Genomic DNA, 114,321 nt, shown 5'->3' with positions numbered 1-114,321 from the left:
GCCGTTGCAACCGGTGCCGGTGCCAACAGCCGCGTGGCAATTGGTACCGGCATTATCGGCGGAACGCTGGCCGCGACGCTGCTGGCGATCTTCTTCGTCCCTTTATTCTTTGTACTGGTGAAACGTCTGTTCTCCGGTAAACACGCGAACCGGAGGTCATAATGTTTCGTGTCACTGTTTTAGCGTTAGCCCTGCTGAGCGCAGGGTGTGTGTCGTTAGACCCTACCTATCAACGCCCGGACGCTCCCGTCCCAGTGACCTTGCCCGGCGCGCACGGCGAAGCCACCGCCGTGGTGAGCCAGTGGCAGCAGGTGATGAACGACGCGAGGCTGAAAAGCGTGGTGACGATGGCGCTGAACAGCAACCGCGACGTGCAAAAAGCGATCGCGGATATCGACGCCGCCCGCGCACAGTACGGTGAAACGCGCTCGTCCCTGTTTCCGACGGTAGACGCCGAGCTGAGCCACACCCGCAGCCGCACGCTGGCAAGCGGTGTTGCGACAAGCGACGAAGCCAACGGCGCGGTCTCCAGCTTCGAGCTGGATCTGTTTGGCCGCAACCAGAGCCTCTCCCGCGCCGCGCGTGAAACCTGGCTTGCCAGCGAGTTCACCGCGCAGAACACGCGCCTGACGATGGTTAGCGAGCTGACCACGGCCTGGGTGACGCTGGCGGCGGATAACAGCAACCTGGCGCTGGCGAAATCCACAATGGAGAGCGCGGCAAACTCGCTGAAGATTGTGAAGCGCCAGCAGGAAGTGGGCGTCGCGGCGGCTACGGACGTTAGTGAAGCGATGGCGGTTTACCAGCAGGCGCGCGCCAGCGTAGCAAGCTACCGGACGCTGGTGATGCAGGATAAAAATGCCCTCAATCTGCTGGCGGGCGATACGGTGCCGGAGAACCTGCTGCCCGGTACGCTGGAGAGCCTGAGCAACAACGCCATCACGCTGATCCCGGCGGGCGTCAGCTCCAGCGCGCTGCTGCGCCGCCCGGACATTCAGGAAGCGGAACATAACCTGCTGAGCGCCAACGCCAATATCGGCGCGGCGCGCGCCAACTTCTTCCCGACCATTTCACTGACCGCCAGCGCGGGCGTCGGCAGCGACTCGCTCTCCTCCCTGTTCAGCCACGGGATGAAGGTCTGGTCATTCGCGCCGTCCATCACCCTGCCGCTGTTCAGCGGCGGCAACAATCTGGCGCAGCTGCGTTATGCAGAAGCCGAGAAAAAAGGGTTAATTGCGACCTACGAAAAAGCCATCCAGAGCGCGTTTAAAGACGTGGCCGACGCGCTGGCGCGCCGTGAAACGCTCAGCGAGCAGCTTGATGCCCAGCGAGAATACGTGGCGGCCGAGCAAAAAACGCTGGATGTGGCAACGCGCAGCTATAAGGCGGGCGCGGGGGATTATCTGACGGTACTGACCGCGCAGCGGTCGCTGTGGTCGGCGCAGGAATCGCTGATTGCGCTGCAGCAAACCGACCTGGAGAACCGCATCACGCTGTGGCAGTCGCTGGGCGGGGGGATCCAGTAACCTTATCGGTGGGCGATTCTCATGCGCAGAAAAGAGAAAATCATACTTTCGACTGGAATCGCTACACTGAATGTAACGATATATTTCATGGGAAGCCTGTGACGTCTAAAGGGGGTTGTTGATGAAAGCTGCGCACCTGGTCTGCCTGCTGGTTTGTCTGCTCTTCGCCGCGTTTGTCCATGCTCAGGAAAAGGACGATCCGGCGAAAGAGGCGCAAATAAAGCAGCAGGTCCTGAAAGATATTAAGAAAACCTGTACGCCACAGAAAAAGCAAAGCGATAAGGCCTGGCAGGAGATGATTTTGTCGTCCGAGGCCAATCAGCTGCTGATCAAAAACGCCATCACCGCCGTGAAGCGCGACAACCTGGACGCCTACTGGGCTGCGGTTGGTCAGGTGGATTGTCTGGAAGATTATTGAGTTCTCGCCGGGTGGCGCTGCGCTTACCCGGCCTGGAAAACGTTTTTAACGCTTCCGCACGTCCGGAATGATGAGATCCCCGCGCAGAACATAGGACCCGAGCATCTGCGTTTTCTCCGTCAGCCAGCTTACGATACGCGCCGCCATGGCATCCATGGAATATTCAATCGCCGGGATCACCGGAATACCCGGCAGGTGCAGCGATCCGGCAAGGCTAAAGACCATAATGTCGTCCGGTACGGATTTATTAAACGCCTGCAGCTGCGGGATCACCCGCTGGGCTTCCTGCTCGTCCGCCACCAGTAACGCGTTGAAGTTCAACGTGGACGCGTTGTTGAGTAATTCCTGAAGCGCAACGGACGAGGAGGTCGCGTCCATAAAGACGAGGTTGCGATTAAAGGGCAGGAAATTTTTCTCCAGCGCGTGCTTATAGCCAAGCAGCACCTGGTCGGCAAACCCGCTGCCGTGCGGGTGGATCAGCGCAATCTGGCGACGCCCCTGGCTGGTCAGATAGTTACAGGCGGTTTCGGCGGCAAAGGCGTGATCGAACTTAATGCTGTTGGCGTTATCGGCCTCCATGCAGTCCACAAGGATGACGTTTTCCATATCCACGTCCAGCGGGAAACGGGCGCCAATCACCAGAATGTCGTCACACAGGCCGCAGGAAAGTTCTTCGAGAGCATTCATCACTTCCGCTTTGCTATGGGCGAAGCGCAGCAGCAGGTGTTTTTGATGCTGGCTGAGCTGTTTTTCCAGCGCGTAAAGATACCCGGTGGTCTGGTTAATGTTTTCCTGCGCGCAAATCACCCCAATGCAGCCCGTCGACTGGCTCAGCAGCGACTGGGCAATCACGTTGGGACGGTAGTTCAGCTCATCCACCGCCTTTAGCACGGCCTGACGGCTGGCTTCCTTAACGCCACGTGACCCACTCAACACTCGCGATACCGTGGCTTTAGACACCCCGGCCAGACGTGATACATCATTGATTGTCGACATCTCTTTCCCCTGGCAGGCTAACCTCGCGCCTGCAAATTCCATAACCGCTACGGCTCACATTATAGCCAGAACGGAGTATATCCGTTTCCGTTTTTCATGGAAACCGATTTTCCGTTTCCACTCAAAATGATGTCAAAACAGCCAAATTATGTGACCCACATCCGGTTAATTAGCCTCATAAGCATTGGATCTTGATGGTTATCACAGTTCTGCTTTTTATAAATGGAAACCGGTTTCCGTATCATGTCCAATCATCCTCGCAATAACTATTTACATTTTGAGGATGGTTGTCGATGTTCAAGATTATGCTGTGTTGCTCTGCCGGGATGTCCACCAGCCTGCTGGTCAGCAAAATGGTCGATGTCGCGAAAGAACGTGGTTTGCCGGTGAAGATTGATGCGTACGGTGTTTCCGAATTTGATACGCAGTTTCCGCAATACCAGGTGGTACTTCTCGGACCGCAAGTGAAATACATGTTACAGACACTCTCAGACAAGGCGGCTACGAAAGGCATTCCGGTGCAGCCCATCGACATGATGGACTACGGCATGCAACGTGGCGATAAAGTACTGGACTATGCTCTGTCGCTCATCGAAGCGGCACACTAAAAGGTGTTCACATGAGTTCGTTATATCAATCCATGGTCGCGGTGATTGAGCAGTCAATTACCCCGCTGGCCGCAAAGCTGGGTCAGCAAAAGTATGTGATTGCCATCCGCGACGGCTTTACCGCCGCGCTACCGTTTATGATCATCGGCTCGTTTATGCTGGTGTTCATTTTCCCGCCGTTCTCGGCGGATACCACCAACAGCTTCGCCCGCGGCTGGCTGGATTTCTCCCAGACCTACCGCGAACAGCTGATGCTGCCGTTTAACCTCAGCATGGGCGTGATGACCTTCTTCATTTCGGTGGGGATTGGGGCGAGCCTGGGGCGTCAGTTTAACCTCGACCCGGTGATGTCCGGCCTGCTGGCCTTTATGGCCTTCCTGCTGGTCGCCGCGCCGTATGCCGACGGTAAGATCTCGACCCAGTATCTCTCCGGTCAGGGCATCTTTACCGCGCTTATCACCGCGATTTACGCCACCCGCGTCTATGCGTGGCTGAAGCAGAACAACGTGACCATCCGCCTGCCGAAGGAAGTGCCCACCGGCGTGGCGCGTTCGTTTGAGATCCTGATCCCGGTGATGGTGGTGATCGGTACGCTGCACCCGCTGAACCTGTTCATTGAAGCGCAGACCGGAATGATCATCCCGCAGGCGATCATGCACCTGCTGGAGCCGCTAGTATCCGCATCCGACTCCCTGCCCGCGATACTGCTCTCCGTGCTGCTGTGCCAGATCTTCTGGTTTGCCGGTATTCACGGCTCTCTGATTGTCACCGGCATCATGAACCCATTCTGGATGGCGAACCTCTCCGCAAACCAGGCGGCGCTCGCCGCAGGCGCGGCACTGCCGCACGTTTACCTGCAGGGCTTCTGGGATCACTACCTGCTGATTGGCGGCGTAGGCTCCACGCTGCCGCTGGCGTTCCTGCTGCTGCGCAGCCGCGCCACGCACCTGCGCACCATCGGCAAAATGGGCATTGTGCCGAGCTTCTTTAACATCAATGAGCCGATTCTGTTCGGCGCGCCGATCATCATGAACCCGATGCTGTTTATCCCGTTCGTGTTTGTTCCGCTGGTCAATGCCTGCCTGGCGTACGGCGCAACGAAGCTCGGCTGGCTGGCTCAGGTGGTGTCATTAACCCCGTGGACCACCCCCCCCCCGATTGGTGCCTCATGGGCGGCAAACTGGGCGCTAAGTCCGGTGATAATGTGCCTGGTCTGTATGGTGATGTCCGCGCTGATGTACCTGCCGTTCCTGCGCGCCTATGAGCGTACGCTGATGAAAAACGAAGAGCAGAAAGCCCAGGCAACCGTCGGTACCGCTGAAGCCGCAAGCAATTAAGTCAAAGAGGAAAGGACATGAAATACGCATTTCCCGATAACTTCTGGTGGGGCAGCGCAAGCTCCGCTCTCCAGACCGAAGGGGCAAGAGAGGGGGAAACCACATGGGATTACTGGTTTGCCCGCGAGCCGAACCGTTTTCACAACGGCGTGGGGCCGCAGCACACCTCCACGTTTTATCAAAACTGGAAAACGGACATTCAGCTGTTAAAGCAGCTGAACCACAACAGCTTTCGTACCTCGATTAGCTGGGCACGCCTGATCCCCGACGGTATCGGTGAAGTGAACCCGGAAGCGGTCGATTTTTACAATCAGGTCATTGATGAGCTGAATGAACAGGGCATCACGCCGTTTATCACCCTGTTCCACTTCGACATGCCGATGGCGATGCAGGAGATCGGCGGCTGGGAAAACCGTGACGTGGTGGACGCTTACGCCCGCTATGCGCAGATCTGCTTCGAGCTGTTTGGCGACCGCGTGCTGCACTGGTTTACCTTCAACGAGCCCATCGTCCCGGTGGAGGGCGGTTATCTGTACGACTTCCACTATCCCAACATAGTGGATTTCCGCCGGGCCGCCACCGTGGCGTATCACACCGTGCTGGCCCACGCGAAGGCCGTTCAGGCTTACCGCGCCGGACATTACGCGGGTGAGATCGGCATCGTGCTGAACCTGACGCCGTCCTACCCGCGCTCGCAGAACCCGGCGGACGTGAAGGCGGCGCACATCGCGGACCTGATGTTTAACCGCAGCTTCCTTGACCCGGTACTGCGCGGGGAGTATCCGGCCGACCTGGTGGCGTTGCTGAAATCCTACGATCAGTTGCCCGCCTGCAAGCCGGAAGACAGCGCGTTGATTGCGGAAGGAAAAATCGACCTGCTCGGCGTGAACTACTATCAGCCGCGTCGCGTGAAGTGTCGCGACAGCGCGGTGAACCCGCAGGCGCCGTTTATGCCGGAGTGGTTCTTTGATAACTACGAAATGCCGGGCCGCAAGATGAATCCCTACCGCGGCTGGGAAATCTACGAGCCGGGTATTTACGATATTCTGGTTAACCTGCGCGACAATTACGGCAACCCTCGCTGCTTTATTTCTGAAAACGGCATGGGCGTCGAAAATGAACAGCGCTTTATTGAAAATGGCCAGATTAACGATCAATACCGCATCGAGTTTATTTCTGAGCATTTAACGTGGCTGCACAAAGGTATTAGCGAAGGGTGCAATTGTCTTGGCTACCATATGTGGACGTTTATTGATAACTGGTCGTGGTGTAATGCCTATAAAAACCGCTACGGATTTATCCAGCTCGATTTAAAAACGCAGCAGCGCACCATTAAGAAAAGCGGAGAGTGGTTTGCCGCCACCGCCTTAAATAATAGTTTTGAAAAAGAGTAATAATGATGATCGCACTAGAAGAAGCCGTAATGGAAATTATCGTCAACGCCGGACAGTCCCGCAGTCTGTGCTTTGAAGCGCTGCACGCGGCGCGTCAGGGCAACTTTGACGAGGCCAAAAGCCTGCTGCACGAAGCCGACGGCTACGCGCGCCAGGCGCACAAGATGCAGACCAAACTGATCGAGCAGGATGCGGGCGAAGGCCGCCAGCCGATGACGTTAATCATGGTGCACGCGCAGGATCATTTAATGAATTCCTTATTAGCGCGTGAACTGTCTGAAGAAATAATTCATTTATATCAGAGATAGTCTATGGCGAAATAAAGTTAATGTAATACCTCTGTACCCTAAATAGAGATCCACTTGTTCTGATGATAGCGACATACTCTGTCAGATCGGAGCGGGATGGTTATTGTCTGAATAAAATTAAACTATATTGAGATAACCATGAATACGATTAAAAAACTTCCATTAACCATGGCGGTTATCGCCGCGCTTTGCCCAATTTCCGTACTCGCACAAGAATTTACCCAGGAGCAAATCGACGCCATTGTGGCGAAAGCGGTAGATAAAGCTCTGGCCGAGCGTCAGGCCAAAATGGATGCGGCGGTTGCGAAAAAAGCGGACGTGGTAACCGAGCCGCAAAGCGCGGCGCAATCCCCGGATATGGCGATCCCGTTCGGCATTAAATTCACCGGCTACGCCCGCTACGGCGCGCACTTCCAGGCCGCCGATCAGAAATACGTGGCGGTGGACGGCTCCTACAACGGCGCGTCCGCGATTGGTCGTCTGGGTAACGAAGGTAACGGCGGGGAATTCCAGCTCTCCAAGGCCTTCAAAGGGGACAACGGCGCCATCTGGGACATCAACGTGATGATCGACCACTGGGGCGACGAGGTTAACCTGAAAAAAGCCTACGCGGGGGTGACCAACATTATGGCCTCCAACCCAAATGCCTACTTCTGGGCTGGTCGTGACTTCCACCAGCGTCCGCAGCAGGGCATCAACGATTACTTCTGGATGAACCACGACGGCCAGGGCGCCGGGGTGAAGAACTTTGACATCGGCGGCGTGCAGTTTGACGTGGCTGCCGTGGCGGCAGTCGAATCCTGTAGTCCGGAAGTGATGGAAGATGAAGCGAACCCGTCGCGCATCACCTGTACCGGCGGTTCCGGCACGGGCGACAAGGGCAACTACGCCGCGACCTCCAAAATCCACGGCATGAAGCTCGGCCCGATCGACATGGAGCTGTACGCCAACTACGGCTTTGATTCGAAAGCGGTTGAAAGCGACGAACGCCTGAACGCCTGGCAGGGCGGCGTGGTGCTGAGCCACACCAACGACAGCGGCGTGAACAAGGTGATCGCCCGCTACTCCGATAACGCGGACAACAGCGTGTTCAACAAAACCGAAGATCTGACCACGGTCTACGCCAGCTTCGAAGGGCTGTATAAATTCACCCAGGCCACGCAGGTGGAGTACATCCTCGCCTTCCACGACTACGACAACAGCCGCGATAAGACCGACAACCGCAAGAACTACAACGCCATCGTGCGCCCGATGCACTGGTGGAACGACGTTCACTCTACCTGGCTGGAAGCAGGCTGGCAGCACGTTGACTACGACAACGGCGGCGACAACAAGGGCTGGAAGCTGACCCTGTCGCAGAACATGTCTATCGCCATGGGGCCTGAGTTCCGTCCGATGCTGCGCTTCTACGTCACCGGCGGCAAAGTGGATAATGAACGCACCGCGCGCGTGAACAATACCAAAGACGAGACGCTCGACGACTTCAACGTCGGCGCGATGTGGGAGGCGTGGTTCTAAGGTCAACAACATGCCGGGTGGCGCTACGCTTACCCGGCCTACGGTTTTCCCCCTCTCCCCGTGGGAGAGGGCCAGGGTGAGGGCATCAGGCCGCACACAACCATGCTATGCTGTTGGCCAATTAACGACAACATAGCAGGGGAGAAAATGGGTTCCACACGTAAAGGGATGCTGAACGTCCTGATCGCCGCCGTTTTATGGGGCAGTTCCGGAGTTTGCGCGCAGTACATCATGGAGAAAAGCCACATTTCTTCGCCTTACCTGACCATGGTTCGCCTGCTGTTTACCGGCGTGATCCTGCTGACGCTCTCCTTCGTTCACGGCGACAAGATTTTCTCGATCATCAAGCATCGTAAAGACGCCCTCAGTCTGCTGTTTTTCTCGCTGGTCGGCGCGCTCACCGTGCAGCTCACCTTCCTGCTGACGATTGAAAAATCCAACGCCGCTACGGCGACCGTGCTCCAGTTCCTGTCGCCGACCATCATTGTGGCGTGGTTCGCCCTGGCGCGGAAAACGCGTCCCGGCGTGTTTGTCCTGTCAGCGATTTTTACGTCGTTGATCGGCACCTTCCTGCTGGTGACCCACGGCGACCCAACCTCCCTCTCCATCTCCCCTGCCGCGCTGTTCTTCGGCATCGCCTCGGCGTTTGCCGCCGCGTTTTACACCACCTATCCGTCAGCGCTGATTGCCCGCTACGGCACGCTGCCGATTGTCGGCTGGAGCATGTTGATTGCCGGGTTAATGCTGACGCCGTTCTACGCCGGGCGCGGCACCACTTTCGTGATTGACGGCGGCCTGCTGCTGGCGTTTTTCTACCTGGTGGTGATCGGCACGGCGCTGACGTTCAGCCTGTACCTGAAGGGCGCGCAGATGATCGGCGGGCCGAAGGCGAGCATTCTGAGCTGCGCCGAGCCGCTGAGCAGCGCGTTGCTGTCGGTGATATTGCTGGGCGTGGCGTTCACCCTGCCGGACTGGCTGGGGACGCTGCTGATCGTGTCGTCGGTGGTGCTGATTTCGATGGATTCGCGTAGAAGGGTTAAGGCATCGGCGTAGCCTGATGCCCTCACCCCAACCCTCTCCCACGGGAGAGGGAGAAAAACACTACTTCGCCTTAACCTTCCCCGCCACCAGCAGCGCGGTCAGCAGCATCAGCGTGCCGGAGATCACCAGCGGTGACGTCAGCCCCAGATGGTCGAGCGCCACGCCGCCAATGGCCGCACCGCAGGTGTTCGCCAGCTGGATCACCGCCACCTGAATCGACCCGGCTTTTTCCGCCTGATCGGCAAGCGTTCGGGTGATCCACGTCGACCAGCCCACCGGTACCAGCGCAAAGGCAAAGCCCCAGATAATCGCAATCGCCGAGGCAACCCATTTGTCGCTACCCCACAAAATCAGCACCGTGGCACTCACCGCCAGCAGCAACGGCGCACCCGCCAGCGCCACCTTCAGGGAGCGCTTCAGGAACTGGGACGACAGCGACGTGCCGATAAAGCTGGCGATACCGAAGCTCAGCAGCACCAGCGTCAGGCCGTCCACGTCAAAGCCCGCCATGGTCATAAACACCGGACGGATGTAGGTGAAAAAGGCAAACTGCCCGGCAAAGGCCATAAAGATGGCGGTCATCCCCGCCAGCACGCCCGGACGCTTGAGCAGCGCGAACATGTTCTGTTTGTGGTGCGCCGCTTCGCCCGGCAGGGACGGCAGCGCCTTCCACACCCAGATAATGCAGAGCACACCCATCACTGCCGCCGCGTTAAAGACGTTACGCCAGCCGATAATCCCACCAAGGAAGCTGCCCAGCGGCGCGGCAATCACCAGCGCAATAGAGACCGCGCCGAAGATAACGGACAGCGCTTTTGGCACGGTGCGCGCGGGCACAAGGCGCATGGTCAGCGAGGCCGACATCGCCCAGAAGCCGCCTAATCCCAGCCCCAAACAGGCGCGACCGAGCAGCAGCAGGGTGAAGCTTTCCGCGAAAGAGACCAGCAGGCAGGAGAGCGTCAGCAGCACGCTGAACAGAATGACCACTTTGCGGCGATCAATCGCGCCAATCACCTGAGTGATAAACAGGCTGGCGAACATCGCCACAAAGGCGGTGACGGTAACGGACTGCCCCGCCACGCCTTCGGAAATGCCCAGATCCTGCGCCATCGGCGTCAGCAGGCTCACCGGTAGAAACTCAACGGTAATCAGGCAGGCGACGCAGAACGCCACGGAGAAAACCGCCGACCAGTTGGGGCGCGACACCTCTTTGGTCTGCGGTCTGGTTGTGGGCTGGATATGTTCTGTCATGGCGTCACCTGAAGATAAAAACGTGCGGAAAAGTCGCGCAGTTTATCATCAAAAGTGTGACGAATTTAACGTTTAGACAACTTTTGTCGTTTTTAATGATTCGGAAGGCAGATCGGCGGCGACTGATACCTTTTCAGCATAACGAAAATGAAAATTCAGTAACCACAATTGAGGTGAAACAATCATAGCGTCTGAAAAGGAGAAACTATGAAAACACGTACTTTATCTCAAAATCTTACCGTCAGTGCCGTCGGCTACGGTGCCATGGGTCTGAGTGAATTTTATGGCCAGACTGATGACCAAGGCTCACTGCAGGTATTGCATAACCTCATCGATCTGAACGTGACGTTTATTGATACCGCAAATTTATATGGCCGTGGCCATAATGAAAGGCTAATCGGTCACTTTCTTGCCGGGCTGGATAAAAACACTCGCGACCAGTTCAAAATCGCCACGAAGTGCGGCATCGATCGCTCTCCTGACGACTCCTACGCCCGCACCATCAACAATACGCCGGACTATATCATCCGCTGCTGTAACGAATCCCTTAAGCGGCTTGGCGTGGAGCGCATCGACCTCTTTTATCTTCACAGAGTGAGCAACGCAACCCCGATCGAAGAGAGTATGGATTGTCTGCGCACCCTTGTTAAAGAGGGCAAGATCAACCACATCGGCCTTTGCGAAGTGTCGGCTTCAACGCTGCAACGGGCGCATGCGGTGCATCCGGTCACCGCATTGCAAACAGAATATTCTCTGTGGACACGAGACATCGAGGAAAACATTTTGCCGGTCGTGAAAGCGCTAGGTATCGGCCTGGTGCCCTACTCACCTCTTGGCAGAGGCTTCCTGACGGGAAAATACCTGAACAACAACGATTTTGCAGAAGGTGATTTCCGCAAGAATAACGAACGATTTGTTCAGTCCAGCCTCGATCATAATCGCCAGTTGCTCGATATCATTACCCCGCTGGCGACAAAATACGGCTGTACCGCAGGTCAGATTGCGCTTGCCTGGCTGTTAGCACAATACGATCGGCTGGTTCCCATTCCGGGTACTAAGCACGTCAGCTATCTGGCCGAGAACGCGCGCGCTGCCGATATTGTGCTTGAGAAGAGCGATATCGAATCGTTGAACAACCTTCATCGCCGGGTAGCGATTAAAGGCGATCGTTATTCTGCCGAGGGTATGAAGGGCGTGAATGCCTGATACAGCATCTTGAAAATAAAAAACCGGGTTTCCCCGGTTTTTTTATATCCATAGATACGCCGTTAGCGATAAACGCTCAACGCGACGCCTTCCCCGCCGCCAACGCACAGTGCGGCAACGCCACGCCTGGCATCATTACGGATCAGGGAATGAACCAGCGTCACCAAAATTCGGCAGCCGGATGCACCTATCGCATGCCCAAGCGCGATTGCCCCGCCGTATGGATTGATACGATCCGGGGAAATTCCGGCCCGCTGAATCACGGCCAGCGCCTGGGCGGCAAACGCTTCGTTGGATTCGAGATGATCGACATCCTCAGGCTTCCATCCCGAGCGGGAAAGACAGTCGGCAATGGCCTGAATCGGGGCTGCACCCATTAATGCCGGCTGGATACCGGAATTGGAAAATACGCCCAGCGATGCCAGAACCGGCAAGCCACGTGCTTCGGCAGTCTCACGCGTACAAAGCAGGACCGCCGCGGCACCGTCATTCAACGATGAAGCATTTCCCGCCGTCACCGTACCCTCTTTTCGGAAAACAGGCTTCAGTTTCGTCAATTTTTCGATACTGGTTGCGCGGGGTCCTTCATCCCTCTCCACGCTGATCGTTTCACCTTTTCGCGTCTGCCACTCAACCGGGACAATTTCACGCTCAAAAATGCCACGCGCCTGCGCTTCAAGCGCATTGTGGTGAGAGACAAGGGCATATTCATCCTGCATTTTGCGGCTGATACCAAACTCCGTCGCAACATTCTCTGCAGTGATCCCCATGTGATAATCGTTGAAGGCATCCCAGAGCCCGTCAGATACCAGGCTATCTTTGAGAGTAATATCACCCAGCCGCGTTCCGCTACGCGACGTCGTGGCGATATGCGGCGCGTTGGACATACTCTCCTGACCACCTGCGATAACAAACTCAGCCTCACCCGTCTGCAGCGCCTGCATGCCAAGATGGACCGCCTTAAGCCCGGACCCGCACACTTTGTTTACCGTCAGACATTGCGTATCTACGGGCAATCCAGCATTCAGTGCCGACTGTCGGGCCGGGTTCTGGCCGCACCCCGCAGTAAGAACCTGTCCCATAATGACCTGAGAGATATCACTGGCTTCTACGCCAGATTCTTTCAGGAGCGCCTGAATGACGCGGCTTCCCAGATCAGAGGCTGAATGCTCCGCAAGCGCGCCCTGAAATGCACCCGTCGCCGTGCGGCGGGCTGCAATAATAACAATCTCGCTCATGCGTCACTTCCCTTCAGTCCTGGCAAAGTATGGCCCGTCGCGGCCATTGCCGCGCGGTATGCAGTAAGACCATTCATGCAGGCGGGAACGCCAGCATATACCGCCATCTGTATCACAATTTCAAGCAGCTCTTCCGGCGTCACGCCGGTATTGAGCGCGCCTCGCATATGCAGTTCTAGCTGCGGCATGGCATTACCAAGCGTCACAAGCGAGGCGACGGTCAACATTTCGCGCGTTTTGAGATCCAGTCCCGGACGACCCACCACATCCCCAAACGCATAGTCGGTAATCAGGGCGGGCAGCCCCGGGTCCAGCTCGCTCAGGCGGCGGGTGACTTTATCCGCGAGCCCCGCTTCAAGACGGTCCATAATCTCTCTGCCATAGCGCGTGCGGTCATTAATTTGACTCATAAGATTTCTCCATACGGGATTGTTTTGCGGTCAACGTTGCCGGAATAACCGCGACAAGCAGAACGGACAGACCGATGGCCGTACCGGCGACGATATACAGGAGCGGCATTGAAAATGATGAAACCATCCAGGCACCGACTGACGCACCGATACCAATGGCGGTATTGAAAAATGAAACGTAGATTGCGGAGGCCGGGAAGGCTTTATCCTCTGCCATACGTAAAACCCACGTCTGGAAACCGACAAATATTCCTGATACGGCGACACCCCAGACAACCATACTGGTAAATATCAACGCAGCAGAGAGCGAGGAACCAGACAGGCCCAGGAACAGCAGAACTGCACAGATCAGCAGTACAGACAAAGAGACCGTCAGCTTGAGATACTTATCAATCAACACGCCGGTCAGGAAATTACCTGCCAGACCCGCGATGCCGTAAACAAAAAGCACAGCAGGAATAATGGTGGTGGACAGTAAACTCTGCGTGTGTAGCCAGGGTTCAATGTACGTAAAGGCAGCAAAGTGAGCCGTCACAGCCAGCAAGGTTGCTGAGTAAATTTTCCATAATGTTGACGATTTCAGCACGCCTTTAAGCGCATCCAGCCCGAGTGCGCTTTTGCTGGTAATCCTGGGAACAAGAACGCTAATACCCACAAAGGCAATTACGCTCAGCGCGGCCATCAGCCAAAATGCCTGCCGCCAGCCGAAGTGAATACCAATATAGTTGGATACCGGTACGCCAAAAACGCTTGCTGCGGAAACACCACCAAATACGATTGACGTCGCCGCCCCTATATATCTGGCAGGGACCATAGCCACCGCCGTTGCGCCGATCATCGCCCAGAATGCGCCGTGAGCGAGCGCTCCCAGTACGCGGGCGCTAAGCAGCATGCTATAGACGTTTACCGTCGCAGCCATAACGTTAGAGACCAGAAGTACCACGGTAAGCACAAGTAAAAGCCGCTTCTTGGCCACATTCCCTAAAAAGACGGAGGCAAACAGCGCACTCAACGCCCCCACCCAGGCATAAAGCGACACGGTCATGCCCACCGCAGATTCCGAAGACTGTAGCCCCTCTGCGATTGGCGTTAATAATCCGACTGGCGCCAGTTCGGTGGTGACAATAGTAAAGGTTGAAATTGCCAGAATGAATAAAGCAAGCCATGACCTTAACGTCATATTCTGCGGAGTGAGTTCTGAAGTCATACTACTTACCTCAATAAGGATTTAAATAATGTGCCAATTTTTTTCAGTTGCATATCTGGTAAGCGCGGAATGCTCTCCCACACAGACGGGATGGCCAGTGGCTTCCAGCATTGGAATATCCGAAAGATCGTCGCCGTAGGCATAACAATCCACGGGGTTAATCTCTTTATCATCGCAAAAGGCGATAAGCGCGTCTTTTTTACCTGTTCCAATTGTTTGAGGCAGGCCGATTTCACCCGTCAACTCACCTGCGTCATTTATTATCACCGGCGCACAGAGTACTTCCGTTACTCCAAGATATTTTGCAATGGGTGAAAGAATCGGAAGCATAGAGCCCGATATAAATACGGTATACATGTTCTGGTTCTGATGTTTTTTAAGGGCTGAAACAGCACTCTCAATAAAAAACTCGCTTTCCAGCTTACGCCTGAACCACTTCTCACCCATTTCTTCCAGATAACGACAAGACACACCTTTAAACTGACGATAATAATCTCTGTTCAGGGCTTCCCTTGGCACGCCGTTTTTCACGTCGGTGCGAAAACGAGACATATAGCGTTGAAGACGATCGTTTTGATTATTTTCCCTGCACCAGAAATCATAGAAATCAAACATGCTTTTAATATTTATAAGCGTTTCATCAACATCAAAAAAAGCGGCATGTTTACGCAAACTTTATTCCTCGTAGTTTTTTCTTCGACTCTTAACCGGAAAATCTCTATCCGTACCAGACACGCCTGCATCCGCCCAGCGGGAAGGCGCAATTTCAGAAACCACCACGGAAATTTTATCCAGCGGCGCACCCGTGTTTTTGTGAACGGCAAATGTAATATCTTCCTGGAGTCTGATGATTTGATTTTCATCTTTCGCAGGCCAGGTCATAACATGAACAAATGGCATATTTTTCTCACTCTATAGTTGTAAATTCATCGAAGGAACGGCCTTTGAGTTTTAAATGGGCATGGATATCGCCTCCAAGACCATAAAAGCCAATTGCCCCGCCGTAGCTCTGACGCGAGCTCATATAAAGTACGACTACGTTAATAATTCTGTTTCCTTTCCTCGCCGGAGCCGGGAAAGGATCGGTTAACTCTGCCCAATATTCGGCATTACCTTCGCTATCGGTTATAAATACGTTGGGTATTCCCAGCGGACCTGGCCTGCTCGGATCCTCCGAGGCTAGATCGTTTTCCCTGAGACTCATCACGGTGTAAACGCTATCCGGAACAAGGCTCCGGAACGAAAACGTGAACCGGGCTCGTTTCTTATCTTCGGACAATGTGACCTCAAAGGAGCCCTCTGCCTCGAGCCAGGCAGCGAGGGTCACTGGCTCGATCTCTCGCTTTCCATCGCTGCTGCGATAATCCGCGATATAGCCTTCATGAAGTGGCAGGCCAGGCCTTATTTCATTATTGGCCTGTGGCCGCTGTTCTGGTGCGAAAATCATCCGATAGTTGTTCATCGGAATGGGTAAAGGAAGAGTATGAAGAATGATGTCCTTCAACGCGTCCTGAGGCATCTTTTCCAGATCGCACAGAATGTTATAGGGTGCGACTTCCCCAAATGCCGGAAGCGGGCTGTCCGGAGAGACAATGACGCTTCGCCACTGCAGTCCGTTATCCCCTGGCACCATGCCAACCACGACAAAATTACCCTTCCCGTCCATGACCTCCGCAGGGGGGTAAAGCGGCCCCTGCGTGGTCGCAGCCAGACGGTATTTCTGGCTACGTAATTCAGGCATGCGTTACCCCCTGAGTCACCCCTTGCTGCTCAACAATGGTCGCCTGCATGGCAACCTCAGCCAGAGATTTCTCTTTCTCTGTAATCAGGGCGGAAGGATAGACGGTGAACGAGACATCCATTGTCGCGCAAAGCGTTTGGTGCTGAGTGACGCGAACCTGAGCCTTGAAACGCCCCCGGCGGTCGTTAATATCTTTTTCAAGAAATTCAAAGTGGACCAGCGCCGGTAAAGGGAACAGGAAACTGGCGAAATTGATTGCCATGCTATTAATGACGTAATAGCGTCCACTTTCCTGCTGGTAAATAAATTCTTCGGTGACGCCGATAAAGGCCTGTCGGCTGGCTTCAACCAGGAGCATTCCCTGAATATGCTGCCCCGTCTGATGATCCGCCATCAATTCGCAACGCTCATCGATTAACAGCGGCATCGCATAAAGATCGTGGTTATGCTCAGCTTGTTCCGCAGGTCCTATAAGTACATTCTGTTCCAGTCTTTTATGGCAATAAGCATTTTTTTTGTCGCTAACCAGTTTTTCCAGAGAGCACATTTTTAACTTATTACCATGAATCGCATTTCTTGCCTGGTTTGAAATTACCTTTCCGGCAAAATCCTTGCGCACGCCCTGCCCAACAATAATTTCATGTTCTTTATCAATGATATTCGCAGGGATTTGAGTCAATAATTCTAGCTGAGATATAGTCAGTACATCTTTACCATTGGCAAATTCATTAAATTTATCGCCAACAACTACCAACTTTTTACAGTTCATTCATTGTCCCTCAACAACAGCAAGCACGATAGATACGTGTATAAAGGCCGTCATTACCGCCAGTAATAAAGTTATCGCCGGCCTGTTGAATGATTTCCTGATAACGCGCATTGGTAAATGCTTCTTTATATGCTGCTTTATCGCCGTTGAATGAGGAGATAAACATTACACCCGGAATGCCACTGATCAGTGAATGAAATGCTTCGAAACTTTCAATCTTATCTTTGTTATCTCTTACAACATTAAAAATGGTTTCATCGCGCCACTGACGGTACTGCTGATAGTTATGCGCAGGCACTTCGACGTGTCGGAGTTGAATATAATTTGATTGTGGCAAGCTATTTTTATTATCAATTGGGGATTCAACAAACTTAAGCAGTTCGCGACGGATATCGGCAGAAAGAATTTCAGAGAAACGATGGAACATGGATTCCATTTCACTTTCAACCCATGCAATTTCTTTAATATCGTTGAATGCGCGTAATTCCAGCAATTCATTAACGCCGTTTTCTTCACAGGTATAGTAGCGAACGTTTTCATTGCTTTTTAAGGAAGTAAATTCTTTTTCAGAAAAAGTGTTTTTTAATGGGAAACGTGATACCAGTACATATTTAGACGACATAATTACTCCGAGTATTGATTAAGTGAGGATTCGGATAGAAATTTATCAATACAGGAAACTATTGGAATTGTTAAATTTGTAATATATTTTTTGTATTACTGTTAAAACGGGTTTTGCTGCCAGCATTTAGCGTGTAATATCGAAATGGAAAAAAGACGAAATACCTTTTCGCATTTAGGACCCACGTATGGCTACAGCAGAACATTTAATCAGCAATAACCTGCCCAGTATCAAACAATTACAATGCTTTCTCGCTGTTGCACATGAACTGAACTTTCGTAAGGCTGCCGAACGTCTGCGCATGACTCAACCGCCTCTGACGCGTCAGATAAAATGCCTTGAAGCGGTGTTGAAACGTCAGTTGTTCTGTCGCAGCACGCATGACGTTAGCCTCACTGAAGCAGGCCGAGCGCTGGTCGTTCAGGCAGAAAAAATACTCAAAGACATCAGCAGCTTAAAAGAAGATCCTCACTCTTCAGAAACGAGTCTGCGCATCGGTCTCACGCGCACGCTTAATTTTGAATATATTGAACCTGTAAATACCCAGCTTCAAAAAATGAACGCCGGAGATGACGTTGAAACGCCCGACCTGACGTCAGCACAGCTGCTGCAAAGCTTGTCTAAAAATATGCTGGATCTGGTGCTGACCGGGGAAAAAGGAACGGGTCATGAAGACATTGTTCAATACCGCTGGGTCTGCCAGGAACCCTTGCTCATCGCAATGCCTTCTTTACATCCTGCCAGTCTGAAAGAGAAAGTCTCGCTGGAAGACATTAGCGATCTTCCACTTTTTTGGTTTTCGAGAAGCGCTAATCCGTCATTCTATGATAAATGCGAAAGCTACTTTGACACGCTGAAAACGCCGCTGAAGCGTATTAAAGAGCCGGATGATTCCCTCGTGATGCTAAGCCGTATCGCAAGAGGGAAAGGGTTTGCGCTGCTGCCTCAGTCAAAATGCACCTTCAATCAGGAGGGGCTATGCTATCGCGAACTAACGGACGATGAGGCAAAGAGATTAAATATTGATATCTATGCCGCAACTCGCCTCAATGAAAACAGAGAGGAGATCCTGAACGCTCAGAATATCTTGTGCGGCAAAAAGGCTTAATGCAGATAAAACACACCTTCTTCCGGCAGAAATAGCTGGTTATAGCGCAGCTGGAAGACGTTCAGCTCCTGCGGATCGGGCTCCATTTCGCGCATAAAGCCAAGTGCCAGACGAATTTGCGCATCGGTAATGGGTGCGGCAAGGCGGGCTTTACGCAGCATACGGTGCCAGGTATGCAGATTCTCTTCGCTACCGTCGACAATACAGACCTGCCAGATGAGCAGCACCTGCGCGGCGTTTTGCAGATGCGCCTCGTCAGGCCGCTCAAGGTAGCGGATAAATTCATTGCCCGGTGTTTTACCGAACTGGTCAATCATCGACTCGATCGGCATCGGGGTAATCCCCAGCCGTTCGCTTAAACGTTTGATGGCGCGGCGGGAATCTGAGGTCAGGACACGAAATCCCACCACAAACACCACGGCAAGCGTTGCCAGCATTATCCAGACCATGCGTTCTCCTTAGACTAGCCGCTCATCATAGCGGGAAACGCAGCGTGTCGACAGCGGGCATAAACATAATAGTGAATGGAAAACAGGTGGAAAATCGGCATGAAAGCAGATCTGCGCGCGCCTGATCTTAACCTTTTGAAAATGCTTGATGAGCGCAGCGCCGTAGACGCAATCCTCAAAACCTGTAATACGTATTAAATAGGTTAATTTCCTAAAATATCGTGCTGCCGTAATTTAGACCCTGACATATCTTAACCTTTTTTTTTGTATGGTTATAATCATCCCCATACAATACTTTTTAGATATCAATAAGACAGGGATAGAATGAATACGACGCATGGATGCAATTTTTGTCGACGTATGGGTATGCCATTACTACCGATACGCCCAGCAGTCATGGCAAAGGGAGATGACTTACCTTCTCTCCCCAGTGATTTTTCACCTTCCATACAACCAGAAGGCGAAACAGACTATACCGCGCGACTATTACGAAAGGGATTTTTGTATATTTGGTCCGAGCAATGCCGTTACTGGTTAAACTACTTTGTGACTGATGATGGCTATTTTTATCCCCTTCCGCAAAACGGTAATGTTCCGCCTCGATTGATTGAGGGGGAGTTGAAGCCATGTATCGCTCAACCACAAGAATTAGCGGCGGCTTCACTTATCACACTCCCCATGAAGCCGCCGGGTATACAAAATGGTAGTTACTGGTTCATTTGGTCTGAAGAGCAATGGACTGATAAAACCCGCCAGTTACATGAAAAGCCAGAATGGCAACAAATGTATATGCAAAAATTTGATATGGATGCATGGTTGATGACACATCAAGGTCAACAGGCCAGGTCTATCAATCTCCTCACAGAGACCGTAGCGGAATACAGCCCTTCGGTCCGTATTTGTCAAATGAAAGACTGGACACCTACGCCATTTAAACCAGTAACGGCGAATTCAGCCAGTGAATTAATTAAAGCTGCAACTAGCCTGGATGCTCAGCATGGTGCACTTCTTTTACTTTCTGACCCAGTAGCTGCTGCCATGGAAATCTCATCACTGTCGCGATATCGTTTTGACCAGGCGATAACCGACAACCCTGAATTTAAACGTGGTATTGCATTAAGTGCGATGTTGAACGGACTGGAACTCTCAGTTCGGGAATGCCTGTTCCAGACGGTGAAGGACAGTGATATCAGGAATGAACAAAAAACCCGTTTCGGTTGGGATAGCCCTGCCGGGCCACATTTTCCCGATCCTGAATCAGCAGAAAAACTTCACAGGCTGGATGAAGAAACACGCAATGAGCGAGTTAACGAGGTCTGGCAGCACTACGAAAAGTATATCGACAGAAATCAGCAAAACGAATTTACCAGCAAGTTAATTAAGCACATTACAAGCTATAACGAACGCATCATCGTTCCGATGACCAGAATGTTTCTTAATTGGTTACAAAGTACGGCAATGAAGTCCTACTTCATTCAACATTTTGATACAACTTCGCCTCACAGTGGTGCTCGTTACATTCAAACCGTATTTAATTGCCTGGCAGGTATGGAGGATAAGGCCGGGGTTATAAAGTTTATTGAGCAACAGTTGTATATGTCTGAAAAGGAAGAGCAAAACTATCTTTTAAGGGCGGTCTTTTTTAACAATAATGCATGGATCTCGCAGTTCGAAGCCGAAATGAGTATGCATGGCGGTCGGGACTGGGATAAAGGTATCAGCTGGGACAGGTTGGCTGATGGTGTAAAGGAAATCAGTCAACAATATTCATCAGCAATAAACCTCGCGCTTGAAAGGCTGCATTACCTGTACCTGCCTACAATCATGAAAGCGACAGGCGAAATGGCCAAAGGCGTACAGGTCAATTTTGCGATTTCTATTCTTGCTATACAGGGAAAAGCGTTTTTGCGAATACCCGTTGATACAGGAACAAAACAATACCTTAACGCCCTCACGCGGGGTATGGCTGGTCTTCTTGAAATGAGTGGTAAGACAGGCGGGCGGCTTTACCAGGCACTGCAGAAAGAAGCTGAATACATGTCCCGCGGCATATCTGAAACAGCAAGGATAAAAACCTATTTACCCACACTGATAGATATTGATGAGGTGAATAAACTACGGGCCCTTTCTGAACATGAACGTCTGGCGAAACTTGGATCCGTACTGAAAACTGAGGATGAGATCGTCAACGCCGTGTTTCCGTCCTCCACTCACCTTCAGCTTGCAAAAGCACAGGGGATGCCAGGCAATACCATACTCTCAGAACTCGGCCATAATGCCTTCCCCTTTGCTGGAAGCACCTTTTCAGCTCTGTTTCAGGGATGGGTCGTGCTAAATGGTTTTCAAAAAGAGGGATGGCCCGGAACACCCGACGGATGGGCGCGCTTCTCGTCAAATGGCGCTATGGCATGGGCAGCCGCAATGGATACCCTGAAGCGCGCTTCCGCTGGAATTATCCGATTAGAGCTTTCTCCGACGGTGACGTTTGGTGCTCGATTTGTATTTAAGTTTACAGGTCGTATATGGTGGGAACGGCTTGGATTTCTGGGGGGGGCCGTATTTACATTTGTAGAGGCTTATGAGGGTGTTACAGATATTATAGCCGACAAAAAGGATGTAGGTTTAGCCCATCTGGCTAATGGACTGGGTGTTGGCCTAATGACCCTGGCGACCGGCAAATCTATCATCGTGCCTCTCCTAATCTCGATGGGCCTTTCAAGTGCCAGCGTGGCGGAAGGTAGCCTTTTTGCCCTGATCTTCGGCCCTTGGGGGATCCTTGTCGGCGTGTTATTGATTTTGGCGGCAAACGCCTGGTTAGTCAGCCAGGCGCGTAATGAGATCCAGGAATGGCTGGCAAGCACCTTATGGCGACGCATTCCTGATGGCGAATCAGCGATTCCAGTACAGTTCAGAAACAGTCTGATGGAAAAAGAGGCGTTCAACGCGCTGAGCAAAGGAAATGCATAATATGTTTAAACGACTCCCCCTCGACCCGTCCCGGATGTACATGGGCACGTTCACCCGCATCACGGACAAGACCGTGTTACAGCGCTATTTCCGTGGAAAAGGCAACCCCGGCGTCACTGCCGTATCCGCCATGGACAGCGTTATTCGTATCAACTCCACCTGCCTGGAACTGGTTGACCGGCTCTATTTTTCTCGTGGTTCCGGGACGCTGCTTGCCGCCTTTGGGTTTTGCATGATGTTTATCGCTTCTTTTCTCTGGCCAATATTTCAGTTTCTGTTTCTTGGTCATCACATTAAAGCGTCATCCTGGTTGGCTCTGATTTTTGCCTGGGCTATTTTTATCCTCCCTCTTTCCTGGGTGACCTATAAATTCCTGGTTCTGGAGGTCTTTAACTACACCCACTACCCCATCCGCTTTAACCGCAAAAATAAAACCGTCTATCTCTTTCGCAACGGTAAACCCGTACTCGCCGTACCGTGGCACGACCTGGAGTTTGTCCGCATATCCAACGGCGGCAAACCCGAGTCATGGTCCATTGTCGGCTGCACGCTCGCGGATGACGGCGAAACCGTCACACACTACATTCCCCTCCCCGTCAGCAACAACTGGGGGCCGGAATATCTTGAGGTTTACTGGGAATACATCCGCTGCTACATGGAAGAGGACGACTGCGTGGCAGACCTCGCTGATATCGTCACTTACTGTCTCCCCGTCGAAAAACAGAAAGAAAGCTGGTTTTTTGGGCTGACTTATATCTGCAAAGAGCCTTCCAGGTTTGGGCTGCTGGTGAATCTGCCGTTATATCCCTTTCTGCTTCTTGTCAGCATCATGCGCTGGCTGGTGATGCTCACCTGCCGCATTCCCGTCTGGCCGCCTGAAGTGGAGGAGGCCTGCCGCCCGGATGAAAACGACCCGGTCAACAAAGGCGCAGAGCACAACCCGCCGCAGGTTTGGCGTCCGATGCTGGCGGTGCAGGGGAAAAAGCGTTATGAGGAAAACTACGCCCGCGAGCGGGGCGCGATGGACAGGATCATTGCCCGCCTGAAAGCAAAATATCCACCGTCTGTTCAGACGGAAAAGCGCCGGGAGAAGAGAAAGCATGTTTAAACGACTCCCCCTCGACCCGTCCCGGATGTACATGGGCACGTTCACCCGCATCACGGATAAAGCCGTGTTACAGCGCTATTCCCGTGAAAAAGGCAACCCCGGCGTCACCGCGGTGTCCGCCATGGACAGCGTGATCCGTATCAACTCCACCTGCCTGGAACTGGTGGACCGGCTCTATTTTTCCCGTGGTTCCGGTACATTAATTGCCAGTTTTTTCTTTAGCTTATTTTTTTTGAACTGCTTTATCTGGCCATTGATACAGTTTTTATTACTCGATACAGGTAAAGACCGGAACTGGGCAGGGATGATTATTGTCTGGCTTTTAGTCATTCTCCCCCTTTCATGGCTGTCATATAAATTCCTGGTTCTGGAGGTCTTTAACTATACCCACTACCCCATCCGCTTTAACCGCAAAAATAAAACCGTCTACCTCTTTCGCAACGGCAAACCCGTACTCGTCGTCCCGTGGCACGACCTGGAGTTTGTCCGTATCTCCAACGGCGGCAAACCCGAGTCGTGGTCCATTGTCGGCTGCACGCTCGCGGATGACGGTGAAACCGTCACACACTACATTCCCCTCCCCGTCAGCAACAACTGGGGCCCGGAATACCTTGAGTTTTACTGGGAATACATCCGCTGCTACATGGAAGAGGACGACTGCGTGGCAGACCTCGCTGATATCGTCACTTACTGTCTCCCCGTCGAAAAACAGAAGGAAGGCTGGTTTTTTGGGCTGCTCTATATCAGCAAAATGACCAGCAGGCTGGGGTGGCTGGTTAACCTCCCGCTCTTCCCTTTTGTGTTTTTTGTCAGCATCACGCGCTGGCTGGTGATGCTCACCTGCCGCATTCCCGTCTGGCCGCCTGAAGTGGAGGAGGCCAGCCGCCCGGATGAAAACGACCCGGTCAACAAAGGGGCAGAACACAACCCGCCGCAGGTTTGGCGCCCGATGCTGGCGGTACAGGGGAAAAAACGCTATGAGGAAAATTACGCCCGCGAGCGGGGCGCGATGGACAGGATCATTGCCCGCCTGAAAGCGAAATATTCTTCATTTGTATGATAGAACCGCTTAAATAAAAAAGCCCGGCGGTCAGCCGGGCAAAGAAGTTACCTGCACACTCAGGCCGCTTTTAATTTCTGCGCGCGGTTCTCGCGGCGAATTTTACGTTCTTCCAGCACCGCGACCATCGCCATCAGGACGATACAGCCGATCGCTGCCGCATCCAGCGCCGCGAAGGTGCCCGCCCAACCGGTGAGGCCGAAAATCGGCGTACCGTCGGCGATCATCCCCAGGCCAAGTTTGGCGAAGCTGTCGCCGATCAGGTAGGCGAAGGTGCCTTTAATCCCATCGGCGGCGCCGATCGCTTTTTTCGGCACGAACCCTACGGCCGCCACGCCAATCAGCAGCTGCGGGCCAAACACCAGGAAGCCGAGCGCGAACAGGGACGCCAGGTAAACGTACTGGTTGCTGGCGTGCTGATACACGCCCAGCGTGGCGATAATCAGCGCCAGCGCGACGCAGGCCACCAGCGCGCGGCGGCCATTGGCGAGATCCGAGAGCCAGCCCCACAGCAGCGTGCCGACCAGCGCGCCCACTTCGAACAGGGTGAAGCCCTGAATCGCCACCTCTTTCGAGAGCTTCAACTCCTGGAAGGCGTACACCGTTGACCACTGGTCGATGCCGATGCGCACCACGTACAGGAAAATGTTTGAGAAGCACAGCAGCCAGATCACTTTGTTTTTCAGCACGTACTCAACAAAGATCTGCCATTTGGACATCTCGTTCTCTTCGGTCTCTTTGTCCTCTTCGCTGATCTCCTCCCCGAACAGCTCTTCCGCTTTGCCGAGGCCGTAGGATTCCGGGGAGTCGCTGCCGAAGCGCAGGCCGATAAAGCCGACGATCAGGGCGATAATCGACGGGAAGATAAACATGCCGATCACGTGGCCGTCGAACAGATAGTTCGCGCCAAACAGCGCCACGCCTGCCGCACCCGCCCCGCCGAGGTTGTGGGAGATGTTCCACATGCCGAGGTACGAACCCCGCTTGCGGCGCGGCGTCCATTTGGTGATGGTGGAGTAGCTGCACGACCCGCCGGTGCTCTGGAAGAAACCGCTCAGGGCGTAGAAGGCAATCATCAGGAACAGGCTGACGGAGCCCGCGCCCATGCTGGCGCTGAAGCCGAGCATACAGATGGCGGAGAGGATCAGCATAAACGGCAGGAACTGCTTGGTGTTTTTGCCGTCCGCGTAGTAGGACACAACCGTTTTCCCCACCCCGTAGGTAATGGAGAAGCCCAGGCCAATCATCCCCAGCTGCGTCATGCTCAGCCCGTAGGTGGAGATCATGTCGTTCTGCGCGATGTTAAAGTTTTTGCGGATCAGGTACATGGTCAGGTAGCCAATGAATACCACCAGATAAGACTGCATGAACGGTTTGAACCACATCTTGCGCCGCACGTCGAGCGGCAGATCCAGGGTCGGCTTGCGCACCTGGTTTAAGAAGGCCAGCATGGTTGGTTTACTCCTGAGCTGATTTTTGCAGCATTGTAAAAATCAGCCGGGAGAGATGCCTGAGACAGCGTCCAGGTGAAACCGGGAAAATTTCTTAGTTTTGCGCCATTCGGCAACAAAAGGTGAGGCACGTCACGCTTCGCGCGGCGCCTGGGCGTGCAAAAACGGCAGCAGCAGCAGGGCGGAAATACCCGCCGCGATGGCGATCGCCGCGAAGAACCCGCTCCAGTGCCAGACGTCGATGACCCGTGCCAGCGGCCAGCCGGAGAGCGACGCGCCGAGGTAGGCAAACAGCCCGACAAAGCCCGTCGCCGCACCGGCCGCCTCCTTGTGCGAGCACTCCGCCGCCGCCATGCCGATCAGCATCTGCGGACCAAAGACAAAAAAGCCGATGGTGAAGAAGCACGCCGCATGCATCACGTAGCTGGCGAACGGCATCAGCCACAGCGAGCCCACGGAGAGCAAAATCCCGGCGGCAAAAATCAGATTCATCGGGCCGCGGTTGCCGTTGAACAGCTTGTCCGAGCCCCAGCCCGCCACCAGCGCGCCGATAAACCCGCCCAGCTCAAACATCGTCACCGCAGAGTTGGCGGTCACCAGGTCCACGCCGAGCGTCTCGGACATATACAGGTTGCCCCAGTCGTTGATCGCCGCGCGCACCACGTAGACCAGCACGTAGCAGAGGGACAGCAGCCAGATGTACGGATTTTTCAGCACGTATTTGGTGAGGATTTCCTGGCGGGACAGCCCGGCGCCCTCCTGCTGCTGGGCAATCTCCATCTCGTCGTGCCGCCAGTCGCCCACCGCCGGCAGGCCGACGGTCTGCGGCCTGTCGCGCAGGCGCCAGCAGAGGAACAGCCCGGCGACAATCGCGAGGGCACCGGCAATCATCATTCCCGTGCGCCAGCCGTAGTGCAGCGCTGCGGCTCCCACCACCATCGGGATCAGCGCCCCGCCGACGTTATGCGCGGTATTCCAGATCGCCCACCATCCGCCGCGCTCGTTGCGCGAGTACCAGGCGGTGAGCAGGCGGGCGCAGACCGGCGCGCCCCAGCCCTGGAAAAAGGCGTTCAGCGCCCACAGCAGGGCAAAGGCCCACAGCGAAGTGGAAAAGCCAAACAGGATGTTCACCACGCCGGTGGCGATCAGCCCAACGCCCATGAAATAGCGCGCGTTCGAGCGGTCGCTGACGATGCCGGAGAAGAACTTCGACAGCCCGTAGCTGATGTAAAACAGCGTCGCCAGCAGGCCGATATCGGTGCGCGTCATCACGCCGCTGGCGAGGATTTCCGGCGCGGCGGCGTTGAAGCTTTTGCGGGTGAAGTAGAACAACGCGTAGCCGAGCCAGATGGTAATCAGGATATGGCGACGCCAGTAGCGGTAGCGGGCGTCGATTTCCGCCTTGTCGCGCAACGGAGCCGCGCTGGTTGGGGTTTTAAACATGGTACGTCCTTAACGGCAAACTGACGCTGACGCGCGTCCCGTGGGTGCAGGAGAGGGTCAGCGTGCCGCCCAGCGCCTTGACGCGCTCGCGCATGCCCGCCAGGCCAAAGCCCTGCTGGCCGGAGCCCGGCGGCAGGCCGCAGCCGTCGTCTTCAATCACCAGCATCAGGCGCTCGTCCTGCTGCCAGCCCTGGATCGTGACCGCGCTGGCATTGGCATGTTTAACGATATTGTTCAGCCCTTCCTGGCAGACGCGGAACAGCGTCACGCGCTGGCCTTCGCTGAGCAATGATTCATCAATGCGCCAGTCGAGATGGCTGACAATGCCGCGGCTTTCCAGCTCCATCTCGCGCATCAGGGAGCGTATCGCCTGCTCCAGCGACAGGTCATCAAGCTGGCGCGGACGCAGCCGTCCCAGCAAGCGGCGAACGGCGTCATAGACACCCAGCGAAAGCTGTTCGATATGCGCCCCGCCCTGCTTCACGCCCGCGTTATCCGCCGCCAGGCGCTGGACGATGCCCGCCTGCGTGCGGATGGCGGTAATGGTCTGGCCAATATCATCGTGCAGCTCGCGGGCCACCTCCTGCCGCACGCTCTCCTCGGTCTCCAGCAGACGCTCCGCCAGACGACGGTTGCGCGCCAGCTCGGCTTGCAGGGACTGGTTCAGCTCGCGCAAACGCTGAATGCCCGCGCCGAGCAGCAGTCCGGTCAGGCTCTGAGCCAGCAGCGAGAGCAACAGATCCACCGGATGATCGTGCCAGGTCTGGCTGGCGATCAGCGCGATGGCGTTCATCAGCGTGGCGATCAGCGCCCCCTGCCAGCCGTAGTGCCAGGCCAGAGCGATGATCGGCAGCGCCAGGCAAAACGGCGTGAAGCGCGAAAGCTCGGCGGGCAGACCAAGCTGCAGCCACAGGCTCACCATAAACAGCAGCAAATACCAGATGAGGTGCCGGGCGCGCCAGTTCACCGGTTGGGAGACCAGCGCGGGGCCGAGCGGCTGCCAGACGGTGCTGGTGAGGTAGTGCCAGAAAACCAGACAGGTCGGCGCGAGGGTCAGACCGCCGGTCAGGGTCAGAAGCAGGGCGTTAAGCATCTCCTTCTCGCCGATCCACGGCAGTGACTGCAACAGCGCGGCGGCAATCAGCGCCGCCCCCTGACGCAGCAGCGTGCGCCAGTCGCGCTGGTGGCGGTAGCGGGAAATCAGGGCAACGGGGAGAAGCGTGAGCAGGCTTCCGGTCATCAATAAGGGAAGATGCGCGAGGGCCACTTCCTGCGCCAACCAGACCAGCATCAGCCACTCCGCGCCGAGCAAAACGGGCCAGTAGCTGCGCGGGCACTGGAGCATTAGCCCCAGACGCAGGCCGAAGGGAAACAGCAGCACCGCCAGCTCCGGGCGCTCCACCAGGTGCAGGCTGATGCTCCACAGGCAAAACCACGCGGCGGAGAAGATAAAAAAGCTGGCGACGACGGCGATCAGCCGCGAAAACACGGGACTCATTGCCAGCTGTCGAACATGCGGCGCGCCAGCTCGACGTCGTTGCTGACGTTGAGTTTTTCCATCAGGTTGGCGCGGTGGACGTGCACGGTTTTCGGCGACAGATCCAGCTCGGCGGCAATCTCTTTCACCGACATGCCCTGGGCAAGCTTCTCCGCCACCTGGCGCTCGCGTCTGGTGAGCGGATCCTGACGTCCGGCCGCCAGCTTGATGGCGATATCCGGCGTCAGGTAGCAGCCGCCGGTGGAGACGGTGCGCACGGCGGCGATCAGCTCGTCCGGGCTACAGCGTTTGGAGAGGAAGCCGCGTGCGCCCGCGTTGAGCGCCTGCTCGACCAGCGCCGGGCTGTCGTGGACCGAGAGCATGATCGTCACCATCCCTTTCGGCAGCTGGCTCAACAGCTCCAGCCCGGAGAGATCCGGCATCGAGATGTCACAGATACAGACCTGCACCCCGCGCCCCGGCAGGCCCGCCAGCGCCTCGTGACCGGAGCCAAACTCGGCCACGACCTGGAAATCCGGTTCGAGGTTAAGAAGCTGGGCAAAGCCGGAGCGGACGATAAGGTGGTCGTCGATGAGAGCGATGGTGGTCATGTGTGTTCCTGCGATCTGAAAAAGCCGGATGACGCTGCGCTTATCCGGCCTACAAGAGCGAAAGACGCTTACCTTAAGCGATTTACTCGAAAAACACCGCAATTTTGTTAAACATGGTGGGATCGGACTGGTTGCGCGCCACTTTGGTGACGTCTTCCAGCTTATCGATCTGCGCCATCATCTGCTCCAGACGCTGATCGTCGTTGACCAGTAGCCAGATGCGGCTGTGCTCGCTGCCCTGAATCGGCAGGCAGAGAATACCTTCCACGTTAAACGCGCGGCGGGCAAACAGCCCACAGACGTGGGTCATAACGCCAGGGTGGTTGCGGACGGTGAGTTCCAGAATGACGTTATCATGTTGTTTCTGCATGGTTTATTCCCCCACCATCTCAGTATTGGCCGCACCCGGCGGCACCATCGGATACACTTTTTGTTCAGGGTCGATACGCACGTGGATCAGCGCCGGGCCGGGACGAGAAATCGCCGCCTGCAGCGCCGCGTGGGCGTCTTCTTCCGCGTTCAGATCGCAGGTGTGCAGGCCAAAGCCGGCGGCAATCTGCATAAAGTTAATCATCCCCGGATAGGTCGCCGCAAACACGCCCTGCTTGTAGAACAGGCTCTGCTGCTGGTGCACCAGACCCAGCGCCTCGTTGTTCATCAGGATGATTTTCACGTCTAACTGGTTTTCGGCTGCGGTCGCCATCTCCTGAATGTTCATCATCAGGCTACCGTCGCCGGAGAAGCAGATAACCTTGCGGTCCGGGTTGGCGAGCGCCGCGCCTACTGCCGCCGGCAGGCCGAAGCCCATGGTGCCGAGGCCGCCGGAGGTCAGCCACTGGCGCGGACGGTTCAGCGGATACGCCTGCGCGGTCCACATCTGGTGCTGGCCCACGTCGGTGGTGATAATCGCGCTGTCGTCCACGCAGGCGGCCACGGCGTTGATCAGCCCGTAGTGGCTCAGCGGGTCGCCCTCAGCTGGGATAGCGCCCGGGAACTCGCGTTGCAGATCCGCCACCAGCTGACGCCAGTCGGCCCGGTCAGTTGCGTCCGTCTGCGGGATCAGCTGCGCCAGCACTTCGGCCACGTCGCCCTGAATCGCCACGTGCGGCTGTTTGATTTTACCCAGCTCGGCGCGGTCGATATCCACGTGAATGATTTTGGCGTTCGGGCAGAACTCCTCGGTTTTGCCAATCGCCCGGTCATCAAAACGTGCGCCCATAACAATCAGCAAATCCGCCTCTTGCAGGATGTAGTTGGTGCTGCGCGCACCGTGCATGCCCAACATGCCTAATGACAACGGATGCGCTTTAGGCAGCATACCCAGCGCCATCAGGGTCATGGTGGTCGGCAGGTTGGCCTTTTCCGCAAACTGGCGGATTTCATCCGCAGCGTTAATCGCCCCGCCGCCCAGATAGAGCACCGGGCGTTTGGCGGCGTTAATCATGGCGGCGGCGTCGCGCACGCTTTCAGCGCTGAATTCCGGCGCGGGGGCGCGCTCGCCCGGCTCCGGCAACACGTCGATCTCGATCTCTGCGGTCTGGACATCCTTAGGAATGTCTATCCACACCGGGCCCGGGCGGCCGGACTGCGCAATGCGGAACGCATCGCTGATAACCTGAGGCAGCTCGCTGATATCGCGAACTAAATAGTTATGTTTAGTGATGGGGATAGAGATGCCGTAGGTGTCCACTTCCTGGAACGCGTCGGTGCCGATCATCGAGGACGGCACCTGGCCGGTAATGCAGATCAGCGGAATGGAGTCGAGGCGCGCGTCGGCGATGGCGGTCACCAGGTTGGTTGCGCCGGGGCCGCTGCAGGCCATACAGACCGCCGGTTTGCCCTGCGTACGCGCCATGCCCTGAGCGATAAAGCCTGCCCCCTGCTCGTGACGCGCCAGCACGTGGCGGATCTGCGTGCTTTGGCTCAACGCATCGTACAGCGGCAGCACGGTTCCACCCGGGATACCCGCAACCGTGGTGATGCCCTGTCGTTCCAGTAAATGAACAATCAGCTGCGCGCCTGTAAAACGCGTCTTTGTGGATGTTGTGCCCGAACTTGCCATGCTCCAGTCCTTTTCTTCTGGGCCGACTTTCCGGGGAGGGTCCTAAACGAAAAACCCCGCCCGGTTTGCGCCGGCGGGGTTTTGGATTCGTGTGTTGATCCAGTCCCTACGGCGCATTGCCGACGACCACCACCACACGCACGACGACCACTGCGGCAGGTTGCGCAGTTTTTAGTAGGGTCGAAGTGAAGATGGATGAAGTCATTGGGGACCTGTGTTTGGAATCATTGATTGAATTTATACAAACACAGGTTTCCGGGCGTGACAATGGAAATATTTTCATCTGCGCAAAAATGCGTCAGGGATCACGTTTCGTTTGTTGAGTGATAAAGGGCTGTCGACCGTTTTATTTCATTCAATAAACAGTGCAGGCGATACCCCAAAGCGCACCGCCAGTTTTTTTATATGGTTTAACGTCAGCTGACGCTGTCCATTCAATACCCTTGAAACCATTGATTTACTGCCAATTTCATCCTGAAAATCTGAAATGGTCAGTTTGTACTGATCCATAAGGGTTCTTAAAACCGCAATTCCCACTGGAACAGATTCCATCTCCTGACGCAAGGCGACAATCTCGGGTCGATTCGCTTCATAACGACTTATCCTTGCACATACGATATCCAGCAAAGGACTACAAGGTTCATTCATGAGCAGATACTCAACCAGCTCAAGTGCATCCTGGTAATCTTTCTCATTCGGATTTTCACCCAGTAAAGGGACAGCCTCGACAAGGGCATGCGTTGCTTTCATTGCATCAGCGACGATCATCATTTCTTCCCCTTAGTGCGATGTTTCTCCGTAAAACGGTCATATTCCTTATGAGTAAAAACATGGCGCACATAGAACTTTTGGCTTTCAAAGAATATGAGAGCCACTACTCTGAGATTGTTAATTGCAATATCAATCACATAATGCTTATCCAGATATTTAAAGTTATCCAGCGTCGGAAAAATTTGTTTCAGCGCAGCAGGTGTCGGGCAATGGCTCTTTTCGATAGTGCGACCTAAAAAAAGGAGCTCTTCCTTATGCTGCGGGAACTGTTTTACCGCATCAATAATTGCCTTCATAGAAATTAAATGCATACTGCATGCCTGCTGCGTCCGTTGCCATTATGGCAACAATATCATGCATTGCCAATGTGTCAACACGTATCGTTTTTCTGACTAACATCTGAAAACAAAAAACCCCGCCGGAGCGAGGTTTTTATCAGGGTTTTGCGGTTGGTCGCCGCAGAACACACTGTGTTACGTCAACGCGAAAAGTATACGCGATAGAACTCGAACGCGCAATTCCGGCACGGATTTTGACGTTTTTGAGTATGGATCACCTTCCAAATTTTGTCCAAAAAATACTGTTCATGCATACAGTATTTATCTATACTGAGGGTGTTCGCAGTGAGCGAGGGGGCCGCAGTTTACCGGCGCAACGAAGTCCTGGCTGAAACGGGTGGTGCCGTCAGTGCCTTAACCCCTGAAGTGAGCACACTGTGTTACGTCAATCCAGGTGCTGGCAACAGGCGGCGGAAAGGTACGCCAGCATCGTGCTCCTTTTAACCAAAAGGAGACGCGTATGAGCGTAGTGGATATGGTGATACTTATCCTCAAACTCATTGTTGCAGTACTGCAACTGCTTGATGCTGTCCTGAAATACGTTCGGTAATTCAGGTTCAAGTCGCACCTGAGAGGGGCGGGCAACCGCCCCTCTTTAATAACGAGGGAATGCTATGTCGCGTCTGTTAATTGAGCCTGTCACACCGGATGAGCCGGGGTATATCGCCCTGAAGGCGGAAAGTATCGCGCTGAATTTCAACATGCTGCGCAGGCTGGAAGAGAACTGGCTGCGGGGTGAGAACCGCTTTAACGCGCCGGGTGAAAAGCTGCTGGGTGCGTTTCTTAACGGCAAGCTGGTGGGCGTGTGTGGCCTCAAACGCGATCCGTTCAGCCAGCAGCCGCGTGCCGGACGCATTCGCCATCTCTACGTCAGCGAGAAGTGCCGCGGGCTGGGCATTGGAAAACAGCTTTTAACCGTAGTGATGGCGGATGCCAGCATCTGGTTTGATTTTCTGAATACTCACGCGCCGGACAGCGCGTACGGATTTTACAATCGAGCCGGTTTTACGCTGGTCTCAGACGAACCACGGGTGACGCACCGCCTTTTTTGTGCGGTGTAACCGGCTGGCGGCATCAGGATGTGAATGTTACAGTTGAGTGACAATTCATCACCCAATACGCCATGACCATCACCGTTTTCTGCATTTTGCTTTTCGCCGCACTGCTGCATGCCAGCTGGAACGCTATCGTTAAAGCCGGAACGGATAAACTCTACTCTGCGATCGGCGTTAGCGGCTCAGCCGCGATTATTGCCCTGATTTTACTGCCCTTCTCACCACAGCCTTCTGCGGCAAGCTGGCCGTTTTTGATCGTCTCCTGCGCCTTACAGGTGGTCTACACCGTGCTGGTGGCGAAGACCTATCAGGTCTCGGACATGAGCCAGACCTATCCGCTGATGCGCGGCACCGCCCCGCTGCTGGTGGCGCTGATCAGCGTGCTGGCGCTCGGCGACCATCTCTCCTGGCTCGCCTGGTCCGGTATCGGAGTCATTTGCCTGTCGATTCTGGCGATGGCGATGAATGGCCGCATGCAGTCACGCAGGGGGATCTGGCTGGCGCTGCTGAATGCCTGTTTTATCGCCGGGTATACGCTGGTGGACGGCACCGGCGTGCGGCTGTCGGACACCGCGCTGGGCTACACGCTCTGGACCTTCTTTATGAACGGCTTCTGCCTGCTGGGCTGGGCGATGGTGGCGCGTCGGCGCGAGGCGTCCGGCTACCTGCGTCTGCACTGGAAAAAAGGGCTGCTCGGCGGCGTGGGGACCATGGGTTCTTACGGTCTGGCCCTCTGGGCGATGACGCAGGCGCCGCTGGCGGTGGTCGCCGCGCTGCGTGAAACCTCGATTCTTTTCGGGGCGCTGATCGCCTTTGTCCTTTTAAAAGAGAAGGTTGCGGGCCTGCGCATCGCGGCAGCGCTGGGTATTGCTGTCGGCGCAATTCTGCTGCGTCTGGCGTAAATCGCTGGCAACATTAGTTGCCGTTCTTGTTTACAAATCCTGCCTTTCCCGGTTTTTTCATTCACCGCAACAATGCTTAAATTGTCATCTGTCTGTGGTAGATTCCTCGCGCATTTATGGTAATGCGTAGTCACTTATTCTTCATTTCTCTCTTTTGGCAAAAGTATTCAGCGACATGAAAAAGCAAAGGAACGTTAACTTATTGTTGATGCTGGTGTTACTGGTGGCCGTCGGTCAGATGGCGCAAACCATCTACATTCCGGCGATTGCCGACATGGCAAAGGAACTGAACGTCCGCGAAGGCGCGGTGCAGAGCGTGATGGCAGCCTACCTGCTGACCTATGGCGTTTCACAGCTCTTCTACGGCCCGCTCTCCGACCGCGTCGGGCGTCGCCCGGTGATCCTGGTGGGCATGAGCATTTTCATGGTAGCGACGGTGATTGCCATTACCACCCACAGCCTGACCGTACTGATTGCCGCCAGCGCCCTGCAGGGCGTTGGGACGGGTGTCGGCGGGGTGATGGCGCGAACTTTACCGCGCGATATGTATCAGGGCACCCAGCTCCGCCACGCCAACAGCCTGTTAAATATGGGCATTCTGGTCAGCCCGCTTCTCGCTCCGCTGATTGGCGGCCTGCTGGACACAATGTGGTCCTGGCGCGCCTGTTACGCCTTTCTGCTGGTGCTCTGCGTAATTGTCACCTTCAGCATGGCGCGCTGGATGCCGGAAACCCGTCCAAAAGACGCGCCGCGCACGAAGCTTCTCACAAGCTATAAGACGCTTTTCGGCAACGGCGCGTTTACCTGCTACCTGCTGATGCTGATTGGCGGCCTGGCGGGTATTGCTGTGTTCGAAGCCTGCTCCGGCGTGCTGCTAGGCGCGGGTCTTGGCCTGAGCAGCATGGTGGTGAGCATTCTGTTTATTCTGCCAATCCCGGCGGCGTTCTTTGGCGCGTGGTTTGCCGGACGTCAGAACAAGCGCTTTTCAACCCTGATGTGGCAGGCCGTGATCAGCTGCCTGCTGGCGGGTCTGATGATGTGGATCCCGGGGCTGTTTGGCGTGATGACCGTCTGGACGCTGCTCATCCCGGCAGCGCTGTTCTTCTTCGGCGCGGGGATGCTGTTCCCGCTCGCCACCAGCGGCGCGATGGAGCCGTTCCCGTTCCTCGCCGGCACGGCGGGCGCGCTGGTGGGCGGTTTGCAGAACATCGGTTCCGGCGCGCTGGCCTGGCTCTCGGCCATGATGCCGCAGACCGGGCAGGCTAGTTTGGGCCTGCTGATGACGCTAATGGGGCTGTTGATTTTACTGTGCTGGCTGCCGCTGTCGTCGCGCGTTCCGCATCACGAGCAGCCGGTTTAACCGCATGATGGCCCGGCTTCTCGCCGGGCTTTTCACAGACGGGCGCAATCATCGCCTGCAATAACGGCTCCGGCGCAGGCCGCCAGGCCCCCTCTTCCCCGTCGTAAAACTGGAAATCCGCGTTAAGCGCATACGGGATTTTCGCCTTTTGCAGCTCGCAGGCCATAAAGGTGGCGAAGGCCATTTGCGAAGCGGTTGGCGTGAGGTGGTTTGACTCCCCCACGCCCCAGCCCCCGACCCAACTGACGTGCCCGGTTTTTTGCTGCCAGTGCAGCGCGGCATTGATGCGGTTACGGATAGCCGCTTTCTCTGCCGCCGTGCCGGACGTCCACGGGTATTTACCGTTACTTTTCAGCGGCCCCCACGGGAAAATATGCCACTCCGCCAGCAGGTAGTTTTGACTGTGCGCAGGCAGCTTCAGGCCGGATAAATCCTCCGGCGCGGCACGCAGGCGCGGCGCAATGAAAATCATGCGCTGCGGGTCGATGTCGTGGATCGCTTTAATGGTTTTTTCATACACGCGGTTTAACGACGCGAGGTTGTGGTTAAGCTTGTCGGCTGGCTCATAAATGAGGTCAAAACCCAGCTGCGGATAGCTCTGGCCGAAATAGTGCGCCACGGCAATCCACCAGTTGATCGTCTCTTTCTCGTTATCGGCTTTGGGGTCGTTTTTATATTCATCGGCCTGATAAGCGATAATCGGGATCACGCCATATTGCTCGCAGGCTTCCACCAGCTTGCGCAGGTGGATCAGTCGCGCTTCCGTCGGCTCATCGGCGACGCGAATGCGCACGTGTGTAATGCCTTTTGCGCGAAAATCGCGAACCACCAGCGGGTCGAATTCGCGTATGCCGCGCTCGGTGCGCGCCCAGTCCACATCCATCCCGACGCCAAGCTGCTGCGCATAACGGGCAGCCGTCAGCGGCGGCTCAGCGGCAATGGCCCAGCCGGAAGAGATCAGTAACGCGGTCGCTATAAGAGGCTTTAACACGGTTTACCCTGGATAAATCGAAAGCATTACCTGTATTTAGCATGCTTTTTCACATTTGGTGTAGCGCGAAAGCGTAATAATTCTTCAACCTGCCAGTTCTCTCAGCCAGCCGATAAAGGCGTCTATTTTCGGCCACTGTCGGCCCGAAAGCGTCGAAACATAGTAGTGCTGATGGCATTTCAGGGTCTTGTCACCAAACGGGGCGATCAGTTCGCCCCGTTCAAGCCGTTTTTGCACCAGCCGCTTTCTCCCCATCGCGACGCCGACGTGGTTGATGGCCGCAATAATCGCTAAGTCGGAACGATCGAAACCAATACCCGACGATGGCGGCATATTCACCGCAAAGTGCTGCGCCCAGCTCAGCCACTCATCCGTACCGGAATCATTGCTCCAGGCCTGACGGTCGTGCAGCAGCGTGCAGTGGCTAAGGTTATCGGGGTTTTTCAACAGCTCATGCTCGCGGGCATACTGCGGCGAGCAGACGGGCAAAATCTCTTCGTCCATCAGGAAGTGATGAGACAGATGGTTTGGCGGCGTATCGTCGAAATAGAGCGCCAGATCGACCCCCGTTCGCTGCATATTGATGTAATCATTGCCGGTCAGGACGGTGAGCGAAATCGACGGATAGCGGCGGGTAAAGTCGCCCAGCATGGGTACCAGCCAGCACTGAGCGATCGACGGCCGGGAGTAGACCGTCAGCGTGCCGGACAGCGCCTGGTTTTTGATGTCCAGAATCTCCTGATTCAGGGTGTCGAGGGACGATTTTAGCGTCCAGTATACGCGCTTTCCCTCCTGCGTCAGCTCGACTTTACGGTGCGAACGGACAAACAGCTGAATACCGAGCTCTTCTTCGAGCAGGTTGATGCGGTGGCTCACCGCGCTGGGGCTGAGCGACAGCTCCTCCGCCGCCAGCGCGAAGGATTCATGTCGAGCCGCCACTTCAAAGGTGTACATTTTCGACAGCTGCCAGCCGTTGAGCAGCCGGTTTCTGGCTTCATTTGCATCGGTCATCACAATTCTCACGCGTGGTTTCTGCGCTCAGCATACTGTTTAAGGGTGAATATATGTGAACCTAATGCGGTTTAAGTGCGTTTTTTAGAGCGCAGTCACTCAGTTGATTCAATCTGGCTCACCTGAACGCTAATTTATATCGTTTGTCAGCCCACGCCGCTTTTTCGTCCAATACCCCCAGATGACATAAGGGTGAGGTGAGATATGGGATCTCAGGTCTGGGTTGTGGCAACGCTGCTGGTCAGCATTGTGTTGATTGTTTTAACCATCGTTAAGCTAAAGTTTCACCCGTTCCTCGCGCTGCTGCTGGCGAGCTTTTTCGTCGGCGCAATGATGGGAATGAGCCCGCTGGATATGGTAAACGCCATTGAGAGTGGGATTGGCGGCACGCTGGGCTTCCTGGCGGCCGTGATTGGTCTTGGGACCATTCTCGGCAAGATGATGGAGGTTTCCGGCGCGGCAGAGCGCATCGGGATTACGTTGCAGCGCTGCCGCTGGCTGTCAGCAGACGTGATTATGGTGCTGGTGGGCCTGATCTGCGGCATTACGCTGTTCGTGGAAGTGGGCGTGGTCCTGCTGATACCGCTGGCGTTTTCCATCGCCAAAAAGACCCACACGTCGCTGCTCAAGCTGGCCATTCCGCTCTGTACCGCGCTGATGGCGGTGCACTGCGTGGTGCCGCCGCATCCGGCCGCGCTGTTTGTGACCAATAAATTAGGGGCGGACGTTGGAACGGTCATTGTCTACGGTTTGATGGTCGGCCTGATGGCCTCTCTGGTCGGCGGCCCGCTGTTCCTGAAGCTGCTCGGCAATCGTCTGCCGTTTAAACCGGTTCCGGCGGAATTTTCAGACCTGAAGGTGCGGGAGGAGCATACCCTGCCGTCGCTGGGCGCCACGCTGTTTACGGTGCTGCTGCCGATTGCCCTGATGCTGGTGAAGACCATCGCTGAACTGAATATGGCAAAAGACGGCACGCTGTATACGCTGCTGGAGTTTATCGGCAACCCGATCACCGCCATGTTTATCGCCGTGTTTGTCGCCTACTACCTGCTGGGCATCCGCCAGCACATGGGCATGGGCGCGATGCTGACGCACACCGAGCACGGCTTTGGCTCTATCGCCAACATTTTGCTGATTATCGGCGCGGGCGGCGCGTTCAACGCCATCCTGAAAACCAGCGGACTGGCGGACTCGCTGGCGCAAATTCTCTCGAACCTGCACATGCACCCTATCCTGCTCGCCTGGCTGGTGGCGCTGGTGCTGCATGCCGCCGTAGGCTCCGCCACGGTCGCGATGATGGGCGCCACGGCCATCGTCGCGCCGATGCTGCCGCTCTACCCGAACGTCAGCCCGGAGATCATCACCATTGCCATCGGTTCCGGCGCCATTGGCTGCACGATCGTGACCGATTCTCTCTTCTGGCTGGTGAAGCAATACTGCGGCGCGACCCTGAATGAGACCTTCAAATACTATACGACGGCGACGTTTATCGCCTCGGTGCTTGCACTTGGCGGCACATTCCTGCTTTCTTTCATTATCTGAGCGCGAAGAGACGTATTATGGAAAACGCAACTATCACCACTTTAACCGCACAGTTTCCTCTGGTTGAGGATCTGATTGCCCTGAAAGAAACCACCTGGCTTAACCCGCGCACCACCACGCTGGCGGAAGGGTTACCCTATGTCGGGCTGACCAAAGCCGACGTGGACGACGCCCACGCGCGCCTCAACCGCTTCGCGCCGTATCTGGCGAAAGCCTTCCCGGAGACGGCGGCAACGGGTGGGATTATTGAATCTGAACTGGTCGCCATTCCGGCAATGCAGGCGCGGCTGGAGAGAGAATCTGGCAAATCCCTTCCCGGCACGCTGCTGCTGAAAAAGGACAGCCACCTGCCCATCTCCGGCTCGATTAAAGCGCGCGGCGGCATCTATGAGGTGCTGACCCACGCGGAGAAGCTGGCGCTGGAAGCCGGGTTGCTGAGCGTTGAAGACGACTACAGCATTCTGCTGGAGCCACGCTTTAAGGCCTTCTTCAGCCAGTACAGCATTGCCGTGGGCTCTACCGGCAACCTGGGGTTATCCATTGGCATAATGAGCGCACGCATCGGCTTTAAGGTGACGGTCCATATGTCCGCCGACGCCCGCGAGTGGAAGAAAGCCAGGCTGCGCAGCCACGGCGTCATCGTCGTGGAATATGAGCAGGATTACGGCGTGGCGGTGGAGCAAGGGCGCAAAGCGGCGGAAAGCGATCCGAACTGCTTCTTCATTGACGATGAGAATTCCCGCACCCTGTTCCTGGGCTATGCGGTGGCGGGCGAGCGCCTGAAAGCGCAGTTCACCGAACAGGGCCGCGTGGTGGATGCGGATCATCCCCTGTACGTCTATCTGCCGTGCGGCGTAGGCGGCGGGCCTGGCGGCGTGGCGTTTGGCCTGAAGCTGGCCTTTGGTGATAACGTGCACTGCTTCTTCGCGGAGCCAACGCACTCGCCGTGCATGCTGCTGGGCGTTTACACCGGCCTGCATGATGCGATTGCAGTGCAGGATCTGGGCATTGATAACGTGACGGCGGCGGACGGTCTGGCGGTTGGGCGCGCGTCCGGCTTCGTGGGCCGCGCGATGGAGCGCCTTCTCGACGGGTTCTATACGCTTTCCGATCGGAGTATGTACGATATGCTCGGCTGGCTGGCGCAGGAGGAAGGGATCCGCCTTGAGCCTTCAGCGCTGGCGGGGATGGCCGGGCCGGTGCGCGTTCATTCTCATACCAATGTTACCCACCTGGTGTGGGCAACCGGCGGTGGCATGGTGCCGGAAGACGAGATGGCGAAGTATCTGGCTAAAGGGAAGTAATTAAGCCGCCACTCGGTTTACAGGCTCAAAATTTGCTGAATATGGGTCACCGCAAACAGCAGCGATAGCGAGAGAACAGCCAGCGCAATCAGGAATTTATCCCGCACCGCTTTCGGCTGTACAAAATCGTTCTGCGCCACGTCCATCAGGTTACGGCTGCGGGTATAGCGCCATAAAATGATGGCCACCAGCGCCAGCACAATAATAGAGATCCAGAATGGCACCCCGGTTCGGTGCCAGTTGTGCTTAATCGCCAGGGCAATCAGCGCGCCATACCCCAGCAGCGTGCGCAGCCAGGCCAACGACGTCCGCTCCGGCTGCAGGCCGGGGTCCGCTTCGCGCCGCGCTTTGCGGCTATCCGCCATAGAACACCAGCCCCATCACCACGCCCGCCACCGCCAGCAGAATCACGCTGATGATGAGTAACCCGCGCGTATAGGGCAGATCCTGCTTCAGGCGCATCGCCTTCTCATTGCGCAGCCATCGCAGGTAGCCGTAAATCGCCAGCACGCCCGCGAACAGGCACAGCAGCAGCGCCAGCACTTCACGAATCAGCGGCGTGGCAAAATCGGGGGCGAGCTGGTCAAGGCCGACACCTGCGGCCAGAAAGCCCAGTGCGGTGCGGATCCACGCTAAAAACGTGCGCTCATTAGCCAGAGAGAAGCGGTAGTCCGGCGCTTCGCCGAGGCGGGAAATTTTCATGGAGATTCCTTGTCGTGCTACGGGCAGGCTTCAGCATAGCGTAAATCGACAAGGACAAGGAGACCGGCATCGGGCGATGCCGGTCAGGACGATTAATGCAGCTCTGGCCAGTACTCTTTGTTGGCCTCGATCAGGTCATCCAGAATCGCTTTCGCGACGGAGGCGCTCGGCACGGTTTTCGACAGGGTAATGGCCTGCCAGAGCTTCTGGTACGAGCGCTGCTCCCAGGCATCCACCACCAGTTTTTCCACCGCCACCTGCTGGCTCATCAGCCCTTTCTGGAAGTGCGGAATATCGCCCACCGTAAGCGGCTCCGGTCCGTTATGGCCCACCAGGCACGGGATCTCCACCATCGCGTCGGCGTCAAAGTTATGGATGGCACCGTTGTTTGGCACTATCAGCAGCATCCGCTCCTGGGTGTTAAAGGCAATCGCAGTCGCCAGATCGACGATGTACGACGCATGTTCGTCGATTTCCAGCTCACCGGCGGCGGAGTTGCCGGCTTCGATAATCGCCCGACAGGAACTGAACACATGCTTCTCACGGTGATCCATAACTTCATTGGCGCGGGTCCGTTCCGGGTTGGAATGCGCGACCACGTAGTCCGGGAACAGGTAATACTTCAGGTAGGTGTTCGGCATGGTGTCCGGATCCAGCGCCTGCACGTCTTTAGCTTTGGCAAAGGTATCGTTCCAGCTCGCTTCGGTATGCGCATCTTCCGAAGGCGGAACATAGCCGTTTTTCGCCACGTATTCGCGCAGCTTCGGCATCAGATCGTTGCCGTTCAGGTCTTCAATCGACGTCCACCAGCCGAAGTGGTTCAGGCCGTAGTAGCGCACGCGCATCTCTTTGCGGTCTTTCAGGCCGACAATCTGCGCCATGCGCCCTTCAATGCCAATCGGCATATCGCAGATGTTGAGGATTTTAGCGTTCGGACGCAGGCGGCGCGTGGCTTCTGCGACAATCGCCGCCGGGTTGGAGTAGTTCAGCATCCACGCGTTCGGGGAGTACTGTTCCATATAATCCACCAGCTCCAGCACGCCGCCGATAGATCGCATGCCGTAAGAAATACCGCCCGGTCCGCAGGTTTCCTGGCCCAGCACGCCGTGGCGCAGCGGGATTTTTTCATCTTTTTCGCGCATCGGGTATTTGCCCACGCGGATGTGCGCCATCACGAAATCGACATCGGTAAACGCCGCTTTTGGATCGGTGGTGTAGCTGAATTCAATCTCCGGGGCCTGCTCCTTAAGGATGATTCTGCACGCTTCGGCGATGGTCTCCTGACGCGCGCCATCGTTGTCATAGAACTTCAGGGCGCGCAGCGGGAAGCGGTCACGGTTGGCTAACAGCATCAGGACGATACCAGGCGTAAAGGTGCTGCCGCCGCCTGCAATGACAACTGAGAATTTTTTCATGATATAGCCTCTGTCAGGGTGGTTTGTTCATTTGTTAAAGGGGTTTTCATCAGCGATTCCAGCTGGTCACGCACCTGAGGAACGTGCAGGCCGACAATCACCTGAATGCCGTTGCCGCGTCGCACTACGCCGTGTGCGCCCAGGGCTTTGAAGACGTCGTCGCTTTGGGTTTTCGCCATATCCACCAGCGCGATACGCAGGCGGGTGGCGCAGTTATTGATGCTTTCGATGTTGGCCGCACCGCCGAGCGCCTGCAGGAATCCGGCGGCTTGCCCAACCTGCTGGCTGGCCGCCGCCGGGGCGGTGGTTTGCCCGCGCGCCGCCTTATAGTCGGCCTTGCTGTAGAGTTTGATTTCGCTCTCTTCCCGGCCCGGCGTTTTCAGGTTCAGACGCTCAATCAGCGTTTTGAAGATCACGAAGTAGATGCCGGTGAAGCAGACACCAATGCCGATCTGGGTGAACACCGTCGAGGCGTGGTTATGGAACATCGGGATCCAGTTTTGCGGCAGGAACTGGTCCAGCAGGCCGCCGCCCATATTCCCCACGACGCCGAAGGCGTACATCACCGTCGCCATGGTGGCCGCCAGCACGGCGTGCACGGCGAACAGCAGCGGCGAGATAAACAGGAAGGTGAACTCAAGCGGTTCGGTAATGCCTACCAGCACGGCGGTGAGCGTGGCCGGAACCAGCAGGCCCGCCACCTTGACGCGATTTTCTGGCGACGCGGTGTACCAGATAGCGAAGGCAATCCCGACCGAGCCAAACACTTTTGAGTTGCCGTGCAGTGCGAAGCCACCTTCCGGGAAGAGGGTCTTCAGCGGCAGGGTGCTCTGGCTGAATTCCTGCAGATGCTGCGCCCAGTAGACCTGAATACCGCCCTCCACCGCCGCCGGGCCGAAGATGAACGGACCGTAGACGAAGTGGTGCAGCCCCGTTGGGATCAGAATGCGTTCCAGGAAGGTATACACCCACACGCCCAGCGCACCGGCAGAACGCAGGAAAGCCTGAAGGGATTCGATGCCCATCTGCACTTTCGGCCAGCCCAGCAGCGTCAGCCAGGCACAGGGAATCATCACGAAGAACGCGAGGATAACGACAAACGAGCTGCCCTGGAAAATCCCCAGAAAGACCGGCAGCGGCTTGTCGAAATAGCGGTTGTGGATGGCGGTGACGATGCCTGAGATCACGATGGCACCGATGATGCTGGTATCGAGCGTTTTGATCCCGGCAATCATCGCCAGCCCGCTTCCCGCCGTCGGTTCGGCGGAGAAGTCGACGCCAAAGAAGTGGCCCCAGGTCATCCCCATCGCGTTAATGAAGTAGTTCCAGGTCAGGAAGCTAATCAGCACGGCCAGACAGGCGCGGCCCTGCGCCTGCTTCGCCAGCCCAATCGGCAGGCCGACGGCAAAAATCAGCGGCATATTGCGAAACACCGCCCAGCCGCCCTCTTCAATGATGTGAACGATCTGCGCGAAAAGATGATCGGGGGCGGTTAAGGCTTCGCCGACAAACAGCGGGTTGCGAAGCATGATGGCGATTCCCACCACGATCCCGGCAAACGGAAACAGCAACACCGGGGTAAACATGGCACCGCCAAAACGTTGTATTTGACTGAGCATTTTTAAATCCTCACGTAACAACCTGTAGGGGTAGAGGCCTTTATGGTTTTGTGCTGGCCTGAGGTGAGCATAAGAACTTACTGATGCGCGAACATGGCGTGCCGCTGCGATTCGTGATCGCATTCATGGTTTTATTTTGACCATTCAGGTCTACTTTTTGAGTTAAATATGGACATGTCAGGACGCATTCCACGCCCTGATAAGGGCAGAGAGGTCTACTGGTGATCTACAAATCAATTGCTGACAGGTTGCGGCTGCGGCTGAATTCATCGGACTACAACATCGGCAGCCCGCTGCCTGGTGAAAAAGCGCTGGCGCAGGAGTTTGGCGTGGCGCGCATGACCATCCGCAAGGCGCTGGATCTGCTGGTGAGCTGGGGGCTGGTTGAGCGCCGACACGGCAGCGGAACGTTTGTCTCGCGCAAAGACGTTCACCACGAAACCACTAACCTGACCGGGCTGGTGGAGGTGCTGCGTCAGCAGGGAAAAGAGGTGCAGAGCAAGGTGCTGCAGTTCGAAGTGATGCCCGCCCCGCCCGCCATCGCCAGCCAGCTGCGGATCCAGGTGGATGAGCGGATCTACTTTTCACGGCGGGTGCGCTACGTGGACGGAAAGCCGCTGATGCTGGAGGACAGCTTTATGCCGGTGAAGCTGTTCCGCAACCTGTCGCTGGCGCATCTTGAGGGGTCTAAGTTTGATTACATCGAGAAGGAGTGCGGGATCACCATCAGCGGCAACTACGAGAGCCTGACGCCGGTATTGGCAGATAAACAGCTGGCCGGTTATATGAATCTGCCGGAACAGACGCCACTGCTGCGAATTACCTCTCTCTCCTACAGCGACAGCGGCGAGTTCCTCAATTATTCCGTGATGTTCCGAAATACCAGCGATTACCAGGTGGACTACCATCTGCGGCGCATCCACCCGGAAGAGCTGTTAACCCATCCCCCAGAACAGCACCGCCAGTAGCTGCGGGGTGATGATGCGCAGGAACATCACCAGCGGGTAGACGGTGGCATAGGAGAGCGCGGCCGCGCCGCTGGTGGCGTGCAGGTTGTTGGCAAAAGCGAGCGCTGGCGGGTCGGTCATGGAGCCCGCCAGCATGCCGCACAGCGTCAGGTAGTTCATTTTGGCGAACATCCGCGCCAGGATTGCCACCGTCAGCAGCGGGATCGCCGTGATAAAGATGCCGTAGCCGACCCAGCTCATCCCTTCGCCCTTGACCAGGGTATCGACAAAATCCCCGCCGGACTTCAGCCCGACAACCGCCAGGAACAGCACGATGCCCAGCTCGCGCAGCGCCAGGTTAGCGCTCGGCGGCATAAACCAGTAGAGCTTCCCGATACAGCCGATACGCCCGAGGATCAGCGCCATAATCAGCGGCCCGCCCGCCAGGCCGAGCTTGAGCGCCACCGGGAAGCCCGGCACGTACAGCGGAATAGAGCCGAGCAGCACGCCAAGCCCGATGCCGATAAACACCGGCAGCATCTGCACCTGCTGCAGTTTTTGCTGGGCGTTGCCCACCATATCCGCCACGGCATCGATGGACGACGGGCGTCCGACCAGGTTGAGGATATCCCCGAACTGCAGGCTGGCCTCCGGGATGGCAACCAGTTCGACGCCCGCACGGTTGAGGCGGGAGATGACCACGTCGTAGCGCTCTTTTACCTGCAGATCGCGTATTTTCTTGCCCAGAACGTGCTCGTTGGTCACCACAACACGCTCCACGCGCATATCGGTGCCGCGGGTTGAAAGCGAGGTATCCACTTCCTGACCAATCACCAGCCGCGCGTTGTTCAAATCCCCCGGCTGGCCGACCAGGTGCAGCAGGTCACCCTGCTGGATCATCGTGCCGGGCGCAGGCACCATCAGCACGTCGTCGCGCTTAAGGCGGGAGCAGATAATATTGGCGCTGTTCAGGATCGGCACGTCCTGAATCGCCATATTGTTCAGGTTGGGGTTATCGACGCGAATGTTGATGGTTTTGATCGGCATGTGGCCATTGGTGAGCGTGGTTTCGTGATCCTTCGCCTCTTTGTCGACGTTAACGCGAAACAGGACGCGGACCAGCCACATGGAGAGCAGAATGCCGCAAATCCCAAACGGATAGGCCATGGCGTAGCTCATCCCCATCTGGTCAACAATGCCGGGTTCAATGCCCAAATCGCGCAGGATTTGCTGCCCGGCGCCGAGCGCCGGCGTGTTGGTGACCGCCCCGGAGAAAATGCCCAGCACCACGGGCAGCGGGATAGCAAAGATTTTGTGCAGGATTGCGGTGACCAACCCGCCCATCACCACAATGCCGAGGGCAAACAGATTGAGCCGTAGCCCGGAGACGCGCAGGGAAGCGAAAAAGCCCGGCCCTACCTGAATCCCGATGGTGTAGACGAAGAGGATCAGGCCGAACTCCTGAATAAAGTGGAGCATATCGGCGCTGAGAACCAGCCCGAGCTTGTCAGCAAAATGCCCGACAAAAATGCCGCCAAACAGCACCCCGCCAATCCCAAACCCGACGCCACGGATTTTGATATTGCCAATCCATAGCCCTACAACCGCGGCCAGGGCCAACACGCTTACGGTTAACGCGATATCACTCATGATCCACATCCTTGGCATAACCTTAGTTATAACAAGGATTTTCTCAGAGCCGGATGCGGTTGTATGGGCGATGGCGCACAAAAAAGCCCTGCCGGAGCAGGGCTTTGTGCAGTCTGTGAGTAAAGCGGATTAGCTGTTCAACGCCGGCCGCTCGCTAATGGCGATACGCTGCGGTGCGATGGCTTCCGGCACGTTACGGATAAGATCGATATGCAGCAGCCCGTTGGTAAACGTCGCACCGGACACTTCCATATGGTCTGCCAAGGTAAAGCTCAGGCTAAACGGCTGATTAACCAGACCCTGATGCAGCCACCGGGTTTCGGTCTCTTGTTTTTCCGGCGTACCCTTCACGGTCAGGCGCGCGCCTTCGAGCTGGATATCCAGATCTTCCTGGCGGAACCCGGCCAGCGCAAGGGTGATGCGATAGTGGTTATCGTCGCTTTTTTCGATGTTGTACGGCGGAAATGTCTGTTGCTCGGTGGTGCTTTGCAGGGCATTAGCCAGTTTGTCAAAACCAATCCACTGACGCAGCAGGGGGGATAAATCGTAGTTACGCATACTAAATCTCCTTCTGAGAAGCGAGTTCGGCACAGTTTAATTTTGTGCACAGTTGTTCCTGCAAATCCTGATGGATTCGCATATGCTCCCGTTACGGCAAGCAAGTCTGGGTGGGCCGCCCGCGCGACCCGCGTAATTAGTTAATTTCGATACGGCGCGGTTTTTTCTCTTCCGGAATCACGCGTTCCAGTTCGATAAACAGCAGGCCGTTAACCAGGTTCGCGCCTTTAACGTGAATGTTCTCGGCTAACTGGAACTTGCGTTCAAAGTTGCGCTCGGCGATGCCCTGGTAAAGGTAGGTACGTTCTTTCTGCTCGGCCGTATGGGAACCTTTCACCACCAGCAGGTTGTCCTGCGCGGTGATTTCCAGCTCGTTTTCTGCAAAACCGGCGACGGCAATGGCGATGCGGTAGTGGTTTTCGTCAACCAGCTCAACATTGTATGGAGGGTAGCCGTTGCTCTGGCTTTGGTTATTTTCTAAATGGTTAAACAGGCGGTCAAAACCAATTGCAGAACGGTATAGCGGAGAAAGATCGAAGTTACGCATAGATAATACTCCTGAAATCAGCGAGAAATTGTAGCCTTCCACCATGGACAGGCCTTTGCGCCCCCGAGCACCCATCAGGCGTGTTCGTTATCGGGTCACATTCTTAAAATGGGTCTGGAACCGAGCTTTTCAAGACTATTTAGGCGAGATTTTTTTGCACTTTGCTGGTTGTCGCATAGACTCTGGGACAACAGCACAAAGGGTTAAATTGCGATGGCTGCCACAGTGCGGGGTTATCGGGCTATTCATTTCGGATAAGGCTCGCTATAACCCTGAGTTGCAGGTCTATGCAGTGCCATTAACGATGACTGAGTGATGATGAAAAATGTTCTGATAAAGCTGACGACGTTCAGCGGGGTGGTTTTACTTTGCGGGTGTTCGAGCGTGATGTCTCACACCGGCGGTAAAGAAGGAACATATCCGGGGACGCGCGCCAGCGCGGCGATGATCTCCGATGACGATACGAACTGGGGCACCAAATCCCTGGTTATCCTGGATATGCCCTTTACAGCAGTGGCGGATACGCTTCTGCTGCCGTGGGATGTATTCCGTAAAGACGATTCCGTGCGCTCACGGGTAGAGAAAAGCGAGCAGGAAAATCTGGCGACAAACGCCGTTATCCCGCCCGCCGAGATGCCGCCGCGCTAGTCCTTCGCGGTTTCCGTTACCCAAAGCTGACGGAAACCGCCCGTCTCTTGCATCCACGCAATAAAGCGCCCGTCCGGGGAAAACACGACCGCATCAGCAGACGGCGGATTGCCGTGATCGGACGTCAAAAACGTCACTTCTCCAGTCTTCGCGTCACAGCAGGCGATTCGGTTTTCAAGCACAAATCCCAGCATGTTCCCGGAAGGGTGCCAGTTAAACGCAGACTGAATACCGCTCCCGGTGCGCGTCAACTGGCGCGGCTCGCCGCCCTCAGGAGAGATCAGCCACAGCTGCACAATGCCGTTATCATCACGCATCAGAAACGCGATTTGCGTCCCCTGGGGGTTACTGCGCACCCAGTGACGCGGCACGTTCACCAGACCCGGGTAAGCCCTCTGGTGGGTAAAGGTCAGACGACGCTGCTTCACCCCGGCAGGCGGCGCTGGCAGGGTGTCTGGGGTGCCCTGCAGCGGCGCATCGCCCGCTCGTTTCCAGCCCTGCTCGTCTTCTGGCAGGTTAACAATAAACAGTTCAGGCACTTTTTCGCCCTGCGCGGAGAGGGTGTCGCCGATAAACGCCAGCCTGTTGTTGCCCACCCAGCCCTCTTCGTAGGCGCGGTTAATTTCATCGCTGCCCGGCTGCGGGTTGGGCGTTGTGCGGCTGACCAGCACGCTCCAGAAATTGCCTGAATATTCACGTGGATGATTCCCCTGCGGGTTCACCGGGCCAAACGGTGTCGCCACGCCGACGTTGCGTAAATCGAGCTTCGGATCGCGCTCATGTAAAACATGGTCGTTATAGGTAAAGCTGACGAGCAGCCCGTTCGGGCTAAAGACGTGCACGTGGCTGCCGCCGCGCAGCGCGCCTGCGGTATAAGGCGCGGTGATATCCATCGCGTCCAGGTTGCTCACCTGACCGTGATGCACAATCACACCCTGACGATGATGAAAATCGTAGTGCCAGTCAGCATCCGGGTTTTTCGGACCGTGGATAAAGACGTATTTGTCCTGTGCCGGATGAACGGTCACCACGCCGACATGCGCGCCGTCAGTAGCGCGATAAACCACCTCCACCTCGCCCGTAACGACGTTGACCTGCTCAATGGTTTCGCCGGTAAATGACGCGCCTGACGGACGTACGTCGTAGACCAGCCACCGGCTGTCCGGCGTCCAGGTATTGATGTTGGTCAGCTGGTGGTTGCGGGAAGCGAAGGTGATTTGTTTCATGAGGATACCCTGATGCACGGTGAGTGCATCAGGGTAAAACATCCGCAGGGATTAGCCTACTCGTTTCACATCGCCCACCAGCAGGATGTAGGAGAGTGCCCCGATCAGCGCCACGGCAGAGATGTAGACCAGCGCCGGGCCGAAGCCGTAGTCCTGCGCCAGGTAGCCGATGACCAGCGGTACGGTGATCCCGCCCAGTCCGCCGACAAAGTTGAACACACCGCCTGTCAGGCCAATCAGCCGCATCGGCGCGAGGGACGACACCAGCGACCAGGTGATAGAGGCGAAACCGTTACCAAAGAACGCCACCGCCATCAGGGCCATAATCCACACCGGATCGTTGGTGTAGTTGGCACCCATGATGCAGGTTGAGATCAGCAAGCCGCAGATAATCGGCGTTTTACGCGCCACGCCCAGCGAGTACCCTTTTTTCACCAGCTTATCGGCCAGCCAGCCGGAGAGCAGCACGCCGAAAAATGCGGCGAGGAACGGCACGGTGGTCATAAAGCCCGCCTTTAGCGCCGCGATCCCCTTTTCCTGGGTCAGGTAGTTCGGGAACCAGGTGAGGAAGAACCACAGCGTAGAAGTAACCGCGAACTGACCCAGATACACGCCCACCAGCTTACGGTGGAAGACCAGCTTCCAGTCCGCTTTGGTCAGCGGCTGGCGCGCCTCTTTTTTCACCGGCGCATCACCATCCACCAGACCGCCACCGTCGCGGATGTAGTCCAGCTCGGCCCTGGTGATACTTTTGGTCAGACGCGGCGGCTGGTAGACCTTGAACCAGATTAACGACCAGATAATGCCAATCCCGCCGGTGACGATGAACACCCAGTGCCAGCTCAGCAGCTCCTGGATCCAGATCAGCAACGGCGTCAGGAACGCCAGGCCGACAAACTGGCCAGAGGTGTAAAAACCAACGGCGGACGCGCGCTCGTGTTCCGGGAACCAGCTGGTCACCATACGGTTGTTGGTCGGAAACGCGGGCGCTTCGAAAACCCCGGTGATGGCACGCAGGCCAATCAGCGATATCAGCCCGGTGGCGAAGCCCTGGAATAGGGTCGCCACGGACCAGCCTAATATGGCGATAAAGTAGGTCAGACGTGAACCCACGCGGTCAAGAAACCAGCCGCCGGGGATCTGGCATAAGGTATACAACCAGGCAAACGCCGAGAAGACGTAGCCCATTTCCGCTTTGGTGATGCCAAACTCTTCCTGAATATGGGCCGATGCCACGGCAAGGTTGGCGCGGTCGACATAGCAAATGACCACGGTAATAAAGATCATCATCAGCGTCAGGTAGCGGCGACGCCCGATTTTTGTAGCGGTAACTGGAATATCCATCGCAATCTGTCTCCAGATTTTGGGCATAGCGAAGCCGCTCACCATGCCCTGTAATTTACAGAGGGTTATATTTTTGTATGTATGATTTTTGCCCGAAGGCTTACCGGGTCTACGGGATGGCGATTACCATTCCGCTACGCTGCCGTCCTCATGACGCCACAGCGGGTTTCGCCAGTCCGGCGCATTTTTACTCAGCTCAATGACTTTAGCTTCGTCGATGTCCACGCCAAGGCCCGGCTTCGTAAGCGGTTTAAAGAAACCACCTTCCATGCAGAAGTCTTCTTTATTTTTCACAAAATCGAGCAGTTCCGCGCCCTTGTTATAGTGAATCCCCATGCTCTGTTCCTGGAACACCGCATTGCGGGAGACGAAGTCGACGTGCAGGCAGGCCGCCAGCGCGATTGGGCCGAGCGGGCAGTGCGGTGCCAGCGCCACATCGTAAGCTTCTGCCATCCCGGCAATTTTGTAGCATTCGGTGATGCCGCCCGCATGAGAAAGGTCCGGCTGTAGGATCGCTATGCCGCCCGCTTCAAGTACGCGTTTAAACTCGAAGCGCGAGAACATACGTTCACCCGCCGCGATAGGAATGTGGGTCTGTTCAGCCAGCTTCGGATAGTACTCCGCCTGCTCGGCCAGCACCGGCTCTTCGATAAATAGCGGGCGATACGGCTCCAGCTCTTTAATCAGCACTTTGGCCATCGGCGCGCTGACGCGGCCGTGGAAATCCAGGCCAAACTCAATCTCGTTGCCGAAGGCTTCACGAATTTGCGCCACGGTATTGACCGCCCGGTCTACCGCACGCGAATTGTCGATAACGCCCATCTCTTCGCAGCCGTTGAGCTTGAAGGTGTCAAAGCCGATATTGCGCAACTGCGTGATGCCGTCGATCACTTCCGCAGGACGGTCGCCGCCTACCCAGCTGTAGGCTTTAATTTTGTCGCGCACCAGGCCACCCATAAGCTGCCAGACCGGTGCGTTAAGCACTTTACCTTTGATATCCCACAGCGCCTGGTCGATACCGGCGATGGCGCTCATCAGGATCGGACCACCGCGGTAGAAGCCCGCGCGGTACATCACCTGCCACAGGTCGTTAATGCGCGCCGGATCCTGACCAATAAGGTATTCGCCCAGCTCGTGTACTGCCGCTTCAACGGTGCGCGCACGCCCTTCAATCACCGGTTCGCCCCAGCCTACAATCCCTTCATCGGTTTCGATTTTCAGGAACATCCAGCGCGGGGGTAAACGGTACGTGGTGAGTTTGGTTATTTTCATTTCACTGCCTCTCGATACGCTTTCACAAATGCTGCCGCCTGCTGTGCGGTACGTTCCACGGACTGTCCGGCACGATAAAGATCGCTACCCAACCCTGCGCCCACACAGCCAGCGCTCATCCACTGGCCCAGGTTTTCTGGCGTTACGCCGCCCACGGCAAAGACAGGCACGCTGGCGGGCAATACCGCTTTCAACGCCTTGATGTAGTCCGGTCCAAAAGCCGATGACGGGAAAATTTTGAGCGACTGCGCGCCCGCATCAAGGGCAGTAAAGGCTTCCGTGGCGGTGGCGCAGCCCGGGCAGACTGTCATGCCGTAACCCACCGCGCGGCGGATCACCTCAGGCTGAATATTGGGCGTGACGATAAGCCTGCAGCCCATCTTTGCCAGCCGATCGACCTGCTCAGGCTGTAACACGGTGCCTGCGCCAATCAGCGCCTTATCGCCGAAAACCTCCACCACGGTCGGAATGCTTTTTTCCCAGTCGGGCGAGTTGAGCGGGATTTCTACCGCGTCGAATCCGGCGTCGATAACCGCGCCGACGTGGTCTAACGCCTCATTGGGCGTGATGCCGCGCAAAATCGCGATAAGGGGAAGATCAGTTTGCCACTGCATGAGCGATGCTCCTTATTCCTGCCTGAAATGCCGTGTCGCCGGATACCGTCGAAACATCACGCCCAACGGCGCGAAATGCCTGTTCGTAGCGCGACGTTAGCGATGCGCCTGCGACAATCGTAATGGCCTGTTCGTGCGCGATGAACTCACGCATGCTGGCGACCTCTGCGCCAATCAGCAGGCCGGAGAGAAACTCGCTGACCTGCTCGCGCGGGAGAAGTCCCAGCACGTGCGAGGCGCGAACCTCAAAAAGCTGCGGCAACACATCAGGGGAGGCGATCCCACGTTCAAGCCCGGCGGCAAACGCCTCTGACGAGGATTCCTGCTCAGGTAAACCGGCCCCGACCAGCGAATGGTTGAGCAGCAAATGGTGCAGCTCGCCGGTCATTACGGTGCGAAAATCGTGGATTTGCTCAGCGTCAGCCTGGACCCACTTACAGTGCGTGCCGGGCATGACGTAGACAGAAGAAGGAGAGAGAGCGCGCGCGCCAAGCAGCTGTGTCTCTTCGCCGCGCATCACGTTGTGGTTATCGTCGCGAGAGACGCTCAAACCGGGAATAATCCAGATATTGTCGCCAACAGACGTTAACTGCTCGCCAATAGCGGAGAAATGGACGGGAACCGGCAGATAAGGTGCAATTTTCCAGCCTACGTTACTGCCCACCATTCCCGCCATTACCACCGGCGTGGCGCTGTCGCGCCAGTTTTGTGTGACCTCTGCTAACACCGCCTCGGGGGATTTACCGTTCAGGCGCGTCACGCCTGCTTCTGATTGCCTGCTCTCCAGGCACTGCTCGCCCTGATAGAGCCAGGCGCGCAGATTGGTCGATCCCCAGTCAATTGCGATGTAGCGAGATGTCATGTGATTTCCTTCAGCCTTCGTGTCGAGCTAGCAATCATGGTAAGCGCCGCCTGCTCTGCCGCATCGCCGTCCTGATGCCGTATCGCATCGAACAGCGCTTTATGTTCCTGGAGCGTTTTTGGCATATTGGCCTCATCACCCATCCAGGTACGTTCAAATACCGCTCGCTGTAGCGAGCTGATCGCCACGCTAAGCTGCTGTAATACCGGGTTATGCACCGACTGCAGCACCGCTTCGTGGTAGCGAATGTCCGCCTCGTTGAACGCCTCCCGGTTCTGGTTATTGGCGATCATGTCGTTTAAAGCCGATTCAATCTGGGCCAAATCACCGGAGGTCGCGCGTTCCGCCGCCCAGCGCGCAATTGCTGGCTCCACCAGGTTTCGAACTTCACTCATCGCGCCGATAAGCCGCGGGTCGTAGTCGTTTTCCAGCACCCACTGCAGCACGTCGGTATCGAGGTAGTTCCACTGGTTGCGCGGAGCAACAAACGCGCCGCGATAGCGCTTCATTTCAATCAGCCGCTTCGCCATCAGCGAGCGGAACACTTCCCGGATGATGTTGCGCGAGGTTTCAAACTCCTCGCACAGTTCAGCCTCTGCGGGGAGCGGCGAACCGGGAACGTATTTACCGCCCACAATCTGGGTGCCCAGCGTAATAACGATGCGATCGGTTTTATTGAGAGTCATGGAGAGTCCTTGTGCTCTGTATGTCCATCACTACTTTACCGCGACCGCTGAATTTCGCCTCACTTTTGCAGTACAAACGTGAGGCCATTCGTCTTTTCCGTGGTGACAATGTAGTACAATCAGTTAATGTTGTACTACAATCAAGATCACAAAAAGAACAATTCGATAAATACAGGGCAAAAAAAAGCCCCGGTTGATAACCGGGGCTGATGATTAAAAATAAGCGTTACTGCAGCACAAACTTCTCGATCGCGTAGGCAACGCCGTCTTCGAGGTTGGATTTGGTGACGAAATTAGCCACCTCTTTCACCGACGGAATGGCGTTATCCATTGCCACGCCAACGCCCGCGAATTCAATCATCGCGATGTCGTTTTCCTGGTCGCCGAGCGCCATGATTTCTTCCTGCTTAATCCCTAACGCATCAGCAAGCGATTTCACGCCGGTGCCCTTATTGACGCGTTTATCGAGGATTTCGAGGAAGTACGGCGCACTTTTCAGCACGGTGTACTTCTCTTTTACCTCCGCCGGAATGCGCGCGATGGCTTTATCCAGGATCTCCGGCTCGTCGATCATCATCACCTTCAGGAACTGCGTCGCCGGATCCATTTTCTCGGCTTCACAGAACACCAGCGGAATGGTCGCAACGTAGGATTCATGCACCGTGTAGTAGCTGATATCGCGGTTGGCGGTGTAGAGCGTATTGCGATCGAGCGCGTGGAAGTGGGAGCCCACTTCACGGGACAGTTTTTCGAGGAACAGGTAGTCATCATAGCTCAGCGCAGTTTGCGCAACCGTGCTGCCGTCTGCGGCTTTCTGCACCAGCGCGCCGTTATAGGTGATGCAGTAATCGCCCGGCTGATTCATGTGCAGCTCTTTCAGGTAGCTGTGTACGCCCGCATACGGACGCCCCGTGGTCAGAACCACATTCACGCCCTTCGCTCGTGCGGCGGCGATCGCGTTTTTAACGGCAGGAGAGATAGTGTGGTCTGGCAGCAGCAGCGTGCCGTCCATATCGATTGCAATGAGTTTGATAGCCATGAGTTCCCCGGGATAAATGAGTGCTGCCTCATGCTAACGCGATTAAGCACACAAAAATAGAGCTACATTGCGCAACAGAAACACCCCTTTTACGCTTAACCCGGGGAACGACGACTTACTCGCGGGTGAGAACAATTTTACCGAATGCGCCGCGATCCAGATGTTCAAGGGCCTGTTCAAGCTCGTTAAAACGGTAGCGATGCTCAATCACCGGCTTCAGTCCCGTGACGTCAACAGCGCGGACGAAATCCTCCAGCGCCCGGCGGTGTCCCACGCCAATCCCCTGAATGACGGGGGATTTCAGCAGCAGCTCACCAGCAGGCAGCGAAATGTCAGTCCCGGCCAGCACGCCAATGACGGAGATACGCCCGTGAACGGCAACGGCACGCAGGGAGTGCTTCAGGTTTTCCCCTCCTACGGTTTCGATAATATGGTCGATGCCGCGATCCTGAGTCAGCGCCAATGCCTCTTCAGCCCAGCCGCCCTTCAGGCGGTTGATGCCCTGGCTGGCGCCCAGCGTTTTGGCGAGCGCCAGTTTTTCATCGCTCCCCGAGGTGACAAACACCTCCGCTCCGTGCGCTTTTGCAATTTGCAGGGCGAAAATCGCCACGCCGCCCGTCCCCTGTACCAGCACCGATTGCCCGGCGCGGAGCTGACCCCGCTCCACCAGCGCGAACCAGGCGGTAAGCCCTGCGCAGGGTAACGTGCTGGCCTCTGCGTCATCCAGGCTTTCCGGGGAGGCTACCAGCGCGTTTTCTTTTACAACCACATATTCGGCCAGCATGCCCTGGAAATAGCCGCCGGACGTTTTGTAGGGCAAATCACGCGCGTCTGCCTGCGGCTTGCCGTCGATCCACTCCGGGAAGAAGGTTGAGATGACGCGGGCACCGGGCTGGAAACGCGTGACGCCTTCACCAACGCTGTCTACGACGCCCGCCATGTCAGACGCCGGGGTGAACGGGAAGGAAAGCGGAATCGGCATCGTGCCTTCGATGACCATTTTATCGCGATAGTTGAGCGCAACGGCATTTACCCGTACGCGAACCTCACCCGGGCCTGGCTGTGGAACCGATTCACGAATGAGTTTGAGATTCTCGCGCCCGAGGGCGTTCATTGACCAGCGCTGCATTGTCTCTGTCATTTTTTCCTCCTGCCATCAGATAAGCTTCAGTAATGACAGTCTACCGTTGACTCCTCGTCACCAGTGGCGATAAGTTTTCTCTTCATTGACGCCTGAATGGATACAAACCGTGACCGATACGCTGAAAGATATTCCTGTTTTTGTCGCTGCCGTGGAGGCAGGAAGCTTTGCGCAGGCCGCAGTTCGCCTGCACCTGTCGCGCTCTGCGGTGGGTAAAAGCATTGCTCGACTTGAGGAACGTCTGGGAGTGCGGCTGTTTCAGCGCACCACCCGCAGCCAGCGGCTCACTGATAACGGCGCCCTGTTCTACGAGCGCTGCCTGCGCGCGCTGGAGGAGATCAGGAGCGCGGAATCCCTGCTGGAAACGGGGAAACATCAGATCAACGGTCGGCTTCGTGTTGCCATGCCGGTGCTGTTTGGACGGCAGTGCGTCGCGCCGCTGCTGATTGAACTGGCGCAGGAACAGCCTGGGCTTGAGCTTGAAATGTCGTTCAGCGACCGCGTGGTGGATCTGGTCGAGGAAGGCTTCGATATGGCGGTACGTAACGGCACGCTGCAGGACAGCAGCGTGCTGGTGGCCAGAAAGCTGGGAGAACACCGCATGGTCCTGTGCGCCTCGCCCGACTATCTGCAAAAAAGAGGTCATCCAGGCGCTGTGGATGATTTATCCCGGCACGCGGCCATTAACTATCTGCGCGCAGGCCGCGTGCTATCCTGGCAGCTTATGGACAGCGACGGAACGCCGCGCACGTTTACGCCGCGGTCATCACTCAATATGGATGATTTGCAGGCCATCTGCGACGCGGCGGTGACCGGGCACGGCATTGCCTGGCTCCCCTGCTGGATGGCCATCAAAGAAATTCATCAGGGAAAGCTTGTCCCGCTCTTTAAGCAGGCGCCGGATGTCCATTTTGACGTCCATGCCGTCTGGCAACAGACGCCGTACCTGCCCCTGAGGGTAAGAATGGCCATAGATGCGCTGGCGAGCCGTTTACCGGCGGCGATGTCGCTGGACATTCCTGCGCCCATAAAAAAGCCGCGCTAAAAGCGCGGCCAGTTTTCATGCGGGATAGCGACTGTTAAATATCGATATTCGCCGCTTTCAGTGCGTTCTCTTCAATGAACGCACGACGTGGTTCTACCGCATCGCCCATTAGGGTCGTGAACAGCTGATCCGCAGCAATCGCGTCTTTAACGGTGACGCGCAGCATGCGACGGCTTTCCGGATCCATGGTGGTTTCCCACAGCTGATCCGGGTTCATTTCGCCCAGACCTTTATAACGCTGGATAGACAGACCGCGACGGGATTCTTTCACCAGCCAGTCCAGCGCCTGCTCGAAGCTTGCTACCGGCTGACGACGCTCGCCACGTTCGATAAACGCATCTTCTTCGATCAGGCCGCGCAGCTTCTCGCCGAGGGTGCAGATACGGCGGTATTCCGGGCCGGTCACGAATTCGTGCTCCAGCGGGTAGTCGGTGTCGACGCCGTGAGTACGCACGCGAACAATCGGCTCAAACTGCTGTGCCGCATTCTGCTGAACGTCGAACTTCCACTGGCTGCCGTGCTGCTCTTTCTCGTTCAGCTCGCTCACCAGGGTATTCACCCAGCGGGTCACGGCCTGCTCGTTGCTCAGATCGGCTTCGGTCAGGGTTGGCTGATAGACCAGCTCCTTCAGCAGCGCTTTTGGATAGCGGCGTTCCATACGGCCAATCATTTTCTGCGTGGCGTTGAACTCGGAGACCAGACGCTCCAGCGGCTCGCCTGCCAGTGCCGGCGCGCTGGAGTTCGCGTGCAGGGTCGCGCCATCAAGGGCGATCGCGATTTGGTATTGATCCATCGCGTCGTCATCTTTGATGTACTGTTCCTGCTTGCCTTTCTTCACCTTGTACAGCGGCGGCTGGGCAATGTAGACGTGGCCGCGCTCAACGATTTCAGGCATCTGACGATAGAAGAAGGTCAACAGCAGCGTACGGATGTGCGAGCCGTCGACGTCCGCATCGGTCATGATGATGATGCTGTGATAGCGCAGCTTGTCCGGGTTGTACTCGTCGCGGCCAATGCCGCAGCCGAGCGCGGTGATGAGCGTCGCCACTTCCTGAGAAGAGAGCATCTTGTCGAAGCGCGCTTTCTCAACGTTGAGGATTTTACCCTTCAGCGGCAGGATCGCCTGGTTCTTACGGTTACGGCCCTGCTTCGCAGAACCGCCCGCGGAGTCCCCTTCCACAAGGTACAGTTCAGACAGCGCCGGGTCACGTTCCTGACAGTCAGCCAGCTTGCCCGGCAGGCCTGCCAGGTCCAGTGCGCCTTTACGACGGGTCATTTCACGGGCTTTACGCGCCGCTTCACGGGCACGTGCCGCATCGATAATTTTGCCCACCACGATTTTCGCATCGTTCGGGTTTTCCAGCAGGTATTCGCTCAGCAGTTCGTTCATCTGCTGCTCAACCGCAGATTTCACCTCAGAAGAAACCAGCTTGTCTTTGGTCTGTGAGGAGAACTTCGGATCCGGCACCTTCACGGAAACCACGGCAATCAGGCCTTCACGGGCATCGTCACCGGTGGCGCTGACTTTCGCTTTTTTGCTGTAGCCTTCTTTGTCCATGTAGGCGTTCAGGGTACGGGTCATCGCCGCGCGGAAGCCCGCAAGGTGAGTACCGCCGTCGCGCTGTGGAATGTTGTTGGTGAAGCAGTAGATGTTTTCCTGGAAACCGTCGTTCCACTGCAGCGCCACTTCCACGCCAATACCGTCTTTTTCGGTGGAGAAATAGAAGATATTCGGGTGAATTGGCGTTTTGTTCTTGTTCAGATACTCAACAAACGCCTTGATACCGCCTTCGTAGTGGAAGTGGTCTTCTTTGTTGTCGCGTTTGTCGCGCAGGCGAATAGAGACGCCGGAGTTCAGGAACGACAGTTCACGCAGGCGCTTCGCCAGGATGTCGTACTCGAATTCAGTGACGTTGGTGAAGGTTTCAAGGCTCGGCCAGAAACGCACCATGGTACCGGTTTTATCGGTATCACCGGTAACGGCCAGCGGGGCTTCAGGCACGCCGTGCTGATAGATCTGACGGTGAATTTTGCCTTCGCGCTGAATAACCAGCTCCAGCTTTTGCGACAGGGCGTTTACTACGGAAACGCCTACGCCGTGCAGGCCGCCGGAAACCTTATAGGAGTTATCGTCGAACTTACCGCCTGCGTGCAGTACGGTCATGATCACTTCCGCAGCAGAGACGCCCTCTTCCGGGTGAATACCGGTTGGGATGCCACGGCCGTCATCGGTAACGGACACAGAGTTATCCGCATGGATGGTGACCACGATGTCTTTACAGTGACCCGCGAGCGCTTCGTCGATAGCGTTATCTACCACCTCGAATACCATGTGGTGCAGACCGGTGCCGTCATCCGTGTCGCCGATATACATACCCGGGCGCTTACGCACCGCATCCAGCCCTTTCAGGACTTTGATACTGGAGGAGTCATAAGAATTCGACATCAACGTTTCTCGCTCATTTCAACTTGGGTTAATCCGTTATTTTACCCTTTTCCACGGTAAACATCTTCGAATTTTCGTCCGACATGTCCATAACGTGTTCAGCGCTAATGGCGCTGACGAAAACCTGCGACTGCGTGGCTTTTAAGCGGCTGGCAAGCAGCCCGCGCCGCGCGTCGTCAAGTTCCGAGGCAAAATCATCTATCAGGTACAGGCAGCGTCGTCCGCTCTCGCGGGTGAGGAACTCCCCCTGCGCCAGGCGTAGCGCGCACATCAGGAGCTTGAGCTGCCCGCGCGACAGCGTGTCTTCCACTGGCGCACCGTCGGCACGAATGCGGAAATCCGCCTTGTGCGGGCCGTGCGCGGTGTAGGTCAACATCCGGTCGCGCTCGAAGCTTCTCTCTAACACCTCGGCATAATCCGTCTCTTTCTCCCAGCCACGCTGGAAGGAGAAGGTGAGAGAGAACTCGGGTAAAAACTGTTTGCAGGTGTCGGCCATATCTTCGGCGATACCCGCGCTGTATTCGGCACGCCAGCGGCTTATCTGTTCCGCAAGAGGGATGAGTTCCATGTCCCACGGACGCAGCTGGGCGTAGCGCGTGACCTGGCGCAACGCGGCGTTACGCTGTTTAAGCAAACGCTTCAGGTTGCTCCAGGCGTTAAAGAAACCGGCTTCATTGTGAAAGCATCCCCAGTCGAGGAACGCTCTTCTGTATTTGGGGCCGCCGTTGAGTAAAGTAAACCCCTCGGGCGTAATCAGCTGCATTGGCATCAGCAGCGCCAGCTCCGCCACCTTATGGCCGTCGGTGCCGTCGATGCGCACCTTGCTATCGCCCTGCTTGTCTTTGGTCAGGCCGATGGCGGTTTCCCGCTCTGCGCCCTGCAAACGCCCGTGCAGAACAAAGGATTCCTGCTCGTGGCGAATGACGCGACCAATCTGCAAACTGCGAAACGCCCGGCCGTGGCCGAGCGTATAGATGGCTTCCAGCACGCTGGTTTTGCCGCTGCCGTTCGCGCCAACCAGAAAGTTAAAGCCGGGGGATAATGCGAGATCCGCGCTTTCGATATTGCGAAAGTCGCGGATCAACAGACGGGTGAGCGACATTACAGTCTCATTGGCATGACAACATAAGCCGCGCTTTGGCTGGCCGCATCTTCAATCTGTACGCTCGAAACGGAGTCGGTCAGCAGAATGCGCACATTCTCGCATTTCAGTGCATTGAGCACATCCAGCACGTAGCTGACGTTGAAGCCGATTTCCATCTCAGCCCCGGCGTAGGTGACGTCCAGAATCTCTTCTGCCTCTTCCTGCTCCGGGTTGTTGGCGGTGATTTTGATCTGGTTTTCACTCACGTACAGGCGTACGCCGCGGAATTTCTCGTTCGAGAGAATGGCCGCGCGGGCAAACGCCTGCTTGAGGCTATCGCAGCCCGCTTCCAGCGTTTTGTCCGGGTTCTTCGGCAATACGCGGCGATAATCCGGGAAACGGCCATCAACCAGCTTCGAAGTGAAGACAAAATCGCCCACGTGGGCACGGATGTTATTGCTGCCAATCTGCACCCGCAGCGGCGTGTCACCGCCGTCGAGCATACGCATCAGTTCAATCACGCCTTTACGCGGCACGATCACCGAATGGTTCGGCAGTGAGTCGCCAATCGGCATGGAACAGACCGCCAGACGGTGGCCGTCTGTGGCCACGGTACGCAGCTCTTCACCTTCGGTTTCGAACAGCATGCCGTTTAAGTAGTAACGAACGTCCTGATGCGCCATGGAGAACTGCGTGGCTTCAATCAGACGCTTCATCGTCGCCTGCGGAAGAGTGAATTCTACTTCACTCTGCCAGTCGTCCAGGTTCGGGAAGTCCGCAGCGGGCAGCGTGGAGAGCGAGAAACGGCTGCGGCCAGAGCGCACCAGCATGCGGTCGCCTTCCAGCTGCACGGCGATTTCAGCGCCTTCCGGCAACCCGCGGCAAATATCAAAGAATTTACGTGCCGGAACCGTGGTCGCGCCCGCGTCGTGCGGCTGCGTCAACGTAACGCGCGCGATCATTTCCATTTCCAGATCTGTACCGGTCAGCGACAGCGTACCGTCCGCGACCTGAAGCAGCAGGTTTCCGAGAATAGGCAGCGTTGGGCGGCCGCCTAATGGGCCACTCACCTGTTGCAGCGGTTTTAATAAATGTTCACGTTCAACGGTAAATTTCATAGCGTCACGATGATAATGTTCTGATTAGATTGGAAAAATCTTCTTTTATGTCGTGGCTTTCTTCGCGTAACTGCTCAATCTTGCGACACGCGTGCAGCACGGTCGTATGGTCACGGCCACCAAACGCATCCCCGATTTCCGGCAGACTGTGGTTGGTTAACTCCTTTGCCAGCGCCATCGCCATCTGACGCGGACGCGCCACCGAGCGGGAACGACGTTTAGACAGTAAATCTGCCACTTTGATCTTGTAGTACTCAGCCACCGTCTTTTGAATATTGTCGATGGTGACCAGTTTTTCCTGCAATGCCAACAAATCGCGCAGCGCTTCACGCACAAAATCGATGGTGATCGCACGACCGGTGAAGTTGGCATTGGCGATAACGCGGTTCAGCGCCCCTTCCAGCTCACGCACGTTGGAGCGCAGGCGCTTGGCGATGAAGAACGCCACTTCACCCGGCAGGCGTATGTCGTTCTCATCGGCTTTCTTCATCAGGATCGCGACGCGGGTTTCCAGCTCCGGTGGCTCGATCGCCACGGTGAGGCCCCAGCCGAAGCGGGATTTGAGACGATCTTCAACACCGTTGATCTCTTTAGGATAACGATCCGAGGTCAAAATGATCTGCTGATTGCCTTCCAGCAGGGCGTTGAAGGTGTGGAAAAATTCTTCCTGCGATCGTTCTTTATTGGCAAAGAACTGGATGTCATCGATCAGCAGCGCGTCAACGGAACGGTAGTAGCGTTTAAACTCTTCGATCGCATTGTTTTGCAGGGCTTTTACCATGTCCTGAACGAAGCGCTCGGAGTGCATATACACCACTTTCGCGTTGGGCTTGCGCGCCATAATGCCGTTACCCACCGCATGCAGCAGGTGGGTTTTACCGAGACCCGTGCCGCCATACAGGAACAGCGGGTTGTAAGCACCGCCGGGGTTATCGGCAACCTGACGGGCTGCCGCGCGCGCCAGCTGGTTCGACTTACCTTCAACGAAGTTATCGAACGTGTGTTTCACGTTAACGTTAGAGCGGTAGGTTGGCTCTGCGGGGGCAGGGACGTTATCCCAGCCCTGACGAGCGGGTGCAACGCGAGGCGCCGGAGCCGGAACAGCCTGAGCGGGCGCGGCTACATTTACGGTTTCACGAACGGTTTGGGTGACCGGCTTTGTGCCCACTTCAAAACGCAGCTGTGGGACATCTGACCCGCAAAAATCGTTCAGCAGGCCATTGATGTTATTAAGGTACTTGTCTCTTACCCAATCGAGCACAAAACGGTTTGGCGCATACAAAGCCAGCGTGTTATCGCTCAGCTCCGCCTGCAACGGGCGGATCCACATACTGAATTCTGTGGCTGGTAACTCATCCTGCAATCGGGCAAGACACTGCTGCCAAAGCGAAAGTGACACGGCGGACTCCACTCGAACAATAAAAGAAAACTATTGAATATTCATGATTGTTGGCGCACATCGACATGACCCTGTGTAAAGGGGGACGTGCGAATTGCTATCTGCAATTTATCCTGACCAGGATCCTGGGATCCCGATCGGGACCGCGGATCATAGCGTAAACTGAGCCAGAGATCTTCTGTTTCTCACAGATTCTTCCCGATTTATCCACAGGAAGATCCGAAACCGGGTAAGTGTAAACGATCCTGGCGCGAGTGCCCCGCGATTTAGCCCGCATATTGGAAAATTTAATGAGCAGCGACAATTTATTGCTTAAATGATCTAACGAAGATCCGGGACGATCCTTGCGCTTTGTTGGCGAGGCCGTATAATCCTCGACCCGGCGCGTGATGCTCATCTTCCTGCGTCGTCCGTTGCTCATTTTCCACGCGAAATCGTGCGGAAATACGCGGGAAATAAGGAAAGAGAATTGACTCCGGAGTGTACAATTATTACAATCCGGCCTCTTTAATCACCCACGGCTTCGGCGTCCGTCATTCGAAACTCGGTCGGGCATCCGCAAAAGTCATGAATTTTTTCAAGTTTAGGTAGAAATCGCCATGAAACGCACTTTTCAACCGTCTGTACTGAAGCGCAACCGTTCTCACGGCTTCCGTGCTCGTATGGCTACTAAAAATGGTCGTCAGGTTCTGGCACGTCGTCGTGCTAAAGGCCGCGCTCGTCTGACCGTTTCCAAGTAATAAAGCTAACCCCTGAGTGGTTAAGCTAGCATTTCCCAGGGAGTTACGTTTGTTAACTCCCACTCATTTCACTTTCGTCTTCCAGCAGCCACAACGGGCTGGCACGCCGCAAATCACCATCCTCGGCCGCCAAAATTCGCTGGGGCATCCCCGCATCGGTCTCACAGTCGCTAAGAAAAACGTTAAGCGTGCGCATGAACGCAACCGGATTAAACGTCTGACGCGTGAAAGCTTCCGTTTACGTCAGCACGAACTGCCTTCTATGGATTTCGTGGTGGTGGCTAAAAAGGGGGTTGCCGACCTCGATAACCGTGCTCTCTCGGAAGCGTTGGAAAAATTATGGCGCCGCCACTGTCGCCTGGCTCACGGGTCCTGATAGCCCTCATTCGGGTCTATCAACGCCTGATTAGTCCGCTACTCGGGCCGCACTGCCGTTTCACACCAACATGCTCAAGCTACGGAATTGAGGCATTGCGCAGGTTTGGAGTGATAAAAGGCAGTTGGTTGACGGTGAAACGCGTATTAAAATGCCACCCTTTACACCCCGGTGGAGACGACCCCGTCCCCCCAGGACCTTTTGATACCAGAGAACACTAACGATGGATTCGCAACGCAATCTTCTTATCATCGCTTTGTTGTTCGTGTCTTTCATGATCTGGCAGGCATGGGAGCAGGATAAAAATCCTCAACCCCAGCAACAGACCACGCAGACCACGACCACCGCAGCGGGTAGCGCCGCCGACCAGGGCGTACCGGCCAGTGGCCAGGGGAAACAGATTACGGTTAAGACCGATGTGCTTGAGCTGACTATCAACACCCGTGGTGGTGATGTTGAGCAGGCGCTGCTGTTGACCTACCCGAAAGAGCTGAAGTCTAACGAACCGTTCCAGTTACTGGAAACCACACCGGAGTTCCTGTATCAGGCGCAGAGCGGCCTGACCGGTCGTGATGGCCCGGACAACCCGGCTAACGGTGCGCGTCCACTGTATAACGTCGAGAACGACACCTTTGTACTGGCTGATGGCCAGAACGAACTCGTTATCCCGATGACCTACACCGACGCGGCAGGCAACACCTTCACCAAAACCTTCACCCTGAAACGCGGTGAGTATGCGGTGAACGTGGGCTACAGCGTACAGAACGCCGGTGCGAAACCGCTGGAACTGTCTACCTTCGGTCAGCTGAAGCAGTCCATCAATCTGCCGTCACACCGTGACACCGGAAGCAGCAACTTTGCGCTGCATACCTTCCGTGGCGCGGCGTACTCCACGCCTGACGCGAAGTACGAGAAATACAAATTCGACACCATTGCCGATAACGAAAACCTGAACGTCAGCTCCAAAGGCGGTTGGGTGGCCATGCTGCAGCAGTATTTCGCGACCGCGTGGATCCCGAATAACGACGGTACGAATAACTTCTACACCGCGAACCTGGGCAACGGTATTGCAGCCATCGGCTACAAATCACAGCCTGTTCTGGTTCAGCCGGGTCAAACCGGTAAGCTGGCAAGCACCCTGTGGGTCGGCCCGGAAATTCAGGACAAAATGGCTGCCGTCGCGCCTCACCTGGATCTGACCGTTGATTACGGCTGGTTGTGGTTCATCTCTCAGCCGCTGTTTAAGCTGCTGAAGTTCATCCACAGCTTCCTGGGTAACTGGGGCTTCTCCATCATCGTTATCACCTTCATCGTTCGTGGCATCATGTACCCGCTGACCAAAGCGCAGTACACCTCCATGGCGAAGATGCGCATGCTGCAGCCGAAGATTCAGGCGATGCGTGAGCGTCTGGGCGATGATAAACAGCGTCAGAGCCAGGAAATGATGGCCCTGTATAAGGCAGAGAAAGTGAACCCACTGGGTGGTTGCTTCCCGCTGCTGATTCAGATGCCAATCTTCCTTGCGTTGTACTACATGCTGATGGGTTCCGTTGAGCTGCGCCACGCGCCGTTCGCCCTGTGGATCCATGACCTGTCCGCACAGGACCCGTACTACATCCTGCCGATCCTGATGGGCGTGACGATGTTCTTCATCCAGAAGATGTCGCCAACCACCGTGACCGACCCGATGCAGCAGAAGATCATGACCTTTATGCCGGTCATCTTCACCGTGTTCTTCCTGTGGTTCCCGTCAGGTCTGGTGCTGTACTATATCGTCAGCAACCTGGTGACCATCATCCAGCAGCAGCTGATTTACCGTGGTCTGGAAAAACGTGGCCTGCATAGCCGCGAAAAGAAAAAGTCCTGATTCGGTAAGATAACGCTAAAATAAGGGCGGTCGATTGACCGCCTTTTTTATTTGTATTGAACGAGACCAACCATGAGCCATAACGACACTATCGTCGCCCAGGCAACCCCACCGGGACGCGGTGGTGTAGGCATTCTGCGTATCTCCGGCCTGAAGGCGCGCGAGGTGGCCGAAGCGGTGCTGGGTAAACTGCCAAAGCCGCGCTACGCTGATTACCTGCCGTTTAAAGATGCCGACGGCACGCCGCTGGACCAGGGCATTGCGCTGTGGTTCCCCGGCCCGAACTCCTTTACCGGAGAAGACGTGCTGGAACTTCAGGGCCACGGCGGCCCGGTTATCCTCGACCTGCTGTTAAAACGTATCCTGACCCTGCCGGGCCTGCGCATTGCGAAGCCGGGCGAGTTCTCCGAACGTGCCTTCCTCAACGACAAGCTCGACCTGGCGCAGGCGGAGGCTATTGCTGACCTGATCGATGCCAGTTCTGAACAGGCGGCCCGCTCCGCCCTTAACTCGCTGCAGGGGGCATTCTCCGCGCGTGTGAATCACCTTGTGGAAGCACTTACTCACCTGCGAATCTATGTCGAAGCGGCTATCGACTTCCCGGACGAGGAAATCGACTTCCTCTCTGACGGTAAAATCGAAGCACAGCTGAACCAGGTGATGAGCGATCTGGATGCCGTCCGCGCCGAAGCGCGTCAGGGCAGCCTGCTGCGTGAAGGGATGAAGGTCGTCATTGCTGGTCGCCCTAACGCCGGGAAATCGAGCCTGCTGAACGCCCTGGCGGGCCGTGAAGCGGCGATCGTCACCGACATAGCCGGGACCACCCGCGACGTGCTGCGCGAGCATATCCACATCGACGGGATGCCGCTGCACATTATCGATACCGCGGGTCTGCGCGATGCCAGCGACGAGGTTGAGCGCATCGGTATCGAGCGCGCCTGGCAGGAGATTGAGCAGGCCGACCGCGTGCTGTTTATGGTGGACGGCACCACGACCGACGCCGTTGACCCAGCGGAGATCTGGCCGGACTTTATCGCCCGTCTGCCGGCCAAACTGCCAATCACCGTAGTGCGCAACAAGGCAGACGTGACCGGCGAAACGCTGGGCATCACCGATGTGAATGGTCACTCACTTATTCGCCTGTCGGCGCGGACGGGTGAAGGCGTGGACGACCTGCGTAATCATCTCAAGCAGAGCATGGGCTTTGACACCAGCATGGAAGGTGGCTTCCTGGCGCGTCGCCGTCACCTGCAGGCGCTGGAAGAGGCGGCACGCCATCTTGACCAGGGCAAAGCGCAGCTGATTGGTGCGTGGGCGGGTGAACTGCTGGCGGAAGAGCTGCGTCTGGCGCAGCAGAATCTAAGCGAGATCACCGGGGAGTTTACGTCGGACGATCTGCTGGGACGGATCTTTTCGAGCTTCTGTATCGGTAAATAGTTTCCGCTAATTGATGGTGATTTCCTCTCAGGAAATCACCATTGTCCAAATGGCAACTCGCCTAAACCCTTTTCACCCCCTATTCTGCATGCCTGCATTTATGGGGGGTTTATGGCGCGTTTTCTGTTTTGTAGTTTCGCATTAGTTCTGCTTTATCCGTCGGGTATTGATATGTATCTGGTGGGATTACCGCACATCGCCCGCGATCTGGGTGCCAGCGAAGCGCAGCTGCATATCGCGTTTTCGGCCTACCTCGCAGGAATGGCGTCGTCGATGGTCTTTGCCGGGAAGATCGCGGATAAGGCTGGCCGTCAGCCCGTCGCAATTACCGGAGCCATCATCTTTGTCCTGGCCTCTCTTCTCTGCTCACAGGCACAGAACAGCTCCTTGTTCCTGGCAGGAAGGTTCATCCAGGGCATTGGTGCCGGCGGCTGTTACGTGGTGGCGTTTGCTATTTTGCGCGACACCTTAAGCGCCCAGCGCCGTGCTAAAGTGCTCTCCATGCTGAACGGGATAACCTGCATCATTCCGGTCCTGGCACCGGTTGTAGGCTATCTGATCATGCTGAAATTCCCGTGGCAGAGCCTGTTCTGGACCATGGCTGCAATGGGCGCCCTGGTCTTTATGCTGTCGATCGCCGTACTGAAAGAGACCCACCCGGGCTCGCAGAACACCGGCCATACCGCGACCATTCATCCGGCAGAGAAACTTCTCAATCGCTTTTTCCTCAGCCGTCTGGCCGTAACCACGTTAAGCGTGGCGGTGATCCTGACGTATGTAAACGTTTCCCCGGTGTTGCTGATGGAGACCATGGGTTTCGATCGCGGTGAGTATTCAACGGTGATGGCATTAACCGCTATGGTCAGTATGGCAGTATCTTTCTCCACCCCGTTTGCGCTGAATATCTTCCGCCAGCGCACGCTGATGCTGACCTCGCAGGTACTGTTTCTCGCCGCAGGTGTGGTTCTGGCAACCACCAGTTCGCATGCGCTGATGCTGGCGGGCATTACCCTCATCTGTGCCGGGTTCTCGGTTGGCTTTGGCGTGGCGATGAGTCAGGCGCTCGGCCCGTTCTCGCTGCGGGCAGGCGTGGCAAGCTCGGTCCTGGGGATCGCGCAGGTCTGCGGTTCGTCTCTGTGGATATGGCTGGCGGCGGTCATCGGACTTAACGCGCTCAATATGCTGATCGGGATTCTGATTGGCTGTAGCATAGTCTGCATCACCTTACTTATGGTCATCCAGCCCGCGGCACAGTATGAAGAAGCCCATCAGCAGTCTCGATCTTAACCTGTTGCTTTGCCTGCAGCTTTTGCTGCAGGAGCGCAGCGTCACCAAAGCCGCAAAGCGGATGAACGTGACGCCGTCGGCGGTGAGTAAATCGCTGGCCAGGCTGCGCGACTGGTTTGACGACCCGCTGTTTGTCAAAACGCCGTTAGGGCTGCTGCCTACGCCGCTGACGGTCAGCCTGGAGCAGGATTTGGCCGACTGGATGCAGATCGGCAACCAGATCCTCGATAAATCTCACCATGATTCGCCAGGCGGGCTGACGTTTGTGCTGGCCGCCGAAACGCCGCTGATGCTCATCCGCTTTAACGCCCTGCTTGAGCAGGTGAACCAGCGTTATCCGCAGGCGACGGTGAAGATGCGTCACTGGGATTACGACTCGCTGGACGCCATTACGCGCGGGGAAGTGGACGTTGGCTTCACCGGTCGCGAAACCCACCCGCGCTCGCGTGAACTGCTGAAGCTGATGCCGTGGTTTATCGACTACGAAATCCTGTTTAGCGACCGTCCATACGTCTATTTGCGTGAGGACCACCCCGCTCTGCAGGAGGAGTGGAATCTGGAGACCTTCCTGCGCTATCCCCATATCAGTATCTTCTGGGAACGGAGCGACACCTGGGCGCTGGATGAGGTGCTAAAAGAGATGGGGCGGGAGAGAAACATTGCCATGTGTTTGCCGGGCTTTGAGCAGTCGATGTTTATGGCGGCGCAGCCCGGCCATAACTATATCGCCACGGCTCCCCACTACTGTCGCCACTACAATGAACTCCACCAGCGGAAGCTGATCGCGCTTCCTATTCCCATTGACGAAGCGCAGGCTGAAAAGCTGACCGTTCCCTTCACGCTGATCTGGCATAAACGGAACAGCCATAATCCGAAAATCCTCTGGCTGCGGGAGACCATCAAGGCATTGTACGGTGGCAGCGATCCAATTTTTGCCTAAGAAAATGTAAAGTTCGGCCTTCAGGCTTCTCTTACTCCGATTTACTGATTAAAACAGGAGTCAAGTTAAGCGATAATCATGTAACCGTTTAACCGATTACGACCATTATCAAGGAGCGAAAAATGGCAACGCACTTTGCAAGAGGGATACTTACAGAAGGACGTCTCGTATCGGCCAGACTCTCTTCAGCCTGTCACAGTGAGGCGCTCAAACTCCCCGAACACCGCAGGACGCGGTTTTTAGCCTCGAGAGCACTTCTCGCAGAACTGCTGTTTATGCTGTACGGCACCAGCGAACTCCCGGAGATCGTCACGCAACCAGAAGGCCGCCCGGTCTTTGCTGACCCGGAACTCCCCCGTTTTTCCATTGCCTATACGGGCAATATCATTGGCGTGGCGCTGACCACCGAAGGGGATTGCGGGCTGGATATGGAGCTTCAGCGTGCGACGCGGAGCTTCCACGGCGCAAGCCCGCACGACGACTACCCGCTCTCCAGTAATGAGAAGCTGTGGGTACGCAACCAGAACGACTCCGTCGAGGCCAGAGCCCAGCTCATCACCCTGCGCCAGAGTATTCGCAAACTCTGCGGATGCGCTTCAGACGACGCCAGCCTGTTGCAATTGTTGCCCGGCTCCGGACGCCTGCGTGCCGCTAAAGCTACGCTTGTAGAGGCGCTCAGCGATGCAGAAGATGTGTTGATATGGTCTGTTGCAGTTAGCCCAGCCATCGAACGGCTAAAGATTTGGGAATTTGACAGTAAAGAGGGATGGAGTAGCCTTCCGGATGTGCCCGAGCGCGCCAACGAGCCCGCCGCACGCCTGATGCGTTTAACCAGTTTACCGGCAGAAAAAGCATTTACCCATAGCTGATCCAATCAGGGTCATCATGATGAAACAGGAGTAATCATGTCTGATACGTTGAAAGTAGTTACGTTACTGGGAAGCCTGCGCAAAGATTCATTTAACGGAATGGTTGCCCGCACGCTGCCGCAGCTGGCCCCGGCAGGTATGGAAATTAGCGCCCTGCCATCTATTGGCGATATCCCGCTGTATGATGCAGATGTCCAGCAGGAAGAGGGGTTCCCGCAGAGCGTGGAGGCGATAGCCGAGCAGATCCGCCAGGCCGACGGTGTGGTCATTGTCACGCCGGAGTATAACTACTCGGTTCCGGGTGGCCTGAAGAACGCCATTGACTGGTTATCCCGTTTACCGGAGCAGCCGCTGTCTGGCAAACCGGTGCTGATCCAGACCAGCTCAATGGGCGCGATTGGTGGCGCACGCTGCCAGTATCACCTGCGTCAGATCCTGGTGTTCCTGGATGCGATGGTGATGAACAAGCCGGAATTTATGGGCGGTGTGATTCAAAACAAGGTCGACCCGCAGACGGGTGAAGTGGTGGATCAGAGCACGCGTGACCATCTCTCTGGCCAGCTGACCGCGTTTGGGGATTATATTAAGCGGGTTAAAGCCTGATAAAAAAGCCCGGTGGCGCTAGCGCTTACCGGGCCTACACTCGTCTGTAGGTCAGGTAAGCGAAGCGCCACCTGACACCACAAACCGCACCTTAGTGCGCGTCAATAAACACAATCTTCAACACAAACAGCAGCGCAACGATAATCACGCACGGGCTGAGTTCGCGGAAGCGGCCGGTACCGATCTTCATTACGCAGTAAGAGATAAAGCCCAGCGCGATACCTTCGGTGATCGAGAAGCTGAACGGCATCATCACGGCGGTAATAAAGGCCGGCACCGCTTCGGTTAAATCTTCCCACTTCACGCGCGCCAGGCTCGAGGTCATCAGCACGCCCACGTAAATCAGCGCGCCGGCAGCCGCATACGGTGGAACCATACCCGCCAGCGGAGAGAGGAAGATCACCAGCAGGAACAGGATACCCACCACCACCGCCGTCAGGCCGGTGCGGCCCCCCACGGAGACGCCGGAAGAGGATTCAATGTAAGCGGTAACAGACGAGGTGCCGATGAAAGAACCCGCCACGGACGAGATGCTGTCCACATACAGCGCCTGCTTCATGCGCGGGAATTTGCCTTTCTCGTCAGCCAGACCCGCTTTGTCCGTCACGCCAATCAGCGTACCGGAGGAGTCAAACAGGTTGACCAGCATGAAGGAGAAGATCACGCCCGCCAGGCCCAGATTCAGGGAACCCGCCAGGTCAACGTGACCAATCACGGTAGAGACGCTCGGCGGCGCAGAGACAATACCGCTGTAATGCACGTCACCCAGCATCCAGCCCAGCAGCGTGGTCACGATGATAGAGACCAGCACCGCAGCGTGGATGTTGCGCGACGCCAGGATCGCGATGATGAAGAAGCCCAGCACGCCCAGCAGCACGCTGTGCGAGGTCAGGTTACCGATGCTCACCAGCGTTTCCGGGTTCGCCACGATCACACCGGCGTTTTTCAGCCCCATCATACCGATGAACAGACCGATACCGCTGGTGATACCCACGCGCAGGCTCACCGGGATATTGGCAATCATCCAGTAGCGGACGCGGAAGATGGTCAGCAGCAGCAGGCCGACCGCACCCCAGAAGATAGCGCCCATACCAACCTGCCACGGCAGGCCCATCGCCTGAACCACCACGAACGCGAAGAACGCATTCAGGCCCATCGCCGGGGCCAGCGCCACGGGCAGGTTAGCGAAAACGCCCATCAGGATGCTGCCAAGAGCCGCGATCAGACAGGTGGTAACAAAGACGGCGCTGGTGTCCATGCCAGCGACGCCCAGAATTTGCGGGTTTACAAAAACGATATAGACCATCGTCAGGAAGGTGGTGAAACCGGCGATCACTTCGGTGCGTGCCGTTGTGCCGTGCTCGCGCAGTTTGAATACGCGCTCAAGCAGACCCTGACCAGATGTCTGGGTTGTGTGTTGTTGACTCATCATCAATTTCCGAACAAGGAGGGAAAATTCGTCGCTATCCTATACCAAAATGCGACAATAGTGGCGGTTACGGGATACTTTTTTCATTGATTATGCTTATACGGCAACGATTGCGTCTCGTAAATCTGTCGTACGTAAACGTTAAACTTGTTAAAAGGGAAGGGCATGTCCGGAATTGAAGCGGTATTTTTCGACTGTGACGGTACGCTGGTCGACAGTGAGGTCATTTGTTCCCGCGCGTATGTCGCCATGTTCCAGGAATTTGGCATTACGCTCGATCTCGAAGAGGTGTTCAAACGCTTTAAGGGCGTGAAGCTGTACGAGATCATCGACATCATTAACGAAGAGCACGGTGTCAATCTGGCGAAAGCGGATCTGGAACCGGTGTACCGCGCCGAGGTCGCACGCCTCTTCGACTCAGAACTGGAAGTTATTGCCGGGGCTAACGCGCTGCTGGATGCGATGACGGTGCCAATCTGCGTAGTTTCCAACGGTCCGGTCAGCAAAATGCAGCATTCACTGGGCAAGCTTGAAATGCTGCACCACTTTCCGGAAAAACTGTTCAGCGGCTACGATATCCAGCGCTGGAAGCCCGATCCGGCCCTGATGTTCCACGCGGCGAAAGCGATGAACGTCAACGTGGAGAACTGCATTCTGGTGGATGACTCGCCTGCGGGCGCCCAGTCGGGGATTGATGCGGGGATGGAGGTGTTTTACTTCTGTGCCGATCCGCACAACAAGCCGATCGATCATCCAAAAGTGACGACCTTTACCGATCTGGCGCAATTGCCAGAGTTGTGGAAGGCACGCGGGTGGGATATTACGCGTTAAGCTAACGTAGGGCGGGTAAGCGCCAGCGCCACCCGCCACAAACATCACTCTTTCGGATCTTTACCCGCCAGCAGCTTGTCCAGCTCGTCGCCGCCCACGTGACGGAAGTCCTGACCCTTCACGAAGTAGAAAATATATTCGCAAATGTTCTGGCAGCGGTCGCCGATACGCTCGATAGAGCGCGCGCAGAACAGGGCCGTCAGCACGCTAGGGATGGTACGGGAATCTTCCATCATGTAGGTCATCAGCTGACGCACAATGCCTTCATACTCCTGGTCGACTTTCTTGTCTTCACGGTAGATACGCACCGCTTCATCCAGATCCATACGCGCAAAGGCATCCAGCACGTCGTGCAGCATCTGCACAGTGTGGCGGCCCAGCGACTCCAGGCTCACCAGCAGCGGCTGATGCTGCTGGGAAAACTTCTCCAGCGCGGTGCGGCAGATTTTATCCGCCACGTCACCAATACGTTCCAGCTCGGCGATGGTTTTAATGATCGCCATTACCAGACGCAGGTCGCTCGCGGTCGGCTGACGCTTGGCGATAATACGCACGCAGGCTTCATCGATCGCCACTTCCATCATGTTGACGTTATGGTCGCCTTCGATGACGCGCTTCGCCAGCTCGCTGTCCTGGTTATGCATTGCCGTAATCGCATCAGAAAGCTGCTGCTCAACCATGCCACCCATGGTCATCACCTGCGTGCGAATACTTTCCAGCTCTGCGTTGAACTGGCCTGAAATGTGTTTATTAAGATTGAGGTTGTCCATGGTTTCTCCACATGCACTAAGGCAAATCAACCGTAGCGGCCAGTAATATAATCTTCGGTTTGTTTCTTCGCGGGCCGGGTGAACAGCGCGTCCGTATCGCTGAACTCAATCAACTCGCCCAGGTACATAAACGCCGTGTGATCTGAGCAACGCGCAGCCTGCTGCATGTTGTGGGTCACGATAACCACGGTGTAATCCTGCTTCAGCTCGGTGATCAGCTCTTCAATACGACCGGTTGAAATCGGGTCCAGCGCTGAGCACGGCTCATCCAGCAGCAAGACTTCCGGGCGAATGGCGATACCGCGCGCAATGCACAGACGCTGCTGTTGACCACCGGAGAGAGAGTACCCGCTCTGATGAAGTTTATCTTTGGTTTCGTTCCATAATGCGGCCTTGGTCAATGCCCACTGCACGCGCTCGTCCATGTCCGCACGGGAGAGCTTCTCAAACAGGCGAACGCCAAACGCGATGTTGTCATAGATGGACATCGGGAACGGCGTCGGTTTCTGGAAGACCATCCCCACTTTAGCGCGCAGCAGGGCGATATCCTGGGCCTGGGTCAGAATATTTTCGCCATCCAGGATAATTTCACCTTCAGCGCGCTGCTCCGGATAGAGCGAATACATTTTGTTAAAGGTACGCAGCAGCGTGGACTTGCCACAGCCAGACGGACCGATGAATGCCGTGACCTGGTTCTTCGCGATATCCAGGTTGATGTTCTTCAGGGCATGGAATTTGCCGTAGTAGAAGTTCAAATCACGAACCTGAATCTTACCCGGGGCAGTATCAACCATACTCATTGACTCATTTCCTCATTCGACGCCGCGAGCTGCCGCGCCGTAAAAAATTAACCGTGTTTCTTCTTCGCGAAAATGACGCGCGCCAGAATGTTCAGCAACAGTACGCAAAGGGTGATGATCAGCACCCCGGCCCAGGCCAGCTGCTGCCATTCCGCGAATGGGCTCATCGCAAATTTAAAGATCGTCACCGGCAGGTTGGCGATCGGCTGCATCATGTCCGTGCTCCAGAACTGGTTGGAGAGGGCAGTAAACAGCAGCGGTGCCGTTTCACCGGCAATACGGGCGATAGCCAGCAGGATACCGGTCATGATCCCGGAGACCGACGCTTTGAGGGTGATCGCAGAAATCATTTTCCATTTCGGCGTACCCAGCGCGTAAGCGGCTTCACGCAGGCTATCCGGCACCAGTTTCAGCATGTTTTCGGTGGTACGAATGACGATAGGCACCTGCAGCAGCGCCAGCGCAATGACACCCGCCCAGCCGGAGAAGTGTTCCATTTGCGCGACTACGATGGTGTAAACAAACAGGCCCACGACAATCGACGGAGCGGAAAGCAGGATGTCGTTAATGAAGCGAATCACCTCTGCCAGCCAGGATTTACGCCCGTACTCGGCCAGGTAGATGCCGGCCATGATGCCCAGCGGCGTACCGAAAACGGTCGCCCACAGGATCAGCAGGCCGCTGCCCGCCAGGGCGTTCGCCAGACCACCACCCGCCGTATTTGGCGGCGGCGTCATCTCGGTGAACAGCGCCAGAGACATTCCATCAATACCACGGGTGATGGTGGACATCAGGATCCAGATCAGCCAGAACAGGCCGAATGCCATCGTTGCCATGGAAAGCGTCAGCGCAATGCGGTTTTTAAAACGACGCTTCGCCTGCATTTTGCGGCGGGATTCGGCAAGCTGAGCGGTGCTTTGCATTTCGAGAGTTGCCATCAGCGTGCCCCCTCATTTTTCGCGAGACGCAGGATCATCAGCTTGGAAATCGCCAAAACAATGAAGGTGATAACGAACAGAATCAGACCCAGTTCCATCAGCGCTGCGACGTGAAGCCCGGATTCCGCTTCGGCAAATTCGTTTGCCAGCGCGGAGGTAATACTGTTACCCGGCATATAGAGTGAAGCGCTGTCGAGCTGGTAGGTGTTACCGATGATAAAGGTGACCGCCATAGTTTCACCCAGCGCGCGACCTAAGCCCAGCATTACGCCGCCGATCACCCCATTTTTGGTGAACGGAAGGACAATGCGCCAGATAACTTCCCAGGTGGTACAGCCGATGCCGTAGGCCGACTCTTTCATCATCACCGGGGTTTGTTCGAAGACATCGCGCATTACCGCCGCAATGTACGGAATAATCATGATGGCGAGGATCACACCTGCCGCCAGAATACCGATACCGAATGCCGGGCCAGAGAACAGGGCTCCCACAAACGGAACGGCGGAGAGAACATTACCTACCGGCTCCTGGAAATACGTGGCAAACAGCGGCGCAAAGATAAACAGGCCCCACATGCCGTATACGATACTTGGGATGGCCGCCAGCAGTTCGATGGCAATACCCAGCGGGCGACGCAGCCAGCCCGGCGCCAGTTCCGTCAGGAACAGCGCAATACCGAAGCTTACCGGAACAGCAATCAGCAGGGCGATGAACGAGGTCACCAGCGTACCGTAAATCGGCACCAGCGCACCGTAGATATCGTTCGGCGCGTCCCACTCTTTGGTCCACAGGAAGGAGAAACCGAATTTCTGAATGCTCGGCCAGGAGGAGAAAATCAGAGACACGATAATGCCGCCCAGCAGCAATAGCACAATCAGCGCAGCCAGTTTGACCAGCGCGCCGAAAATCATGTCACCTTTTTTACCCGGAGGGTTAAATGCAGGCTTGGTTGCAGCCATAAATCACTCTTCTGTTAAACGCGTTTACGAAATCGGCGGGTAAGCGCAAGCGCCACCCGCCATTTTCGTCAGAATGCTAAATTAATACAATGCTTTACCGCTGCTGTCTTTCACGTTGGTTTTCCATGCAGCACGAATCTGCTCAACCACGCTGTCTGGCAGGCTGGCGTAATCCAGGTCGTTAGCCTGTTTGCCGCCGTTTTTGTATGCCCAATCAAAGAACTTCAGCACTTCAGTACCTTGCTCTGGTTTCTTCTGATCTTTGTGAATCAGAATGAACGTTGTAGAAGTGATTGGCCACGCGTTGTCACCTTTCTGGTTAGTCAGATCCTGTGCGAAGGATTTGCTCCAGTCAGCGCCTTTCGCTGCGTTAGCGAAGTTCTCTTCAGTTGGGCTAACCGGTTTGCCGTCAGCAGAAACCAGTTTGGTGTAAGCCAGGTTGTTCTGCTTAGCGTAAGCGTATTCTACGTAACCGATAGAGCCCGGCAGACGCTGTACGAAGGCAGCGATGCCGTCGTTACCTTTACCGCCCAGACCGGTTGGCCAGTTAACGGTAGAGCCGGAGCCGACTTTCGATTTCCACTCTTCGTTCACTTTTGCCAGGTAGCTGGTGAACACGAAGGAGGTACCAGAGCCGTCAGCGCGGCGAACCACAGCGATGTTCTGCGAAGGCAGCTTAACGCCCGGGTTCAGCTTAGTGATGGCTTCGTCATCCCATTTTTTGATTTTGCCCAGGTAGATGTCGCCCAGGGTTTTGCCGTCCAGCACCAGCTCGCCTGATTTCAGGCCAGGGATGTTAACGGCCAGCACAACGCCGCCGATCACGGTCGGGAACTGGAACAGGCCTTCCTGATTCAGTTTTTCATCAGACAGCGGTGCGTCGGATGCGCCGAAATCAACGGTATTCGCGGTAATTTGTTTTACGCCACCGGAGGAGCCGATACCCTGATAGTTAACCTTGTTACCGGTTTCTTTCTGGTAGGTATCCGCCCATTTGGCATACACCGGCGCAGGGAAGGTTGCACCAGCGCCAGTCAGGCTTGCTGCTGCAAAAGCAGAGAAAGCGCTCAGAGATAAGGTCGCGGCGACAACAGTTGCGACAGTGGTACGCATAACTTTCATAATGTCTCCTGCAAGGATTTCGTAAATCATTGTTTAAGTGGCTACGATGAGCAAAATAGGACAAACAGGTGACAGATAAATGTACGAAATATGACAGTTTTATGACAATCAACGTGTTTGAGTTAAGGTAATGATTTTAATACAAATAAAATCATATCCCTGTCATGATAATGTCACACTGAGATGCGTTAAGCCTGGTTCAAAGATGTGAATATGACAACGGCTGTCATAAACAGCCGTTGTCATTAATTTTGAATTTCGAGGGTCAGGGTTGCCCAGGCTTCAAAGGCGCCGGGCTTCGGAATACTCCCCGTCGCGCTGGCCGGAGCGGCAGAGAAGGTGAGCGAGTTAACTTCGGCGCCCCCCTGGTTGGCTCCCATATCCATCTCCATGCTCCCCCCATTGACGTTGACGACGCGGTCCCATTTATCATAAATAACGATCCCTACATCATCATTGCCGTTCACTTTCATCATCGTGCCGTCAGCGTCAACGGGATCGGCATGGAAAGCGGATCGGACGATGTTCTCATCCAGCATGCCGGTACATTTCACCTGAATCATCTTGCGGATTTTGCGGCTACCGACCGCCTCGCCTTTGGTGGCGGAAAACGCGCTGGCGGGAATTTTTCCAAAATCAATTTCCAGCGACTGACCCGGCGCAATCTCGCAGTTTTGCGGTACCACGATGTCTCCGGCAATTTTTATTTCGGCGAGCTTCTCGGTGCTTGCCACAGAGGACGCTTCATCAATACCGCCGTAGAGCGTGGCAATCGTCGTACCCGGAACGGTAACTTTTCCAATAAAGGGCTTGTCGATTAAAAACGATAATTTTACCTGAGAGCCGGTATCAAGCGTTGCCTCTGAGCCTTCTTCACCGGAGGCATAGCAGTAAATACCAGATGTCACCCGGTTGGGCTCGGCTTCAAAGGGAACGGGGAGATAGTCACGTCCCAGCACGTGAATGGAGGACGCAATACTGAGGTGATCGTTCAACCTGTAGTAGGTATATCCGTTTTTAACGGTATTAACGCTTAAGGGCGAACGTGCGGTGAAGTAGACGCTACGATACGTTGTGGTGAAATGGCTCAGGCAGTTACATCCCAGTTTATACTGGGAAGGCGATTGCAGGGTCGTTAGATCGCGCACCTCGGTTCCCGCCTGGTTTTTATCTGCCGGTATTTCTGCCCCGTTAAGATTCAGATTGAAAATATAGGTGCCGCCGATGGCGAAACACACCCCGCCTTCTGTCGTCGCGGCGTGGGAAAAAGGGGTAAAAAGCAGCATGGCAACTGCTATAAAAGTGATACGTCGTTTCATCTCATTTCCCTATTGGCACACGACCGCTGTTTGAACCAGTTCAACACCCGTTGGTTTGGGGAACTGATAATGGACCTTGCAAGGTTTTGTCTTTTCACTCCCCCACTTCAGCGTGAACGTTCCCTCTTCCGGCATGCCCGAAAGATACAGTTCGCCATTCTCGCCGGTAATGCCCGACACGCTGCCCGTCGCCAGTTCGGCAGACGCCACTGCGCCAAAGGGAACCGGTTTGCCGTTGGCCTGTGTGACCTCAAAGAGCACGCGATAGCCAACGTGGGTGATAAATTCCGCCCGCACTACCGCACCTCGCGTGGGGATGACGTTAAGCACGCTGTTCTCCAGCTCGACGTTCGCTTTTTCAAAATAGCCGCTCTCAATTTCCACACGGTTTTCATCGTAAGCGTTAAGCTGCGTTTGAACGGTGTAGCCTCGCCAGTCGGTTGCCGTACCGGTGCCGTTTTCCATTGCCAGACCGGCTGCACCGGGTGCTTTAATCAGCGCCACGGTTTCGCCCATCTCCTGCGAGAACGTCACTCCATCGCCATGCAGCAGGATCCCGCCGCGCGCGCCGTAGTTGAGCCGCTGGCTGTCCTGGTTGTAGTCATAGCTGCCGTTAACCGAACCATAGGTTCCGTCATATCCCACCCCCGCGCTGCTGCTGTACACACTGTCATCCGCATCCCAGGACTGCTGGAGGTTCCAGGAGAGATTACGGTTATCAAGCGCCGTACCGTTCAGGCCAAGCTGGTGCATTCCTTTTCCGCTGTTGTTCTGCGTGAGGCCGTAGCTCACATAGCTGTCCGGCAGCAATGCTGACAGCGGCACGGAGAACGACAGCATAAAAACCTGTTCGCTTTCTCGATCGTCGCTATCTGAATACTCCGCGCTCTGCGCCGTGGTGATGGAATCGCTGTAGTTCCAGGAGAGGTTCCAGGAAAGCGACCGCCAGACATTGCTGTAGCCAAGCTGAACCAGGCGTTCAACTTCGTCGGTTTTCCAGTACTGCTGGCGGCTCAGCGTGAGATAAATGTTCCCCATGCCATCGCCGAAATTCTGCGTCCAGGTCCCTTCAAGCCGGCTGCGTCGGTTGCCCGTTACCCAGAAATCGCGCTGACTGTTCTGGCGTGACGCCCATTCATTGAGGGTGTAGTAGCCCTGTGTTGAGTAGCGATACCCCACCAGCCTCAGCGTGGTATCCGTCTCATCAAACCGTTTCGAATAGAGAAAACGCCAGGACTGGCCGGACTCCTCTGAGTTCTCGTCCGTAAACTGCGCGCGTGCCTGGGTGATATCGACGGAAAACGCGCCAACTGTGCCCAAATCTTTGCCGACCCCCACCGCTGCCGAGCGATACGCTTCCGCGGCCTGCACGCCACCGTATACCGTTATCCCGGCAGGAAAGCCGTGCAGAACCTGCGCCTGAAAAACGTTGGGCTGGAATTCGCTTTGATCGCGCAGTTCACCCGCGCTGATATCAACGTCGGTCTGATCTTCACGCTTGAGGATGGCCAGCGAGGCGTAGGGCTGCGTGAAGTGTTGCTCACTGCCGTCTTCTTCTTTGATGGTCACGTCCAGGTCGCCGCCGGAGCTGGTGGTGTTTAAATCTTTAAGCGCAAACGGTCCCTGCGGCACGGCAGATTGATAAATGACGTAGCCATTCTGCCGAATAATCACCGTCGCATTGCTTTTCGCTACGCCCCGGACGACCGGCGCAAAGCCCGTCAGGCTGGAAGGAAGCATTTCATCATCGGTATACAGGCGCACGCCGCGCACCTGGGTACTGTCGAAGACATCGCTCGCGGTCCAGGTATCACCCAGCATGATCTGGCTGCGTAACGTCGCGAGGTTTCGCTGCACATAGGTGCTGATGGAATGGTAATCCGAATGACCGTCAATGATGTTTAGCGTGCTGTAATTGCGTAAACGCCACGCGCCAATGTTCGCCCCGTTTCGCAGGTTCAGATAGTAGAAATCGCTATTGTCGTCATCATCAGACTGCAACGTGCTGGAGCCAGAAAAGTCATAGTTCATCATCAACGCATTAATACCTTCATCCCAGCGGGCAGGATTGATGGTGCCGCGGGCGGTGGTATCAATGTAAATCTGCGGCAGCGTGACGTTGAGCAGCAGCTTATCGGTATCGAACGTCCATGTGGCGCCAGGGATCAGCGGGGTAGGGTCCACACAGGCGTTTTCGTCCAGGCGATCCAGCGAACCGATCGCCGCTACCTTAGCCCCGAGCTCCGCAAGCACCGTCCTGACGTGCTTAAAACAGGGATGCAGCCTATCGCCAGCCTTATCTTCAATAAAGGTGACCTCCCGGCTATCGATAAACTCATCGTTAACATGAATATCAACCTTATAAGAGCCCGCAGGTAACGTATTGGCGCGGTTAAACTGGTGGATATCAACATCCACCGGATGGTCAATTTCAAGAAGCGCAGGGTTAAAGATATCTTTTGCCAGCGTCACGCCTGAAAAGCCGAGAGATACCCCCGAGGCCAGCGCAATGAAAAAACGGAAACACCCCATATCAAACATCCCTATGTTTACAGCGTGACGTGAATTTCCTGACTGATTGCCCCAAAATCGTTAACGAAACGCCAGACCAGCGCGTGGCCGTTAATCCCTTCCGGAAGCGGCAAACGCACGGTGTCAAAAGGGGGAATGATGTTTAAGGGAACGTCTTTTTTATCGACGGTGACATTCATAACGTTAATATGTAGCGGGCTCGGATTTTCAATCACGAGCTGCCGGTTTTGAACACGCCATTTAACCTTCGCCGCAGCCCGTTCAGGCGTGATATTCAGGGTCGCCGGACGCCAAAAAAGTTTTATCCGCGTCTTAATCGCAATTTCGAGCGAATTGGGGTTTGAACTGGACGGTGGAATATTTTTGATGTTGAGCCAGAACAGCGATTCCCGATCGTGAGGCAGTTCGCCCTTCACTTTCATGATGCGCAATACTTTCTCCTGCCCGGCCTCCAGCCTTGAAACCGGCGGAATAACGGTAAAAGGAGGTTTATTCGACGCTGTATCGCCTTTAAAAGGATCGACCCACGTCTGTATGAGATAAGGCGTGGTCGCTTCGTTATTTTTTATGCTAATTGTCGCATCGGATTTATCGCTACTATAAACAACGCGGGTTCCGCCAATAATGACGCCAGCCGTCGACAAGGGTGTTAAAAATGAAAAAGAGAGCATGATGAACAGAGTCAACAAACGCCGTAAATACATCAGTTATCCTCACATCCTGTGGAGGAGCCTGCAAAAAGGATAAAACAGGCTCCTGGCGAACAGCTGAAGATTATTTCAGGTATTCAATGGTGAACTGGGAATCCGCGTTCGCTGTACCCGGCGTAACCGTAGCCAGCGTCTGCACAAACTTCGCTTTAAAGCCCATGTCCGCTTTGCCGTCGGTGATAGCAACATAATTTGAATTGTTATACAGCGGGATCGCCGTATCATCGTTCAGGTTGAAGAGCTTGATTGCAACGCCGGTAGCCGTAACGGCTTCACCTTCGCCGGTGTAAATACCGTCAGTATCCGCTTCACCGTTAACAGGCGTGCCAATAGACAAATATCCTTTGCCGATGGTGTCTTTATCTTCTGTTCCGTCAAAACGAACTGCTGCCTGAGTATAGGTTGCAGGGCATTTCTCCAGTTTAATATGGAAATCTTTTACTGACGCCGTTGAGTCAATGCCGGAGAACGTCGTTTTGGCAACGCGGCCGATATTCACCGTCTGATCGGCGGTATCAGGCGTCACTTCACACGTTGAATCAATAACCTCTCCGCGGAAATGAACCGTACCATCCGCAGCAAATGATTGTCCTGCCATTAACGCCGATGCGAGTGCAATCGCCACCGTAATTCCATTATTTTTCATGATAACTCCATTAATTAAATCAATATTGCGTTTATCATAAAGACAACGCCATCCCAAATGCGATGAAATAATATTCTTCGGGAAGAATGATCTTCAAGGGGGGGGGTTAAATTAATGGAATAATGACGAGCCATAGCTGGAATAATAATAGAGAAAAACAAATATAATATTATTTTTGCTTTATCATTAATATTCCTTTTCAGTATACACATAAAAAGGACACATCTTTTATAAACAAACCATTTTTAGGATTCCGTTAATAAAAACTGATCGTTTAGTGATCAAAATAGAGAATACTAATGCTTAGACGTAATTTCGGTCATTATTCACACAATAAAGTAACGAAATACGTCAGAATAAGAGAATTAATAGCAACGCGAAAGCTGATGAGAAAAAAGTAAGGAAAAAATGGCTACACGTCGTGTAGCCATTAACAGAAGGGATTATTCTACGGTGACTGATTTCGCCAGGTTACGCGGCTGGTCAACGTCGGTGCCTTTGATCAGCGCCACGTGGTAAGCCAGCAGCTGCAGCGGAACGGTGTAGAAGATCGGTGCAATCACCTCTTCCACATGCGGCATCTCGATGATGTGCATGTTGTCGCTGCTGACGAAACCGGCATCTTTATCAGCGAAGACGTACAGCACGCCGCCGCGGGCGCGCACCTCTTCGATGTTGGATTTCAGTTTTTCCAGCAGTTCGTTGTTCGGTGCGACAACAATGACCGGCATATCCGCGTCAATCAGCGCCAGCGGGCCATGCTTCAGCTCGCCTGCCGCATAGGCTTCCGCGTGGATGTAGGAGATCTCTTTCAGCTTCAGTGCGCCTTCCAGCGCAATAGGGTACTGATCGCCACGACCCAGGAACAGGGCGTGATGTTTGTCAGAGAAATCTTCCGCCAGCGCTTCAATGCGTTTGTCCTGAGACAGCATCTGCTCAATACGGCTCGGCAGCGCCTGGAGACCGTGAACGATGTCGTGCTCAACGGAAGCATCTTCGCCTTTCAGACGCGCCAGCTTCGCCACCAGCATCAGCAGAACGGTCAGCTGAGTGGTAAACGCTTTGGTGGAGGCCACGCCGATTTCGGTGCCCGCTTTGGTCATCAGCGCCAGATCGGATTCACGCACCAGGGAAGAGCCCGGAACGTTACAGATGGCAAGAGAGCCCAGGTAACCCAGCTCTTTAGACAGACGCAGCGCTGCCAGCGTATCCGCCGTTTCGCCGGACTGGGAAAGGGTGATCATCAGGCTATTACGACGCACCGCAGATTTGCGATAGCGGAACTCAGACGCGATTTCCACGTCGCACGGCACGCCCGCCAGGGATTCAAACCAGTAGCGAGAGACCATACCGGAGTTATATGAGGTACCGCAGGCTACGATCTGAATATGTTCAACCTTGCCGAGCAGTTCGTTGGCGTTTGCCCCCAGCTCGCTCAGATCCACCTCGCCGTGGCTAATGCGCCCGGTCAGGGTATTTTTGATGGCGTTTGGCTGCTCGTAGATCTCTTTCTGCATGTAGTGACGGTAAGCGCCTTTGTCGCCCGCGTCGTACTGCAGGTTAGATTCGATCTCCTGACGCTTCACCTGCTCGCCTTTGGTATCGAAGACGGTCACGCTGCGGCGAGTCACTTCGGCGATATCGCCCTCTTCCAGGAAGATAAAGCGACGGGTGACCGGCAAGAGCGCCAGCTGATCGGAGGCGATAAAGTTTTCACCCATGCCCAGACCGATAACCATCGGGCTACCGGAACGCGCGGCCAGCAGGGTAGATGGATCGCGGGAGTCCATGATCACCGTACCATACGCACCGCGCAGCTGAGGGATAGCGCGCAGCACCGCATCACGCAGCGTACCGCCCTGTGCCAGCTCCCAGTGAACCAGGTGAGCAATCACTTCGGTGTCGGTTTCAGAGACGAAGGTATAGCCGCGCGCTTTCAGTTCTTCGCGCAGCGGTTCGTGGTTTTCGATAATGCCGTTATGCACCACCACGATGTGTTCAGACACATGCGGGTGCGCGTTACCTTCAGACGGTTCGCCGTGCGTCGCCCAGCGGGTGTGCGCGATACCAGTACCACCGTGCAGCGGATGTTCTTCCGCGGCCTGAGCCAGCATCTGCACTTTACCGAGGCGACGCAGGCGGGTCATATGCCCTTCTGCATCCACGACAGCCAGACCGGCAGAGTCGTAACCACGGTATTCCAGACGACGTAAACCTTCGAGAAGGATTTCAGCAATATCACGCTGCGCAACTGCGCCAACAATTCCACACATATTTTAGATTCCGAATTTAGGCATTATGCCTGCGTTGTCGCTGACCTGTATTTACCCTTTCCGGGCGCCCCGAGCCTTGTAGAGAGTGGGGTTATTTTTATGGGTACTGCTTGTGGGGGGAGATATATATTTATCTCCTCTCCCGGGTTTGCCTGATGACGGCTACGCCTTATCAGGCCTACTCAATCGTAGGCGGGTAAGCGTAGCGCCACCCGCCTTGTTGTTACTTTTTCTTCACCGGGCGTTTCCAGCCCTGCTTGTGTACCTGCGGCACGCGGCTTAACACCAGCTCGTTATCCGCTACGTCGCGCGTGACGGTCGTGCCGGCGGCAATGGTCACGCCGTTACCCACGGTAACCGGTGCCACCAGCTGCGTGTCCGAGCCCACGAACACGTCATCGCCGATGATGGTTTTAAACTTATTGGCGCCGTCATAGTTACAGGTAATGGTTCCTGCACCAATATTCACGTTATCGCCAATCTCCGCGTCGCCCAGATAGGTCAAATGACCGGCTTTCGAGCCTTTACCCAGACGCGCTTTTTTCATTTCCACGAAGTTGCCCACGTGCGCGCCTTCCAGCAGCTCAGCGCCCGGGCGCAGACGCGCAAACGGGCCGATGGTACACGCTGCTTCAAGGTGAGCATCTTCCACCACGCTGTACGGGCTGATTTCGCAGTCGTCGCCGATAACGCTGTTTTTAATCACGCAGCCGGCGCCAATTTTGACACGGTTGCCCAGCGTGACGTTGCCTTCAAGAATAACGTTAGTATCGATCTCAACGTCGCGCCCGTGAGACACGGTGCCGCGCAAATCGAAACGCGCCGGATCGCGCAGCATGACGCCAGCAAGCAGCAGCTTCTCTGCCTGCTCGGACTGATAAATACGCTCAAGACGGGAAAGCTGCAGGCGGTTATTCACGCCGTCCGTTTCGCTGATGCGCGCCGGATGAACGGCGGCGATCTCACGCCCTTCGTGATACGCCATCGCAATGATGTCGGTGATGTAGTACTCACCTTGCGCGTTATTGTTGTCGAGCTGAGAGAGCCAGCGCTTCATGTCAGCGCCATTGGCAATCAGGATGCCGGTGTTGATCTCCTGAATCTTGCGCTGTTCATCACTGGCATCTTTATGTTCAACGATACCCGTTACGTTGCCGTTTTCACGCGTGATACGGCCATAGCCCGTTGGATCGTCCAGCACAACGGTCAATAAACCGATGCCGCCCTGCGGCTTGGCTGCACGAAGGCGAGTCAGCGTTTCAACGGAAATCAGCGGAACATCACCGTAGAGCATCAGAATATCTTCGTCATCGGCAAAGAATGGCGCAGCCTGCTGCATCGCATGACCGGTACCCAGCTGTTCAGCCTGAAGCACCCAGTTGAGCGCATCATCGCTCAGCGTCTTTTTAAGCAGATCGCCGCCGTGGCCGTAGACCAGGTGAACCTGACGGGCACCTAGTTCATTCGCTGCATCAATGACATGCTGCACCATTGGCTTTCCTGCCAGCGTGTGGAGCACTTTAGGCAGATCGGAATACATGCGGGTACCTTTGCCAGCGGCAAGGATCACCACGCTCATCGCACTGTTTGACATACGCATCCTGACGGTAGTTTGAGTGAGAAGTAAAAACGTTTGATGCCTAAAATTCTACATCTTTTTCATCATGAATTAAGGATGAAAAAAAAAGCCAGTCTGGTATCCAGACTGGCTTTTGTGCTTTTCAAGCCGGTGTTACATCGCTTTTTTGGTCAACTCGATAACGCGCAGTTTCGCGATCGCTTTGGCCAGCTCCGCAGACGCCTGAGCGTAATCCACGTCGCCATGAGAGCTGTTAATGTGCTCTTCAGCCTTACGCTTCGACTCCAGGGCTCGCGCTTCGTCGAGATCCTGGCCACGAATAGCGGTATCGGCCAGAACGGTCACACTGCCAGGCTGCACTTCAAGAATGCCGCCGGACAGATAGATAAACTCTTCGTGACCGAACTGTTTAACGATGCGGATCATACCAGGCTTAATGGCGGTGAGCAGCGGTGCGTGACCCGGGAAAATACCCAGTTCACCTTCACTGCCCGTTACCTGGATTTTCTCGACCAGACCAGAGAACATTTGTTGCTCTGCGCTGACGACGTCCAGGTGGTAAGTCATTGCCATATCACCCTCCGATTAAGGCGTTAAAGTTTTTTGGCTTTTTCCACGGCTTCTTCGATGGAACCAACCATGTAGAACGCCTGCTCTGGCAGGTGATCGTATTCGCCTTCCATGATGCCTTTAAAGCCACGGATGGTGTCTTTCAGGGAAACGTATTTACCCGGAGAACCGGTGAATACTTCCGCAACGAAGAACGGCTGGGACAGGAAGCGCTGGATCTTACGCGCACGTGCTACCACCAGTTTGTCTTCTTCAGACAGCTCATCCATACCGAGGATGGCGATGATGTCTTTCAGTTCCTGGTAACGCTGCAGCAGGGACTGTACGCCACGCGCGGTGTCGTAGTGTTCCTGGCCAACAACCAGTGGATCCAGCTGACGGCTGGTGGAGTCCAGCGGGTCAACGGCCGGGTAGATACCCAGAGACGCGATCTGACGGCTCAGTACCACGGTTGCGTCTAAGTGCGCAAAGGTGGTTGCTGGAGATGGGTCAGTCAAGTCATCCGCAGGTACGTATACCGCCTGAACGGAGGTGATAGAACCGGTTTTGGTAGAGGTGATACGTTCCTGAAGAACACCCATCTCTTCCGCAAGCGTAGGCTGATAACCTACCGCTGAAGGCATACGACCCAGCAGTGCAGATACTTCGGTACCGGCCAGGGTGTAACGATAGATGTTATCAACGAACAGCAGAACGTCACGGCCTTCGTCACGGAATTTCTCAGCCATCGTCAGACCAGTCAGCGCAACGCGCAGACGGTTTCCTGGTGGCTCGTTCATTTGGCCGTAAACCAGGGATACTTTGTCCAGAACGTTGGAGTCGGTCATTTCGTGGTAGAAGTCGTTACCCTCACGAGTACGTTCACCTACGCCCGCAAACACGGAGTAACCGGAGTGCTCGATCGCGATGTTACGGATCAGCTCCATCATGTTTACGGTTTTACCTACACCCGCACCACCGAACAGACCAACTTTACCGCCCTTCGCAAACGGACACATCAGGTCGATAACTTTGATGCCGGTTTCCAGCAGTTCCTGAGAGCTGGACAGCTCTTCGTAGGAAGGTGCCGCGCGGTGGATAGCCCAACGCTCTTCTTCACCGATGTCGCCTTTCATGTCGATTGGCTGACCCAATACGTTCATGATACGACCCAGCGTTGCTTTACCTACAGGCACTTCGATCGGGTGCTCAAGGTCTTTAACTTCCAGACCACGACGCAGACCGTCGGAAGAACCCATGGCGATGGTACGCACGATACCGCCGCCGAGCTGCTGCTGAACTTCCAGCACCAGGCTCTCGTTACCATTCTGTACCTCAAGCGCGTCGTACACGCGTGGTACGGCGTCCTGAGGGAACTCGACGTCCACCACGGCGCCGATTACCTGGACAATCTTTCCAGTAGCCATCTTGAATCCTCTACGTAATTCGTAAACCTGGTTAAACCGCGGCGGCCCCCGAGACGATCTCGGTGAGTTCCTGAGTAATGCTGGCCTGACGAGCTTTGTTGTAAACCAACTGCAGCTCTTTAATCAGGCTGCCGCCATTATCGGTCGCGGCTTTCATCGCCACCATTCGTGCGGCCTGCTCGCTGGCCAGGTTTTCTACAACGCCCTGATAAACCTGAGATTCAACGTAACGACGCAGCAGGGTATCCAGCAGCGGTTTCGGATCGGGTTCATACAGGTAATCCCAGGCTTTCTGCTTCAGCTCGTCATCTTCTGATGCCGGTAACGGCAGCATCTGAGTGAGCGTTGGAACCTGAGACATGGTGTTAATGAATTTGTTGCTGACAACGTACAGTCTGTCCAGACGGCCTTCATCGTAGGCCTGCAACATCACTTTAACCGGGCCGATCAGTTCGGACAGGGACGGGTTATCACCCATACCGGTCACCTGAGCGACAATGTTGCCACCAACGGAGTTAAAGAAAGAGACGCCTTTAGAGCCAATCAGTGCCAGATCGCACTGAACGCCTTTATCAGACCAGCCTTTCATATCCGCCAGCAGTTTTTTGAACAGGTTAATGTTCAAGCCGCCACACAGACCACGGTCAGTCGACACCACCAGGTAGCCCACGCGCTTAACGTCGCGTTCTTCCAGGTAAGGGTGCTTATATTCCAGATTACCGTTTGCAAGGTGACCAATCACTTTGCGCATGGTCTCTGCATAAGGACGGCTGGCCGCCATGCGATCCTGCGATTTACGCATTTTGGAAGCGGCGACCATCTCCATCGCTTTAGTGATCTTTTGCGTGTTCTGGACGCTTGCGATCTTACTACGTATCTCTTTTGCGCCGGCCATGAGCTTCTCCTCAATGCCAGGCGGCTTGCCCTGAGACAAGCCGCCGGACGATTACCAGGATTGGGTTGCTTTGAAGGAATCGAGGATAGCTTTCAGCTTGCCTTCGATTTCGTCGTTATAGCCACCGGTCTGGTTGATCTCTTGCATCAGCGGAGCGTGATCACGGTCGACGTAAGCCAGCAGAGCGGCTTCAAAGCTACCGATTTTCGCCAGTTCCACATCTTCGAGGTAACCGCGTTCAGCCGCGAACAGTACCAGGCCCTGCTGAGCAACAGACATTGGAGCGTACTGTTTCTGCTTCAGCAGCTCGGTCACTTTCTGACCGTGGCTCAGCTGTTTACGGGTTGCTTCGTCCAGATCGGATGCGAACTGAGAGAACGCAGCCAGTTCACGATACTGTGCCAGCGCGGTACGGATACCACCGGACAGTTTCTTGATGATCTTGGTCTGAGCAGCACCACCCACACGGGATACGGAGATACCCGGGTTAACCGCCGGACGAATACCGGAGTTAAACAGGTTGGTTTCCAGGAAGATCTGACCATCGGTAATGGAGATTACGTTGGTCGGAACGAACGCAGAAACGTCACCCGCCTGGGTTTCAATGATCGGCAGCGCGGTCAGAGAACCTGTTTTACCCTTCACTTCACCTTTGGTGAAGTTCTCGACGTATTCCGCGTTAACGCGGGAAGCACGCTCCAGCAGACGAGAGTGGAGGTAGAATACGTCGCCCGGGAATGCTTCACGTCCTGGTGGACGACGGAGCAGCAGGGAAACCTGACGATAAGCAACAGCCTGTTTAGACAGGTCATCGTATACGATCAGCGCATCTTCACCGCGGTCACGGAAGTATTCGCCCATTGCGCAACCGGCGTATGGCGCCAGGTATTGCAGTGCAGCAGATTCAGACGCGGTTGCTACCACAACGATGGTGTTAGACAGTGCGCCGTGCTCTTCCAGTTTACGAACCACGTTAGAAATGGTGGACGCTTTCTGGCCGATAGCCACGTACACACATTTGATGCCGGAGTCACGCTGGTTGATGATGGCGTCGATTGCCATCGCGGTTTTACCGGTCTGACGGTCACCGATGATCAGTTCACGCTGACCACGACCGATTGGGATCATGGCGTCAACGGACTTATAACCAGTCTGCACTGGCTGATCAACGGACTGACGGTCGATAACGCCTGGTGCGATAACTTCGATTGGGGAGAAGCCATCGTGCTCAACCGGACCTTTACCGTCGATTGGCGCACCCAGGGTGTTAACAACGCGACCCAGCAGGCCACGGCCAACCGGCACTTCCAGAATACGGCCAGTACACTTAACCTTCATGCCTTCGGCGAGGTCAGCGTATGGACCCATCACAACTGCACCTACGGAGTCGCGCTCCAGGTTCAGTGCGATAGCGTAACGGTTACCCGGCAGGGAAATCATCTCACCCTGCATACAATCGGCCAGGCCGTGGATGCGGATAACACCGTCACTTACAGAAACAATAGTACCTTCGTTGTGAGCTTCACTCACAACATTGAACTGAGCAATGCGCTGCTTGATCAGTTCGCTGATTTCGGTGGAATTCAGTTGCATGCTCCAGTCCCCTTAAGACTGCAAGACGTCTGCAAGGCGCTCAAGACGGCCGCGTACGCTGCCATCAATGACCATATCACCCGAGCGGATGATTACGCCTGCCATTACAGACTTATCGATTTTGCAATTCAGCTTAACTTTGCGTGACAGACGTTTTTCCATCGCGGCGGTGATTTTCGCAAGCTGTTCGTCACTCAGTTCAGTCGCGGAAGTCACTTCGACTTCTGCAGTTGCTTCACTAAGGGCACGTAAGTGCTCAAACTGCTCGAGAACATCCGGGAGCACACGGAGACGACCATTTTCTGCCATGACCTTAATCAGGTTCTGGCCGTTGGCATCCAGTTGCTCTCCGCACACGGCGATAAACGACGCGGCGAGGGTTTCAGGCGCTAACGCACCGGAAAGCAACTCGGCCATTTGTTCGTTTTTCGTCACCTCAGCGGCAAACGCCAGCATATTCTGCCAGCGATCGACATTTTGGTGTTCGACAGCAAAGTCAAAAGCTGCTTTGGCGTAGGGGCGAGCTACCGTAACAAATTCAGACATCAGCCCCTCCCTCCTTACAGTTCAGCGACAAGTTTGTCCACGATGTCGCTGTTAGCAGCTTCATCCACGGAACGTTCGATGATCTTCTCGGCGCCAGCAACAGCCAGAATCGCAACCTGCTTACGCAGTTCTTCACGAGCACGTTTACGCTCAGCTTCAATTTCAGCCTGAGCCTGTGTCACGATCTTAGTACGTTCCTGTTCTGCTTCAGCTTTGGCTTCGTCCAGGATCTGAGAACGGCGCTTGTTAGCCTGTTCAATGATTACCTGAGCTTCAGCTTTCGCTTTTTTCAGCTGGTCTGTCGCGTTGGCCTGTGCAAGGTCCAAATCTTTCTTAGCGCGTTCTGCGGAAGCCAGACCGTCAGCAATTTCTTTCTGACGTTTTTCGATGGCAGCCATTAAAGGCGGCCATACATACTTCATGCAGAACCAGACAAAGAGAATAAACGCGATGGCCTGGCCGAGGATTGTTGCGTTCATGTTCACAGCACAATACCTCTTAAATTTCTGTGGCTTGGGGTTTTAAAACAACTACTACGCGACAGCAAACATCACGTACAGACCCAGACCTACAGCGATCATTGGGATAGCATCCACCAGACCCATAACGATAAAGAACTGAGTACGCAGCAGAGGAATCAGATCAGGTTGACGCGCTGCGCCTTCCAGGAATTTACCTCCGAGGATGCCGATACCGATCGCAGCACCGATAGCCGCCAGACCCATCATCACAGCGGCAGCCATGTACAGCAGATCCATATTCAGGTTTTCCATGACAGTCTCCAGTTTGTTTCAATTAAAACGTAGTAGTGTTGGTAAAAAATCAGTGCTCTTCAGACGCCATCGACAGATAGACGATCGTCAGAACCATGAAGATAAAGGCTTGCAGCGTAATGATCAGGATGTGGAAAATGGCCCATGGCACATTCAGAACCCACTGTGACCACCACGGCAGAAGACCCGCGATCAGAATGAAAATCAGCTCACCCGCATACATGTTGCCGAACAGTCGCAGACCCAGTGAAACAGGTTTGGACAGCAGGCTAACGCCTTCCAGGATCAGGTTGACCGGAATAAACGCCCAGTGGTTGAACGGCTGCAAGGTAAGCTCTTTCACAAAGCCGCTTACGCCTTTCATTTTGATGCTGTAGAAAAGAATCAGGATAAACACGCCCAGCGCCATCGACAGGGTGATGTTCACGTCCGCAGACGGTACAACACGCAGCGCAGGCAGGCCGAAGATGTGCTCGCCGATGAACGGCAGCAGGTCAATTGGCAGCAGGTCCATCAGGTTCATCAGGAAGACCCAAACGAACACGGTCAGGGCCAGCGGAGCAATCAGCTTGCTCTTACCATGGTACATGTCTTTCACGCTGCCATGGACGAAGCCGATGATCATCTCAACGAACGTCTGGAATTTCCCTGGAACACCGCTGGTCGCTTTTTTAGCAACACTGCGGAACATGGCCAGGAACAGAAGACCCAAAACCACCGAGAAGAACATGGAGTCGATGTTGATCGTCCAGAAGGTGGCCGGGGGGTTATGTGGATCCACCAGCGAGAATGTACGCAGGTCCAGCTGAAGGTTATTCAGATGGTGACCTATGTAATCCTGCGGCGTCATATTTTCTGAAGCCATGATGCCTTTTACCCTTTGTTATTGATTACAGCTGGAGCCAGAACTTGTACCACCAGCACCAAAACCCACGTTGCTATCAGCGGCATGAATACCACTTTCAAAACCGCCAGCGCCATCACCAGTAGAGCAAAGGTCAGCAACACCTTACACACTTCGCCTAGGGCGAAGGACCAGGCCACGCGGCCTTTGGCGGGTGTATGCGCCTGATGACGCCAGGCAAAAATCATAAACAACACGTTTGGCAGCACGACCGCCAAACCCCCGCACACGGCGGAAATGCCCCAGAAGGGGTCTTTGAGGCTAAACAGCAGTCCACTTGCTATCACAGCCAGAAACTGAATGAACAGAAGCTTACGAGCAACGTTTCTACTCAAGAGCGACACAGACATCACGTTTTTACTCCTGCTCCCTTCGAGGTATGCCGCGTGTCGTATAAAACGTCCTTTAAGGCTCAGAGTCAAGCATCAAAAAGCGGACAAATTATACGGTGCGTACCCGTGATTTCAAACATTAAGTAGCGAAAAGGTGAATAAATGTTTAAATATTTTTCCCCAGCGCTATTTTTTAACTTTCGTAGAAAGCACCGACCTTCGAGCAAAACTGCAAACAGCGCGAAAACGTTGACTACAAAGCGTGCACGAGATCACAAAACACACATTTGCGATAAGGTTGTATTTATCAAAGCCGTAAATCGCCCAGGATTATCTTTCTGAAATTAAACACAAAATATCGCAACTATTTTCAAAACAGCCCCGTACACAATAAAAACCTTTTATTGACATTCTTAATAAATAATTAACATTGCGTTCTGGTTACAGCCTTCCACTTTTAGCAGGCTGATATTTTCATAGTTGACTATCTTCGCGATGAATAATCGACGTGAGGTTAACCGCAAGAAAATCCCTGGTAAAAAAGCGGTTAAACGCTCTCTGGTTAACCCCGGTTAGTTGTGCTGTTTTTTAACATACTCAGAACAGCACAAATTCCACATTTTTTATTATTTTTTTAAAAATTGTTTGGCTTAATTATCACCAGATGACGTTCACCGTCGAGCTGCGGAACGTTTAATTTCTCGATGGTTTCAACGCTAAAACCGTCCGGAAGCTGTTCAATTTCATCACCGGGCAGCTGTCCTTTCAGCGCATAAAAACGGCCATCTTCTGCTGGCAGATGCTTACACCAGCTCACCATGTCATTGAGCGAAGCAAACGCACGGCTGATAACGCCGTCAAACGGCGGCTCTGCCGGAAACTCCTCTACCCTGCTCTGTACGGGCGTGATGTTATCGAGCTTCAGTTCATGCTGAACCTGGCGTAAAAAGCGCACGCGCTTGCCCAGGCTGTCCAGCAGCGTGAAATGGCTCTCGGGTCGGACAATCGACAGCGGAACGCCCGGCAAACCCGGCCCCGTCCCCACGTCGATAAAACGTCCACCTTTCAGGTACGGCGCCACCACGATACTATCGAGAATATGGCGAACCAGCATCTCGTTGGGATCGCGCACAGACGTCAGGTTGTACGCTTTATTCCATTTGTTCAGCATATCGACATACGCCACCAGCTGGTTTTTCTGGTGATCGGTGAGCGAAATACCTGCCTGATCCAGCAGACGAGAGAGTTTGTTGAGCACGGTGAATACCTGTTGAGAGTTTTTTTGCCCGGTGGCGCTGCCGCTTACCGGGCCTACGAATAAGTAGGGCGGGTCAGCGAAGCGCCACCCGCCAAAAGCAATGTCAATTACGCGCTACGGCGCAGCATGCCCTGCTTTTTCAGCCACACCAGCAGGATCGAAATCGCCGCCGGCGTAACGCCCGAGATACGGGAGGCCTGGCCAATCGATACCGGTTTGTGATCGTTCAGCTTAGCGATCACTTCGTTGGAAAGGCCCGTCACCTGACGGTAGTCCAGCATTTCCGGCAGCAGCGTGTTTTCGTTGCGCTGCTGTTTTTCGATCTCATCCTGCTGACGCGCGATGTAGCCTTCGTACTTCACCTGAATTTCGACCTGCTCGGCAGCTTCAGCGTCTTCAAGGCCCGGTGCGAACGCGGTCAGTTTGACCAGATTCTCGTAGGTGACTTCAGGACGACGCAGCAGATCTTCGCCGCTGGCTTCACGCGACAGCGGCGCTGTTAAGTGAGCGTTCACTTCGGCAGCGGTTTCCGCCTGTGGGTTTACCCACGTGGTTTTCAGGCGCTGACGTTCCTGTTCAATACGTTCCAGCTTCTCGTTGAAGCGCGCCCAGCGTTCGTCATCCACCAGACCCAGCTCGCGGCCTATCTCGGTCAGACGCAGGTCGGCGTTGTCCTCGCGCAGCATCAGACGATATTCCGCGCGAGAGGTAAACATACGGTACGGTTCTTTGGTGCCCAGCGTGCAGAGATCGTCGACCAAAACGCCCAGATAGGCCTGAGAACGCGCCGGCGCCCAGCCCTCTTTCTCGGCAGAGAAGCGGGCAGCGTTCAGACCGGCAAGCAACCCCTGCGCTGCGGCTTCTTCGTAGCCGGTGGTGCCGTTAATCTGCCCCGCGAAGAACAGGCCGTGGATGAATTTGCTCTCCAGCGTCGGCTTCAGGTCACGCGGGTCGAAGAAATCGTACTCAATAGCGTAGCCAGGGCGAACGATTTTCGCATTCTCCATCCCCTGCATTGAGCGAACAATTTGCATCTGCACGTCGAACGGCAGGCTGGTGGAGATGCCGTTCGGGTAAATTTCGTTCGAGGTCAGCCCTTCCGGCTCCAGGAAGATCTGGTGCTGGTTACGATCGGCAAAGCGCATCACTTTGTCTTCGATCGACGGGCAGTAACGTGGGCCGATCCCTTCGATCACGCCAGCGTACATTGGGCTGCGGTCGAGGTTATTGCGGATCACGTCATGGGTTTTTTCGTTGGTATGCGTGATGTAGCACGGTACCTGCTGCGGGTGTTGCGCCGCGTTGCCCATGAACGAGAAAACCGGCATCGGGTTATCGCCGTGCTGTTGGGCCAGTACGCTGAAATCAATGGTGCGTGCATCGATACGCGGCGGCGTGCCGGTTTTCAGACGGCTGACGCGCAGCGGCAGTTCACGCAGACGACGAGACAGCGGAATGGACGGCGGATCGCCAGCACGGCCACCGCTGTAGTTGTCCAGACCAATATGGATTTTGCCATCCAGGAATGTCCCGACCGTCAGCACCACGGCTTTGGCGCGGAACTTGAGGCCCATCTGGGTCACGGCGCCCACGACGCGATCGTTCTCAACGATAAGATCTTCTACCGCCTGCTGGAAGATCATCAGGTTCGGCTGGTTCTCCAGCGCGGTGCGCACGGCCTGGCGGTAAAGCACGCGGTCTGCCTGCGCACGAGTGGCGCGAACAGCAGGGCCTTTACTCGCGTTTAGTATCCTAAACTGAATGCCCGCATGATCGATCGCTTTCGCCATCAGGCCGCCAAGTGCATCCACTTCTTTTACCAGGTGTCCTTTCCCAATGCCGCCAATCGCCGGATTACAGGACATTTGTCCCAGCGTGTCGATATTGTGTGTCAAAAGCAGGGTCTGCTGACCCATTCGCGCTGCGGCCATTGCGGCCTCAGTGCCTGCATGACCCCCGCCAATGATGATGACGTCAAAAGGATCCTGATAAAACATGGTGGTCTGCCTCGCGTAAAGCGGTATGAAAATGGATTGAAGCCCGGGCCGTGGATTCTACTCAACTTTAGTCTTTCGAGAAAGCATTGGGATCCTGGGCTATTAAAAAGAAGATCTTTTTATTTAGAGATCTGTTCTATTGTGATCTCTTATTAGGATCGCGGACACGTGTGGATAAGTCCGATCCTGCAAATAAGATCATGCAGTTAGGAAGGATCGTTTGCTGTGAATGATCGGTGATCCAGGACCGTATAAGCTGGGATCAGATCGCGACTTTATACACAGGCCAAAAACGACGCTAGGGTTGTTCTTTGGATAACTACGGGTTAATACGAGCTTTTAACCAGAGTTATCCACATCTGTTCGCGCGATCTTTAATCGTTTTTGAGTAAATTTTTCCATTCCGCGAGCCAGATCTCGGCTGGATCTTCCGGAATGTCATGATCGAGGATGTTGATCTTGAGCGTTTCACCCAGCTGTTTTGCTCCGCAAGCGGTAACAGCGGCTTCGACCTTCTCTATTGCCCCGCAAAAGGTGTCATATTCACGACTGCCGATCCCCACTGCGCCAAAACGGACGTTTGACAGGTCGGGCTGCTGTTCCAGCAGTTCGTCATATAAAGGTTGCAGGTTATCCGGCAGATCGCCCGCACCGTGCGTGGAGGTGATCAGCAGCCAGACCCCGTCAACCGGGAGATCTTCAAGCAGCGGCCCGTGCAGCGTTTGTGTAGAAAAGCCTGCATCTTCCAGCTTCTCAGCCAGATGTTCCGCTACGTATTCCGCACCGCCAAGAGTGCTGCCGCTGATAAGGGTAATGTCCGCCATTGATCGCTCGCTCAGATAAAGAGGGGATCATTGTACGCTGTGAACGAGCTGGGATCTACCTGTGGAAAATGTGGGAATGAATTTGCCCGATCACGGGCGGATGGTACGCATGATCGGGTTTTGCAGGGAGATCAGTGTCTCGGTGGACTGAATTTCATCGATTGTTTGGATCTTGTTGATAAGTACCTGCTGGAGGGCATCGATGGAGCGGCACATCACTTTAATAAAGATGCTGTAATGCCCGGTGGTGTAGTACGCCTCGGTGACTTCATCGAGCGCGTTCAGCTTTGCCAGCGCGGAGGGGTAGTCTTTTGCGCTTTTAAGAATAATGCCGATGAAGCAGCAGACATCATAACCCAGCTGCTTCGGGCTGACGTCGATGCGCGCACCGGTAATGATCCCTGCCTGCTTCATCTTCTCTACGCGAACGTGAATGGTTCCCGGGCTGACGCCAAACTGTTTCGCCAGTTCGGCGTAGGCTGTACGGGCATTGGCCATTAAGGCCTCAAGGATGCCGCGGTCCAGATTGTCGATCTGATAATTTTCCATAGCTTTTTCTTATGAAGATTAATGAATACGTCTATTCTAGCGTCTTATTTTAACGAATCAAAAGTGAAGGTGGCTTTTTGTTGATGGGTTATTGAATTAAGTGTCGGTTCTGTTGCTTAATCATTATCAACAGGACGCAGGAGTATAAATAATGAAAACCGCTTACATCGCAAAACAACGCCAGATCAGTTTCGTAAAATCCCATTTTTCCCGCCAGCTTGAAGAGAAGCTTGGTCTTATTGAAGTTCAGGCGCCGATTCTGAGCCGCGTGGGTGACGGGACGCAGGATAACCTGTCTGGTTGCGAAAAAGCGGTACAGGTAAAAGTGAAAACACTGCCAGACGCCCAGTTCGAAGTGGTGCATTCCCTGGCGAAGTGGAAGCGTCAAACCCTGGGACAACACGACTTCAGCGCGGGCGAAGGGCTCTACACGCACATGAAAGCCCTTCGCCCCGATGAAGACCGCCTCTCCCCGATTCACTCTGTCTACGTTGACCAGTGGGACTGGGAGCGCGTAATGGGTGACGGCGAGCGTCATGTCGGCACGCTGAAATCCACCGTTGAGGCGATCTACGCGGGGATCAAAGCGACCGAAGCGGCCGTGAGCAAAGAGTTTGGTCTGGTACCGTTCCTGCCGGATACGATCCACTTTGTCCACAGCCAGGAACTGCTGAGCCGCTTCCCGGATCTGGATGCCAAAGGCCGCGAGCGGGCGATCGCCAAAGAACTGGGCGCGGTATTTCTGATTGGCATCGGCGGCAAACTGTCTGATGGCAAACGTCACGACGTTCGTGCGCCGGATTATGATGACTGGAGCACCGCGGGCGAAAGCGAATATGCCGGTCTGAACGGCGATATTCTGGTCTGGAACCCGGTTCTGGAAGATGCGTTTGAGCTCTCTTCGATGGGGATCCGCGTGGATGCAGAGGCGCTGAAGCGCCAGCTGGCGGTGACCGGTGACGAAGATCGCCTTAAATTAGAGTGGCATCAGGCGCTGCTGCGCGGTGAAATGCCGCAGACCATCGGCGGCGGTATCGGGCAGTCCCGTCTGACCATGCTGCTGCTGCAACTGTCTCACATTGGTCAGGTGCAGTGTGGGGTCTGGCCGCAGCAGGTACGTGAAAGCGTCGATTCTCTTCTTTAATTAACGCCGCCAGCGTCTGAGCAGACGGCTACGCAACCCGGTATCAAAGCGCCAGATATGATCGAAGATGCGCATGATGCCGGGTTTTCCATGTGCGGACATCGCCACGGCATGAAAACGGTGCTGGTGCACGCGCTGCAGCTCCTTCACTTTATTTACCACATCTTCCGGCAGCCGCTGGGCAATGAAATCGGAAATCACCACCGCGTCAGCGTCGTACCAGTCGCCGCCCTGCATCCGTTCTACAATGCTGCGAAAACAGCTGGCCAGATCGGTGCCGCCGCGAAAACGCTGGCTTAAAAAGCGGATGGCCTGCTCAATGCCCTGCTGGTTCGTCAGCTCGTAGCCCACGACTTCGCTGGAGAAGAGCATGATAAAGCAGCGACGGCGGTCAGCGAGCGCCACGCGCATCAGCGCCAGACAGAACGCCTTCGCACACTGCTCGTTAAAGCCGCCCATTGAGCCGGACGTATCTACGCAGACAATAAACGGCCCGCGCGGCTGCTCATCAAAGTCCTGATGCACGACCGGGCGCTGGCTGAGCTTCTCTCGCCAGGCTTCGCCGTGCAGCCGATAGGTGAGAAGCTGTTTTTCCACCAGCCGACGGTAAAACTCATACTCCAGTTCGGTCATTCCCAGCGTGCTTAGCTCGGTCGGCAGCAGGCGCAGGATGTCATCGCTTTGCTGGAGTCCGTCGACCTGCTCCGGCACGGTAGCCGGTTCGCGTACAAGGGTGCGGAAGGTTTCCATCGGGGCATCCTTCTTTGGGACCGATTTGGCCTCTCGCGAGCGGCCGAGCTGTTCTGCGAGCTTCATCAGCTCCGGCTGCTGGGTAAGAAAGTCGCCGTACTTCACGATCAGCTGATAATCCCCGCGCCGCAGCTGCCCGGCGCTCATATCCCAGAGGCGACCAGCGGCGTTTTCATTTTCTACCAGCACCTCTTCGAGCTGGCCACTCAGCGTCATGCGTTCCTGGACTTCGCTGAGCAGCTGTTCCCGCTCTTCATCCAGAAGCTGTTGGTTCAGCGTGGTAGCCTGGACGACCAGGCTCAGGCGCCAGCGCTGTAAAAAGAGCGTGTGCAGCGCCGGGGTAAAGGTGACGTTTTCTGCGACCAGCGTTCTGGCCTGGCTGGCAAACGGAGAGTGGACTTTATCGAGCAGGGTAAGGGTTTGCGGGATCTGGACGATAAACTGTGGCGTCGATAGCCGCTGACACTGCTGATAGGCCGCGACTTCCTCCGTCAGTTCGGGCGGGACTTCTGTCTCCTTAAACCGCTGCCGCAGATTGTCGCGCCAGCGCGGGAGATCGTCCGTCATCGCTTTTTTGAGTTTCGGGAATTTTTCAAAGAAGGCCGCCAGCTGCGGCGATGCCAGAAGGGTAATCACCACCTCCTCGATCAACCCTTCCTCGCTGACGGCCAGCATTATATTGAGCGTGTCCAGCGTTAGCATTGACGCGCCTGTTTGATCTGCGCGCTGACGTCCTGCAGGCTGGCTTCAATGCGACCTAGCCAGTCGCTATGAATAAAGAGGCATTTTTGCTGCTCGCTGAAGCGGGTGTGCTGCTGATGCCATTCGGTATCCAGCGCTTCCAGCTGTTGTTTAATCTCTTCCGGCACGCTGTCCGAGGCGGTGCCGGGAAGCGCAAGACGCGATCCCTGAAGGCTCACGTCGCGGATCACCAGGTGCTGACTGCTGTCCACTTCCATATTCAGCGGCTGCGCGAAACCGATGCCGTTGAGCTTTCCGCGGATCTCCCCGCCCTTATCCAGCCACTGCGCCAGCGGCTCGCGCTCAATCGTAATGTGCACCACCTGCATATCATGCAGCTTGAGGGGCTGCTGGAGCAGCAGTGTCAGCGTCGTGCCGGTCAGATCGGCGGGTAGCTCGTAATGCGGTTTGCGGGCGAACATGCCGCCCAGTCGGTTCACTTTTAGCGCGGTTTTATCGCTTTGCTGCTGCTGGAGCTGAATGCGCCGTTGGGCAATCGCCCCCAGCTGGTTGAGCATCGCCTGCTGCCCCCAGGCGTGCCCGGTCATCAAAACGTCCAGCTGCTGCTGCATCAGGTTCATGCCTTCTGCGTCGTGCCAGAGGCAGTCTTTTAGCAGGATCAGATCGATAGGGGCGACCGCGTCGCGACCGCTGAACAACGCGCTGGCCTGGAGCAGACGGATCGCTTTTTTCCAGCGACGATCTGAGACGTACGGGGCGGAAGGCAGGGAATCAAGCTGCTGGCGCAGCATGAAGATCAGCTCAAAGACGGCGTCGGGCAGCTTAATTTTGCCGATCTCGTCCTGCCACTGATGGTACTCCTCGTCCGTCACCTGCAGTGAAGGTGCCACCGGGTTTTCGTTTTCGTCCTGCTGGCTCACCAGCATTGAACGGAAGTTTGATTTATCCTGGACTTTATCCAGCCACAGGCGGATCAGCATACGGTCATACAGCGCTTCCAGGCTGCTGTCGGCTTCGGGCAGTTCGTTTGACGCGGCCACCAGTAGGCGCATGGGGATCTTCTCTTCGCTCGCGCCGTTGCGGAAGCGGCGTTCGTTGATTGCCGTCAGCAGGGTATTCAGAATGGCCGGGCCGGCTTTCCAGATCTCATCAAGAAAGACGATTTCCGCTTCCGGGAGATAGCCCGCCGTCAGACGCTCATAGCGCCCTTCATCTTTCAGCGCCTGAATAGAAAGCGGGCCGAAAACTTCTTCTGGCGTGGAGAAGCGCGTCATCAAATACTCGAATGCGCGAGCGTTCTGGAAAGCGAACTTTAGGCGGCGTGCAATCAAACTTTTGGCAATGCCCGGCGGTCCCAGCAGAAATACGCTTTCACCGCTCAATGCCGCCAGCAGGCAAAGGCGAATGGCGTGGCTGCGCTCGTAAAGGCCTTTCTCCAGCGCGCTGCTGAGGCGGGAAATTCTTTCTGCTAATAAATGTGAGTGAGCCATAATAGTTTTGCATCCTTTCGCCGTTGTGGCGGCCAATTGAAGCGAGTATAGACGTTTCAGTCAGGGCTGGTAATAGGCTGAAGTGCGGCGCAATTTTCTTTGCGCTACATTAATGCGGTTGCATTTAGGGGTACGATTTTGCAATGAATCGTGCATACTGTGCGCTTTTTGTGGACCAAGGGACAGGAACACATTTGTTATTTAAACGAAAAGACTAGTCTATGAGCACTGATAATAAGCAATCATTACCCGCAATAACGCTTGCGGCGATCGGGGTTGTCTACGGTGATATCGGCACCAGCCCGCTTTATACGCTTCGTGAATGTTTGTCCGGCCAGTTTGGCTTTGGTGTTGAGCGCGATGCCGTGTTTGGCTTCCTGTCCCTCATCTTCTGGCTGCTGATCCTGGTCGTTTCCGTTAAATATCTCTCCTTCGTTATGCGTGCAGATAATGCGGGCGAAGGCGGGATCCTGACCCTGATGTCCCTTGCCGGTCGCAATACCTCGGCCAGAATGACGTCTGTGCTGGTAATTATCGGCCTGATAGGTGGCAGCTTCTTCTACGGGGAAGTGGTGATAACACCGGCTATCTCGGTGCTCTCGGCGATTGAAGGGCTGGAGATTATTGCCCCGCAGCTTGATGCCTGGGTTGTCCCGCTGGCAATCATCGTGTTGACGCTGCTGTTCATGATCCAGAAACACGGTACCGGGCTGGTGGGCAAACTGTTTGCGCCGATTATGCTGGCCTGGTTCCTGATCCTGGCGGCGCTCGGTTTGCGCAGCATTATTGCGAACCCGGACGTGCTGCATGCGCTGAACCCTTACTGGGCGGTGCATTTCTTCCTTGAATACAAAGTGGTTTCCTTCGTGGCGCTGGGTGCGGTCGTGCTCTCCATCACCGGTGTGGAGGCGCTCTATGCTGACATGGGGCATTTCGGGAAGCTGCCTATCCGCGTGGCATGGTTTATTGTGGTGCTCCCGTCGCTGGTGCTGAACTACTTCGGTCAGGGTGCGCTGTTGCTCAAGAACCCGGAAGCGATTAAGAACCCATTCTTCCTGCTGGCACCTGACTGGGCGCTGGTGCCGATGCTGATCCTCGCAACGCTGGCGACCGTGATTGCCTCTCAGGCGGTGATTTCCGGGGTGTTCTCTCTGACCCGTCAGGCCGTTCGTCTGGGATATCTCTCGCCAATGCGCATCATCCATACCTCAGAGATGGAGTCGGGCCAGATCTACATCCCGTTCGTTAACTGGCTGCTCTACTTTGCTGTTGTGATCGTGATTGTTAGCTTCGAACACTCCAGTAATCTGGCGGCGGCCTACGGTATTGCCGTGACCGGTACGATGGTGCTGACGTCGCTTCTCTCCACCACGGTGGCGTACCGCAACTGGCACTGGAATAAGTTCCTCGTGGGGATGATTCTGGTGGGCTTCCTGTGCATTGACGTGCCGCTGTTCTCTGCGAACCTCGACAAAATTGTCTCCGGTGGCTGGCTGCCGCTGACGCTGGGCCTGTTGATGTTCATTGTCATGACCACATGGAAAAGCGAGCGCTTCCGCCTGCTGCGCCGCATGCATGAGCACGGTAATTCTCTGGAGGCGATGATCGCGTCGCTTGAGAAATCCCCGCCGGTGCGCGTGCCGGGTACCGCGGTTTACATGTCTCGTGCCCTGAATGTGATCCCGTTTGCGCTGATGCATAACCTTAAGCACAACAAAGTGCTGCACGAGCGCGTGATCCTGCTGACGCTGCGCACCGAAGATGCGCCGTACGTTCACAACGTGCGCCGCGTACAGATTGAGCAGCTGTCCCCGACCTTCTGGCGCGTGGTGGCGAGCTACGGCTGGCGCGAAACGCCGAACGTGGAAGAGGTGTTCCACCGCTGCGGTCTGGAAGGGTTAAGCTGCCGGATGATGGAGACGTCGTTCTTTATGTCCCACGAGTCGCTGATCATCGGCAAGCGCCCATGGTATCTGCGTCTGCGCGGTAAGCTGTATCTGATCCTGCAGCGTAACGCCCTGCGCGCGCCTGACCAGTTTGAGATCCCGCCTAACCGCGTCATTGAGCTGGGGACGCAGGTCGAGATTTAAGTCTCCGTGCGGCCTGATGCCCTCACCCCGTCCCTCTCCCACAGGGAGAGGGCGCAAACATCTAAAACGGTAACCTGACGGTTACCGTTTTGCATTTACCTCCCCTCCATTTCACTTAGCGAAACGTTTCGACGTTGATCACAAATCCGTTACGTCATGATGGTTTTCTGAACATTTATGCGGCTACACTATTTTTAGCGAAACGTTTCGCTAGTGGAGCAAGAAAATGAAGAAAGGCACGGTTCTCAACTCAGAAATCTCATCGGTTATTTCCCGTCTTGGGCATACCGATACGCTGGTGGTTTGCGATGCAGGCTTACCGGTTCCGCGCAGCACAACCCGTATCGATATGGCGTTAACGCAGGGCGTGCCCTCGTTTATGCAGGTACTGGAGGTGGTGACGGCGGAGATGCAGGTTGAGGCGGCCATTCTCGCGGCGGAAATCAAACAACATAATCCGCAACTCCACGAAACGTTGCTCAGCCACATTGAGCAACTGCAACAACACCAGGGAAACACCATAGAAATTCGTTACACAACGCACGAACAGTTCAAACAACAAACCGCAGACAGTCAGGCGGTGATTCGCAGCGGGGAGTGTTCCCCGTATGCGAATATCATTCTCTGTGCTGGCGTCACCTTCTGAGGCCATCATGGACGCATTACTGCAACTCAAAGGGATCGATAAGTCGTTCCCGGGCGTAAAAGCCCTCTCCGGTGCGGCGCTTAACGTCTACCCAGGACGCGTGATGGCGCTGGTGGGCGAAAACGGTGCCGGCAAATCCACCATGATGAAAGTGCTGACCGGGATCTATCAGCGTGATGCCGGTTCACTCGTTTGGCTGGGTAAAGAAACCACCTTTAACGGCCCGAAATCCTCTCAGGAAGCGGGCATCGGCATTATTCACCAGGAGCTGAACCTGATCCCGCAGCTGACCATTGCGGAAAACATCTTCCTGGGCCGCGAGTTCGTGAACCGGTTCGGCAAAATCGACTGGAAAACCATGTACGCCGAAGCGGACAAGCTGCTGGCGAAGCTGAACCTGCGCTTTAAGAGCGACCGCCTGGTGGGCGACCTCTCCATCGGCGATCAGCAGATGGTGGAAATCGCGAAGGTGCTGAGCTTCGAGTCGAAGGTCATCATTATGGATGAACCGACCGATGCCCTGACCGATACCGAAACCGAATCCCTGTTCCGCGTGATCCGCGAGCTGAAAGCGCAGGGGCGCGGCATTGTCTATATCTCTCACCGCATGAAAGAGATCTTCGAAATTTGCGACGACGTTACCGTCTTCCGCGACGGCCAGTTTATCGCCGAGCGCGAAGTGGCGACGCTGACCGAAGATACGCTGATCGAAATGATGGTGGGACGTAAGCTCGAAGACCAATATCCGCATCTGGACAAAGCACCGGGCGAGATCCGCCTGAAGGTAGATAATCTCTGCGGCCCGGGCGTAAATGATGTGACCTTTACCCTGCGTCAGGGCGAGATCCTGGGCGTGGCGGGCCTGATGGGCGCGGGCCGTACCGAGCTTATGAAAGTGCTGTACGGCGCACTGCCGCGCACCAGCGGTTACGTTACCCTTGACGGCCATGAAGTGGTGACCCGCTCGCCGCAGGACGGGCTGGCGAACGGCATCGTCTATATCTCCGAAGACCGCAAGCGCGACGGCTTAGTGCTGGGCATGTCGGTGAAAGAGAATATGTCCCTCACCGCGCTGCGCTATTTCAGCCATAGCGGCGGCAGCCTGAAGCATAAAGATGAGCAGCAGGCGGTCAGTGATTTTATCCGTCTCTTCAACGTTAAAACCCCGTCGATGGAGCAGGCTATTGGCCTGCTTTCCGGCGGGAATCAGCAGAAAGTGGCGATTGCCCGCGGGCTGATGACGCGCCCGAAGGTGTTGATCCTCGACGAGCCAACCCGCGGCGTGGACGTGGGCGCGAAAAAAGAGATCTATCAGCTGATTAACCAGTTCAAGGCCGACGGTCTGAGCATCATTCTGGTCTCTTCCGAGATGCCAGAGGTATTAGGCATGAGCGATCGCATTATCGTCATGCATGAAGGGCATCTCGGCGGTGAATTCACTCGCGAGCAGGCCACCCAGGAAGTTCTGATGGCTGCCGCTGTGGGCAAGCTTAATCGCGTGAATCAGGAGTAAGAAGATGACTACCCAGGCTGTTTCTGGTCGCCGCTATTTCACAAAGGCATGGCTGATGGAACAAAAATCGCTGATTGCCCTGCTGGTGCTGATCGCGATTGTCTCGACCATGAGCCCGAACTTTTTTACCGTCAATAACCTGTTCAACATTCTGCAGCAGACGTCGGTGAACGCCATTATGGCGGTCGGCATGACGCTGGTGATTTTGACCTCGGGTATCGATCTGTCCGTCGGTTCCCTGTTGGCGCTCACCGGTGCGATCGCCGCTTCAATTGTGGGAATTGAGGTCAACGCGCTGGTGGCCGTTGCGGCTGCACTGGCGGCTGGCGCGGCGATTGGTGCCGTTACCGGTGTGATTGTGGCAAAAGGCCGCGTTCAGGCGTTTATCGCCACGCTGGTGATGATGCTGCTGCTGCGCGGTGTGACCATGGTTTACACCAACGGTAGCCCGGTGAATACCGGGTTTACGGATAACGCGGATCTGTTTGGCTGGTTCGGTATCGGTCGCCCGCTAGGTGTCCCGACCCCGGTCTGGATCATGGCTATCGTCTTCCTGGCGGCGTGGTACATGCTGCACCATACCCGCCTGGGCCGTTATATCTATGCGCTGGGTGGTAACGAAGCGGCCACGCGCCTGTCCGGTATCAGCGTTAATAAAGTCAAAATTATCGTGTACTCCCTGTGCGGCCTGCTGGCCTCTCTGGCGGGCATCATCGAAGTGGCGCGCCTCTCTTCCGCACAGCCGACGGCGGGGACGGGGTACGAGCTGGATGCCATCGCGGCGGTGGTTCTGGGCGGTACGAGCCTTGCGGGCGGTAAAGGTCGCATTGTTGGGACATTGATCGGCGCACTGATCCTCGGTTTCCTGAATAATGGTTTGAATTTGTTAGGTGTTTCCTCCTATTACCAGATGATCGTTAAGGCAGTGGTGATTTTGCTGGCGGTACTGGTAGACAACAAAAAACAGTAACTGACGACACTACAGGACATCTTAGATATGAACATGAAAAAACTGGCTACCCTGGTTTCCGCTGTCGCGCTGAGCGCAACCGTAAGTGCTAACGCCATGGCGAAAGACACCATCGCGCTGGTTGTCTCTACCCTGAACAACCCGTTCTTCGTCTCCCTGAAGGACGGTGCGCAGAAAGAAGCGGACAAACTGGGCTACAACCTGGTGGTGCTGGATTCACAGAACAACCCGGCGAAAGAGCTGGCTAACGTTCAGGACTTAACCGTTCGTGGCACCAAAATTCTGCTGATCAACCCAACCGATTCTGATGCCGTAGGCAACGCCGTGAAGATGGCAAACCAGGCGAAAATTCCGGTGATCACTCTGGACCGTCAGGCAACGAAAGGCGAAGTTGTGAGCCACATTGCGTCTGATAACGTGCTGGGCGGTAAAATTGCTGGTGACTACATCGCGAAGAAAGCCGGTGAAGGCGCGAAAGTTATCGAACTGCAGGGTATCGCCGGTACTTCCGCGGCCCGTGAACGTGGTGAAGGCTTCCAGCAGGCCGTGGCTGCACACAAATTCAACGTGCTGGCCAGCCAGCCGGCAGACTTCGACCGTACTAAGGGTCTGAACGTCATGCAGAACCTGCTGACCGCGCATCCAGAGGTGCAGGCGGTATTTGCACAGAACGATGAGATGGCGCTCGGTGCGCTGCGTGCCCTGCAGACCGCGGGTAAATCAGATGTGATGGTTGTCGGATTTGACGGCACGCCGGATGGTGAAAAAGCAGTAAATGATGGCAAACTGGCTGCGACCATCGCTCAGCTGCCTGAGCAGATTGGCGCGACTGGCGTTGAAACTGCCGACAAAGTGCTGAAGGGCGAAAAAGTTCAGGCCAAATATCCTGTTGACCTGAAGCTGGTCATTAAGCAGTAAAGGCGATTCAGGCAGTCGCTGGCTGCCTGAGGGACACCAAATAAAAGAAAAGTGTGGCATACGCCACCGGGTAATACCGGTGGCGCTCTCAGATGGACACCTCAATACATGAAAACCGCAGGCAACCTCGTCGTCCTTGGCAGTATCAATGCCGATCACATTCTTAACCTTGAAACGTTCCCCACTCCGGGCGAAACCGTCACCGGCAATCAGTATCAGGTCGCGTTTGGCGGTAAGGGCGCAAACCAGGCAGTTGCCGCCGGGCGCAGCGGGGCGAATATCGCGTTTATCGCCTGTACGGGTGATGACGATACCGGCGAGCGCGTACGCAAGCAGCTGGCGAGCGACAACATCGATACTGCACCCGTCAGCGTTGTTGAAGGGGAATCTACCGGCGTGGCGCTGATTTTCGTTAACGCTGAAGGTGAGAATGTCATCGGTATTCATGCGGGGGCTAACGCCGCGTTAACGACTGAACGCGTCGAAGCGCAGCGTGGGATCATCGCCGGAGCGGAAGCCCTGCTGATGCAGCTGGAGTCTCCGGTTGAAAGCGTGCTGACCGCCGCGAAAATTGCGCATGAAAATCATACCACTGTCGTACTTAACCCTGCGCCTGCCCGTGTATTATCAGATGAACTGCTGGCGCTGGTAGACATCATTACGCCGAACGAAACCGAAGCGGAAAAGCTGACGGGCATTCGCGTTGAAAATGACAATGATGCCGCGCGTGCGGCGAAAGTGCTGCATGCAAAAGGCATCGGGACCGTTATCATTACTCTTGGTAGCCGCGGGGTGTGGGCTAGCGTCAATGGCGAAGGCCGTCGCGTGCCGGGCTTTAAGGTCAAAGCCATTGATACCATCGCCGCTGGAGACACCTTCAATGGTGCGCTGGTGACGGCATTGCTGGAAGGAAAAGCGATGGATGACGCGATCCGCTTTGCGCATGCCGCCGCCGCGATTGCGGTGACGCGCAAAGGCGCACAGCCTTCCGTTCCGTGGCGTAAAGAGATCGATGAATTCTTAAGTCAGCAGGGGTAACGCTTGGCTACGATGAAAGATGTCGCCCGCATGGCGGGCGTTTCTACTTCGACCGTCTCTCACGTTATTAATAACGACCGCTTCGTCAGCGAGGCGATTCGGGAGAAAGTCGAAGCCGCAGTAAAAGATCTCAACTATGCGCCGTCGGCGCTGGCGCGCAGTCTGAAGCTTAACCAGACGCGCACCATCGGCATGCTGATCACGGCCAGTACCAATCCTTTCTATTCTGAACTTGTTCGTGGCGTAGAGCGCAGCTGCTTCGAGCGTGGCTACAGTCTGGTGCTGTGCAATACTGAAGGCGACGAGCAGCGCATGAACCGCAACCTGGAAACGCTGATGCAAAAACGCGTCGACGGGCTGCTGCTGCTCTGTACCGAAACGCATCAACCTTCAAAAGAGATCATTCAGCGCTATCCTTCTATTCCCACGGTAATGATGGACTGGGCGCCGTTCGACGGGACCAGCGATCTGATTCAGGATAACTCGCTGCTGGGCGGCGATATGGCGACGCAGCACCTGATTGATAAAGGCTATACCCGCATTGCCTGCATTACCGGCCCGCTGGATAAAACCCCGGCGCGCTTGCGTCTGGAAGGCTATCTTTCGGCAATGGAGCGGGCAGGGCTTGCCATTCCTGATGGCTATCGCATCACCGGCGATTTCGAGTTTAACGGCGGTTTCGAGGCAATGCAGACGCTGCTGGCGCAAGAGCCTCGCCCGCAGGCGGTGTTTATCGGCAACGATGCGATGGCGTTTGGTGCCTATCAGGCGCTGTATCAGGCGGGACTGCGCGTTCCGGACGATATGGCGATCGTCGGTTACGATGATATCGAACTGGCGCGCTACATGACGCCGCCGCTGACCACGATCCATCAGCCGAAGGATGAACTGGGTGAGCTGGCCATAGACGTGTTGATCCACCGTATGGCACAGCCCACGCTGCAACAGCAACGTTTGCAGCTTACTCCTGTTCTGATGGAACGCGGTTCGGTTTAGCTTTCTCTTTGTGACGCTCTTTAATCAGGTTCCGGCCATCTTTCGGTTTTAACAACATAAAGACCAGCGCCGACACCACGGTAAGCGCGCCCATGGTGATAAAGGTATAGTGGAACTGCTCAACGGTATTCGTGCCGCCAAACCCTTCATAAAACCGCAGCACCGCCGCGCTCACGGCTACCCCGAGGCTGATCGACAGCTGTTGGGTCACCGCCAGTACGCTGTTGCCGCTGCTCGCGTTCTCGTCGGTCAGGTCCGCAAGGGTGATGGTGTTCATCGACGTGAACTGCGTTGACATCGCCATTCCCAGCACAAACAGCGGCAGGATCAACATCCAGACCGGTAACGCCGCGGATTGCAGCGAGAACTGCGCAATCATCAGACCGATAAAGACCGTCACGCCAACCAGCGTTTTACGATAGCCAAACCAGCGCAGTACCTGCGTGACCGTTGATTTCGCCAGAATGGAACCCATTGCCGTGGGCGCCATCATGCAGCCGGCAATCAGCGCCGGGTAGCCGAACCCCACCTGCAGCATCAATGGCATCAGGAACGGTACGCAGCCCGTGCCCAGACGTGAGGCAATATTGCCCGCGATCCCGACGGAAAAGGTTCGGGTGTTAAAGAGAGATAAAGAGATAAGCGGTGTCGGGTGACGACGCGCATGGCGTATATAAAGAAGGAACAGCAGAATACCAATGAGGATGACGGCGAGCGCCAGCCACGTTTCAACGAGCTTCTCGCCAATGAGCTCCATGCCACTTGAGAACAGCACCAGGCTCAGTCCAAACAGGAAAAAGCCGCCCATATCGAAGCTGCGCCTTGGCGTGGTGAAGTTCGGCATATATTTGCGGGCATAGATCAGCCCTGCCACGCCAATCGGAATATTAATCAGGAAAATCCAGTGCCAGCTTGCCCAGGTAACCAGCACACCCCCGAGGACCGGGCCAAGTATTGGGCCGACCAGCCCCGGCATGGTGACAAAGTTGAGTACGGGGAGCAGTTCGCTGCGTGGGTAGGCACGCAGCAAAGCGAGGCGCGCCACCGGCATCATCATCGCGCCGCCTATTCCCTGCAGTACGCGAAAGATAACCAGCTCCGTTAATGAAGTGGATAGCGCGCAGGCCAGTGAACCGAACGTAAAGAGCGTTACGGCCAGCATGAAAACTCTGCGGGTACCGAAGCGATCGGCCAGCCAGCCACTTACCGGGATCAACATCGCCACCGTGAGGGTGTAGCTGATGATGGCAGACTGCATTGCCAGCGGGGAGCGGTTAAGGCTTTGCGCAATGGCGGGAAGCGCCGTATTGAGGATGGTGGCATCCAGTGCCTGCATAAAGAACGCCATGGCTGCAATCCACGGCAATCCGGCCATGCTGCGCGCTTTTTTCTCTGTCATTTATTTACCTGCTGGTGGGGTGGTGCGGTCAGCAATGCCTGACATGCAGTCAGGGCTCGCTGCCCGTCGCTCTCCTGAATGGCATCTACTATCGCCTGATGCAAATCCAGCTTTACCACTTCGTCTTGTGTAATAGAGGTAAAGTAGGTGTGGTACACCGAATGGAATAACGAAGCAAAGGAAGTGAGGAACGGATTGGCGCTCATCATATAGATATGTTCATGCCAGGCCATATCGACCTCAATCCATCGTTCCCGGTTGAAGTGTTTTTTCAGGAACACCATCTCTTCCATGAGTGCGTTAAGCTGCGCTTTCTGCTCTGCTGTCCCGAGCGTGGCGGCAAGCAGGCATGCCTGAGGTTCAAGACTGCTGCGCATTACAAGAAAGTGATCGACGACCTGATGAAAGTTGTCTTCGGTCATCCACCAGGAGAGCAGCTCCTGATCGAGAAAATTCCAGTTATTCTGTGGCATCACGCGCGTGCCAATACGAGGGCGTGGAAGCACCATGCCTTTTGCCGTCAGGGTTTTCACCGCCTCGCGAACCGCGGTACGGCTTACTCCAAACTGCTCACCCAGCTCCAATTCACCCGGCAGGATGCTCCCCGGGGCATATTTACCCGCTAAAATCCGCTGCGCCAGCTTTTCTGCCAGCACATAGGACAGATTTTTTTGGGCGGCCAGCTGTTGTGCGCTTAATGGCATCGCTTTTATTCCTTAATGTTTCATGCTGTTAATTATGCCACCTCGAATGTGATTGTGGTTGCAGATACATCAAATAGAACAATTTGTAGCTTGATATCACCTCTGTTGGTGAAAAAAAACACGGTCAGAAACTTTTTTTGAATTTCCTCTTGTCACTTAAGAATAACGCCCTATAATGCGCCTCCACTGACACGGAACAACGGCACACACGCCGCCGGGTCAGCAGAGAACAGCGAAAATAAACGCTTGACTCTGAAGCGGGAAGGCGTAATATGCACACCCCGCGCCGCAGCGAAAACGAAGCGGCACTGCTCTTTAACAATTT

General features: G+C 55.5%; 111 protein-coding genes and 1 other annotated feature (1 of these 112 only partly in view). Of the genes, 41 read left to right on the top strand and 70 right to left on the bottom strand.

Features of this window, described 5'->3' with window-relative positions; all coding sequences use genetic code 11:
- From IM295_RS16020 to IM295_RS16010, 3 genes are all read left to right on the top strand, one after another.
- A protein-coding gene (locus tag IM295_RS16020; protein ID WP_063155224.1) for an efflux RND transporter permease subunit crosses the window boundary here: on the top strand, positions 1–162 show its end. 2,949 nt of this gene lie to the left of the window's left edge; 162 of the gene's 3,111 nt are visible here — the last part of the coding sequence; its start codon lies off the left edge, out of view; its stop codon occupies positions 160–162.
- Positions 162–1,526: an efflux transporter outer membrane subunit gene (locus IM295_RS16015; protein ID WP_193066942.1), complete on the top strand. Its 1,365-nt coding sequence runs from the start codon at positions 162–164 to the stop codon at positions 1,524–1,526. Before IM295_RS16020 ends, IM295_RS16015 begins: the two co-directional genes overlap by 1 nt.
- A gap of 121 nt (positions 1,527–1,647) precedes the next feature.
- On the top strand, positions 1,648–1,944 hold the full coding sequence (locus tag IM295_RS16010) for a YicS family protein (RefSeq protein WP_028014983.1): 297 nt from the start codon (positions 1,648–1,650) through the stop codon (positions 1,942–1,944).
- A gap of 45 nt (positions 1,945–1,989) precedes the next feature.
- On the opposite strand, the gene IM295_RS16005 is transcribed toward IM295_RS16010, so the two are convergent.
- Entirely contained in the window at positions 1,990–2,940 is a 951-nt protein-coding gene (locus tag IM295_RS16005) for a LacI family DNA-binding transcriptional regulator (RefSeq protein ID WP_047366887.1), read from the bottom strand.
- A 293-nt stretch (positions 2,941–3,233) separates the two neighbouring features.
- On the opposite strand from IM295_RS16005, the gene IM295_RS16000 reads away from it, so the two are divergent.
- The 6 genes from IM295_RS16000 (at position 3,234) to IM295_RS15975 (ending at position 9,158) form a co-directional block, all read left to right on the top strand.
- Entirely contained in the window at positions 3,234–3,548 is a 315-nt protein-coding gene (locus IM295_RS16000) for a PTS sugar transporter subunit IIB (RefSeq protein WP_014830072.1), read from the top strand.
- A gap of 11 nt (positions 3,549–3,559) precedes the next feature.
- Positions 3,560–4,885, top strand: coding sequence for a PTS sugar transporter subunit IIC (locus IM295_RS15995; protein ID WP_193066941.1), 1,326 nt, complete (start codon positions 3,560–3,562; stop codon positions 4,883–4,885).
- A gap of 17 nt (positions 4,886–4,902) precedes the next feature.
- A complete protein-coding gene (locus tag IM295_RS15990; protein ID WP_193066940.1) occupies positions 4,903–6,279 on the top strand; it encodes a glycoside hydrolase family 1 protein in 1,377 nt (458 codons plus the stop codon).
- 5 nt (positions 6,280–6,284) lie between these two features.
- The gene (locus IM295_RS15985; RefSeq protein WP_028014979.1) at positions 6,285–6,587 is read left to right on the top strand and encodes a PTS lactose/cellobiose transporter subunit IIA; all 303 of its coding nucleotides are present in this window, start codon (positions 6,285–6,287) and stop codon (positions 6,585–6,587) included.
- 138 nt (positions 6,588–6,725) lie between these two features.
- Entirely contained in the window at positions 6,726–8,105 is a 1,380-nt protein-coding gene (locus IM295_RS15980) for a carbohydrate porin (protein WP_041911699.1), read from the top strand.
- Between the two features lie 147 nt (positions 8,106–8,252).
- Positions 8,253–9,158 carry an EamA family transporter gene (locus IM295_RS15975; protein WP_047366710.1) on the top strand — a complete coding sequence of 302 codons (906 nt, stop codon included), beginning with the start codon at positions 8,253–8,255 and terminating at the stop codon, positions 9,156–9,158.
- A gap of 48 nt (positions 9,159–9,206) precedes the next feature.
- Here IM295_RS15975 and nepI read toward each other — a convergent pair whose 3' ends face one another.
- Positions 9,207–10,397, bottom strand: a complete 1,191-nt coding sequence (gene nepI, locus IM295_RS15970) for a purine ribonucleoside efflux pump NepI (protein WP_049000261.1) — start codon at positions 10,395–10,397, stop codon at positions 9,207–9,209.
- Positions 10,398–10,604: 207 nt separating this feature from the next.
- Between nepI and IM295_RS15965 the strand changes: the two genes are divergently transcribed.
- Positions 10,605–11,603 carry an aldo/keto reductase gene (locus tag IM295_RS15965; protein WP_193066939.1) on the top strand — a complete coding sequence of 333 codons (999 nt, stop codon included), beginning with the start codon at positions 10,605–10,607 and terminating at the stop codon, positions 11,601–11,603.
- 62 nt (positions 11,604–11,665) lie between these two features.
- Here IM295_RS15965 and IM295_RS15960 read toward each other — a convergent pair whose 3' ends face one another.
- From IM295_RS15960 to IM295_RS15925, 8 genes are read right to left on the bottom strand one after another with little or no spacing between them, the layout of a single operon-like run.
- A complete protein-coding gene (locus tag IM295_RS15960; protein ID WP_193066938.1) occupies positions 11,666–12,841 on the bottom strand; it encodes an acetyl-CoA C-acetyltransferase in 1,176 nt (391 codons plus the stop codon).
- Positions 12,838–13,251: a carboxymuconolactone decarboxylase family protein gene (locus IM295_RS15955; RefSeq protein WP_028014973.1), complete on the bottom strand. Its 414-nt coding sequence runs from the start codon at positions 13,249–13,251 to the stop codon at positions 12,838–12,840. Before IM295_RS15955 ends, IM295_RS15960 begins: the two co-directional genes overlap by 4 nt.
- A complete protein-coding gene (locus IM295_RS15950) occupies positions 13,238–14,458 on the bottom strand; it encodes an MFS transporter (RefSeq protein ID WP_041911706.1) in 1,221 nt (406 codons plus the stop codon). The genes IM295_RS15955 and IM295_RS15950 overlap by 14 nt, the downstream gene beginning before the upstream one ends.
- A 21-nt stretch (positions 14,459–14,479) precedes the next feature.
- On the bottom strand, positions 14,480–15,130 hold the full coding sequence (locus tag IM295_RS15945; protein WP_045260826.1) for an HAD family phosphatase: 651 nt from the start codon (positions 15,128–15,130) through the stop codon (positions 14,480–14,482).
- A 3-nt stretch (positions 15,131–15,133) separates the two neighbouring features.
- Positions 15,134–15,358, bottom strand: a complete 225-nt coding sequence (locus IM295_RS15940) for a 2-hydroxymuconate tautomerase (RefSeq protein ID WP_041911708.1) — start codon at positions 15,356–15,358, stop codon at positions 15,134–15,136.
- 7 nt (positions 15,359–15,365) lie between these two features.
- The gene (locus IM295_RS15935) at positions 15,366–16,199 is read right to left on the bottom strand and encodes a hypothetical protein (RefSeq protein WP_049000252.1); all 834 of its coding nucleotides are present in this window, start codon (positions 16,197–16,199) and stop codon (positions 15,366–15,368) included.
- Complete coding sequence (locus IM295_RS15930) at positions 16,192–16,968, bottom strand: AfsA-related hotdog domain-containing protein (RefSeq protein WP_028014968.1); 777 nt, start codon at positions 16,966–16,968, stop codon at positions 16,192–16,194. Before IM295_RS15930 ends, IM295_RS15935 begins: the two co-directional genes overlap by 8 nt.
- 10 nt (positions 16,969–16,978) lie before the next feature.
- A complete protein-coding gene (locus IM295_RS15925) occupies positions 16,979–17,590 on the bottom strand; it encodes a hypothetical protein (protein ID WP_126300674.1) in 612 nt (203 codons plus the stop codon).
- Between the two features lie 187 nt (positions 17,591–17,777).
- Here IM295_RS15925 and IM295_RS15920 point away from each other — a divergent pair, with 187 nt between their 5' ends.
- Complete coding sequence (locus IM295_RS15920) at positions 17,778–18,698, top strand: LysR family transcriptional regulator (protein ID WP_126300675.1); 921 nt, start codon at positions 17,778–17,780, stop codon at positions 18,696–18,698.
- On the opposite strand, the gene IM295_RS15915 is transcribed toward IM295_RS15920, so the two are convergent.
- On the bottom strand, positions 18,695–19,147 hold the full coding sequence (locus IM295_RS15915) for a DUF1198 domain-containing protein (protein ID WP_045260830.1): 453 nt from the start codon (positions 19,145–19,147) through the stop codon (positions 18,695–18,697). The genes IM295_RS15920 and IM295_RS15915 overlap by 4 nt on opposite strands.
- A gap of 324 nt (positions 19,148–19,471) precedes the next feature.
- On the opposite strand from IM295_RS15915, the gene IM295_RS15910 reads away from it, so the two are divergent.
- From IM295_RS15910 to IM295_RS15900, 3 genes are read left to right on the top strand one after another with little or no spacing between them, the layout of a single operon-like run.
- Entirely contained in the window at positions 19,472–22,114 is a 2,643-nt protein-coding gene (locus IM295_RS15910; RefSeq protein ID WP_193066937.1) for a T6SS effector BTH_I2691 family protein, read from the top strand.
- Position 22,115: 1 nt separating this feature from the next.
- Positions 22,116–23,222, top strand: coding sequence for a DUF6708 domain-containing protein (locus tag IM295_RS15905; protein ID WP_193066936.1), 1,107 nt, complete (start codon positions 22,116–22,118; stop codon positions 23,220–23,222).
- Complete coding sequence (locus tag IM295_RS15900; RefSeq protein ID WP_193066935.1) at positions 23,215–24,282, top strand: DUF6708 domain-containing protein; 1,068 nt, start codon at positions 23,215–23,217, stop codon at positions 24,280–24,282. Before IM295_RS15905 ends, IM295_RS15900 begins: the two co-directional genes overlap by 8 nt.
- A 59-nt stretch (positions 24,283–24,341) precedes the next feature.
- On the opposite strand, the gene uhpT is transcribed toward IM295_RS15900, so the two are convergent.
- The 9 genes from uhpT to IM295_RS15855 all read right to left on the bottom strand — a co-directional run bounded on the left by uhpT (position 24,342) and on the right by IM295_RS15855 (position 32,408).
- Entirely contained in the window at positions 24,342–25,733 is a 1,392-nt protein-coding gene (gene uhpT / locus IM295_RS15895) for a hexose-6-phosphate:phosphate antiporter (protein ID WP_045260832.1), read from the bottom strand.
- A gap of 132 nt (positions 25,734–25,865) precedes the next feature.
- Positions 25,866–27,176: an MFS transporter gene (locus tag IM295_RS15890; protein WP_193066934.1), complete on the bottom strand. Its 1,311-nt coding sequence runs from the start codon at positions 27,174–27,176 to the stop codon at positions 25,866–25,868.
- On the bottom strand, positions 27,169–28,674 hold the full coding sequence (uhpB, locus tag IM295_RS15885) for a signal transduction histidine-protein kinase/phosphatase UhpB (RefSeq protein ID WP_193066933.1): 1,506 nt from the start codon (positions 28,672–28,674) through the stop codon (positions 27,169–27,171). The genes IM295_RS15890 and uhpB overlap by 8 nt, the downstream gene beginning before the upstream one ends.
- Complete coding sequence (uhpA, locus tag IM295_RS15880; RefSeq protein ID WP_193066932.1) at positions 28,671–29,264, bottom strand: transcriptional regulator UhpA; 594 nt, start codon at positions 29,262–29,264, stop codon at positions 28,671–28,673. Before uhpA ends, uhpB begins: the two co-directional genes overlap by 4 nt.
- Positions 29,265–29,346: 82 nt before the next feature.
- On the bottom strand, positions 29,347–29,634 hold the full coding sequence (ilvN, locus tag IM295_RS15875) for an acetolactate synthase small subunit (RefSeq protein ID WP_010426528.1): 288 nt from the start codon (positions 29,632–29,634) through the stop codon (positions 29,347–29,349).
- Between the two features lie 3 nt (positions 29,635–29,637).
- The gene (ilvB, locus tag IM295_RS15870) at positions 29,638–31,326 is read right to left on the bottom strand and encodes an acetolactate synthase large subunit (RefSeq protein WP_059353827.1); all 1,689 of its coding nucleotides are present in this window, start codon (positions 31,324–31,326) and stop codon (positions 29,638–29,640) included.
- Positions 31,327–31,432: 106 nt separating this feature from the next.
- On the bottom strand, positions 31,433–31,531 hold the full coding sequence (gene ivbL, locus IM295_RS15865; RefSeq protein ID WP_057979964.1) for an ilvB operon leader peptide IvbL: 99 nt from the start codon (positions 31,529–31,531) through the stop codon (positions 31,433–31,435).
- Between the two features lie 146 nt (positions 31,532–31,677).
- On the bottom strand, positions 31,678–32,097 hold the full coding sequence (locus IM295_RS15860) for a type II toxin-antitoxin system HigA family antitoxin (RefSeq protein WP_193066931.1): 420 nt from the start codon (positions 32,095–32,097) through the stop codon (positions 31,678–31,680).
- Complete coding sequence (locus IM295_RS15855) at positions 32,094–32,408, bottom strand: type II toxin-antitoxin system HigB family toxin (RefSeq protein WP_193066930.1); 315 nt, start codon at positions 32,406–32,408, stop codon at positions 32,094–32,096. The genes IM295_RS15860 and IM295_RS15855 overlap by 4 nt, the downstream gene beginning before the upstream one ends.
- Positions 32,409–32,895: 487 nt before the next feature.
- Between IM295_RS15855 and tisB the strand changes: the two genes are divergently transcribed.
- The 4 genes from tisB to emrD all read left to right on the top strand — a co-directional run bounded on the left by tisB (position 32,896) and on the right by emrD (position 35,752).
- Positions 32,896–32,985, top strand: coding sequence for a type I toxin-antitoxin system toxin TisB (tisB, locus tag IM295_RS15850; RefSeq protein ID WP_045260836.1), 90 nt, complete (start codon positions 32,896–32,898; stop codon positions 32,983–32,985).
- Positions 32,986–33,049: 64 nt separating this feature from the next.
- Positions 33,050–33,496 carry a GNAT family N-acetyltransferase gene (locus tag IM295_RS15845; RefSeq protein WP_193066929.1) on the top strand — a complete coding sequence of 149 codons (447 nt, stop codon included), beginning with the start codon at positions 33,050–33,052 and terminating at the stop codon, positions 33,494–33,496.
- A gap of 62 nt (positions 33,497–33,558) precedes the next feature.
- On the top strand, positions 33,559–34,392 hold the full coding sequence (locus tag IM295_RS15840) for an EamA family transporter (protein ID WP_193066928.1): 834 nt from the start codon (positions 33,559–33,561) through the stop codon (positions 34,390–34,392).
- A 175-nt stretch (positions 34,393–34,567) separates the two neighbouring features.
- Complete coding sequence (emrD, locus tag IM295_RS15835; protein ID WP_039024559.1) at positions 34,568–35,752, top strand: multidrug efflux MFS transporter EmrD; 1,185 nt, start codon at positions 34,568–34,570, stop codon at positions 35,750–35,752.
- Here the strand turns inward: emrD and IM295_RS15830 are convergent.
- Positions 35,655–36,743, bottom strand: coding sequence for a cellulase family glycosylhydrolase (locus IM295_RS15830; RefSeq protein WP_193066927.1), 1,089 nt, complete (start codon positions 36,741–36,743; stop codon positions 35,655–35,657). The two genes, emrD and IM295_RS15830, sit on opposite strands and share 98 nt — an antisense overlap.
- Positions 36,744–36,827: 84 nt before the next feature.
- On the bottom strand, positions 36,828–37,754 hold the full coding sequence (gene dsdC, locus IM295_RS15825) for a DNA-binding transcriptional regulator DsdC (protein WP_039024536.1): 927 nt from the start codon (positions 37,752–37,754) through the stop codon (positions 36,828–36,830).
- Between the two features lie 204 nt (positions 37,755–37,958).
- Between dsdC and dsdX the strand changes: the two genes are divergently transcribed.
- Both dsdX and dsdA read left to right on the top strand, forming a co-directional pair.
- The gene (dsdX, locus tag IM295_RS15820; RefSeq protein WP_028014951.1) at positions 37,959–39,296 is read left to right on the top strand and encodes a D-serine transporter DsdX; all 1,338 of its coding nucleotides are present in this window, start codon (positions 37,959–37,961) and stop codon (positions 39,294–39,296) included.
- A 17-nt stretch (positions 39,297–39,313) separates the two neighbouring features.
- Positions 39,314–40,600 (top strand): D-serine ammonia-lyase, encoded by a 1,287-nt coding sequence (gene dsdA, locus IM295_RS15815; RefSeq protein WP_193066926.1) that lies wholly within the window; start codon positions 39,314–39,316, stop codon positions 40,598–40,600.
- A gap of 17 nt (positions 40,601–40,617) precedes the next feature.
- Here dsdA and IM295_RS15810 read toward each other — a convergent pair whose 3' ends face one another.
- From IM295_RS15810 to IM295_RS15795, 4 genes are all read right to left on the bottom strand, one after another.
- Positions 40,618–40,965: a DUF202 domain-containing protein gene (locus IM295_RS15810; RefSeq protein WP_023309822.1), complete on the bottom strand. Its 348-nt coding sequence runs from the start codon at positions 40,963–40,965 to the stop codon at positions 40,618–40,620.
- Positions 40,955–41,302, bottom strand: coding sequence for a YidH family protein (locus IM295_RS15805; RefSeq protein WP_028014948.1), 348 nt, complete (start codon positions 41,300–41,302; stop codon positions 40,955–40,957). The genes IM295_RS15810 and IM295_RS15805 overlap by 11 nt, the downstream gene beginning before the upstream one ends.
- 92 nt (positions 41,303–41,394) lie before the next feature.
- The gene (locus IM295_RS15800) at positions 41,395–42,717 is read right to left on the bottom strand and encodes a 6-phospho-alpha-glucosidase (RefSeq protein WP_045260840.1); all 1,323 of its coding nucleotides are present in this window, start codon (positions 42,715–42,717) and stop codon (positions 41,395–41,397) included.
- The gene (locus IM295_RS15795) at positions 42,714–44,336 is read right to left on the bottom strand and encodes an alpha-glucoside-specific PTS transporter subunit IIBC (RefSeq protein WP_028014946.1); all 1,623 of its coding nucleotides are present in this window, start codon (positions 44,334–44,336) and stop codon (positions 42,714–42,716) included. Before IM295_RS15795 ends, IM295_RS15800 begins: the two co-directional genes overlap by 4 nt.
- Before the next feature lie 221 nt (positions 44,337–44,557).
- On the opposite strand from IM295_RS15795, the gene IM295_RS15790 reads away from it, so the two are divergent.
- A complete protein-coding gene (locus IM295_RS15790) occupies positions 44,558–45,304 on the top strand; it encodes a GntR family transcriptional regulator (RefSeq protein WP_192971854.1) in 747 nt (248 codons plus the stop codon).
- Here IM295_RS15790 and IM295_RS15785 read toward each other — a convergent pair.
- The 3 genes from IM295_RS15785 to ibpA form a co-directional block, all read right to left on the bottom strand.
- On the bottom strand, positions 45,272–46,933 hold the full coding sequence (locus IM295_RS15785; protein WP_063943335.1) for a putative transporter: 1,662 nt from the start codon (positions 46,931–46,933) through the stop codon (positions 45,272–45,274). The two genes, IM295_RS15790 and IM295_RS15785, sit on opposite strands and share 33 nt — an antisense overlap.
- Before the next feature lie 129 nt (positions 46,934–47,062).
- Positions 47,063–47,491, bottom strand: coding sequence for a small heat shock chaperone IbpB (gene ibpB / locus IM295_RS15780; protein ID WP_028014943.1), 429 nt, complete (start codon positions 47,489–47,491; stop codon positions 47,063–47,065).
- Between the two features lie 136 nt (positions 47,492–47,627).
- A complete protein-coding gene (ibpA, locus tag IM295_RS15775) occupies positions 47,628–48,038 on the bottom strand; it encodes a small heat shock chaperone IbpA (RefSeq protein ID WP_008500162.1) in 411 nt (136 codons plus the stop codon).
- Positions 48,032–48,103 (bottom strand) — a sequence feature (ROSE (Repression Of Heat Shock gene Expression) occurs in the 5'-region of heat shock genes and acts as an RNA thermometer to modulate expression.). Its footprint overlaps the gene before it by 7 nt.
- A gap of 250 nt (positions 48,104–48,353) precedes the next feature.
- On the opposite strand from ibpA, the gene IM295_RS15770 reads away from it, so the two are divergent.
- Positions 48,354–48,686, top strand: a complete 333-nt coding sequence (locus IM295_RS15770; protein WP_014881914.1) for a YceK/YidQ family lipoprotein — start codon at positions 48,354–48,356, stop codon at positions 48,684–48,686.
- Here IM295_RS15770 and IM295_RS15765 read toward each other — a convergent pair.
- The 8 genes from IM295_RS15765 to IM295_RS15730 form a co-directional block, all read right to left on the bottom strand.
- Complete coding sequence (locus IM295_RS15765; protein ID WP_193066925.1) at positions 48,683–49,912, bottom strand: DUF3748 domain-containing protein; 1,230 nt, start codon at positions 49,910–49,912, stop codon at positions 48,683–48,685. The genes IM295_RS15770 and IM295_RS15765 overlap by 4 nt on opposite strands.
- A gap of 51 nt (positions 49,913–49,963) precedes the next feature.
- Positions 49,964–51,301: an MFS transporter gene (locus IM295_RS15760; RefSeq protein WP_080351061.1), complete on the bottom strand. Its 1,338-nt coding sequence runs from the start codon at positions 51,299–51,301 to the stop codon at positions 49,964–49,966.
- Between the two features lie 78 nt (positions 51,302–51,379).
- Positions 51,380–52,528 (bottom strand): galactonate dehydratase, encoded by a 1,149-nt coding sequence (gene dgoD / locus IM295_RS15755; RefSeq protein WP_193066924.1) that lies wholly within the window; start codon positions 52,526–52,528, stop codon positions 51,380–51,382.
- Positions 52,525–53,142 carry a 2-dehydro-3-deoxy-6-phosphogalactonate aldolase gene (locus IM295_RS15750; RefSeq protein ID WP_193066923.1) on the bottom strand — a complete coding sequence of 206 codons (618 nt, stop codon included), beginning with the start codon at positions 53,140–53,142 and terminating at the stop codon, positions 52,525–52,527. Before IM295_RS15750 ends, dgoD begins: the two co-directional genes overlap by 4 nt.
- Complete coding sequence (locus IM295_RS15745; protein WP_049137088.1) at positions 53,126–54,004, bottom strand: 2-dehydro-3-deoxygalactonokinase; 879 nt, start codon at positions 54,002–54,004, stop codon at positions 53,126–53,128. The genes IM295_RS15750 and IM295_RS15745 overlap by 17 nt, the downstream gene beginning before the upstream one ends.
- Positions 54,001–54,690, bottom strand: coding sequence for a D-galactonate utilization transcriptional regulator DgoR (dgoR, locus tag IM295_RS15740; protein ID WP_003861109.1), 690 nt, complete (start codon positions 54,688–54,690; stop codon positions 54,001–54,003). Before dgoR ends, IM295_RS15745 begins: the two co-directional genes overlap by 4 nt.
- Positions 54,691–54,916: 226 nt before the next feature.
- Complete coding sequence (yidA, locus tag IM295_RS15735; RefSeq protein WP_028014937.1) at positions 54,917–55,729, bottom strand: sugar-phosphatase; 813 nt, start codon at positions 55,727–55,729, stop codon at positions 54,917–54,919.
- A gap of 115 nt (positions 55,730–55,844) precedes the next feature.
- On the bottom strand, positions 55,845–56,870 hold the full coding sequence (locus tag IM295_RS15730; RefSeq protein WP_193066922.1) for an NAD(P)-dependent alcohol dehydrogenase: 1,026 nt from the start codon (positions 56,868–56,870) through the stop codon (positions 55,845–55,847).
- 109 nt (positions 56,871–56,979) lie between these two features.
- Between IM295_RS15730 and IM295_RS15725 the strand changes: the two genes are divergently transcribed.
- Entirely contained in the window at positions 56,980–57,915 is a 936-nt protein-coding gene (locus IM295_RS15725) for a LysR family transcriptional regulator (RefSeq protein ID WP_193066921.1), read from the top strand.
- A 34-nt stretch (positions 57,916–57,949) separates the two neighbouring features.
- Here the strand turns inward: IM295_RS15725 and gyrB are convergent, their stop codons facing one another.
- From gyrB to dnaA, 4 genes are read right to left on the bottom strand one after another with little or no spacing between them, the layout of a single operon-like run.
- Positions 57,950–60,361 carry a DNA topoisomerase (ATP-hydrolyzing) subunit B gene (gyrB, locus tag IM295_RS15720; protein WP_048961458.1) on the bottom strand — a complete coding sequence of 804 codons (2,412 nt, stop codon included), beginning with the start codon at positions 60,359–60,361 and terminating at the stop codon, positions 57,950–57,952.
- Between the two features lie 28 nt (positions 60,362–60,389).
- Positions 60,390–61,463, bottom strand: a complete 1,074-nt coding sequence (recF, locus tag IM295_RS15715; RefSeq protein WP_045260850.1) for a DNA replication/repair protein RecF — start codon at positions 61,461–61,463, stop codon at positions 60,390–60,392.
- On the bottom strand, positions 61,463–62,563 hold the full coding sequence (dnaN, locus tag IM295_RS15710; protein WP_008500170.1) for a DNA polymerase III subunit beta: 1,101 nt from the start codon (positions 62,561–62,563) through the stop codon (positions 61,463–61,465). The genes recF and dnaN overlap by 1 nt, the downstream gene beginning before the upstream one ends.
- 4 nt (positions 62,564–62,567) lie before the next feature.
- Positions 62,568–63,962, bottom strand: a complete 1,395-nt coding sequence (gene dnaA, locus IM295_RS15705) for a chromosomal replication initiator protein DnaA (protein WP_032644944.1) — start codon at positions 63,960–63,962, stop codon at positions 62,568–62,570.
- A gap of 599 nt (positions 63,963–64,561) precedes the next feature.
- Between dnaA and rpmH the strand changes: the two genes are divergently transcribed.
- The 9 genes from rpmH to IM295_RS15660 all read left to right on the top strand — a co-directional run bounded on the left by rpmH (position 64,562) and on the right by IM295_RS15660 (position 72,081).
- Positions 64,562–64,702: a 50S ribosomal protein L34 gene (gene rpmH / locus IM295_RS15700; protein ID WP_000831330.1), complete on the top strand. Its 141-nt coding sequence runs from the start codon at positions 64,562–64,564 to the stop codon at positions 64,700–64,702.
- A gap of 16 nt (positions 64,703–64,718) precedes the next feature.
- Positions 64,719–65,078, top strand: a complete 360-nt coding sequence (rnpA, locus tag IM295_RS15695) for a ribonuclease P protein component (protein ID WP_014072458.1) — start codon at positions 64,719–64,721, stop codon at positions 65,076–65,078.
- Complete coding sequence (yidD, locus tag IM295_RS15690; protein ID WP_001307474.1) at positions 65,042–65,299, top strand: membrane protein insertion efficiency factor YidD; 258 nt, start codon at positions 65,042–65,044, stop codon at positions 65,297–65,299. Before rnpA ends, yidD begins: the two co-directional genes overlap by 37 nt.
- A 2-nt stretch (positions 65,300–65,301) precedes the next feature.
- Positions 65,302–66,945 (top strand): membrane protein insertase YidC, encoded by a 1,644-nt coding sequence (gene yidC / locus IM295_RS15685; RefSeq protein ID WP_028014931.1) that lies wholly within the window; start codon positions 65,302–65,304, stop codon positions 66,943–66,945.
- A gap of 72 nt (positions 66,946–67,017) precedes the next feature.
- A complete protein-coding gene (gene mnmE / locus IM295_RS15680) occupies positions 67,018–68,382 on the top strand; it encodes a tRNA uridine-5-carboxymethylaminomethyl(34) synthesis GTPase MnmE (protein WP_193066920.1) in 1,365 nt (454 codons plus the stop codon).
- 111 nt (positions 68,383–68,493) lie between these two features.
- Positions 68,494–69,669 (top strand): MFS transporter, encoded by a 1,176-nt coding sequence (locus IM295_RS15675; protein ID WP_193066919.1) that lies wholly within the window; start codon positions 68,494–68,496, stop codon positions 69,667–69,669.
- Positions 69,638–70,609, top strand: a complete 972-nt coding sequence (gene yidZ / locus IM295_RS15670; protein WP_028014928.1) for an HTH-type transcriptional regulator YidZ — start codon at positions 69,638–69,640, stop codon at positions 70,607–70,609. Before IM295_RS15675 ends, yidZ begins: the two co-directional genes overlap by 32 nt.
- Positions 70,610–70,731: 122 nt before the next feature.
- The gene (locus tag IM295_RS15665) at positions 70,732–71,478 is read left to right on the top strand and encodes a 4'-phosphopantetheinyl transferase superfamily protein (protein WP_047366738.1); all 747 of its coding nucleotides are present in this window, start codon (positions 70,732–70,734) and stop codon (positions 71,476–71,478) included.
- Between the two features lie 36 nt (positions 71,479–71,514).
- Entirely contained in the window at positions 71,515–72,081 is a 567-nt protein-coding gene (locus IM295_RS15660) for an NADPH-dependent FMN reductase (protein WP_193066918.1), read from the top strand.
- A 91-nt stretch (positions 72,082–72,172) separates the two neighbouring features.
- Here IM295_RS15660 and adeP read toward each other — a convergent pair whose 3' ends face one another.
- Positions 72,173–73,510: an adenine permease AdeP gene (adeP, locus tag IM295_RS15655; RefSeq protein ID WP_028014926.1), complete on the bottom strand. Its 1,338-nt coding sequence runs from the start codon at positions 73,508–73,510 to the stop codon at positions 72,173–72,175.
- A 165-nt stretch (positions 73,511–73,675) separates the two neighbouring features.
- Here adeP and yieH point away from each other — a divergent pair, with 165 nt between their 5' ends.
- On the top strand, positions 73,676–74,341 hold the full coding sequence (gene yieH, locus IM295_RS15650) for a 6-phosphogluconate phosphatase (protein WP_126327367.1): 666 nt from the start codon (positions 73,676–73,678) through the stop codon (positions 74,339–74,341).
- Positions 74,342–74,385: 44 nt separating this feature from the next.
- Here the strand turns inward: yieH and phoU are convergent, their stop codons facing one another.
- The 24 genes from phoU to asnC all read right to left on the bottom strand — a co-directional run bounded on the left by phoU (position 74,386) and on the right by asnC (position 99,636).
- Complete coding sequence (phoU, locus tag IM295_RS15645; RefSeq protein ID WP_003861153.1) at positions 74,386–75,111, bottom strand: phosphate signaling complex protein PhoU; 726 nt, start codon at positions 75,109–75,111, stop codon at positions 74,386–74,388.
- 26 nt (positions 75,112–75,137) lie between these two features.
- Positions 75,138–75,911 carry a phosphate ABC transporter ATP-binding protein PstB gene (gene pstB, locus IM295_RS15640; RefSeq protein ID WP_010426574.1) on the bottom strand — a complete coding sequence of 258 codons (774 nt, stop codon included), beginning with the start codon at positions 75,909–75,911 and terminating at the stop codon, positions 75,138–75,140.
- Between the two features lie 47 nt (positions 75,912–75,958).
- A complete protein-coding gene (gene pstA / locus IM295_RS15635; RefSeq protein WP_014881893.1) occupies positions 75,959–76,849 on the bottom strand; it encodes a phosphate ABC transporter permease PstA in 891 nt (296 codons plus the stop codon).
- Positions 76,849–77,808: a phosphate ABC transporter permease PstC gene (gene pstC, locus IM295_RS15630; RefSeq protein WP_028014924.1), complete on the bottom strand. Its 960-nt coding sequence runs from the start codon at positions 77,806–77,808 to the stop codon at positions 76,849–76,851. The genes pstA and pstC overlap by 1 nt, the downstream gene beginning before the upstream one ends.
- An 81-nt stretch (positions 77,809–77,889) precedes the next feature.
- Positions 77,890–78,930, bottom strand: a complete 1,041-nt coding sequence (gene pstS / locus IM295_RS15625; RefSeq protein ID WP_028014923.1) for a phosphate ABC transporter substrate-binding protein PstS — start codon at positions 78,928–78,930, stop codon at positions 77,890–77,892.
- Positions 78,931–79,175: 245 nt separating this feature from the next.
- Positions 79,176–80,249, bottom strand: a complete 1,074-nt coding sequence (gene stgD, locus IM295_RS15620; protein ID WP_059357492.1) for a fimbrial protein StgD — start codon at positions 80,247–80,249, stop codon at positions 79,176–79,178.
- Between the two features lie 9 nt (positions 80,250–80,258).
- A complete protein-coding gene (locus tag IM295_RS15615; RefSeq protein ID WP_193066917.1) occupies positions 80,259–82,781 on the bottom strand; it encodes a fimbria/pilus outer membrane usher protein in 2,523 nt (840 codons plus the stop codon).
- A 17-nt stretch (positions 82,782–82,798) separates the two neighbouring features.
- Positions 82,799–83,485, bottom strand: coding sequence for a fimbrial chaperone (locus IM295_RS15610; protein ID WP_047366741.1), 687 nt, complete (start codon positions 83,483–83,485; stop codon positions 82,799–82,801).
- Positions 83,486–83,555: 70 nt separating this feature from the next.
- Entirely contained in the window at positions 83,556–84,137 is a 582-nt protein-coding gene (locus IM295_RS15605; protein ID WP_047366742.1) for a chaperone-usher fimbrial major subunit, read from the bottom strand.
- Between the two features lie 443 nt (positions 84,138–84,580).
- Positions 84,581–86,410, bottom strand: coding sequence for a glutamine--fructose-6-phosphate transaminase (isomerizing) (gene glmS / locus IM295_RS15600; RefSeq protein ID WP_193050940.1), 1,830 nt, complete (start codon positions 86,408–86,410; stop codon positions 84,581–84,583).
- A 223-nt stretch (positions 86,411–86,633) separates the two neighbouring features.
- Entirely contained in the window at positions 86,634–88,004 is a 1,371-nt protein-coding gene (glmU, locus tag IM295_RS15595; RefSeq protein WP_045631290.1) for a bifunctional UDP-N-acetylglucosamine diphosphorylase/glucosamine-1-phosphate N-acetyltransferase GlmU, read from the bottom strand.
- Between the two features lie 138 nt (positions 88,005–88,142).
- Entirely contained in the window at positions 88,143–88,562 is a 420-nt protein-coding gene (locus IM295_RS15590; protein WP_003862360.1) for a F0F1 ATP synthase subunit epsilon, read from the bottom strand.
- 20 nt (positions 88,563–88,582) lie between these two features.
- Positions 88,583–89,965: a F0F1 ATP synthase subunit beta gene (gene atpD / locus IM295_RS15585; protein WP_003862362.1), complete on the bottom strand. Its 1,383-nt coding sequence runs from the start codon at positions 89,963–89,965 to the stop codon at positions 88,583–88,585.
- A gap of 31 nt (positions 89,966–89,996) precedes the next feature.
- Positions 89,997–90,860: a F0F1 ATP synthase subunit gamma gene (atpG, locus tag IM295_RS15580; protein ID WP_003862364.1), complete on the bottom strand. Its 864-nt coding sequence runs from the start codon at positions 90,858–90,860 to the stop codon at positions 89,997–89,999.
- 51 nt (positions 90,861–90,911) lie between these two features.
- Positions 90,912–92,453 carry a F0F1 ATP synthase subunit alpha gene (gene atpA / locus IM295_RS15575; RefSeq protein ID WP_003862367.1) on the bottom strand — a complete coding sequence of 514 codons (1,542 nt, stop codon included), beginning with the start codon at positions 92,451–92,453 and terminating at the stop codon, positions 90,912–90,914.
- Positions 92,454–92,465: 12 nt separating this feature from the next.
- Positions 92,466–92,999, bottom strand: coding sequence for a F0F1 ATP synthase subunit delta (gene atpH / locus IM295_RS15570; RefSeq protein ID WP_003862369.1), 534 nt, complete (start codon positions 92,997–92,999; stop codon positions 92,466–92,468).
- Between the two features lie 14 nt (positions 93,000–93,013).
- Positions 93,014–93,484: a F0F1 ATP synthase subunit B gene (atpF, locus tag IM295_RS15565; RefSeq protein WP_003862370.1), complete on the bottom strand. Its 471-nt coding sequence runs from the start codon at positions 93,482–93,484 to the stop codon at positions 93,014–93,016.
- Positions 93,485–93,532: 48 nt separating this feature from the next.
- Positions 93,533–93,772: a F0F1 ATP synthase subunit C gene (atpE, locus tag IM295_RS15560; RefSeq protein WP_000429386.1), complete on the bottom strand. Its 240-nt coding sequence runs from the start codon at positions 93,770–93,772 to the stop codon at positions 93,533–93,535.
- Positions 93,773–93,821: 49 nt separating this feature from the next.
- Entirely contained in the window at positions 93,822–94,637 is an 816-nt protein-coding gene (gene atpB / locus IM295_RS15555; protein WP_028014916.1) for a F0F1 ATP synthase subunit A, read from the bottom strand.
- Between the two features lie 8 nt (positions 94,638–94,645).
- Positions 94,646–95,026, bottom strand: coding sequence for a F0F1 ATP synthase subunit I (gene atpI / locus IM295_RS15550; protein ID WP_008500194.1), 381 nt, complete (start codon positions 95,024–95,026; stop codon positions 94,646–94,648).
- A 616-nt stretch (positions 95,027–95,642) separates the two neighbouring features.
- Entirely contained in the window at positions 95,643–96,266 is a 624-nt protein-coding gene (gene rsmG, locus IM295_RS15545) for a 16S rRNA (guanine(527)-N(7))-methyltransferase RsmG (protein WP_028014915.1), read from the bottom strand.
- Positions 96,267–96,373: 107 nt separating this feature from the next.
- Positions 96,374–98,263, bottom strand: a complete 1,890-nt coding sequence (mnmG, locus tag IM295_RS15540) for a tRNA uridine-5-carboxymethylaminomethyl(34) synthesis enzyme MnmG (RefSeq protein ID WP_045261176.1) — start codon at positions 98,261–98,263, stop codon at positions 96,374–96,376.
- Between the two features lie 374 nt (positions 98,264–98,637).
- On the bottom strand, positions 98,638–99,087 hold the full coding sequence (gene mioC / locus IM295_RS15535; RefSeq protein WP_063437515.1) for an FMN-binding protein MioC: 450 nt from the start codon (positions 99,085–99,087) through the stop codon (positions 98,638–98,640).
- Between the two features lie 90 nt (positions 99,088–99,177).
- On the bottom strand, positions 99,178–99,636 hold the full coding sequence (gene asnC / locus IM295_RS15530) for a transcriptional regulator AsnC (RefSeq protein WP_008500198.1): 459 nt from the start codon (positions 99,634–99,636) through the stop codon (positions 99,178–99,180).
- 151 nt (positions 99,637–99,787) lie between these two features.
- Here asnC and asnA point away from each other — a divergent pair, with 151 nt between their 5' ends.
- Positions 99,788–100,780, top strand: a complete 993-nt coding sequence (asnA, locus tag IM295_RS15525) for an aspartate--ammonia ligase (protein ID WP_041911750.1) — start codon at positions 99,788–99,790, stop codon at positions 100,778–100,780.
- On the opposite strand, the gene viaA is transcribed toward asnA, so the two are convergent.
- Together viaA and ravA are read right to left on the bottom strand one after the other, a co-directional pair.
- Positions 100,781–102,232 (bottom strand): ATPase RavA stimulator ViaA, encoded by a 1,452-nt coding sequence (gene viaA / locus IM295_RS15520; RefSeq protein WP_045261174.1) that lies wholly within the window; start codon positions 102,230–102,232, stop codon positions 100,781–100,783.
- Positions 102,226–103,722, bottom strand: a complete 1,497-nt coding sequence (gene ravA / locus IM295_RS15515; protein ID WP_045631286.1) for an ATPase RavA — start codon at positions 103,720–103,722, stop codon at positions 102,226–102,228. The genes viaA and ravA overlap by 7 nt, the downstream gene beginning before the upstream one ends.
- Positions 103,723–103,943: 221 nt before the next feature.
- Here ravA and kup point away from each other — a divergent pair, with 221 nt between their 5' ends.
- From kup to rbsR, 7 genes are all read left to right on the top strand, one after another.
- A complete protein-coding gene (kup, locus tag IM295_RS15510; RefSeq protein WP_041911753.1) occupies positions 103,944–105,812 on the top strand; it encodes a low affinity potassium transporter Kup in 1,869 nt (622 codons plus the stop codon).
- Positions 105,813–106,038: 226 nt separating this feature from the next.
- Positions 106,039–106,458, top strand: a complete 420-nt coding sequence (rbsD, locus tag IM295_RS15505) for a D-ribose pyranase (protein WP_003862392.1) — start codon at positions 106,039–106,041, stop codon at positions 106,456–106,458.
- A 7-nt stretch (positions 106,459–106,465) separates the two neighbouring features.
- Positions 106,466–107,971, top strand: a complete 1,506-nt coding sequence (rbsA, locus tag IM295_RS15500; protein ID WP_041911754.1) for a ribose ABC transporter ATP-binding protein RbsA — start codon at positions 106,466–106,468, stop codon at positions 107,969–107,971.
- Between the two features lie 4 nt (positions 107,972–107,975).
- Entirely contained in the window at positions 107,976–108,941 is a 966-nt protein-coding gene (gene rbsC, locus IM295_RS15495) for a ribose ABC transporter permease (RefSeq protein WP_006808742.1), read from the top strand.
- 27 nt (positions 108,942–108,968) lie between these two features.
- Positions 108,969–109,859, top strand: a complete 891-nt coding sequence (gene rbsB / locus IM295_RS15490; RefSeq protein WP_193066916.1) for a ribose ABC transporter substrate-binding protein RbsB — start codon at positions 108,969–108,971, stop codon at positions 109,857–109,859.
- 108 nt (positions 109,860–109,967) lie between these two features.
- Positions 109,968–110,897, top strand: coding sequence for a ribokinase (gene rbsK, locus IM295_RS15485; protein WP_045631283.1), 930 nt, complete (start codon positions 109,968–109,970; stop codon positions 110,895–110,897).
- 3 nt (positions 110,898–110,900) lie between these two features.
- On the top strand, positions 110,901–111,893 hold the full coding sequence (gene rbsR, locus IM295_RS15480; protein WP_072252026.1) for a ribose operon transcriptional repressor RbsR: 993 nt from the start codon (positions 110,901–110,903) through the stop codon (positions 111,891–111,893).
- On the opposite strand, the gene mdtD is transcribed toward rbsR, so the two are convergent.
- Both mdtD and IM295_RS15470 read right to left on the bottom strand, forming a co-directional pair.
- Entirely contained in the window at positions 111,859–113,292 is a 1,434-nt protein-coding gene (gene mdtD / locus IM295_RS15475) for a multidrug transporter subunit MdtD (RefSeq protein WP_193066915.1), read from the bottom strand. The two genes, rbsR and mdtD, sit on opposite strands and share 35 nt — an antisense overlap.
- A complete protein-coding gene (locus IM295_RS15470) occupies positions 113,289–113,996 on the bottom strand; it encodes a FadR/GntR family transcriptional regulator (RefSeq protein WP_193066914.1) in 708 nt (235 codons plus the stop codon). The genes mdtD and IM295_RS15470 overlap by 4 nt, the downstream gene beginning before the upstream one ends.
- Positions 113,997–114,321 lie beyond the last annotated feature (325 nt).

Source organism: Enterobacter cloacae complex sp. P14RS (genome assembly GCF_014895895.1).
Classification (GTDB): domain Bacteria; phylum Pseudomonadota; class Gammaproteobacteria; order Enterobacterales; family Enterobacteriaceae; genus Enterobacter; species Enterobacter bugandensis.
Note: the sequence above shows the minus strand (reverse complement) of the source record. Positions and strands in the feature narration are given on the sequence as shown.

What these genes read in the sequence shown, in the direction of transcription:
- IM295_RS16015 (WP_193066942.1), top strand. Translation starts at nt 162, where the DNA reads ATGTTTCGTGTCACTGTTTTAGCGTTAGCCCTGCTGAGCGCAGGGTGT.
- IM295_RS16010 (WP_028014983.1), top strand. Translation starts at nt 1,648, where the DNA reads ATGAAAGCTGCGCACCTGGTCTGCCTGCTGGTTTGTCTGCTCTTCGCC.
- IM295_RS16005 (WP_047366887.1), bottom strand. Translation starts at nt 2,940, where the DNA reads ATGTCGACAATCAATGATGTATCACGTCTGGCCGGGGTGTCTAAAGCC.
- IM295_RS16000 (WP_014830072.1), top strand. Translation starts at nt 3,234, where the DNA reads ATGTTCAAGATTATGCTGTGTTGCTCTGCCGGGATGTCCACCAGCCTG.
- IM295_RS15995 (WP_193066941.1), top strand. Translation starts at nt 3,560, where the DNA reads ATGAGTTCGTTATATCAATCCATGGTCGCGGTGATTGAGCAGTCAATT.
- IM295_RS15990 (WP_193066940.1), top strand. Translation starts at nt 4,903, where the DNA reads ATGAAATACGCATTTCCCGATAACTTCTGGTGGGGCAGCGCAAGCTCC.
- IM295_RS15985 (WP_028014979.1), top strand. Translation starts at nt 6,285, where the DNA reads ATGATCGCACTAGAAGAAGCCGTAATGGAAATTATCGTCAACGCCGGA.
- IM295_RS15980 (WP_041911699.1), top strand. Translation starts at nt 6,726, where the DNA reads ATGAATACGATTAAAAAACTTCCATTAACCATGGCGGTTATCGCCGCG.
- IM295_RS15975 (WP_047366710.1), top strand. Translation starts at nt 8,253, where the DNA reads ATGGGTTCCACACGTAAAGGGATGCTGAACGTCCTGATCGCCGCCGTT.
- nepI (WP_049000261.1), bottom strand. Translation starts at nt 10,397, where the DNA reads ATGACAGAACATATCCAGCCCACAACCAGACCGCAGACCAAAGAGGTG.
- IM295_RS15965 (WP_193066939.1), top strand. Translation starts at nt 10,605, where the DNA reads ATGAAAACACGTACTTTATCTCAAAATCTTACCGTCAGTGCCGTCGGC.
- IM295_RS15960 (WP_193066938.1), bottom strand. Translation starts at nt 12,841, where the DNA reads ATGAGCGAGATTGTTATTATTGCAGCCCGCCGCACGGCGACGGGTGCA.
- IM295_RS15955 (WP_028014973.1), bottom strand. Translation starts at nt 13,251, where the DNA reads ATGAGTCAAATTAATGACCGCACGCGCTATGGCAGAGAGATTATGGAC.
- IM295_RS15950 (WP_041911706.1), bottom strand. Translation starts at nt 14,458, where the DNA reads ATGACTTCAGAACTCACTCCGCAGAATATGACGTTAAGGTCATGGCTT.
- IM295_RS15940 (WP_041911708.1), bottom strand. Translation starts at nt 15,358, where the DNA reads ATGCCATTTGTTCATGTTATGACCTGGCCTGCGAAAGATGAAAATCAA.
- IM295_RS15935 (WP_049000252.1), bottom strand. Translation starts at nt 16,199, where the DNA reads ATGCCTGAATTACGTAGCCAGAAATACCGTCTGGCTGCGACCACGCAG.
- IM295_RS15930 (WP_028014968.1), bottom strand. Translation starts at nt 16,968, where the DNA reads ATGAACTGTAAAAAGTTGGTAGTTGTTGGCGATAAATTTAATGAATTT.
- IM295_RS15925 (WP_126300674.1), bottom strand. Translation starts at nt 17,590, where the DNA reads ATGTCGTCTAAATATGTACTGGTATCACGTTTCCCATTAAAAAACACT.
- IM295_RS15920 (WP_126300675.1), top strand. Translation starts at nt 17,778, where the DNA reads ATGGCTACAGCAGAACATTTAATCAGCAATAACCTGCCCAGTATCAAA.
- IM295_RS15915 (WP_045260830.1), bottom strand. Translation starts at nt 19,147, where the DNA reads ATGGTCTGGATAATGCTGGCAACGCTTGCCGTGGTGTTTGTGGTGGGA.
- IM295_RS15910 (WP_193066937.1), top strand. Translation starts at nt 19,472, where the DNA reads ATGAATACGACGCATGGATGCAATTTTTGTCGACGTATGGGTATGCCA.
- IM295_RS15905 (WP_193066936.1), top strand. Translation starts at nt 22,116, where the DNA reads ATGTTTAAACGACTCCCCCTCGACCCGTCCCGGATGTACATGGGCACG.
- IM295_RS15900 (WP_193066935.1), top strand. Translation starts at nt 23,215, where the DNA reads ATGTTTAAACGACTCCCCCTCGACCCGTCCCGGATGTACATGGGCACG.
- uhpT (WP_045260832.1), bottom strand. Translation starts at nt 25,733, where the DNA reads ATGCTGGCCTTCTTAAACCAGGTGCGCAAGCCGACCCTGGATCTGCCG.
- IM295_RS15890 (WP_193066934.1), bottom strand. Translation starts at nt 27,176, where the DNA reads ATGTTTAAAACCCCAACCAGCGCGGCTCCGTTGCGCGACAAGGCGGAA.
- uhpB (WP_193066933.1), bottom strand. Translation starts at nt 28,674, where the DNA reads ATGAGTCCCGTGTTTTCGCGGCTGATCGCCGTCGTCGCCAGCTTTTTT.
- uhpA (WP_193066932.1), bottom strand. Translation starts at nt 29,264, where the DNA reads ATGACCACCATCGCTCTCATCGACGACCACCTTATCGTCCGCTCCGGC.
- ilvN (WP_010426528.1), bottom strand. Translation starts at nt 29,634, where the DNA reads ATGCAGAAACAACATGATAACGTCATTCTGGAACTCACCGTCCGCAAC.
- ilvB (WP_059353827.1), bottom strand. Translation starts at nt 31,326, where the DNA reads ATGGCAAGTTCGGGCACAACATCCACAAAGACGCGTTTTACAGGCGCG.
- ivbL (WP_057979964.1), bottom strand. Translation starts at nt 31,531, where the DNA reads ATGACTTCATCCATCTTCACTTCGACCCTACTAAAAACTGCGCAACCT.
- IM295_RS15860 (WP_193066931.1), bottom strand. Translation starts at nt 32,097, where the DNA reads ATGATGATCGTCGCTGATGCAATGAAAGCAACGCATGCCCTTGTCGAG.
- IM295_RS15855 (WP_193066930.1), bottom strand. Translation starts at nt 32,408, where the DNA reads ATGCATTTAATTTCTATGAAGGCAATTATTGATGCGGTAAAACAGTTC.
- tisB (WP_045260836.1), top strand. Translation starts at nt 32,896, where the DNA reads ATGAGCGTAGTGGATATGGTGATACTTATCCTCAAACTCATTGTTGCA.
- IM295_RS15845 (WP_193066929.1), top strand. Translation starts at nt 33,050, where the DNA reads ATGTCGCGTCTGTTAATTGAGCCTGTCACACCGGATGAGCCGGGGTAT.
- IM295_RS15840 (WP_193066928.1), top strand. Translation starts at nt 33,559, where the DNA reads ATGACCATCACCGTTTTCTGCATTTTGCTTTTCGCCGCACTGCTGCAT.
- emrD (WP_039024559.1), top strand. Translation starts at nt 34,568, where the DNA reads ATGAAAAAGCAAAGGAACGTTAACTTATTGTTGATGCTGGTGTTACTG.
- dsdC (WP_039024536.1), bottom strand. Translation starts at nt 37,754, where the DNA reads ATGACCGATGCAAATGAAGCCAGAAACCGGCTGCTCAACGGCTGGCAG.
- dsdX (WP_028014951.1), top strand. Translation starts at nt 37,959, where the DNA reads ATGGGATCTCAGGTCTGGGTTGTGGCAACGCTGCTGGTCAGCATTGTG.
- dsdA (WP_193066926.1), top strand. Translation starts at nt 39,314, where the DNA reads ATGGAAAACGCAACTATCACCACTTTAACCGCACAGTTTCCTCTGGTT.
- IM295_RS15810 (WP_023309822.1), bottom strand. Translation starts at nt 40,965, where the DNA reads ATGGCGGATAGCCGCAAAGCGCGGCGCGAAGCGGACCCCGGCCTGCAG.
- IM295_RS15805 (WP_028014948.1), bottom strand. Translation starts at nt 41,302, where the DNA reads ATGAAAATTTCCCGCCTCGGCGAAGCGCCGGACTACCGCTTCTCTCTG.
- IM295_RS15800 (WP_045260840.1), bottom strand. Translation starts at nt 42,717, where the DNA reads ATGAAAAAATTCTCAGTTGTCATTGCAGGCGGCGGCAGCACCTTTACG.
- IM295_RS15795 (WP_028014946.1), bottom strand. Translation starts at nt 44,336, where the DNA reads ATGCTCAGTCAAATACAACGTTTTGGCGGTGCCATGTTTACCCCGGTG.
- IM295_RS15785 (WP_063943335.1), bottom strand. Translation starts at nt 46,933, where the DNA reads ATGAGTGATATCGCGTTAACCGTAAGCGTGTTGGCCCTGGCCGCGGTT.
- ibpB (WP_028014943.1), bottom strand. Translation starts at nt 47,491, where the DNA reads ATGCGTAACTACGATTTATCCCCCCTGCTGCGTCAGTGGATTGGTTTT.
- ibpA (WP_008500162.1), bottom strand. Translation starts at nt 48,038, where the DNA reads ATGCGTAACTTCGATCTTTCTCCGCTATACCGTTCTGCAATTGGTTTT.
- IM295_RS15770 (WP_014881914.1), top strand. Translation starts at nt 48,354, where the DNA reads ATGATGAAAAATGTTCTGATAAAGCTGACGACGTTCAGCGGGGTGGTT.
- IM295_RS15765 (WP_193066925.1), bottom strand. Translation starts at nt 49,912, where the DNA reads ATGAAACAAATCACCTTCGCTTCCCGCAACCACCAGCTGACCAACATC.
- IM295_RS15760 (WP_080351061.1), bottom strand. Translation starts at nt 51,301, where the DNA reads ATGGTGAGCGGCTTCGCTATGCCCAAAATCTGGAGACAGATTGCGATG.
- dgoD (WP_193066924.1), bottom strand. Translation starts at nt 52,528, where the DNA reads ATGAAAATAACCAAACTCACCACGTACCGTTTACCCCCGCGCTGGATG.
- IM295_RS15750 (WP_193066923.1), bottom strand. Translation starts at nt 53,142, where the DNA reads ATGCAGTGGCAAACTGATCTTCCCCTTATCGCGATTTTGCGCGGCATC.
- IM295_RS15745 (WP_049137088.1), bottom strand. Translation starts at nt 54,004, where the DNA reads ATGACATCTCGCTACATCGCAATTGACTGGGGATCGACCAATCTGCGC.
- dgoR (WP_003861109.1), bottom strand. Translation starts at nt 54,690, where the DNA reads ATGACTCTCAATAAAACCGATCGCATCGTTATTACGCTGGGCACCCAG.
- yidA (WP_028014937.1), bottom strand. Translation starts at nt 55,729, where the DNA reads ATGGCTATCAAACTCATTGCAATCGATATGGACGGCACGCTGCTGCTG.
- IM295_RS15730 (WP_193066922.1), bottom strand. Translation starts at nt 56,870, where the DNA reads ATGACAGAGACAATGCAGCGCTGGTCAATGAACGCCCTCGGGCGCGAG.
- gyrB (WP_048961458.1), bottom strand. Translation starts at nt 60,361, where the DNA reads ATGTCGAATTCTTATGACTCCTCCAGTATCAAAGTCCTGAAAGGGCTG.
- recF (WP_045260850.1), bottom strand. Translation starts at nt 61,463, where the DNA reads ATGTCGCTCACCCGTCTGTTGATCCGCGACTTTCGCAATATCGAAAGC.
- dnaN (WP_008500170.1), bottom strand. Translation starts at nt 62,563, where the DNA reads ATGAAATTTACCGTTGAACGTGAACATTTATTAAAACCGCTGCAACAG.
- rpmH (WP_000831330.1), top strand. Translation starts at nt 64,562, where the DNA reads ATGAAACGCACTTTTCAACCGTCTGTACTGAAGCGCAACCGTTCTCAC.
- yidD (WP_001307474.1), top strand. Translation starts at nt 65,042, where the DNA reads ATGGCGCCGCCACTGTCGCCTGGCTCACGGGTCCTGATAGCCCTCATT.
- yidC (WP_028014931.1), top strand. Translation starts at nt 65,302, where the DNA reads ATGGATTCGCAACGCAATCTTCTTATCATCGCTTTGTTGTTCGTGTCT.
- mnmE (WP_193066920.1), top strand. Translation starts at nt 67,018, where the DNA reads ATGAGCCATAACGACACTATCGTCGCCCAGGCAACCCCACCGGGACGC.
- IM295_RS15675 (WP_193066919.1), top strand. Translation starts at nt 68,494, where the DNA reads ATGGCGCGTTTTCTGTTTTGTAGTTTCGCATTAGTTCTGCTTTATCCG.
- yidZ (WP_028014928.1), top strand. Translation starts at nt 69,638, where the DNA reads ATGAAGAAGCCCATCAGCAGTCTCGATCTTAACCTGTTGCTTTGCCTG.
- IM295_RS15665 (WP_047366738.1), top strand. Translation starts at nt 70,732, where the DNA reads ATGGCAACGCACTTTGCAAGAGGGATACTTACAGAAGGACGTCTCGTA.
- IM295_RS15660 (WP_193066918.1), top strand. Translation starts at nt 71,515, where the DNA reads ATGTCTGATACGTTGAAAGTAGTTACGTTACTGGGAAGCCTGCGCAAA.
- adeP (WP_028014926.1), bottom strand. Translation starts at nt 73,510, where the DNA reads ATGAGTCAACAACACACAACCCAGACATCTGGTCAGGGTCTGCTTGAG.
- yieH (WP_126327367.1), top strand. Translation starts at nt 73,676, where the DNA reads ATGTCCGGAATTGAAGCGGTATTTTTCGACTGTGACGGTACGCTGGTC.
- phoU (WP_003861153.1), bottom strand. Translation starts at nt 75,111, where the DNA reads ATGGACAACCTCAATCTTAATAAACACATTTCAGGCCAGTTCAACGCA.
- pstB (WP_010426574.1), bottom strand. Translation starts at nt 75,911, where the DNA reads ATGAGTATGGTTGATACTGCCCCGGGTAAGATTCAGGTTCGTGATTTG.
- pstA (WP_014881893.1), bottom strand. Translation starts at nt 76,849, where the DNA reads ATGGCAACTCTCGAAATGCAAAGCACCGCTCAGCTTGCCGAATCCCGC.
- pstC (WP_028014924.1), bottom strand. Translation starts at nt 77,808, where the DNA reads ATGGCTGCAACCAAGCCTGCATTTAACCCTCCGGGTAAAAAAGGTGAC.
- pstS (WP_028014923.1), bottom strand. Translation starts at nt 78,930, where the DNA reads ATGAAAGTTATGCGTACCACTGTCGCAACTGTTGTCGCCGCGACCTTA.
- stgD (WP_059357492.1), bottom strand. Translation starts at nt 80,249, where the DNA reads ATGAAACGACGTATCACTTTTATAGCAGTTGCCATGCTGCTTTTTACC.
- IM295_RS15615 (WP_193066917.1), bottom strand. Translation starts at nt 82,781, where the DNA reads ATGGGGTGTTTCCGTTTTTTCATTGCGCTGGCCTCGGGGGTATCTCTC.
- IM295_RS15610 (WP_047366741.1), bottom strand. Translation starts at nt 83,485, where the DNA reads ATGTATTTACGGCGTTTGTTGACTCTGTTCATCATGCTCTCTTTTTCA.
- IM295_RS15605 (WP_047366742.1), bottom strand. Translation starts at nt 84,137, where the DNA reads ATGAAAAATAATGGAATTACGGTGGCGATTGCACTCGCATCGGCGTTA.
- glmS (WP_193050940.1), bottom strand. Translation starts at nt 86,410, where the DNA reads ATGTGTGGAATTGTTGGCGCAGTTGCGCAGCGTGATATTGCTGAAATC.
- glmU (WP_045631290.1), bottom strand. Translation starts at nt 88,004, where the DNA reads ATGTCAAACAGTGCGATGAGCGTGGTGATCCTTGCCGCTGGCAAAGGT.
- IM295_RS15590 (WP_003862360.1), bottom strand. Translation starts at nt 88,562, where the DNA reads ATGGCAATGACTTACCACCTGGACGTCGTCAGCGCAGAGCAACAAATG.
- atpD (WP_003862362.1), bottom strand. Translation starts at nt 89,965, where the DNA reads ATGGCTACTGGAAAGATTGTCCAGGTAATCGGCGCCGTGGTGGACGTC.
- atpG (WP_003862364.1), bottom strand. Translation starts at nt 90,860, where the DNA reads ATGGCCGGCGCAAAAGAGATACGTAGTAAGATCGCAAGCGTCCAGAAC.
- atpA (WP_003862367.1), bottom strand. Translation starts at nt 92,453, where the DNA reads ATGCAACTGAATTCCACCGAAATCAGCGAACTGATCAAGCAGCGCATT.
- atpH (WP_003862369.1), bottom strand. Translation starts at nt 92,999, where the DNA reads ATGTCTGAATTTGTTACGGTAGCTCGCCCCTACGCCAAAGCAGCTTTT.
- atpE (WP_000429386.1), bottom strand. Translation starts at nt 93,772, where the DNA reads ATGGAAAACCTGAATATGGATCTGCTGTACATGGCTGCCGCTGTGATG.
- atpB (WP_028014916.1), bottom strand. Translation starts at nt 94,637, where the DNA reads ATGGCTTCAGAAAATATGACGCCGCAGGATTACATAGGTCACCATCTG.
- atpI (WP_008500194.1), bottom strand. Translation starts at nt 95,026, where the DNA reads ATGTCTGTGTCGCTCTTGAGTAGAAACGTTGCTCGTAAGCTTCTGTTC.
- mnmG (WP_045261176.1), bottom strand. Translation starts at nt 98,263, where the DNA reads ATGTTTTATCAGGATCCTTTTGACGTCATCATCATTGGCGGGGGTCAT.
- mioC (WP_063437515.1), bottom strand. Translation starts at nt 99,087, where the DNA reads ATGGCGGACATTACCCTTATCAGCGGCAGCACTCTTGGCGGTGCGGAA.
- asnC (WP_008500198.1), bottom strand. Translation starts at nt 99,636, where the DNA reads ATGGAAAATTATCAGATCGACAATCTGGACCGCGGCATCCTTGAGGCC.
- asnA (WP_041911750.1), top strand. Translation starts at nt 99,788, where the DNA reads ATGAAAACCGCTTACATCGCAAAACAACGCCAGATCAGTTTCGTAAAA.
- viaA (WP_045261174.1), bottom strand. Translation starts at nt 102,232, where the DNA reads ATGCTAACGCTGGACACGCTCAATATAATGCTGGCCGTCAGCGAGGAA.
- ravA (WP_045631286.1), bottom strand. Translation starts at nt 103,722, where the DNA reads ATGGCTCACTCACATTTATTAGCAGAAAGAATTTCCCGCCTCAGCAGC.
- kup (WP_041911753.1), top strand. Translation starts at nt 103,944, where the DNA reads ATGAGCACTGATAATAAGCAATCATTACCCGCAATAACGCTTGCGGCG.
- rbsD (WP_003862392.1), top strand. Translation starts at nt 106,039, where the DNA reads ATGAAGAAAGGCACGGTTCTCAACTCAGAAATCTCATCGGTTATTTCC.
- rbsA (WP_041911754.1), top strand. Translation starts at nt 106,466, where the DNA reads ATGGACGCATTACTGCAACTCAAAGGGATCGATAAGTCGTTCCCGGGC.
- rbsC (WP_006808742.1), top strand. Translation starts at nt 107,976, where the DNA reads ATGACTACCCAGGCTGTTTCTGGTCGCCGCTATTTCACAAAGGCATGG.
- rbsB (WP_193066916.1), top strand. Translation starts at nt 108,969, where the DNA reads ATGAACATGAAAAAACTGGCTACCCTGGTTTCCGCTGTCGCGCTGAGC.
- rbsK (WP_045631283.1), top strand. Translation starts at nt 109,968, where the DNA reads ATGAAAACCGCAGGCAACCTCGTCGTCCTTGGCAGTATCAATGCCGAT.
- mdtD (WP_193066915.1), bottom strand. Translation starts at nt 113,292, where the DNA reads ATGACAGAGAAAAAAGCGCGCAGCATGGCCGGATTGCCGTGGATTGCA.
- IM295_RS15470 (WP_193066914.1), bottom strand. Translation starts at nt 113,996, where the DNA reads ATGCCATTAAGCGCACAACAGCTGGCCGCCCAAAAAAATCTGTCCTAT.